Annotated in this window: 102 protein-coding genes, 1 tRNA gene and 1 pseudogene (1 of these 104 only partly in view); 63 read left to right on the top strand and 41 right to left on the bottom strand. The window is 71.9% G+C overall.

What is annotated here, in order from left to right; all coding sequences use genetic code 11:
• The 7 genes from ACIGO6_RS13165 to ACIGO6_RS13135 form a co-directional block, all read left to right on the top strand.
• Positions 1-681: the final stretch of a methyltransferase gene (locus tag ACIGO6_RS13165; RefSeq protein ID WP_399875062.1), read on the top strand. The gene continues 837 nt to the left of window position 1, outside the view; only the last 681 of its 1518 coding nucleotides appear in the window; the start codon falls outside the window, past its left edge; the stop codon is at positions 679-681.
• Between the two features lie 237 nt (positions 682-918).
• On the top strand, positions 919-1116 hold the full coding sequence (locus tag ACIGO6_RS13160; RefSeq protein WP_399875061.1) for a hypothetical protein: 198 nt from the start codon (positions 919-921) through the stop codon (positions 1114-1116).
• 270 nt (positions 1117-1386) lie between these two features.
• A complete protein-coding gene (gene topA / locus ACIGO6_RS13155) occupies positions 1387-4236 on the top strand; it encodes a type I DNA topoisomerase (RefSeq protein ID WP_399875059.1) in 2850 nt (949 codons plus the stop codon).
• Between the two features lie 128 nt (positions 4237-4364).
• A complete protein-coding gene (tmk, locus tag ACIGO6_RS13150; RefSeq protein WP_399875058.1) occupies positions 4365-7697 on the top strand; it encodes a dTMP kinase in 3333 nt (1110 codons plus the stop codon).
• Between the two features lie 130 nt (positions 7698-7827).
• Entirely contained in the window at positions 7828-9033 is a 1206-nt protein-coding gene (locus ACIGO6_RS13145) for a DNA polymerase III subunit delta' (protein WP_399875057.1), read from the top strand.
• A 136-nt stretch (positions 9034-9169) separates the two neighbouring features.
• On the top strand, positions 9170-10795 hold the full coding sequence (locus ACIGO6_RS13140; protein WP_399875056.1) for an alpha/beta hydrolase: 1626 nt from the start codon (positions 9170-9172) through the stop codon (positions 10793-10795).
• Positions 10796-10915: 120 nt separating this feature from the next.
• Positions 10916-10992: transfer RNA gene (locus ACIGO6_RS13135), tRNA-Thr, on the top strand.
• A 38-nt stretch (positions 10993-11030) separates the two neighbouring features.
• Here the strand turns inward: ACIGO6_RS13135 and ACIGO6_RS13130 are convergent.
• A pseudogene (locus tag ACIGO6_RS13130) lies at positions 11031-11962 on the bottom strand (tyrosine-type recombinase/integrase); the annotation flags it as partial.
• A 178-nt stretch (positions 11963-12140) separates the two neighbouring features.
• On the opposite strand from ACIGO6_RS13130, the gene ACIGO6_RS13125 reads away from it, so the two are divergent.
• A complete protein-coding gene (locus ACIGO6_RS13125; RefSeq protein ID WP_399875055.1) occupies positions 12141-12515 on the top strand; it encodes a hypothetical protein in 375 nt (124 codons plus the stop codon).
• 254 nt (positions 12516-12769) lie between these two features.
• Here the strand turns inward: ACIGO6_RS13125 and ACIGO6_RS13120 are convergent, their stop codons facing one another.
• Both ACIGO6_RS13120 and ACIGO6_RS13115 read right to left on the bottom strand, forming a co-directional pair.
• Positions 12770-15952: a tetratricopeptide repeat protein gene (locus ACIGO6_RS13120; RefSeq protein ID WP_399875054.1), complete on the bottom strand. Its 3183-nt coding sequence runs from the start codon at positions 15950-15952 to the stop codon at positions 12770-12772.
• A gap of 891 nt (positions 15953-16843) precedes the next feature.
• Positions 16844-17266, bottom strand: a complete 423-nt coding sequence (locus ACIGO6_RS13115; RefSeq protein ID WP_399875053.1) for a Rid family hydrolase — start codon at positions 17264-17266, stop codon at positions 16844-16846.
• A 91-nt stretch (positions 17267-17357) separates the two neighbouring features.
• Between ACIGO6_RS13115 and ACIGO6_RS13110 the strand changes: the two genes are divergently transcribed.
• Positions 17358-17858 carry a MarR family winged helix-turn-helix transcriptional regulator gene (locus ACIGO6_RS13110; RefSeq protein WP_399875051.1) on the top strand — a complete coding sequence of 167 codons (501 nt, stop codon included), beginning with the start codon at positions 17358-17360 and terminating at the stop codon, positions 17856-17858.
• 34 nt (positions 17859-17892) lie between these two features.
• Here the strand turns inward: ACIGO6_RS13110 and ACIGO6_RS13105 are convergent, their stop codons facing one another.
• From ACIGO6_RS13105 to ACIGO6_RS13095, 3 genes are all read right to left on the bottom strand, one after another.
• Complete coding sequence (locus tag ACIGO6_RS13105) at positions 17893-19581, bottom strand: bifunctional 3'-5' exonuclease/DNA polymerase (RefSeq protein WP_399875050.1); 1689 nt, start codon at positions 19579-19581, stop codon at positions 17893-17895.
• Positions 19582-19674: 93 nt separating this feature from the next.
• Positions 19675-20451: a Clp protease N-terminal domain-containing protein gene (locus ACIGO6_RS13100; RefSeq protein WP_399875048.1), complete on the bottom strand. Its 777-nt coding sequence runs from the start codon at positions 20449-20451 to the stop codon at positions 19675-19677.
• Positions 20452-20524: 73 nt separating this feature from the next.
• A complete protein-coding gene (locus tag ACIGO6_RS13095; protein WP_399875046.1) occupies positions 20525-21157 on the bottom strand; it encodes a LysE family translocator in 633 nt (210 codons plus the stop codon).
• An 86-nt stretch (positions 21158-21243) separates the two neighbouring features.
• Between ACIGO6_RS13095 and ACIGO6_RS13090 the strand changes: the two genes are divergently transcribed.
• Entirely contained in the window at positions 21244-22392 is a 1149-nt protein-coding gene (locus ACIGO6_RS13090; protein ID WP_399875045.1) for a DUF2786 domain-containing protein, read from the top strand.
• A 97-nt stretch (positions 22393-22489) separates the two neighbouring features.
• Here the strand turns inward: ACIGO6_RS13090 and ACIGO6_RS13085 are convergent, their stop codons facing one another.
• Positions 22490-23044, bottom strand: a complete 555-nt coding sequence (locus tag ACIGO6_RS13085; protein ID WP_399875043.1) for a hypothetical protein — start codon at positions 23042-23044, stop codon at positions 22490-22492.
• Between the two features lie 349 nt (positions 23045-23393).
• Between ACIGO6_RS13085 and ACIGO6_RS13080 the strand changes: the two genes are divergently transcribed.
• On the top strand, positions 23394-23663 hold the full coding sequence (locus tag ACIGO6_RS13080) for a DUF397 domain-containing protein (RefSeq protein WP_077799099.1): 270 nt from the start codon (positions 23394-23396) through the stop codon (positions 23661-23663).
• 91 nt (positions 23664-23754) lie between these two features.
• Here ACIGO6_RS13080 and ACIGO6_RS13075 read toward each other — a convergent pair whose 3' ends face one another.
• Complete coding sequence (locus ACIGO6_RS13075) at positions 23755-24246, bottom strand: ATP-binding protein (RefSeq protein WP_399875041.1); 492 nt, start codon at positions 24244-24246, stop codon at positions 23755-23757.
• A 377-nt stretch (positions 24247-24623) separates the two neighbouring features.
• Between ACIGO6_RS13075 and ACIGO6_RS13070 the strand changes: the two genes are divergently transcribed.
• The 6 genes from ACIGO6_RS13070 (at position 24624) to ACIGO6_RS13045 (ending at position 30130) form a co-directional block, all read left to right on the top strand.
• Positions 24624-25448, top strand: a complete 825-nt coding sequence (locus ACIGO6_RS13070) for a helix-turn-helix domain-containing protein (protein WP_399875837.1) — start codon at positions 24624-24626, stop codon at positions 25446-25448.
• Between the two features lie 80 nt (positions 25449-25528).
• Positions 25529-26989 (top strand): aldehyde dehydrogenase family protein, encoded by a 1461-nt coding sequence (locus ACIGO6_RS13065; protein WP_399875039.1) that lies wholly within the window; start codon positions 25529-25531, stop codon positions 26987-26989.
• 131 nt (positions 26990-27120) lie between these two features.
• Positions 27121-27666, top strand: a complete 546-nt coding sequence (locus ACIGO6_RS13060; protein WP_399875038.1) for a DinB family protein — start codon at positions 27121-27123, stop codon at positions 27664-27666.
• A gap of 33 nt (positions 27667-27699) precedes the next feature.
• On the top strand, positions 27700-28341 hold the full coding sequence (locus ACIGO6_RS13055; RefSeq protein ID WP_399875036.1) for a PadR family transcriptional regulator: 642 nt from the start codon (positions 27700-27702) through the stop codon (positions 28339-28341).
• Between the two features lie 89 nt (positions 28342-28430).
• Complete coding sequence (locus ACIGO6_RS13050) at positions 28431-29372, top strand: ATP-binding cassette domain-containing protein (RefSeq protein WP_399875034.1); 942 nt, start codon at positions 28431-28433, stop codon at positions 29370-29372.
• Positions 29369-30130, top strand: coding sequence for an ABC transporter permease (locus ACIGO6_RS13045; protein WP_399875032.1), 762 nt, complete (start codon positions 29369-29371; stop codon positions 30128-30130). The genes ACIGO6_RS13050 and ACIGO6_RS13045 overlap by 4 nt, the downstream gene beginning before the upstream one ends.
• On the opposite strand, the gene ACIGO6_RS13040 is transcribed toward ACIGO6_RS13045, so the two are convergent.
• A complete protein-coding gene (locus ACIGO6_RS13040; protein ID WP_399875030.1) occupies positions 30120-31589 on the bottom strand; it encodes a glutamate decarboxylase in 1470 nt (489 codons plus the stop codon). The two genes, ACIGO6_RS13045 and ACIGO6_RS13040, sit on opposite strands and share 11 nt — an antisense overlap.
• Positions 31590-31688: 99 nt before the next feature.
• Between ACIGO6_RS13040 and ACIGO6_RS13035 the strand changes: the two genes are divergently transcribed.
• A complete protein-coding gene (locus ACIGO6_RS13035) occupies positions 31689-32450 on the top strand; it encodes a MerR family transcriptional regulator (RefSeq protein ID WP_399875029.1) in 762 nt (253 codons plus the stop codon).
• A 34-nt stretch (positions 32451-32484) separates the two neighbouring features.
• On the opposite strand, the gene ACIGO6_RS13030 is transcribed toward ACIGO6_RS13035, so the two are convergent.
• Complete coding sequence (locus ACIGO6_RS13030; RefSeq protein ID WP_399875028.1) at positions 32485-32850, bottom strand: YbjQ family protein; 366 nt, start codon at positions 32848-32850, stop codon at positions 32485-32487.
• Positions 32851-32984: 134 nt separating this feature from the next.
• On the opposite strand from ACIGO6_RS13030, the gene ACIGO6_RS13025 reads away from it, so the two are divergent.
• The gene (locus ACIGO6_RS13025; protein WP_399875027.1) at positions 32985-33863 is read left to right on the top strand and encodes a VTT domain-containing protein; all 879 of its coding nucleotides are present in this window, start codon (positions 32985-32987) and stop codon (positions 33861-33863) included.
• A gap of 118 nt (positions 33864-33981) precedes the next feature.
• On the opposite strand, the gene ACIGO6_RS13020 is transcribed toward ACIGO6_RS13025, so the two are convergent.
• A complete protein-coding gene (locus ACIGO6_RS13020; RefSeq protein WP_399875025.1) occupies positions 33982-35694 on the bottom strand; it encodes a threonine/serine exporter ThrE family protein in 1713 nt (570 codons plus the stop codon).
• 130 nt (positions 35695-35824) lie between these two features.
• Complete coding sequence (locus ACIGO6_RS13015) at positions 35825-36316, bottom strand: inorganic diphosphatase (RefSeq protein ID WP_064731883.1); 492 nt, start codon at positions 36314-36316, stop codon at positions 35825-35827.
• 79 nt (positions 36317-36395) lie between these two features.
• Between ACIGO6_RS13015 and dacB the strand changes: the two genes are divergently transcribed.
• The 6 genes from dacB (at position 36396) to folE (ending at position 44096) form a co-directional block, all read left to right on the top strand.
• Positions 36396-37991, top strand: coding sequence for a D-alanyl-D-alanine carboxypeptidase/D-alanyl-D-alanine-endopeptidase (dacB, locus tag ACIGO6_RS13010; RefSeq protein ID WP_399875023.1), 1596 nt, complete (start codon positions 36396-36398; stop codon positions 37989-37991).
• Between the two features lie 188 nt (positions 37992-38179).
• Positions 38180-39307: a zinc-dependent metalloprotease gene (locus ACIGO6_RS13005; protein ID WP_399875021.1), complete on the top strand. Its 1128-nt coding sequence runs from the start codon at positions 38180-38182 to the stop codon at positions 39305-39307.
• Between the two features lie 191 nt (positions 39308-39498).
• The gene (tilS, locus tag ACIGO6_RS13000) at positions 39499-40545 is read left to right on the top strand and encodes a tRNA lysidine(34) synthetase TilS (RefSeq protein WP_399875019.1); all 1047 of its coding nucleotides are present in this window, start codon (positions 39499-39501) and stop codon (positions 40543-40545) included.
• 27 nt (positions 40546-40572) lie between these two features.
• Positions 40573-41133 (top strand): hypoxanthine phosphoribosyltransferase, encoded by a 561-nt coding sequence (hpt, locus tag ACIGO6_RS12995; RefSeq protein WP_399875835.1) that lies wholly within the window; start codon positions 40573-40575, stop codon positions 41131-41133.
• Positions 41134-41328: 195 nt separating this feature from the next.
• Positions 41329-43368 (top strand): ATP-dependent zinc metalloprotease FtsH, encoded by a 2040-nt coding sequence (gene ftsH, locus ACIGO6_RS12990; protein WP_399875833.1) that lies wholly within the window; start codon positions 41329-41331, stop codon positions 43366-43368.
• A gap of 122 nt (positions 43369-43490) precedes the next feature.
• Positions 43491-44096, top strand: a complete 606-nt coding sequence (gene folE / locus ACIGO6_RS12985) for a GTP cyclohydrolase I FolE (protein ID WP_399875017.1) — start codon at positions 43491-43493, stop codon at positions 44094-44096.
• A 71-nt stretch (positions 44097-44167) separates the two neighbouring features.
• Here folE and ACIGO6_RS12980 read toward each other — a convergent pair whose 3' ends face one another.
• The 6 genes from ACIGO6_RS12980 to ACIGO6_RS12955 form a co-directional block, all read right to left on the bottom strand.
• A complete protein-coding gene (locus ACIGO6_RS12980) occupies positions 44168-44656 on the bottom strand; it encodes a DUF3180 domain-containing protein (protein WP_399875016.1) in 489 nt (162 codons plus the stop codon).
• A gap of 58 nt (positions 44657-44714) precedes the next feature.
• Complete coding sequence (gene folK / locus ACIGO6_RS12975) at positions 44715-45326, bottom strand: 2-amino-4-hydroxy-6-hydroxymethyldihydropteridine diphosphokinase (protein ID WP_399875015.1); 612 nt, start codon at positions 45324-45326, stop codon at positions 44715-44717.
• Complete coding sequence (folB, locus tag ACIGO6_RS12970; RefSeq protein ID WP_011028954.1) at positions 45323-45682, bottom strand: dihydroneopterin aldolase; 360 nt, start codon at positions 45680-45682, stop codon at positions 45323-45325. Before folB ends, folK begins: the two co-directional genes overlap by 4 nt.
• 299 nt (positions 45683-45981) lie before the next feature.
• Positions 45982-46488: a nuclear transport factor 2 family protein gene (locus tag ACIGO6_RS12965; RefSeq protein WP_399875013.1), complete on the bottom strand. Its 507-nt coding sequence runs from the start codon at positions 46486-46488 to the stop codon at positions 45982-45984.
• The gene (gene folP / locus ACIGO6_RS12960; protein ID WP_399875011.1) at positions 46485-47381 is read right to left on the bottom strand and encodes a dihydropteroate synthase; all 897 of its coding nucleotides are present in this window, start codon (positions 47379-47381) and stop codon (positions 46485-46487) included. Before folP ends, ACIGO6_RS12965 begins: the two co-directional genes overlap by 4 nt.
• Before the next feature lie 403 nt (positions 47382-47784).
• Entirely contained in the window at positions 47785-49596 is a 1812-nt protein-coding gene (locus tag ACIGO6_RS12955) for a phosphatidylglycerol lysyltransferase domain-containing protein (protein WP_399875009.1), read from the bottom strand.
• 195 nt (positions 49597-49791) lie between these two features.
• Here ACIGO6_RS12955 and ACIGO6_RS12950 point away from each other — a divergent pair, with 195 nt between their 5' ends.
• Both ACIGO6_RS12950 and ACIGO6_RS12945 read left to right on the top strand, forming a co-directional pair.
• On the top strand, positions 49792-50919 hold the full coding sequence (locus ACIGO6_RS12950; protein ID WP_399875007.1) for an alpha/beta hydrolase: 1128 nt from the start codon (positions 49792-49794) through the stop codon (positions 50917-50919).
• A 105-nt stretch (positions 50920-51024) separates the two neighbouring features.
• Entirely contained in the window at positions 51025-52230 is a 1206-nt protein-coding gene (locus ACIGO6_RS12945; protein ID WP_399875006.1) for a hypothetical protein, read from the top strand.
• Between the two features lie 31 nt (positions 52231-52261).
• Here the strand turns inward: ACIGO6_RS12945 and ACIGO6_RS12940 are convergent, their stop codons facing one another.
• Both ACIGO6_RS12940 and ACIGO6_RS12935 read right to left on the bottom strand, forming a co-directional pair.
• Positions 52262-53605, bottom strand: coding sequence for a PH domain-containing protein (locus ACIGO6_RS12940; RefSeq protein ID WP_399875832.1), 1344 nt, complete (start codon positions 53603-53605; stop codon positions 52262-52264).
• A 32-nt stretch (positions 53606-53637) separates the two neighbouring features.
• Complete coding sequence (locus ACIGO6_RS12935; RefSeq protein WP_399875004.1) at positions 53638-54180, bottom strand: PH domain-containing protein; 543 nt, start codon at positions 54178-54180, stop codon at positions 53638-53640.
• Between the two features lie 31 nt (positions 54181-54211).
• On the opposite strand from ACIGO6_RS12935, the gene ACIGO6_RS12930 reads away from it, so the two are divergent.
• On the top strand, positions 54212-55363 hold the full coding sequence (locus tag ACIGO6_RS12930; RefSeq protein ID WP_399875003.1) for an NADH-quinone oxidoreductase subunit D: 1152 nt from the start codon (positions 54212-54214) through the stop codon (positions 55361-55363).
• Here the strand turns inward: ACIGO6_RS12930 and ACIGO6_RS12925 are convergent.
• Positions 55328-56434, bottom strand: coding sequence for an SAM-dependent methyltransferase (locus ACIGO6_RS12925; protein ID WP_399875001.1), 1107 nt, complete (start codon positions 56432-56434; stop codon positions 55328-55330). The two genes, ACIGO6_RS12930 and ACIGO6_RS12925, sit on opposite strands and share 36 nt — an antisense overlap.
• Before the next feature lie 118 nt (positions 56435-56552).
• On the opposite strand from ACIGO6_RS12925, the gene ACIGO6_RS12920 reads away from it, so the two are divergent.
• Both ACIGO6_RS12920 and ACIGO6_RS12915 read left to right on the top strand, forming a co-directional pair.
• Complete coding sequence (locus ACIGO6_RS12920) at positions 56553-57755, top strand: sensor histidine kinase (protein WP_399875000.1); 1203 nt, start codon at positions 56553-56555, stop codon at positions 57753-57755.
• 53 nt (positions 57756-57808) lie between these two features.
• Positions 57809-58483, top strand: coding sequence for a response regulator (locus ACIGO6_RS12915; RefSeq protein ID WP_399874999.1), 675 nt, complete (start codon positions 57809-57811; stop codon positions 58481-58483).
• A 48-nt stretch (positions 58484-58531) separates the two neighbouring features.
• Here the strand turns inward: ACIGO6_RS12915 and ACIGO6_RS12910 are convergent, their stop codons facing one another.
• Together ACIGO6_RS12910 and ACIGO6_RS12905 are read right to left on the bottom strand one after the other, a co-directional pair.
• Positions 58532-59638 carry a DUF5937 family protein gene (locus tag ACIGO6_RS12910; RefSeq protein ID WP_399874997.1) on the bottom strand — a complete coding sequence of 369 codons (1107 nt, stop codon included), beginning with the start codon at positions 59636-59638 and terminating at the stop codon, positions 58532-58534.
• Positions 59639-59690: 52 nt separating this feature from the next.
• Complete coding sequence (locus ACIGO6_RS12905) at positions 59691-60884, bottom strand: threonine aldolase family protein (protein ID WP_399874996.1); 1194 nt, start codon at positions 60882-60884, stop codon at positions 59691-59693.
• Between the two features lie 211 nt (positions 60885-61095).
• Between ACIGO6_RS12905 and ACIGO6_RS12900 the strand changes: the two genes are divergently transcribed.
• From ACIGO6_RS12900 to ACIGO6_RS12855, 10 genes are all read left to right on the top strand, one after another.
• Positions 61096-62088: a Rossmann-like and DUF2520 domain-containing protein gene (locus tag ACIGO6_RS12900; protein ID WP_399874994.1), complete on the top strand. Its 993-nt coding sequence runs from the start codon at positions 61096-61098 to the stop codon at positions 62086-62088.
• Positions 62085-63086, top strand: coding sequence for a pantoate--beta-alanine ligase (panC, locus tag ACIGO6_RS12895; protein ID WP_399874993.1), 1002 nt, complete (start codon positions 62085-62087; stop codon positions 63084-63086). Before ACIGO6_RS12900 ends, panC begins: the two co-directional genes overlap by 4 nt.
• A complete protein-coding gene (locus ACIGO6_RS12890) occupies positions 63083-64816 on the top strand; it encodes an L-aspartate oxidase (protein ID WP_399874991.1) in 1734 nt (577 codons plus the stop codon). Before panC ends, ACIGO6_RS12890 begins: the two co-directional genes overlap by 4 nt.
• Before the next feature lie 5 nt (positions 64817-64821).
• The gene (nadC, locus tag ACIGO6_RS12885) at positions 64822-65802 is read left to right on the top strand and encodes a carboxylating nicotinate-nucleotide diphosphorylase (protein ID WP_399874989.1); all 981 of its coding nucleotides are present in this window, start codon (positions 64822-64824) and stop codon (positions 65800-65802) included.
• Positions 65803-65807: 5 nt separating this feature from the next.
• Entirely contained in the window at positions 65808-66605 is a 798-nt protein-coding gene (locus ACIGO6_RS12880; protein ID WP_399874988.1) for a type III pantothenate kinase, read from the top strand.
• A gap of 270 nt (positions 66606-66875) precedes the next feature.
• Positions 66876-67475: a hypothetical protein gene (locus ACIGO6_RS12875; protein ID WP_399874987.1), complete on the top strand. Its 600-nt coding sequence runs from the start codon at positions 66876-66878 to the stop codon at positions 67473-67475.
• Positions 67476-67498: 23 nt separating this feature from the next.
• Positions 67499-67678, top strand: coding sequence for a hypothetical protein (locus tag ACIGO6_RS12870; protein ID WP_399874985.1), 180 nt, complete (start codon positions 67499-67501; stop codon positions 67676-67678).
• Between the two features lie 196 nt (positions 67679-67874).
• A complete protein-coding gene (locus ACIGO6_RS12865; RefSeq protein WP_399875830.1) occupies positions 67875-68249 on the top strand; it encodes a BlaI/MecI/CopY family transcriptional regulator in 375 nt (124 codons plus the stop codon).
• 9 nt (positions 68250-68258) lie between these two features.
• Positions 68259-68768, top strand: a complete 510-nt coding sequence (locus ACIGO6_RS12860) for an amino-acid N-acetyltransferase (RefSeq protein ID WP_399874983.1) — start codon at positions 68259-68261, stop codon at positions 68766-68768.
• A 297-nt stretch (positions 68769-69065) separates the two neighbouring features.
• Positions 69066-69401: an Lsr2 family protein gene (locus ACIGO6_RS12855; protein ID WP_399874982.1), complete on the top strand. Its 336-nt coding sequence runs from the start codon at positions 69066-69068 to the stop codon at positions 69399-69401.
• On the opposite strand, the gene ACIGO6_RS12850 is transcribed toward ACIGO6_RS12855, so the two are convergent.
• Positions 69402-69980: an SCO3374 family protein gene (locus tag ACIGO6_RS12850; RefSeq protein ID WP_399874980.1), complete on the bottom strand. Its 579-nt coding sequence runs from the start codon at positions 69978-69980 to the stop codon at positions 69402-69404.
• Positions 69981-70509: 529 nt separating this feature from the next.
• Between ACIGO6_RS12850 and ACIGO6_RS12845 the strand changes: the two genes are divergently transcribed.
• A complete protein-coding gene (locus ACIGO6_RS12845; RefSeq protein ID WP_399874978.1) occupies positions 70510-73035 on the top strand; it encodes an ATP-dependent Clp protease ATP-binding subunit in 2526 nt (841 codons plus the stop codon).
• Between the two features lie 74 nt (positions 73036-73109).
• Here ACIGO6_RS12845 and ACIGO6_RS12840 read toward each other — a convergent pair whose 3' ends face one another.
• Positions 73110-76172 (bottom strand): NACHT domain-containing protein, encoded by a 3063-nt coding sequence (locus ACIGO6_RS12840; protein ID WP_399874976.1) that lies wholly within the window; start codon positions 76170-76172, stop codon positions 73110-73112.
• A 43-nt stretch (positions 76173-76215) separates the two neighbouring features.
• On the bottom strand, positions 76216-76887 hold the full coding sequence (locus ACIGO6_RS12835; RefSeq protein WP_399874974.1) for an HAD family acid phosphatase: 672 nt from the start codon (positions 76885-76887) through the stop codon (positions 76216-76218).
• A 529-nt stretch (positions 76888-77416) separates the two neighbouring features.
• Here ACIGO6_RS12835 and ACIGO6_RS12830 point away from each other — a divergent pair.
• Complete coding sequence (locus ACIGO6_RS12830) at positions 77417-78097, top strand: M23 family metallopeptidase (RefSeq protein WP_399874972.1); 681 nt, start codon at positions 77417-77419, stop codon at positions 78095-78097.
• 10 nt (positions 78098-78107) lie between these two features.
• Here ACIGO6_RS12830 and ACIGO6_RS12825 read toward each other — a convergent pair whose 3' ends face one another.
• On the bottom strand, positions 78108-78695 hold the full coding sequence (locus ACIGO6_RS12825) for a TetR/AcrR family transcriptional regulator (protein WP_399874970.1): 588 nt from the start codon (positions 78693-78695) through the stop codon (positions 78108-78110).
• A gap of 177 nt (positions 78696-78872) precedes the next feature.
• On the opposite strand from ACIGO6_RS12825, the gene ACIGO6_RS12820 reads away from it, so the two are divergent.
• Positions 78873-80474: an MDR family MFS transporter gene (locus ACIGO6_RS12820; protein WP_399874969.1), complete on the top strand. Its 1602-nt coding sequence runs from the start codon at positions 78873-78875 to the stop codon at positions 80472-80474.
• A 69-nt stretch (positions 80475-80543) separates the two neighbouring features.
• On the opposite strand, the gene ACIGO6_RS12815 is transcribed toward ACIGO6_RS12820, so the two are convergent.
• On the bottom strand, positions 80544-80897 hold the full coding sequence (locus ACIGO6_RS12815) for an ATP-binding protein (RefSeq protein ID WP_399875828.1): 354 nt from the start codon (positions 80895-80897) through the stop codon (positions 80544-80546).
• A gap of 158 nt (positions 80898-81055) precedes the next feature.
• Here ACIGO6_RS12815 and ACIGO6_RS12810 point away from each other — a divergent pair, with 158 nt between their 5' ends.
• The 3 genes from ACIGO6_RS12810 to ACIGO6_RS12800 are packed head-to-tail and all read left to right on the top strand — an operon-like array spanning position 81056 to position 82496.
• Complete coding sequence (locus tag ACIGO6_RS12810; RefSeq protein ID WP_399874967.1) at positions 81056-81904, top strand: helix-turn-helix transcriptional regulator; 849 nt, start codon at positions 81056-81058, stop codon at positions 81902-81904.
• The gene (locus tag ACIGO6_RS12805; RefSeq protein WP_399874966.1) at positions 81864-82061 is read left to right on the top strand and encodes a DUF397 domain-containing protein; all 198 of its coding nucleotides are present in this window, start codon (positions 81864-81866) and stop codon (positions 82059-82061) included. Before ACIGO6_RS12810 ends, ACIGO6_RS12805 begins: the two co-directional genes overlap by 41 nt.
• A 21-nt stretch (positions 82062-82082) precedes the next feature.
• Entirely contained in the window at positions 82083-82496 is a 414-nt protein-coding gene (locus ACIGO6_RS12800) for a cytidine deaminase (RefSeq protein WP_399874965.1), read from the top strand.
• Here ACIGO6_RS12800 and ACIGO6_RS12795 read toward each other — a convergent pair.
• Entirely contained in the window at positions 82460-83011 is a 552-nt protein-coding gene (locus ACIGO6_RS12795; RefSeq protein ID WP_399874963.1) for a GNAT family N-acetyltransferase, read from the bottom strand. The two genes, ACIGO6_RS12800 and ACIGO6_RS12795, sit on opposite strands and share 37 nt — an antisense overlap.
• A 101-nt stretch (positions 83012-83112) precedes the next feature.
• Here ACIGO6_RS12795 and ACIGO6_RS12790 point away from each other — a divergent pair, with 101 nt between their 5' ends.
• Positions 83113-83523: a helix-turn-helix transcriptional regulator gene (locus ACIGO6_RS12790; protein WP_399874961.1), complete on the top strand. Its 411-nt coding sequence runs from the start codon at positions 83113-83115 to the stop codon at positions 83521-83523.
• A gap of 71 nt (positions 83524-83594) precedes the next feature.
• Positions 83595-84041, top strand: coding sequence for a VOC family protein (locus tag ACIGO6_RS12785; RefSeq protein ID WP_399874960.1), 447 nt, complete (start codon positions 83595-83597; stop codon positions 84039-84041).
• Here ACIGO6_RS12785 and cseC read toward each other — a convergent pair.
• From cseC to ACIGO6_RS12760, 5 genes are all read right to left on the bottom strand, one after another.
• On the bottom strand, positions 84038-85444 hold the full coding sequence (cseC, locus tag ACIGO6_RS12780) for a two-component system sensor histidine kinase CseC (RefSeq protein ID WP_399874958.1): 1407 nt from the start codon (positions 85442-85444) through the stop codon (positions 84038-84040). The two genes, ACIGO6_RS12785 and cseC, sit on opposite strands and share 4 nt — an antisense overlap.
• A 64-nt stretch (positions 85445-85508) precedes the next feature.
• Positions 85509-86213, bottom strand: coding sequence for a two-component system response regulator CseB (cseB, locus tag ACIGO6_RS12775; RefSeq protein ID WP_399874956.1), 705 nt, complete (start codon positions 86211-86213; stop codon positions 85509-85511).
• A gap of 179 nt (positions 86214-86392) precedes the next feature.
• Positions 86393-87052, bottom strand: coding sequence for a hypothetical protein (locus tag ACIGO6_RS12770; protein WP_399874955.1), 660 nt, complete (start codon positions 87050-87052; stop codon positions 86393-86395).
• The gene (locus tag ACIGO6_RS12765; protein ID WP_399874954.1) at positions 87040-87579 is read right to left on the bottom strand and encodes a SigE family RNA polymerase sigma factor; all 540 of its coding nucleotides are present in this window, start codon (positions 87577-87579) and stop codon (positions 87040-87042) included. The genes ACIGO6_RS12770 and ACIGO6_RS12765 overlap by 13 nt, the downstream gene beginning before the upstream one ends.
• Before the next feature lie 295 nt (positions 87580-87874).
• Positions 87875-88903 carry an A/G-specific adenine glycosylase gene (locus ACIGO6_RS12760; protein ID WP_399874953.1) on the bottom strand — a complete coding sequence of 343 codons (1029 nt, stop codon included), beginning with the start codon at positions 88901-88903 and terminating at the stop codon, positions 87875-87877.
• 119 nt (positions 88904-89022) lie between these two features.
• Between ACIGO6_RS12760 and ACIGO6_RS12755 the strand changes: the two genes are divergently transcribed.
• Both ACIGO6_RS12755 and ACIGO6_RS12750 read left to right on the top strand, forming a co-directional pair.
• Complete coding sequence (locus tag ACIGO6_RS12755; protein WP_399874951.1) at positions 89023-90981, top strand: sensor histidine kinase; 1959 nt, start codon at positions 89023-89025, stop codon at positions 90979-90981.
• Entirely contained in the window at positions 90978-91649 is a 672-nt protein-coding gene (locus ACIGO6_RS12750; RefSeq protein WP_399874949.1) for a response regulator, read from the top strand. The genes ACIGO6_RS12755 and ACIGO6_RS12750 overlap by 4 nt, the downstream gene beginning before the upstream one ends.
• Before the next feature lie 6 nt (positions 91650-91655).
• On the opposite strand, the gene ACIGO6_RS12745 is transcribed toward ACIGO6_RS12750, so the two are convergent.
• Entirely contained in the window at positions 91656-92306 is a 651-nt protein-coding gene (locus tag ACIGO6_RS12745; protein WP_399874947.1) for a phosphatase PAP2 family protein, read from the bottom strand.
• A gap of 175 nt (positions 92307-92481) precedes the next feature.
• Between ACIGO6_RS12745 and ACIGO6_RS12740 the strand changes: the two genes are divergently transcribed.
• The gene (locus tag ACIGO6_RS12740; RefSeq protein ID WP_399874945.1) at positions 92482-93324 is read left to right on the top strand and encodes a hypothetical protein; all 843 of its coding nucleotides are present in this window, start codon (positions 92482-92484) and stop codon (positions 93322-93324) included.
• 71 nt (positions 93325-93395) lie between these two features.
• On the opposite strand, the gene disA is transcribed toward ACIGO6_RS12740, so the two are convergent.
• On the bottom strand, positions 93396-94520 hold the full coding sequence (gene disA / locus ACIGO6_RS12735) for a DNA integrity scanning diadenylate cyclase DisA (protein WP_399874944.1): 1125 nt from the start codon (positions 94518-94520) through the stop codon (positions 93396-93398).
• Positions 94521-94600: 80 nt separating this feature from the next.
• On the bottom strand, positions 94601-96010 hold the full coding sequence (radA, locus tag ACIGO6_RS12730; protein WP_399874942.1) for a DNA repair protein RadA: 1410 nt from the start codon (positions 96008-96010) through the stop codon (positions 94601-94603).
• 253 nt (positions 96011-96263) lie between these two features.
• Here radA and ACIGO6_RS12725 point away from each other — a divergent pair, with 253 nt between their 5' ends.
• On the top strand, positions 96264-98009 hold the full coding sequence (locus tag ACIGO6_RS12725; protein ID WP_399875827.1) for a hypothetical protein: 1746 nt from the start codon (positions 96264-96266) through the stop codon (positions 98007-98009).
• A 44-nt stretch (positions 98010-98053) separates the two neighbouring features.
• Here the strand turns inward: ACIGO6_RS12725 and ACIGO6_RS12720 are convergent, their stop codons facing one another.
• Positions 98054-98866, bottom strand: coding sequence for a hypothetical protein (locus ACIGO6_RS12720; RefSeq protein ID WP_399874940.1), 813 nt, complete (start codon positions 98864-98866; stop codon positions 98054-98056).
• A 71-nt stretch (positions 98867-98937) separates the two neighbouring features.
• On the opposite strand from ACIGO6_RS12720, the gene ACIGO6_RS12715 reads away from it, so the two are divergent.
• From ACIGO6_RS12715 to ilvD, 4 genes are all read left to right on the top strand, one after another.
• Positions 98938-99870 (top strand): Ppx/GppA family phosphatase, encoded by a 933-nt coding sequence (locus ACIGO6_RS12715; protein ID WP_399874939.1) that lies wholly within the window; start codon positions 98938-98940, stop codon positions 99868-99870.
• A gap of 156 nt (positions 99871-100026) precedes the next feature.
• Complete coding sequence (locus ACIGO6_RS12710; protein ID WP_399874938.1) at positions 100027-100869, top strand: sugar phosphate isomerase/epimerase family protein; 843 nt, start codon at positions 100027-100029, stop codon at positions 100867-100869.
• Positions 100866-101477 (top strand): TetR family transcriptional regulator, encoded by a 612-nt coding sequence (locus tag ACIGO6_RS12705; RefSeq protein ID WP_399874936.1) that lies wholly within the window; start codon positions 100866-100868, stop codon positions 101475-101477. The genes ACIGO6_RS12710 and ACIGO6_RS12705 overlap by 4 nt, the downstream gene beginning before the upstream one ends.
• Before the next feature lie 122 nt (positions 101478-101599).
• Positions 101600-103453 (top strand): dihydroxy-acid dehydratase, encoded by a 1854-nt coding sequence (gene ilvD, locus ACIGO6_RS12700; protein ID WP_399874935.1) that lies wholly within the window; start codon positions 101600-101602, stop codon positions 103451-103453.
• A 25-nt stretch (positions 103454-103478) separates the two neighbouring features.
• Here ilvD and ACIGO6_RS12695 read toward each other — a convergent pair whose 3' ends face one another.
• Positions 103479-105632 carry a PQQ-binding-like beta-propeller repeat protein gene (locus tag ACIGO6_RS12695; protein ID WP_399874933.1) on the bottom strand — a complete coding sequence of 718 codons (2154 nt, stop codon included), beginning with the start codon at positions 105630-105632 and terminating at the stop codon, positions 103479-103481.
• Positions 105633-105815: 183 nt separating this feature from the next.
• Between ACIGO6_RS12695 and ACIGO6_RS12690 the strand changes: the two genes are divergently transcribed.
• The 3 genes from ACIGO6_RS12690 to ACIGO6_RS12680 all read left to right on the top strand — a co-directional run bounded on the left by ACIGO6_RS12690 (position 105816) and on the right by ACIGO6_RS12680 (position 107737).
• Positions 105816-106148 carry an SH3 domain-containing protein gene (locus ACIGO6_RS12690; RefSeq protein ID WP_399874931.1) on the top strand — a complete coding sequence of 111 codons (333 nt, stop codon included), beginning with the start codon at positions 105816-105818 and terminating at the stop codon, positions 106146-106148.
• 92 nt (positions 106149-106240) lie between these two features.
• Positions 106241-106744, top strand: coding sequence for an EamA/RhaT family transporter (locus ACIGO6_RS12685; RefSeq protein ID WP_399874929.1), 504 nt, complete (start codon positions 106241-106243; stop codon positions 106742-106744).
• Between the two features lie 300 nt (positions 106745-107044).
• The gene (locus ACIGO6_RS12680; protein WP_399874928.1) at positions 107045-107737 is read left to right on the top strand and encodes a response regulator; all 693 of its coding nucleotides are present in this window, start codon (positions 107045-107047) and stop codon (positions 107735-107737) included.
• Here the strand turns inward: ACIGO6_RS12680 and ACIGO6_RS12675 are convergent.
• Positions 107713-107940: a hypothetical protein gene (locus ACIGO6_RS12675; RefSeq protein ID WP_399874926.1), complete on the bottom strand. Its 228-nt coding sequence runs from the start codon at positions 107938-107940 to the stop codon at positions 107713-107715. The genes ACIGO6_RS12680 and ACIGO6_RS12675 overlap by 25 nt on opposite strands.
• Before the next feature lie 201 nt (positions 107941-108141).
• Between ACIGO6_RS12675 and ACIGO6_RS12670 the strand changes: the two genes are divergently transcribed.
• The 4 genes from ACIGO6_RS12670 (at position 108142) to proC (ending at position 111555) form a co-directional block, all read left to right on the top strand.
• On the top strand, positions 108142-108930 hold the full coding sequence (locus ACIGO6_RS12670; RefSeq protein ID WP_399874924.1) for a class I SAM-dependent methyltransferase: 789 nt from the start codon (positions 108142-108144) through the stop codon (positions 108928-108930).
• 32 nt (positions 108931-108962) lie between these two features.
• Positions 108963-109820 (top strand): ABC transporter ATP-binding protein, encoded by an 858-nt coding sequence (locus ACIGO6_RS12665; protein ID WP_399874923.1) that lies wholly within the window; start codon positions 108963-108965, stop codon positions 109818-109820.
• Positions 109817-110626 (top strand): ABC transporter permease, encoded by an 810-nt coding sequence (locus ACIGO6_RS12660; RefSeq protein WP_399874922.1) that lies wholly within the window; start codon positions 109817-109819, stop codon positions 110624-110626. The genes ACIGO6_RS12665 and ACIGO6_RS12660 overlap by 4 nt, the downstream gene beginning before the upstream one ends.
• A 116-nt stretch (positions 110627-110742) precedes the next feature.
• Entirely contained in the window at positions 110743-111555 is an 813-nt protein-coding gene (gene proC, locus ACIGO6_RS12655; RefSeq protein WP_399874921.1) for a pyrroline-5-carboxylate reductase, read from the top strand.
• Between the two features lie 20 nt (positions 111556-111575).
• Here proC and trpS read toward each other — a convergent pair whose 3' ends face one another.
• Entirely contained in the window at positions 111576-112586 is a 1011-nt protein-coding gene (gene trpS, locus ACIGO6_RS12650; protein WP_399874919.1) for a tryptophan--tRNA ligase, read from the bottom strand.
• Positions 112587-113112 lie beyond the last annotated feature (526 nt).

Here is a 113112-nt window from a genome sequence, read left to right as displayed (position 1 = left end):
CACTTCCTCGCCAACTGGCAGCACGTGGAGGGGGAGGACTGGACGGACCGGCTGCGCTCCTGGGTGCCGCGCGGCTGCGACGCCTGGATCGTGCAGCGCGAGGTGCAGGACGTCACGCAGTACGCCGAGCTGTGGCTCAGGGACGCGGGTGACCACCGTGGTGACGCGGCCGAGTACCAGGCGCGGTACGACGCGTGGCTGGACGAGTTCGAGGCGCGCAAGGTCCGTGCCGTGGGCTTCGGATGGATCACGCTGCGCAGGACCGCGGCCGCCGAGCCCTCGATCACGGCCGAGGAATGGCCGCACCCGATCGAGCAGCCGCTCGGCGAGACGGTGCGGGCGCACTTCGACCGCGTCGACTACCTGCGCGCGCACGACGACGCGGCCCTGCTCGAAGCACACTTCCTGCTGGCCCCCGAGGTCGTGCAGGAGCAGGTCGGGCTGCCCGGCGCCGAGGACCCGGAGCACGTCGTCCTGCGCCAGAACCGCGGCATGCGCCGGGCCACCCGGGTCGACACCGTCGGCGCCGGTTTCGCGGGCGTCTGCGACGGCACCATGAGCGCCGGCCGCATCCTGGATGCCATCGCCCAGCTGGTGGGCGAGGATCCGGTGGCCCTGCGCGACCGTACGCCCGCGCAGATCCGCCTGCTGGTGGAGCAGGGGTTCCTCGAACCGGCGTAGCGGCGCGTCGGCGGCCGACGGTTTCTCGGTTTCGCCGCCAGAGGAATCGCGCCATGTGCACGCGCCCGGTGTACGCGCCCTGTGCAGGCGCTCCGTGGTCGTCGTCACGGGGAGGCGAACCCCGTGCGCAGGAGCCGTCGGTCCCCCGTTCACCTCGGGTTCGCCCGCCCGCCGCCCGCGCGTGCCAGCCTCCCGGAGGCTGGACACGCGCAGGCTGCAGAGAGGGGCACGGGGGCCATGGAGAGCGGGCCGGCGATCTTCGCGGGAATGGTGTTCGCCCTGTTCGGGGCCGGGCTGCTGGTGTGGACCACGACCAGGGTCCGGCACGGCCGACCCGTCGCGCACGGTGTGAGCCCTGTCGCATCGGCGGCTGTCGCGAGTGTCGCCGCGCTGGTCGCGCTCGCCCTCGGGGCGTGGTGCCTGACCCGCGTGTGAGCGGCCGGTTCCGGACGGGGGCCGCACCTCCGTCCAGGTAATCGGGAGGTTGCGCTCCGGATACGCGTCTCAGGGCCGATCAACACTCCGGGCGGCAGGAACAGGGTTCGTCGGGTTACCGTTCGAGTGGCCGTTGCGGGCTTTTCCCGTTTGACACGGGGGCGGGAGGTACCGTCACACTCCGCAGCGTCACGACCGAAAAGCAGACCCACCCGACCCCGGGACCACCGCCTGGGGAGGCCCCAGCGTCGACCGGAGAGAAGAGCGAAGTTGTCCCCGACCAGCGAGACCGCGAACGGCGGCCGCCGACTCGTCATCGTCGAGTCGCCTGCCAAGGCGAAGACGATCAAGGGCTATCTCGGCCCTGGCTACGTCGTCGAGGCGAGCGTCGGGCACATTCGCGACCTTCCCAACGGCGCCGCGGAGGTGCCGGAGAAGTACACCGGCGAGGTCCGCCGCCTCGGTGTGGACGTCGAACACGACTTCCAGCCGATCTATGTGGTCAACGCCGACAAGAAGGCGCAGGTCAAGAAGCTCAAGGACCTGATGAAGGACTCCGACGAGCTCTTCCTCGCCACCGATGAGGACCGCGAGGGCGAGGCCATCGCCTGGCACCTGCAGGAAGTCCTCAAGCCGAAGATCCCGGTCAAGCGCATGGTGTTCCACGAGATCACCAAGGACGCGATCCGGGCCGCCGTCGCCAACCCCCGCCAGCTCAACCAGAAGCTCGTCGACGCCCAGGAGACCCGCCGCATCCTCGACCGTCTCTACGGCTACGAGGTCTCGCCGGTCCTGTGGAAGAAGGTCATGCCGCGCCTGTCGGCCGGCCGTGTCCAGTCCGTCGCGACCCGGCTCGTGGTCGAGCGGGAACGCGAGCGCATGGCGTTCCGCTCCGCCGAGTACTGGGACCTGACGGGCACCTTCGCGACCGGCCGCGCGGGGGACGCCTCCGACCCGTCGTCGCTGGTGGCCCGCCTCCAGACGGTCGACGGCCGGCGCGTCGCCCAGGGCCGTGACTTCGACTCCCTGGGGCAGCTGAAGAGCGCGAACACCCTCCACCTCGACGAGGCGAACGCCCGCGCGCTCGCCGCCGCCCTGGAGAACACGCGGTTCGCGGTCCGCTCCGTCGAGTCCAAGCCGTACCGCCGCTCGCCGTACGCCCCGTTCCGTACGACGACGTTGCAGCAGGAGGCGAGCCGCAAGCTCGGCTTCGGCGCCAAGTCGACGATGCAGGTCGCCCAGAAGCTGTACGAGAACGGCTACATCACCTACATGCGTACGGACTCGACGACGCTGAGCGACACGGCGGTCGCCGCCGCCCGCGCCCAGGTCACGCAGCTGTACGGCGCCGACTACCTGCCCGCGCAGCCGCGGACGTACGCCGGCAAGGTCAAGAACGCTCAGGAGGCGCACGAGGCGATCCGTCCCTCCGGCGACCGCTTCCGCACGCCCGCCGAGACCGGACTGACCGGCGACCAGTTCAAGCTGTACGAGCTCATCTGGAAGCGGACCGTCGCCTCCCAGATGAAGGACGCCACCGGCAACAGCGTCACCGTCAAGATCGGCGGCGCCGCCGCCGACGGCCGGGACGTCGAGTTCAGCGCCTCCGGCAAGACGATCACCTTCCACGGCTTCCTCAAGGCCTACGTCGAGGGCGCCGACGACCCGAACGCCGAGCTGGACGACCGCGAGCGCCGGCTGCCGCAGGTCGCCGAGGGCGACGCGCTGACCGCCGACGAGATCACGGTCGACGGCCACGCCACCAAGCCCCCGGCCCGCTACACCGAGGCGTCGCTGGTCAAGGAACTGGAAGAGCGCGAGATCGGCCGCCCGTCGACGTACGCGTCGATCATCGGCACCATCCTGGACCGTGGCTACGTGTTCAAGAAGGGCACGGCGCTCGTCCCGTCCTTCCTGTCCTTCGCCGTGGTCAACCTCCTGGAGAAGCACTTCGGGCGGCTCGTCGACTACGACTTCACCGCCAAGATGGAGGACGACCTCGACGCCATCGCCCGCGGTGAGGCGCAGGCGGTGCCGTGGCTGCGGCGCTTCTACTTCGGTGAGGGCGGGGATGCCGGACGCGGCGGCGCCGCCGACGCGGGCAACGGCGACGGGGACCACCTCGGCGGCCTCAAGGAGCTGGTGACCGACCTCGGCGCGATCGACGCGCGCGAAGTGTCGTCCTTCCCCGTCGGCAACGACATCGTGCTGCGCGTCGGGCGCTACGGCCCGTACGTCGAGCGCGGTGAGAAGGACGCCGAGAACCACCAGCGTGCCGACGTCCCCGAGGACCTGGCGCCGGACGAGCTCTCCGTCGAGCTGGCGGAGGAGCTGCTCGCCAAGCCGAGCGGCGACTTCGAGCTGGGCACCGACCCGGCCACCGGCCACACCATCGTCGCCAAGGACGGCCGCTACGGCCCCTACGTCACCGAGGTGCTCCCCGAGGGCACCCCGAAGACCGGCAAGAACGCCGTGAAGCCGCGGACGGCCTCGCTGTTCAAGTCGATGGCGCTGGACACGGTCACCCTGGACGACGCCCTGAAGCTCATGTCGCTGCCGCGTGTCGTCGGCACCGACGCCGAGGGCGTGGAGATCACCGCGCAGAACGGCCGCTACGGCCCGTACCTGAAGAAGGGCACGGACTCGCGGTCCCTGACGTCCGAGGAGCAGCTCTTCACGATCACGCTGGAGGAGGCGCTGGCGATCTACGCCCAGCCCAAGCAGCGTGGCCGGGCCGCGGCCAAGCCGCCGCTGAAGGAGCTGGGCACCGACCCGGTCAGCGAGAAGCCGGTCGTCGTCAAGGACGGCCGCTTCGGCCCGTACGTCACCGACGGCGAGACCAACGCGACCCTGCGCTCCGGCGACAGCGTCGAGGAGATCACGCCGGAGCGCGGCTACGAGCTGCTCGCCGAGAAGCGCGCCAAGGGTCCGGCCAAGAAGACGGCGAAGAAGACCCCCGCGAAGAAGGCCCCGGCCAAGAAGGCGACGGCGAAGAAGACCGCGGCCAAGAAGACGACGGCCGCGAAGACGACGGCCGCGAAGAAGACCACGGCCAAGACCGCGGCGAAGAAGACGGCCACCAGGACGGCGGCCAAGAAGGCGACCGCGTCGGAGGACTGAGGCCTCCTCCGTCCTGTCTTCGCGTCTGTCTTCGCGAAACGAACGCCCCGGCATCATTTCGGTGTCGGGGCGTGCGTGCGTTCGGCCGGACCGGCCGGACTGTCGGCGACGACCGATAGGCTGAACGCATGACGCGAGCCGAGCAGCCAACGGCCCCTCACCCCGCCCCGGACGACGCCCTGGTCGCGGACTCCCGCGAGCGCGCCGTCCGCGCCCTGCTGCGCCGTCCGCAGCTGAGGCGGTTGTGGAGCGCACAGCTCGTGGGGGGTGTCGGCGACATCCTCGCCCTCCTGGTGCTGGTCCTCCTCGCCGTCCAGGCCGCGATCGGCGCGGGCTCCTTCGGCGGTGGTTACCGCGGAGTGGCGTTCGCAGTGGCGACCGTTTTCGGCGTACGCATCCTGGCGACGCTGCTCTTCGGCGCCGTACTGCTCGGTCCGCTCACCACACTCACCTCGCAGGACGGCCCGCTCGACCGCCGCTGGACCATGGTCGGCGCCGATGGTCTGCGGGCCGCGCTGCTGATCGTCGCACCGCTGTGGATCGACTGGACGCCGGACGACGCGCTCGCCGTCCTCCTGGTGACCGTCTTCGTCACCGGCGTCGCCGAGCGCTTCTGGACGGTGTGCCGGGAGAGCGCGGCCCCCGCGCTGCTGCCGGCCCCGCCCCTGGAGGGCGCGACGGTACGGCCGCTGCCGGACCACATGGACGCGCTGCGCCGCCTGTCCCTGCGGACGGGCTTCGTGGCGATTCCGCTCGCCGGGGCCGTGCTGGTCGTCGCGGGGCTGCTGAACAACCTGCTGGGCGCCGGCGTCGCATGGTTCGCCGAGCACCAGGCGGCACTCGGTTCGTACGTGGCGGCCGGGCTGTTCGCCGCCTCGCTCTCCGTGATGACCTTCCTGGAGCTGCCCGGCGTCCGCACCCCGCGCGCGCGGTCGCCGCTGGAGGGCATGCGCCGCCCCAAGAGCGGCTCGGGCGTCGACAAGGGCCGCACCGGCGCCCTGCCCCTGCTGGTGTTCGCCTGCGCGGCGGTCGCCGCGGTGGTGGCCGCCGCGGTCGCCGTGGCGGTGCTGCACGCCAAGGACCTGGGCGGCGGGCCGGTGCTGTACGGGCTGATGGTCGGCGCGCTGACCGGCGGTGTCGTCGTCGGCATCCGCACCGCCGGCGCCCTGCTGCCGTCCCTGTCGCGCCGACGGCTGCTGGCGCTGGCCATCGCCTTCGCCGGCGTCGCCCTGCTGGCCGCCGGGCTCGTCCCGGACGACACCACCGTGCTGCTGCTCCTCGCACTGGCCGGTGTCGGCGCCGGTGTGACCGCGAACACCGGGCACGCGCTGCTCGACCAGGAGACCGAGGACCACCGCCGGGCACGGACGACCGAGCACCTGCACGCGGTCGTCCGGGTCTACGTGGCGCTCGGCGTGGTGGTCGCGCCCGTGGTGGCGGCGGCGATCGGGCCGCACCGGCTGGAGAGCGGCAAGTTCGTCTTCGCGCACGGCGGCGCAGCGTTCGTCCTGATGCTGGTCGGCGCGCTGCTGCTGCCGGTGGCCGCGCTGGTGCTGGCCAAGGTCGACGACCGTTCCGGCGTGCCGCTGCGGCACGACCTGCGGGACGCGCTGCTCGGCGGCGACGACCCGGTGCCGACCCCGGCGGTGAACGGTTTCTTCATCGCCCTGGAAGGCGGTGACGGCGCCGGGAAGTCCACCCAGGCCGAGGCCCTCGCCGAGTGGATCCGCGGCAAGGGACACGAGGTCGTGCTCACCCGCGAGCCCGGGGCGACTCCGGTGGGCAAGCGGCTGCGGTCCATCCTGCTGGACGTCTCCAGTGCCGGGCTGTCGCACCGCGCGGAGGCGCTGCTGTACGCCGCCGACCGCGCGGAGCACGTCGACACGGTGGTCCGGCCCGCGCTGGAGCGCGGGGCCGTGGTCATCTCCGACCGCTACATCGACTCCTCCGTGGCCTACCAGGGCGCGGGGCGCGACCTGTCGCCGACCGAGATCGCCCGCATCAACCGCTGGGCGACCAACGGGCTCGTACCGCACCTGACCGTCCTGCTGGACGTCTCGCCGGAGGCCGCGCGCGAGCGGTTCACCGAGGCGCCCGACCGGCTGGAGTCCGAGCCCGCCGAGTTCCACGCGCGCGTGCGCTCCGGTTTCCTCGCCCTGGCCGCGGCCGACCCCGGGCGCTACCTCGTGGTGGACGCGGGCCAGGAGCCCGAGGCCGTCACCACCGTCGTACGCCACCGGCTCGACCGGGTGCTGCCGCTGTCCGAGGCCGAGATCAAGGCCCAGGAGGAGGCGCGGCGCAAGGCCGAGGAGGAAGCACGCCGCAAGGCGGAGGAGGAGGCCGCGCGCAAGGCCGAGGAGGAGCGCCTGGAGCGTGAGCGCCTCGAGCAGCTGGAGCGGCTGCGCGCCGAGGAGGAGGAGCGCAAGCGCCGCGAGCTGGAGGAGGCGCAGCGGCGCGAGGCCGAGCGGCAGGCGGAGGAGGCCCGGCAGCGGGCCGAGGAAGCACGCCGGAAGGCCGAGGAGGAGCGGGCACGGCTCCTCGCCGAGGAGAAGGCCCGGGCCGAGGAGGAGGCCCGTCGCCGGGCCGAGGAGGAACGGCGTCGCAAGCAGGCGGCGGAAGAGGAACGCCTGCGCGCCGAGGCCGAGGCCCGGCGTCTGGAGAAGCAGCGCAAGGCCGAGGAGGCCCTGATGCGGGCCGAGGAGGCACGCCGGGCGGCGGAGCAGGCGGCGGCCGCCGCCGCGGCCGGCCCCAGGCCGACGGCACCTCCCGCGGCGGACGCTCCCCGGCCGGCACCGGCCGATGAGGCCCCCTCGGACGCGGTGACCGTGCCGACACCGATCGTGACTCCGACGCACGCCCCCGGCGGTTCGGTGGAGGACACGACGGTGCTGCGGCCGGTGCGGGACGACGCCGACTCCGGCACCGACGCCGAGGCTGTGGGAGAGGCGACGTCCGGTGCGCCCGCCCCGTCCGAGTCGGAGGTGACGGCGGAGCTTCCGAAGCCGCCGGTCCCGCCGGGCGCGGCGGACGAGACGGCGGTCCTGCCCGCGGTGGATCCCGGGGCGGCCGACGAGACGGCGGTACTGCCGCCCGTGACACCGGGAGCCGCCGACGAGACGGCCGTGCTGCCGCCCGTACGCGGGGAGGACCCCGCCGATCGGGTCCCCGCGGACTACTTCCGCAAGGAGGAACCGGCCGCCCGGCCCGTCCGGTCCGACGAGGCGGAGGACCGCACGCGCGAGCTGCCCCAGATCGACCCCAAGCAGGCGGCGCCCCGCAGGCGACGCTCCGACTGGGCCGAGGAGACGCCGCTGGACGACCTGCCGACGCTCGCGGACGAGCTGCTCGGACCGCGTGACGACGGCCGGGACAGCGACGGAGGCACCGGGCGAGTCGGCGAGGGAGACGGCGGCCGTGACGACGACGGAGGGCGCCCGGGGAGGGGCCGGGGCCGGCGCTGACCGGCTCCGACACGCGCCCGGCTCCCGCGGGCCCGTCCCCCCGGGCCGGCGCCCGTTGTCAGTGGCGCCCTCCACAATGGAGGGCGCGGCGCAGAGTGCGGCGGAGTGTGACGGAAGGGCGGCGTGACCCATGACCGTGTGGGACGACCTCGTCGGGCAGGAGAGCGTGAGCGAGCGGCTCGCCACCGCCGCGCGGGACGCCGACGCCTTCGTCACCGCCGCCGCGGCCGACGGACCGCTCCCCGAGGCGTCGAGCATGACGCACGCCTGGCTGTTCACCGGGCCGCCCGGCGCGGGGGTGACGCAGACGGCACGGGCCTTCGCCGCCGCGCTCCAGTGCGTGAGCCCCGACCGCGCACTCGGCGGCGTCCCCGGCTGCGGCTTCTGCGACGGCTGCCACACGGCGCTCGTCGGCACCCACGCGGACGTCAGCACGGTGGCCGCCGTGGGCGCGGAGATCCGCGTCGGGGACATGCGCGACACCGTCCGCAAGTCGTTCACCTCGCCGGCGAACGGCCGCTGGCAGATCATCCTCGTCGAGGACGCCGAGCGGCTGAACGAGAGATCCGCCAACGCCGTCCTCAAGGCCGTGGAGGAGCCCGCGGCCCGCACGGTGTGGCTGCTGTGCGCCCCGTCCATCGAGGACGTCCTGCCCACCATCCGCTCCCGCTGCCGCCACCTGAACCTGCGTACGCCGTCGGTGGAGGCCGTCGCCGACATGCTCGTCCGGCGCGAGGGCATCGAGCCGGACGTCGCCGCAGCGGCGGCCCGTGCCACCCAGGGCCACGTCGAGCGGGCCCGCCGCCTGGCCACCGATCCCGCCGCGCGCGAGCGCCGGGCCGCCGTGCTCAAGCTGCCGTTGCGGGTGGACGACGTGGGGGGCGCGCTCAAGGCGGCACAGGAGCTGGTCGACGCGGCGGCGGCCGACGCCAAGGAACTCGCCGAGGAGCGGGACGCCAAGGAGACCGAGGAACTGAAGGCGGCGCTGGGCGCGGCCCAGGGCGGCCGGCTGCCGCGGGGCACGGCGGGCGTGATGAAGGACCTGGAGGACGACCAGAAGCGCCGCAGGAAGCGAACGCAGCGGGACAGCCTGGACCTGGCCCTGTCCGAGCTCACCGCCTTCTACCGCGACGTTCTCGCGCTCCAGCTCGGCTCCCGGGTGGCGATCGCCAACACCGATGCCGAGGACTCCCTGGAGCGTCTGGCCCGTGGCAGCTCACCGGAGTCCACGCTCCGCCGCATCGAGGCGATCGCCGCCTGTGGGGACGCCCTCGACCGCAATGTGCCGCCGCTGCTGGCGGTGGAGGCGATGACCATGGCGCTCAGATCGGGCTGAGCCCGCCTTGCCGCCCTGTCGCCCTGCCGCCGGGCAGGCGGTCCGGGAGGGCCGGATGCGGTGGACGGCGTAACTCGTACGAGGCACGTCGGCCACGCAAAGCACCTCAGTGATTGCGGAGAGTTACGCTCGCGGGATGCACACAAGGCGCACTCACCGTAGGACACGCATCGGCAGGATCCGCGCGGGAGCCACGCTCCTCGCCGCCGCACTGCTCGCCACCGCCTGCTCGGCCGGGGACGCGTCGACGTCCGCCGGTTCGGCGACGGAGGGGGCGCAGGCCGCCGGGTCGATGGAGGCTGCGAAGACGATCCTGGCCGCGCTACCCGAAGGCGCGCCCTCCGCGCTGACGCCGTACTACGAGCAGAAGCTGAGCTGGCGCGACTGCGGTGTCCCCGGCTTTCAGTGCGCCACCATGAAGGCTCCGCTGAACTACGAGAAACTGGCCGACGGGGACATCAGGCTCGCCGTGGCCCGCAAGAAGGCCACCGGCCCGGGCAAGCGGCTGGGGTCGTTGCTGGTGAACCCGGGCGGCCCCGGCGCCTCGGCGATCGGCTACCTCCAGCAGTACGCGGGCATCGGCTACCCGGCGGATGTCCGCGCCCAGTACGACATGGTGGCGGTCGACCCGCGGGGCGTGGCCCGCAGTGAGCCCGTGGAGTGCCTCGACGGCCGCGAGATGGACGCGTACACGAAGACGGACGTCACCCCGGACGACCAGCGCGAGACGGACGTGCTGGTCGACGCCTTCAAGAACTTCGCCGAGGGGTGCGGAGCGGACGCGCCCAAGCTGTTGCGTCACGTCTCGACCGTGGAGGCGGCCCGGGACATGGACATCCTGCGGGAGGTGCTGGGCGACAAGAAGCTGAACTACGTGGGCGCCTCGTACGGCACGTTCCTCGGGGCGACGTACGCCGGCCTGTTCCCGGACCGGGCGGGACGCCTGGTCCTGGACGGCGCCCTGGACCCGGCGCTGCCCGCCCGCCGGCTGAACCTGGAGCAGACGGCGGGCTTCGAGACGGCGTTCCGGTCCTTTGCGAAGGACTGCGTGCAGCAGCCCTGGTGTCCCCTGGGTGACCGGGGCACCTCTCCCGCCCAGGTCGGCAAGAATCTCAAGGCGTTCTTCGAGGACCTGGACGCCAAGCCCATTCCCGCCGGTGACGCCGACGGCCGCAGGCTCACCGAGTCCCTCGCCACCACCGGCGTGATCGCGGCGATGTACGACGAAGGTGCCTGGCCGCAGCTGCGCGAGTCGCTGACCGCGGCGATGCGGAAGGACGACGGCGCCGGACTGCTGGCCCTGTCCGACAGCTACTACGAGCGCGAGGCCGACGGCAGCTACAGCAACCTGATGTTCGCCAACGCCGCGGTGAACTGCCTCGACCTCCCCGCGGCCTTCTCCTCCCCGGACGAGGTGCGCGACGCCCTCCCCGCATTCGAGAAGGCGTCCCCCGTCTTCGGAGAGGGCCTTGCCTGGGCCTCCCTGAACTGCGGGTACTGGCCGGTGCGGCCCACGGGCGAGCCGCACCGCATCGAGGCCGCCGGCGCCACCCCGATCGTCGTGGTCGGCACCACCCGCGACCCGGCCACCCCGTACCGCTGGGCCGAGTCCATGGCCGGCCAGCTCTCCTCCGGCCGCCTCCTCACCTACGAGGGCGACGGCCACACCGCCTACGGCCGCGGCAGCGCCTGCATCGACTCCGCGATCAACACCTACCTGCTGCGCGGCACCCCGCCGACGGACGGCAAGCGCTGCTCGTGACCGGCCCCGCCCGCCCCGCCCCGGAGCACCGGAGTCCCGGCCTCCGGGGCGGGTACGAAGCACCCCCGGAAACTGTGTAGACTTACCGACGTTGCTGATCGCACCATGGGTGCACAGCGCGCCGCCTTAGCTCAGATGGCCAGAGCAACGCACTCGTAATGCGTAGGTCTCGGGTTCGAATCCCGAAGGCGGCTCCACTCGAAGCCCAGCCCAGGCAGCGCCTGAGCTGGGCTTTTTAGTTCAGCGGATGCGGCAACGGCGCCGGGCGCGCACGGGTGTCGGCGGTCTCACTTCTGGTCTCAGTGGGGCCCGGAATCGGGTCCGACATAGCCGTCGGCGGCGGCACGAAGAACTCATCCGCCGCATGGCGTCCTTGGACAGGTGGGACCGTCCCTTGACGTACCGCCGGGTCTGACTGATCTGCGTGTGCCGCAGGATCTCCATGATCGTGGGCATGTCGACGCCCAGCTCGTTCAGGATCGTGCCGGCGGTGTGGCGGCTCCCGTCGTACAGGCGGCGGTCCTCGATCTCGGCCTCCTTGAGTAGTTCCTTGAACTCCTCGTAGTCGACGCGCGGGTCCAGCGGCCGGCCGTCCGGCCGCGCGAACACGACATCGTGCTCCTGCCACGGCTCCCCGGCGGCTTCCCGTGTTGCTTCTTGCTGGGCCTTGTGGTCGAGCAAGAAGGGAACGAAGACGGGCGGGATCGGCACGGCGTTCCGGCTCTTCTTGGTCTTGGGTCGGGTGAAGGCGAGTCCACCGTCTTCACGCTCCGGGCAGGCACTCGCGTGCTTGGTGCAGGTCTTTGCGCACGGCTTCGGACAGCCACGCTTGTACCCCTTGTGGGTGGTGCAGTCTGGTGGGCACGGCTCGAAACGATGCAGGCGCCCCCCACAGGCGTGTGGGTCAGCGCAGCCGTGCCGCCACGTGAGCCGCTGAAGCTGCCACTCGGGGCGGAACAGCTCCGCTTCCGGGTCGACGTACGACCAGCGCAGCCCAAGCGTCTCGCCCTGTCGGAACCCCATGCCGACACCGACGATCCACCGCATGAAGGTAGGCCGCCGCGCCGCAGCTTCGAGGAAAGCCTTCGCCTCCTCCTTGGTGAAGGGGTTGGCCTCGGTCTCGTCAATGCTCGGCGGGTCTACGAGCGTGGCGACGTTCTCGGCCAGGCCGCCAGGGGCAGCGAGGGAGTACCCAGGGTGCCCCGACCGGGCTATGCCGACTCGGTCCATCCCTGTCGAGCTGACGGGCGCGATGTACTTCGCAACCGAATCCCCTGTGTGGGGAGGCGGTAGGGTCTTCTACGACCCACACGCAGACGGACGCGTACTCGCCAGGGCACACCTGGTGACTGCCCAACAGTTTGCCGATATTGCGGCTCAGGAGGTGTACAGGGAGCCTGGCACGGACCTTCATTTGGTCGATGTGCTGTCGCAGGGGCGTGCCGTGTTGGGCAAGGGCCGCTACGAAACGCTCGTGTGCGCTGGGCAGGTTGACGACATGCCCGTTCTGACCTTCACCGTCCCCTGGGGCATGGATGACGTCTCGTGGGTTAGCCCTTTCGCCGCCTACGTGCGTTCTCTAGCCTCTGGCCTATTGTCTGCCGGCGTTTGGGACGTGGAAGCCTTCGCCTCGTATGTCGCGGCCTGCCCTGGCGCGGTAGGCCACTGCTCGACTGAGGCCATCACGAATCTCTTGCTTGACGGAACGCCAACGCAGTGAGTGTCTGAGAGTGCCCAGCGCGGTGCACTCTCTCTACTCGATCAAGGTGGATTGCTCCGCTCACCTCGCAGGCCCGGCCCCCGGCCGGACCTGGGCTCCTTCCTTCGCCCTGCTCCATCCCGAGGCCCCTGCCTCGCGCTCAGCAAAACCGCCTGATGCCAGTAAGGGGTAAGTCGTGGCTGGGGCGGTCGGCTGCGCCCACGCCAGAGGGCTAGCCTGTAGTGCACCGGCGATGCTTGCTCGTGGACCAGCCCTTATGGTTCTTCATCATTGCTTCCCTGCCCCAACCGGCGGCGAATAGCGGCCCGCGGTGCGGTGGTGGGGTGGTCTGGTCCCAGTGCTGTTTCGGTGATTGTCAGCGCCCGTTCCTCCAGCGGCAGCGCCTCATCATCCCGGCCCAGCGCTGAGAGCGTTGCGGCGAGGTTGTTCAGCCGTAGTGCGGTGGTGGGGTGGTCTGGTCCCAGTGCCGCTTCGGTGATTGTCAGTGCCTGCTCTTCCAGCGGCAGCGCCTCACCGTGTCGGCCCAGGTCGAAGAGTGTTGCGGCGAGGTTGCCCAGTCGTAGTGCGGTATCGGGGTGGTCTGGTCCCAGTGCCGCTTCGGTGATTGTCAGCGCCTGTTCCTTCAGCGGCAGCGCCTCACCGTGTCGGCCCAGCGCTGAGAGTGTTTGAGCAAGATTGCCCAGCCGCACTGCGGTGGTGGGGTGGTCTGGTCCCAGTGCTGTTTCGGTGATTGTCAGTGCCCGTTCCTCCAGCGGCAGCGCCTCATCATCCCGGCCCAGCGCTGAGAGCGTTGCGGCGAGGTTGTTCAGTCGTAGTGCGGTGGTGGGGTGGTCTGGTCCCAGTGCTGTTTCGGTGATTGTCAGTGCCTGCTCTTCCAGCGGCAGCGCCTCACCGTGTCGGCCCAGGTCGAAGAGTGTTGCGGCGAGGTTGCCCAGTCGTAGTGCGGTATCGGGGTGGTCTGGTCCCAGTGCCGCTTCGGTGATTGTCAGCGCCTGTTCCTTCAGCGGCAGCGCCTCACCGTGTCGGCCCAGCGCTGAGAGCGTTGCGGCGAGGTTGTTCAGCCGTAGTGCGGTATCGGGGTGGTCTGGTCCCAGTGCTGTTTCGGTGATTGTCAGTGCCCGCTCTTCCAGCGGCAGCGCCTCACTATGCTGACCTAGGTCGGAGAGCGTTGCGGCGAGGTTGTCCAGTCGTAGTGCGGTATCGGGGTGGTCTGGTCCCAGCGTCGCTTCGGTGATCGCCAGCGCCCGTTCCTCCAGCGGCAGCGCCTCACTATGCTGACCTAGGTCGGAGAGCGCCCCGGCGAGGTTGCCCAGCCGTAGTGCGGTATCGGGGTGGTCTGGTCCCAGCGTCGCTTCGCTGATCGCCAGCGCCCGCTCCTTCAGCGCCAGCGACTCACCATGCCGACCCAGCTCGGAGAGCGTGGCGGCGAGGTTGCCCAGCGGCACCGCGGTGGTGGGGTGGTCTGGTCCCAGCGCCGCTTCGATGATTGTCAGCGCCCGCTCTTCCAGCGGCAGCGCCTCACCGTGTCGGCCCAGCTCGGAGAGCGTGACGGCGAGGTTGCCCAGTCGTAGTGCGGTATCGGGGTGGTCTGGTCCCAGTGCCGCTTCGCTGATCGCCAGCGCCCGCTCCTTCAGCGCCAGCGACTCGTCACGCCGGCCCAGCTCGGAGAGCGTGGCGGCGAGGTTGCCCAGCCGTACTGCGGTGGTGGGGTGGTCTGGTCCCAGTGCCGCTTCGGTGATTGTCAGCGCCCGCTCCTTCAGCGGCAGCGCCTCACCATGCCGGCCCAGCTCGGAGAGCGTCCCAGCGAGGTTGTTCAGCCGTAGTGCGGTGGTGGGGTGGTCTGGTCCCAGTGCCGCTTCGGTGATCGCCAGCGCCCGTTCCTCCAGCGGCAGCGCCTCACCATGCCGGCCCAGCGCTGAGAGCGTGGCGGCGAGGTTGTTCAGCCGTAGTGCGGTGGCGGGGTGGTCTGGTCCCAGCGTCGCTTCGGTGATCGCCAGCGCCCGCTCTTCCAGCGGCAGTGTCAAGGGTGCCTGGCCGCGGCTTCGGAGATAGACGGAGGTCTCTCCCAAGGCTGTAGCCAGCCCAAAATCCCTGCTGCCGTCAGAGTGATAAGCCATCACTGCCTGGAAGTGGGGGAGGAGACTGTCCCAGATGGGCCATCCTTTCACCTCTGCAGGACTGTCTGGCGGCATGGCGTCCAGCAGGAGGGCCAGGGCGGTGGTCAACGGTGCAGAAGATGCGGAGAGAGGACGCCTAAGCAGTCGGTGGACGAGACGCTGGCGGCGGGTGGGTGCTGCGGGGGCCGGTGGTGTGGTGATGCGGATGACGCTTTGGACAAGGCGGTGGGTGGTGACGGTCGAGTCCGTCAAAGTGATCATGCTGTAGGCGGCCAGTACGCCTAAGGCGTGATCAACGGCCCGGCGGGTGGGCAGGGCAGTGTCCAGGACGCTGCGCAAAAGGGGGTCCGAGCCCATGTGGGCCAGGATGCGCAGCAGATGCACCGCGTGCGGGTCGGCTACTTCCACTGCTTTGAGGGTGACGCTCCAAACCTGCAAGACAGTGCGCTGCTGGGTGTCGCCGGGGGGTGTGGTGGAGAGGATGTCGGCCGGGTCTTGACGGAGTTCGGTCAGGTAATTGCTGGCAGAGGTGCGGGTCTGTGCCAGATAGGCGCCGGCCTGCTGCAGGGCAAGAGGCAGGCAACCCAGTTCCTCGGCCAGTTCCTCGAATGCGGTGTCGTCGGCTCGGGGGCGGCCGGTGATGCCCTCCAGAACTGCCATAGCGGCGTCCGGAGTGAGGGTGTCTAGACACAGGGGCGCGCCGAAATTGCGCCAGGGCAGGTCTCGCCTGGTAGTGATCACGACTTGGCCGGTGGTCAGTCGACCGAGGTAAGGGGCCAGGTCTGCGGGGTCCTCGGCGTTGTCCAGTACCACCAGCCAGCCCGCACGACCCTGCAGCCATAGCAGTGCCCATTCCGCGGCTTCCTCCAACGGCAGGGCTGCGTGTACCGGGTTAAGGGCGGTGGCCAATCCCGCCAGCCCTGCCACGATGCCCGCTTCGGTCTCCGCGTCGATCCACCACACCGGACCGCCGCCGGTGGTGAGGAACGCCCGCGCGTGGTGGAGCACCAGCGTGGACTTGCCCACCCCGCCCAAACCGCGCACGCTCTGCGCCACCACTCCCGTGCCTGTCGAAGGGACGGCAGCCAGGACCTGCAGCTCCTTGTCTCGGCCCTCGAACACCGCGCTGCCGTAGGCAGGCAGGTTGTTCAGTTTCTCGATGGTTGCGCCGTCGAGCGCCGGCTGTATGGCGTCCGGCGGCAGCACAAGGGTGCGCTGCTCGATCCGGGCGTCATTTCCGGTGGCTATCACCCCCGGATTGTTGCTCGCGGACGCGGCCCGGATGCCGGAGATGGACGAGGGCGTGGGCTTGGCGTTCACCGCTGGATGTTGCCGTTGTCCCCGGTCACGATGATCCCCGAGTTGTCCCCCGTGGCCACCGACCGCTCACCCGACGCGGTGTTCCTGCTCCCCCCTCGGGGCGGAGACGGAGGATTGGAGCCGATCACAGACGATCCCCAAGCCACCAATACCGCGGCGAGCACTGCCCCCGCGCCCGCTCCCGCGCCGATCCGCTCAGGCCGATCCCACGGAAGTAACGCATCCCCCAGCCACACGCACAGCCCGAATACCACCAACGAACCGACAGCCAACAGCAGCCATCGCGCAGTCCGATTCAAGTGACGCCCCCTCAGACGAATCGCTGGGTCCCATCCTCCCACCGAAGTCTGTCTCGTGCTCGTCCCTCGCAGCACACCACATGAAACCAGGCAACTGCCCCTACAGCACAGGCGCGACAAGGCCACGGGCAGCCCTGACGCTACGGAAGACACACGACAGCGACTGCAGCTCACCCCGGGCTGTACCACTGGCATCTACCAGTGACATGGCCTGGCGGACGGCGGCGACAACCAGCGGCCGCGTGCGGCACCGGTGCACGAGGTGGCACCGCGCTGGGCCGGGTGGGGAACGAACTTGTAAGGCGAGGGCTCACGGACCGAAGTGAGGGCCGGGTCCTACCTGGTCGTGGGGAAGTGACGGTCTCAGTTCCAGTCTCAGTTACTGCCTACTCCACGGTGGTTTGCTCCTGTCCACTGTCGTCTGAGACGACCGGTGAGCAGGGGGACTGGCCCCGTGACGGACGCCTGTGGATGGTGTCGGAGCGAGGTCGGACAACTCGTAATGCGTAGGTCTCGGGTTCGAATCCCGAAGGCGGCTCCATATGAAGGCCAGGTCGCGGATCTCGTGACCTGGCCTTCAGTCGTGACCCGGTCAGGCGCCGTCGCCGGTGATCGCGGTGACGCGGATTTCGACGCGCATCCCTGGAGCGCCGAGGGCCGGGACGCCGAGCTCGGTCCAGATGGGTGCGCGATCACCCATGCGCTTGCGGAACTGGTCCACCATGACGCGGTTGTGGTCCTCTCCGATGGAGTCGGCGGCGGCCGGGACGTGGTAGGAGTCCACGGCGACGACGTCGCGCCAGGTGGCGCCGGCCTCGGCGAGGGTCCGCTCGACGTTCTCGAAGGCCTGGACGATCTCGTCCTCGAGGGAGTCGGGGAAGTTCCAGTCGTCGTCCCAGCCTCCTTGTCCTGAGGTCTCGATGCGGTCGCCGACTCGGACTGCCTGGTGGTAGTGCATGGTGGCGAGCTGTGTCGCGCCGTATCCGGGCGTGGCGAAGAACTCCGGCCTGGGCATGATCCTCCTTGGAAGTAACTTCACGCTTGAAGTCGACCTTACGTGATTTCACTTCACGCGTGAAGTCAAAACCGTTCGGTAGGGTGCCGTCATGGCCAATCCCGCGAACCCGAACCCCGGTGACGAGACCTCCGGTGACGCGCTGTGGCTGACCGCGGACGAGAAGGAGGCGTGGACCGGGCTGGTCTCGCTGGTCCTGCTGCTGCCGGGAAAGCTGGAGTCGCCGTTGCAGCAGGAGGCCGGGCTGACTCTCTTCGAGTACCTGGCCCTCAGCCACATCTCCGAGGCCCCGGAGCGCCGCCTGCGGATGAGCGAACTGGCCTACCTGGCCAGTGGCTCCCTCTCGCGCCTGTCCAACGTCGTCAAGCGGTTCGAGCAGCGGGGCTGGGTGGAGCGTTCGCCCGACCCCGACGACGGCCGGTACACCCTCGCCGCCCTCACGGACGCCGGCTACGACGTGGTCGTCGCCGCCGCGCCCACCCATGTGCGCTCGGTGCGGCAGCTCGTGCTCGATCCGCTCACCGCCGCCGACCAGAAGGCGCTCGCCCGCATCGCCGCCAAGCTGCGCGTACGGCCGGCCGATCTGGCCTAGACCCCTGGTGGCCTGGGCCCTTGGGCCCGGTCGCTCACTTGGCGTCCGCGTAGCACTCCACCACCGCCGTGGTGAACGGGAACCGCACCGGCGTCCGGCCGAACGTCAGCAGGCCCGCCAGCTCCGCCGCCTCCCGGATCGCGGCGACGACGGTGCCGGCCTCCTCCCGCGGGCAGTGCACGATCACCTCGTCGTGCTGGAAGAAGACCAGCTCCGCCGCCTTGTCCGCGCACGCCTGCCGCAGCGCGGCGAGCAGCAGCAGGGCCCAGTCGGCGGCGCTGCCCTGGACGACGAAGTTGCGGGCGAAACGGCCCCGCGCGCGGGCGTTGGTGGAGGCGTACCCGGGCACCCACTCCTGCGGGCCCGGGGCGCCGGCGGGGTCGTCCTGGGGCAGGCCCGCCTCCTCGGCGCCGTCGGCCGCCCCGGCCGCGGGCGGGCAGGTGCGCCCCAGCCAGGTCCGTACGAGCCGCCCCTCCTCGCCGGCGCGGGCCGCGTCGTCGACGTACGCCACCGCCCGGGGGAATCTGCGTCTGAGCGCGGCGAGGTTCTTCAGGCCGTCACCGGAGGTCTGGCCGTAGACCGCGCCGAGCACGGCGAGCTTGGCCTGGGCGCGGTCGCCGGAGAAGGCGCGGTCGGACACCGACTGGTAGAGGTCGGTCTCCCGGCCGGCCACCTCCATCAGCCCGGGGTCCCGGGAGATCGCCGCGAGCACGCGCGGCTCCATCTGGTCGGCGTCGGCGACGACCAGCACCCAGCCCGGGTCCGCGACGACGGCCCGCCGGATGACCTTGGGGATCTGCAGCCCGCCCCCGCCGTTGGTCACCCAGCGTCCGGTGACGGTGCCGCCGGCCAGGAACTCGGGGCGGAAGCGGCCCTCGCGCACCCAGTCCTGGAGCCAGGACCAGCCGTGGGCGACCCAGATCCGGTACAGCTTCTTGTACTCGATCAGCGGCTTCACGGCCGGGTGGTCGACCGACTCCAGCTCCCACCGGCGGGTGGAGCCGACCTTGATCCCGGCCTGTGCGAACGCCTTGACCACGTCCGCGGGCAGATCGGGCCGGACCCGGCGGCCGAACGCCGCGGACACCTCCTCGGCCAGCTCGGCCAGGCGGCGTGGCTCGCCCCCGCCCGCATACCGCTCGCCGAGCAGGTCGTGCAGCACCTCGCGGTGGACGTCGGCACGCCAGGGCAGCCCGGCGCGGTTCATCTCGGCGGCGACCAGCATCCCCGCCGACTCGGCGGCCGTCAGCAGCCGCATCCGGTCGGGGTGCGCGGACCGGTCGTGCCGGCGCTGCTGCTCGGCGTAGACGGCGAGCAGGTCGGCCAGGGGGAGGTGGGCGGCCTGGGGCTCGAAGAGCGGGGACTGCGCGCCGGGCTCGGCGGAGCGCTGCGGCGGATCGGGCGGTACGGCGTCGCCGCGCAGCCGGGCCAGGGCCGCGGCGGCGGAGCGTGGCTCCCCGTACCGCCCCTCGTGGCCGAGCAGGAGGGTCTCGGCGGCCTCCACGTCGTAGCACCGCGCCACTCGCACCCCCGCGGCGAGCAGGCGCGGGGCGATCTCGGCGGTGGACCGCCACACCCAGCGCGCGACGTCCGGCCTGCTCCGCACGGCCTCGGCGACGCCGGTCTCCCGCCGCACCGGTCCGGCGGGCAGCCCGTCGGGGCCGAGGGGGGCGACCTCCGCGCCGCCGTCCTCGGCCACCGCGAGTGCCCACCGGTCGGCCATGTCGCGAGTGTCGCAGGAGGGTCTGACAACGGCCCCGCCGTGACCCGGCCTCGGGCCGACCCTCATGCCCTGCGCAGGCCCGGCCTCAGCGCCTCAGCGCTCCTCCTGGCCGGCTTCCGTCTCCCCGGTCTTCTCGGTGACCGTGATGAACTCCGCCAGCACCTCGGTGACGTAGCGCTCGGTGGCCTCCTTGTCGAGGCCGAGCCCGCTGAGTACGCCCTCACCGTGCTCGTGCTCCAGCAGGGCGAGCAGGAGGTGCTCGGTGCCGATGTAGTTGTGGCCGAGGCGCAGGGCCTCGCGGAAGGTGAGTTCGAGGACCTTCTTGGCCGCCGGGCCGTAGGGCACCAGCTCGGGAACCTCCGCGGCGGCGGGCGGGAGCGCCGCGGTCGCCGCTTCGCGGACCGCGTCGAGGGTCACGCCCTGCGCGGCGATCGCCTTGGCGGAGAGGCTCTCCCGTTGAGTGAGCAGGCCGAGGACGAGGTGCTCGGGCAGGCCCTCGGCGTTTCCGGCGGTCTTGGCCGCGTTGTGGGCGGCCATCACGGCTTCGCGCGCGCGGGGCGTGTAGCGGCTGAAGCCCTGGCTCGCGTCCAGGTCGGCCGACTCCTTGGGCACGAAGCGTTTCTGCGCCGCCTGCCGGGTGACGCCCATGCTCTTGCCGATGTCCGTCCAGGAGGCTCCCGAACGCCGGGCCTGGTCCACGAAGTGTCCGATGAGGTGGTCGGCCACCTCGCCGAGGTGCTCGCCGGCGATGACGGCGTCCTGGAGCTGTTCGAGCGGCTCCGCGTGCACCTTCTTGATCGCGGTGATGAGTTCGTCGAGACGTACGGATGACGTGATGCCGGATGACGTGGTGCTCGGATTCGTCGTCATGTGTCAACCGTAGGTTGCGCTCTCGGGGGTGTCAACTGTCGGTTGACACCCCCGTGGCGGGCAGCCCGTACGGCTACTTCGGCGAAGCCACCACCAGCCGCACCGCCAGCCCCGTGAACACCGTTCCGGAGACGATGTTCAACCAGCGGTTCACCCGGGCGCTGCGCCTGAGGAGACTCGCCAGCCGGCCGGCCAGCAGCCCGACGCAGCCGTCCCACAGGAAGCCCATCACCACGAGCGTGCCGCCGAGCAGCAGCAACTGCCCGGGGACGTGCCCGAGCGAGGGGTCGACGAACTGCGGCAGGAACGCCACGTTGAAGAGGATCACCTTGGGATTGAGCAGGTTGGTGATCGCGCCCTGCCAGAAGGCGCGCCGCATTCCCGTGCCCCGGGGCGCCGCGTCGTCCTCGCCCGGCACCGACCGGTCCCGGAAGGCCTTCACCGCCAGGTAGAGCAGATAGGCGGCGCCCGCCCAGCGCAGTACGTGGTACAGCGTCGGCAGCGTCGTGAAGAGGGCCGAAAGACCGAGCGCCGCGGCGACCGCGTGCACCAGCATCGCGCAGGCCACCCCGAACGCGGCCATCACACCCGCCGTGGGGCCACCCCGCCCGCCCACCGCCACGATGAACATCATGTCGGGGCCGGGCGTGATGCACAGCGCGAAGGCGGCGACCAGGAACGCCGCGTAGAGACTCATGTCCACCATGCGTGCCATGCTCGACGGCGGATGGCGCGGCCCCGGCCGAATTCCGCGGAGTGAGACGGACCGGGGGAGCGTGGCACCATCGCCGGGTGAGCAAGCCCAGCACCGTCGACCGTGCCTTCGAGACCGCCCTGTACGACGCCGCAGACCACGCCCTCGACACCGCCGCCTCGCTGCTCGCGGCCGACCCGGGGGCGGACGCGGAACTGACCCGGCGCGGCGAGGAGTTCGTGGCCACGGCCTGGCGGCGTGGCTGGCAGCCCGCCGACCTCGTCCGCATCGTGCGGCGCGAGCTGGACGACGTCCACGTACGGCTGGTTGCGGCGCTCATCCGTTCCCAGGCCCCGCACGACCGCCCGCGCGGCCCCCGCTGGTCCGCGCAGCTCGCCGACGTGCCGGACCAGGCGCCGCCGCGCACGGACCGCTTCTCGCACGCCACCGCCGTACTCGAGCTGTACCGCCTGCTGCTGCGCCTGCCCGCGCTGGAACCCCTGGAGCAGGGGGCGCCGGGTGGGTCGGGTGAGGCGTCCCGCCGGGAGGGCCGGCCGGAGTCCCGCGCCCTCGCCCGCATCCGCGCGTTGCTCGCCAAGGCCGAGGCGACCGGGTATCCGGAGGAGGCGGAGGCGCTCAGCGCCAAGGCACAGGAGCTGATGGCCCGGCACAGCATCGACGAGGCGCTGCTGTCGGCCCAGGCGCCCTCGCCCGACGCCCCGGGCGCCTGCCGGATCGGGGTGGAGCCGCCGTACGAGCAGGCCAAGGCGGTGCTGTTGGACGCGGTGGCCGACGCCAACCACTGCCGGGCCGTGTGGAACGAATGCCTCGGCTTCTCCACCGTCGTCGGCTTCGAGGCCGATCTGGAGGCGGTCGAACTGCTCTACACCTCGCTGCTGGTGCAGGCCGAGGCCGCGATGACCAAGGCGGAGGCCGCCCAGCGTGCGGGCGGGCGCAAGCGGACCAAGACCTTCCGTCAGTCGTTCCTCGCCGCCTACGCCCACCGCGCGGGCACCCGGCTCCGGGCGGCGACGGAGGCGGCCACCGCCGAGACCGGCACGGCGGCCGACGTGGACCTCCTGCCGGTCCTGGCCTCCCGGGAGGTCGCGGTCGGCGAACACCTGGAGCGCATGTTCCCCGAGACGACCACGACGCGTCTGCGCGGTGCGGGCGACGCGGCGGGCTGGACGGAGGGCACCCGGGCGGCCGACCGCGCCCGGGTCGGGCACCGACGGCCGCTGCCCTAGGGGCTGGCCGCCGGGACAGGCCGTGGGTTCCGGGTGTGCGGTTCAGGGTGTGCGGGTCAGGGTGTGTGGTTCAGGGTGTGGGTTCCAGGTGTGCGGTTCAGGAACCGAGGCCGGTCGTCGGCAGGCCGGGGGGCAGCGAACCGCCCTCGGACTTCGTGTACGTCTCCGTCCCGAGGGCGCCCTGCCACTTCACCGTGAGCGACGTCCCGTCGACCGACTCCACCGTCCCGGTCGCCCGGTCCTCGCTGCCGTCGGTGCACGTGAGGCGGATCGTCCGGGTGCCGGCGTCCTCGCCGGCGGTGCCGCTGCACACCGTGCCGCCGGTGGCGAAGAGGGCGGCCTTGTCGCCGGTCACCATCAGCGCGACGGCGTCGCCACCGGTGGTGGCCAGCCAACTCCCCTCGATCTCACTGGCGGTGGCGGACGGCGACCCGCCGGTGCCGCCGCCCGGGTCCGCGCTCGCGGACGCGCTGGGAGCGGCCGAGGAGGTGTCGTCCTTGCCGGCGCCGTCGTCGGAGCCGCCGTCGTCGGTGCAGGCGGTCAGCGCCAGCGCACCCACCAGACCCACGGTCACGGCCGCCGCCCGGAAGGGCCGCCGCGCCCGGCGGCGCGGGCCGCCTCCGCCCGCTGCACGTGCAGTCGTACTCGTCACGCTCGCCGTGCTCGTCGTACTCTCCGCAGTCACCCACGTCACCGGAAGCTCCAAGCTGTAGCCGGACGGCCGGGTCGGCCCCAAGACAGCGCAAGCTACCAGGGCGACGTGCGAACCCCGGTTGTTGAATGTTCGGCGAATCTCGGGGCACAAGCGGGAACGAGTTCCTCGGAGTGGGCGTCAAAGAGGGCAGGGCTCGGTAAAGCGGTCGTCAAAGCTGTAACCGAGGGAGCACCGCGCGTGCACGTGCATTTGCTCATGCATCCGCACGTGAACAGGGTTATGATCCGGATCAGTTGACCACTGCATCAATGGCCACATCAGCCAGTGCACCACCGGGGAGCGACCTGTGGACCACGACGTGTACGACGTTGACGACGCGTCCGGCGTGTACAACGGCATGGCCGCCACACAGTTGCACGACGTGGCCTGGCAGAAGAGCCGGCACAGCAACTCGCAGGGCTCCTGCGTGGAATTCGCGCGGCTGCCCGACGGCGGCGTGGCGGTGCGCAACTCCCGCTTTCCCGACGGGCCCGCGCTCGTCTACACGCGCGCCGAGATCGAGGCCATGCTCCTGGGCGTCAAGGACGGCGAGTTCGACCACCTGATCGCGAGCTGATCGCTTCACACGCGTAGCGCCGCAGCCGTGCCGCGGTGAAGCGGCGCGGCTGCGGCGCGGTTCCACGCGGGTCAGGGCCGGTTCGTCCGATTCACCCGCTGTGTCGTCCGTCGCCACGCTGCAGCCGGAACAACGCCCAGACCACCTTGCCGTTGAGCGTGCCGGCGAGCGGGTGCCAGCCCCAGCTGTCGCTGAAGGAGTCGACGAGGAACAGGCCCCGGCCCGACTCCGCCGAGAAGTCGTCCGTCTCGCGGGCCACCGGGCTGTCGTGGCTGGGGTCGCGCACCGCGCACACCAACCGCTCCGTCCAGCGCATCAGATGCAGCCGGACGGGGCCGTTCTGGTCCGCGTGCCGGGGGGTGTCCGCGGGCAGCGCGTGCCGCAGGGCGTTGGTGACGAGTTCGGAGACCACCAGGCACACGTCGTCGAAACGGTCGCCCGTGTCCCAGCCGTCGAGTGTCCTACGGGTGAACCGCCGGGCCTCGCGCACCGCTTCGTAACGGGGTGGCAGGGCACAGGAGGCGGCGTTGGACACGGCCGCGGGGTCGAGTGGTGGAAGGCCCTGCCGTAACGGCTCGAGCATGGTCGATCCATTCGTCCCCATGCGAGGCACTCCCGGGAATTCGCGGTCGTAGCGATGCGGCGCGGTGGTGCGGGACCATGGTTTCGGATGCGTACCGCAGATGCAAGGGCAGATGCACGTGCACGTGACCGAAATGGACCTGCCCGTACCGCTTGTTGGTCAATTTTTCCGTCATCTTCGCCGCCCCTTCATCTCACCGGGTGACCACTTTCCGCCCCGTCGGTGCACGATCCTGCGCGCTTCCGTTGGCTCGATTCCGTTTCCGTAACCGGACGAGTACTGCTCGGAGTGTTTTAGTGGCAGACTTCGGCCCCTGAAGACGGTTGGGGAGGCTGGCGAACGTGAGCGCGGGAGAGCCCGGATCGGTGGTGCGGCGCATGCTGCTCGGATCACAACTCAGGCGACTGCGTGAGACACGGGGGATCACGCGCGAGGCGGCGGGCTACTCGATCCGCGCCTCGGAATCGAAGATCAGCCGGATGGAGCTGGGCCGGGTGAGCTTCAAGACGAGGGACGTCGAGGACCTGCTGACGCTGTACGGCATCACGGACGAGCAGGAGCGCGCCTCCCTGCTCTCCCTGGCCAAGGAGGCCAATGTCGCCGGCTGGTGGCACAGCTACTCCGACGTGCTGCCCAGCTGGTTCCCCACCTATGTGGGCCTGGAGGGCGCGGCCTCGCTGATCCGTGTCTACGAGGTGCAGTTCGTGCACGGCCTGCTGCAGACCGAGGAGTACGCGCGCGCGGTCGTCCGGCGCGGCATGAAGGGCGCCGGCGAGGCGGACGTCGAGCGGCGGGTGGCGCTGCGCCTGGAGCGGCAGAAGCACCTCGTCGCCGAGAACGCGCCCGAGTTCCACATCGTCCTCGACGAGGCCGCGCTGCGCCGCCCGTACGGCGACCGCGCGGTCATGCGGGGCCAGCTCCAGCACCTGATCGAGATGTCCGAACGCCCCAACGTGCGGCTGCAGGTCATGCCGTTCGGCTTCGGCGGGCACTCCGGCGAAAGTGGCGCGTTCACGATCCTGAGCTTCCCCGAGTCCGACCTGTCGGACGTCGTCTACGTGGAGCAGCTCACCAGTGCGCTGTACCTGGACAAGCGCGAGGACGTCACCCAGTACGAGACGGCGCTGAAGGAACTCCAGCAGGACAGCCCGGGGCCGGACGAGAGCCGGGACCTCCTGCGGGGTCTGCTCCAGCTCTCCTGACCGAACTCGCCAGAAACAACTCGCCTGAAACATAAGTACGATGACGCTCAATCAGGCCGGCTAGGGGATTGAGGGATCACATGTCGTCGTACTTCACCGACCTCGCCCAGCAGTACATCGACGGTGAGTGGCGCCCGGGCACCGGTTCCTGGGACATCATCGACTTCAACCCGTACGACAACGACAAGCTGGCCTCGATCACGATAGCCACGGTCGACGAGGTCGACGCCGCGTTCCGGGCGGCCGAGCGCGCGCAGAAGCAGTGGGCGACGACGAACCCGTACGCGCGCCGCGCGGTGTTCGAGAAGGCGCTGCGGCTCGTCGAGGAGCGCGAGGCGGAGATCAGCGACGCGATCGTCGCCGAGCTCGGCGGCACCCGCCTGAAGGCCGCCTTCGAACTGCACCTCGCCAAGGAGTTCCTGCGCGAGGCGGTCCACCTGGCGCTGGCGCCCGAGGGCCGGATCATCCCCTCGCCGGTCGACGGCAAGGAGAACCGCGTCTACCGGGTGCCGGTCGGCGTGGTGGGCGTCATCAGCCCCTTCAACTTCCCCTTCCTCCTCTCCCTCAAGTCGGTCGCCCCGGCGCTCGCCCTCGGCAACGGCGTCGTCCTCAAGCCGCACCAGAACACGCCGATCGTCGGCGGCACCCTGGTCGCCAAGATCCTCGAGGACGCCGGCCTGCCGGGCGGTCTGCTCAACGTCGTGGTCACCGACATCGCGGAGATAGGCGACGCCTTCCTGGAGCACCCGGTCCCGAAGGTGATCTCCTTCACCGGCTCCGACCAGGTCGGCCGCCACGTGGCCACGGTGTGCGCCGCCCACTTCAAGCGCTCCGTCCTGGAACTCGGTGGCAACAGCGCCCTGGTGGTCCTCGACGACGCCGACATCGACTACGCGGTCGACGCCGCGGTCTTCAGCCGGTACGTCCATCAGGGCCAGGTCTGCATGGCCGCCAACCGCGTCCTGGTCGACCGCTCGGTCGCCGACGAGTTCACCGAGAAGTTCGTCGCCAAGGTCCGCACCCTCAAGGCCGGTGACCCGCGCGACCCGTCGACCGTGATCGGCCCGGTGATCAACTCCTCGCAGGCGGACGCGATCTCCGCCGTCGTCGAGCAGGCGCTCGCCGAGGGCGCGACCGCCCTGGTGCGCGGCGCGACCACCGACAACCTGGTCGAGCCGTCCGTCCTGACGGGTCTGCCCGCCGACTCCGCGCTGCTCAAGCAGGAGGTCTTCGGGCCGGTCGCCTTCCTGGTCCCGTTCGACGGCGAGGAGGAGGCCGTACGCCTGGTCAACGACACCCCGTACGGGCTGAGCGGCGCCGTGCACACCGGCGACATCGAGCGGGGCGTGAACTTCGCCAAGCAGATCGACACCGGCATGTTCCACGTCAACGACGGCACCGTGCACGACGAGCCGATCGTCCCCTTCGGCGGCGAGAAGCACTCCGGCATCGGCCGCCTGAACGGCGACACCATGCTGGACGCCTTCACCACGCAGAAGTGGATCTCGGTGCAGCACGGCCGGAGCGGGTTCCCGTTCTAGGTCTCCCCGGATCTCCTCGCCCGAGATCTCCTTGCTTGTCGCGGGTCCTTGCGGACAGGAGTTGACCGCAAGGGCCCGTAGCTTCGTCGGTGCAGGGGAAAGCCCCCCGCAGCGGCGAAAGGCGGCCGGTCATGGTCACTCACGTGCGAGCCGAAGCGCAGGGCGACGAGCGCGGAGCGCTCCTGTCCTTCATCGACGAGCAGCGCGGCGGCATCCGCCGGTCGGTGCTGGGTCTGACGGACGAGCAGGCGTCGTCCCGGCCCAGCGCCGGCGAACTGTCCCTGGCCGGACTGATCAAGCACGTCGCCGAGGTCGAGCAGGGCTGGATCGCCCGTGCCAAGCAGGAGCCGCCGGCCGTCGCGCGGGACGAGTCGAACTGGCACGAGTGCTTCCGGCTGGTGGGCGACGAGACGGTCGCCTCGCAGCTGGAGTACTGGGAGAAGGTCGCCGCGGAGACGGAGGCGTTCATCCGCTCCGTGCCCAGCCTGGACGACACCTTCCCCCTGCCGAACGAGCCCTGGTTCCCACCGGAGGAGCGGGTGTCGATGCGCTGGCTGTGCCTGCACCTGATCCGCGAGACGGCCCGGCACGCCGGCCACGCCGACATCGTCCGCGAGTCCCTGGACGGCGCCTCAGCCTGGGACCTGGTGGCGAGGGAACAGGGCGCCCAGGCCTGAAGGGCCTGCCTGACAGGCCCTAACCTGGACCGCATGTCAGTGATCCGTCTCCTGGTGCTCGGCGCGGTCCGTCAGCACGGGCGGGCCCACGGCTACCAGGTGCGCAACGACCTGGAGTACTGGGGCGCGCACGAGTGGTCCAACGCCAAGCCCGGCTCGATCTACCACGCGCTGAAGCAGATGGCCAAACAGGGCCTGCTGCACGCGCACGAGATCGCGCCGTCCACCGCGGGCGGCCCGCCGCGCACCGAGTACGAGATCACCGAGCAGGGCACGGCGGAGTACTTCTCCCTGCTCCGGGAGTCCCTCACCGCCTACGACCAGAAGCCGGACGTGCTCGCCGCCGGGCTCGGCCTGATGGTGGACCTCCCACGCCAGGAGGTCCTCACCCTCCTGGAGGAGCGGATCCGGGCCATCCGGGAGTGGCGCGTGGCCGTCACCGAGTACTACACGCCCGAGGACGGCCCGGGGCAGCTCGGCCACATCGGCGAGATCATGAACATGTGGGTGCACTCCGCCGACACCGGCGCCGAGTGGACCCGGGCGCTCATCGAGCGCATCCGCGGCGGCGCGTACACGTTCGCCGGGGAGGGCGAGCCGTTCGTCGGCGTCCTGGCGGAGGGCGAGGAGAACCCCTTCGCGACGGGGAAGCGACCCCCCGAGGACCGCTGCTGATCGATCACAGCTAATCAAGTTTGACCAGACTGTCTGGTGGGGATACGCTCCGGAGCAAGTAGTCAAGTTTGACTAATTAAGGAGTGCCAGTGGCCGACGCGGCGATCACCGTCGAAGGGGCACACAAGAAGTACGGCGGCAAGAACGCTTTGGACGGGCTCGACCTGACCGTCACACGAGGCACGGTGCACGGCGTCCTGGGCCCGAACGGCGCGGGCAAGACCACCCTGGTCCGCATCCTTTCCACCCTGCTGCGGCCGGACGCCGGCCGGATCGAGGTGGCGGGCCACGACGCCGTCACCGACGCGTACGCGGTGCGCCTGCGCATCGGTCTGCTAGGCCAGCACGCGGCGCTCGACGAGGAGCTCGACGGCCGGCAGAACCTGGAGATGTTCGGCCGCCTGCACCACCTGGGCGCCCGGCGGGCACGCGCGCGTGCCGACGAACTCCTGGCGCGCTTCGACCTCACCGACACCGGACGCAAACCGGTCCGCGCCTACAGCGGCGGCATGCGGCGCCGCCTGGACCTCGCCGCGTCCCTGATCACCGAGCCGGAGGTGCTCTTCCTGGACGAACCGACCACGGGCCTCGACCCGCGCGGCCGCGCCGAGGTGTGGGACTCGGTCCGCTCCCTGGTGGGCGGCGGTACGACGGTCCTGCTCACCACCCAGTACCTGGAGGAGGCCGACCAGCTCGCCGACCGCATCTCGGTGGTCGACGCGGGCCGGGTCGTCGCCGACGGCACGGCCGACGAGCTGAAGGCGGCCACCGGCGGCGACCGCGTCGACGTCGTCCTGCGGGACGCGGGGCAGCTCGGTGCCGCGGTCGCCCTGCTGCCGCTCACCGGCGTCCGCGTCGACCCCGACCGCCGGCTGATCAGCGCCCCGGTCACCGACCGGATGGCGGCGCTCTCCGGCGTCGTACGGGCGCTGGAGGAGGCCGGCCTGGAGGCGGAGGACGTGGCTCTGCGCCGCCCGACCCTGGACGAGGTCTTCCTGCACCTCACCGACCGCACCAAGGAGGCCGTGTGACCACCTACGCCCTGACCGACTCCTGGACCATGACCCGCCGTGAGCTGGCCCGCTGGGCGCGGCAGCCGGTCGCGGTCGTCGTCAACCTGGTCTTCCCCGTCATGCTGCTGCTGATGTTCGGCTACCTGGTCGGCGGCGGCCGCGGCGTGAGCGGCGACTACGTCGACTACCTGGTCCCCGGGATGCTGGCGCTCACCATGGCCTTCGGCCTGGAGGGCACGATGATCGCCGTCACCCAGGACCTCAACAAGGGCGTCGTCGACCGATTCCGTTCCCTGCCGATGACCAATGGCGCGGTACTGGTGGGCCGTTCCGCCGCCGACATGCTCCAGTCGGCGCTCGGTCTCACGGTGCTGATCGCCGTCGGGTACGCGCTCGGCTGGCGGACCCACGGCGGCCCGGGCGCATTCCTGGGCGCGGTGGGCCTGCTCCTGCTCTTCCGGTTCGCGATGCTGTGGATCGGCATCTTCCTGGCCCTGGTGGCGGGCAGGCCGGAACTGGTGCAGGCGGTGCAGATCCTGGTCTGGCCGGTCGGCTTCCTGTCCAACGCCTTCGCCACACCCGACTCGATGCCCGGCTGGCTCGGCACGGTCGTCCAGTGGAACCCCCTGTCCCAGACCGCCACGGCCGTACGTGACCTGTTCGGCGGCCCCGGCGGGGAGCCGGGTCATGTGTGGGCGGCCGTCGTGTGGCCGCTGGCACTGCTCGCGGTGTTCTTCCCGCTGGCGGTACGGAGGTTCGCCCGCCTCAGCCGCTAGGGCCCAGGCCCTGGGCGGGCTTCACGGTTCCGCCCAAGTGGTGGAACCCGGTCGCCGTACCCCTGTCGCCGGTCAGCGGGTACGGCTGCCGGCGCAGCTCGGGCAGGAGCCGCTCCAGGTCCTCCAGGAGCAGGTCCGCCAGGTCGGCCGAGAAGCCGTTGCGGCACACCACGCGCAGCACGGACAGGTCCTCGCGGTGCGGCGGGAAGGTGTACGCGGGCACCAGCCAGCCGCACTCCCGCAGCCGCCGGGAGACGTCGAAGACGTCGTACGCCGTCACGTCGTCCGCCGTGGTGAAGGCGAAGACCGGCAGCTGGTCGCCCCGCGTCAGCAGCCGGAAGTCGCCGAGCGCCTCCACCCGCACGGCGAGGCTCCGGGCGATGTCGCGTGCGGTCTGCTGCACGACCCGGTAGCCCTCGCGGCCCAGCCGCAGGAAGGTGTAGTACTGCGCGGCCACCTGCGCCCCGGGCCGGGAGAAGTTCAGCGCGAAGGTCGGCATGTCGCCGCCCAGGTAGTTCACCCGGAAGACCAGCTCCTCCGGCAGGGCGTCGGCGTCCCGCCACAGCGCCCAGCCGACGCCGGGGTAGACGAGCCCGTACTTGTGGCCCGAGGTGTTGATGGAGGCGACCCGCGGCAGCCGGAAGTCCCACACCAGGTCCTCGTCCAGGAACGGCGCGACCATGCCCCCCGACGCCCCGTCGACGTGCACGGGGATGTCGAGGCCGGTCCGCTCCTGGAGGGCGTCCAGGGCGGCGCACAGCTCGGCGACCGGCTCGTAGGAACCGTCGAAGGTGGAGCCGAGGATGCCGACGACCCCGATGGTGTTCTCGTCGCACAGCTCTGCGGCGGCCTGCGGGTCCAGGTGGAAGCGGTCGCCCTCCATGGGGACCTGCCGGGCCTCCACCTCCCAGAAGGTGCAGAACTTCTCCCAGCAGACCTGGACGTTCACGCCCATGACGAGGTTCGGCCGGGCCGTGGCCGGGTACCGGTCGCCGTTGCGCAGCGCCCAGCGCCGCTTCAGCGCCATCCCGGCCAGCATGCAGGCCTCGCTCGACCCGGTCGTCGAACAGCCCACCGCCGCCGACGGATCGGGCGCGTGCCACAGGTCGGCGAGCATCGCCACGCAGCGCCGCTCCAGCTCGGCGGTGCGCGGGTACTCGTCCTTGTCGATCATGTTCTTGTCCCGGCACTCGCTCATCAGCACCCCGGCCTGCGGCTCCATCCAGGTGGTGACGAAGGTGGCCAGGTTCAGCCGGGCGTTGCCGTCCAGCATCAGCTCGTCGTGGACCAGCCGGTACGCCGTCGAGGGCGGCAGGGGCGCGTCGGGGAGGCGCTGTGCGGGCGGGGCCTCGGTCATGCCGCCGACGGGGTTCGCCGAGCCGTGGAACGGGTTAACGGCGAGCCGCCGCCGGTCGGTGTCGTCGTACCGGGGCGGGTGGTGCCCGTGGTGCAGTGGCATGCGTCCGACGGTAGGCGGGGGCACCCCGCCCCGCACCCGGGCTTGCACCTCACGTCGCGTGAGGAGGCAGCGTGGAGCGCGTCAGAGAAGGGAGCGGAAGTGAGCTACTCCGTGGGACAGGTCGCCGGCTTCGCCGGAGTGACGGTGCGCACCCTGCACCACTACGACGACATCGGCCTGCTCGTACCGAGCGAGCGCAGCCACGCGGGCCACCGGCGCTACAGCGACGCCGACCTCGACCGGCTGCAGCAGATCCTGTTCTACCGGGAGCTGGGCTTCCCGCTCGACGAGGTCGCCGCCCTGCTCGACGACCCGGACGCGGACCCGCGCGCACACCTGCGCCGCCAGCACGAGCTGCTGACCGCCCGGATCGAGAAGCTGCAGAAGATGGCGGCGGCCGTGGAGCACGCCATGGAGGCACGCAGTATGGGGATCAACCTCACGCCCGAGGAGAAGTTCGAGGTCTTCGGCGACTTCGACCCCGACCAGTACCAGGAGGAGGTCCAGGAACGCTGGGGCGACACCGACGCCTACCGCCAGTCGCAGCAGAAGACCGCCTCTTACACCAAGGAGGACTGGCAGCGCATCCAGGACGAGGCCGACGAACTCACCCGGCGCTTCGTCGCCCTGATGGACGCCGGGGAGCCCGCCGACTCCGAGGCGGCCATGGACGCCGCCGAGGACCACCGGCAGGGGATCGCCCGCAACCACTACGACTGCGGGTACGAGATGCACACCTGCCTGGGCGAGATGTACGTCTCGGACGAACGTTTCACGCGAAACATCGACGCCGCCAAGCCGGGCCTCGCGGCCTACATGCGCGACGCGATCCTCGCCAACGCCGTCCGGCACACCTCCTGAGCGGTGGTCGTGGCCCGGGACCCGCTCCCGGGGCTCACTCCCGGGTCACGACCACCGCCGTCCCGTACGCGCACACCTCGGTGCCCACGTCCGCCGCCTCCGTCACGTCGAAGCGGAAGGACAGCACCGCGTTGGCCCCCCGCGCGCGTGCCTGCTCGACGAGCCGCTCCATCGCCTGGTTGCGGGTCTCGACCAGCGTCTTGGTGAGTCCGCGCAGCTCACCGCCGACCAGCGACTTCAGCCCGGCCCCGATCTGGCTTCCCAGATGCCGGGAGCGCACGGTCAGCCCGAAGACCTCCCCGAGCACCTCCTGCACCCGGTGGCCCGGCAGATCGTTCGTCGTCACGACGAGCACCTCGGGCTGCGGGCCCTGGCCGCCGCCGTATTCTTCAATACCCATGGTTCTCAGGTTTCCCCGGGCAACGTCACAGCGCACCCCCAGGGCCCCCGTGGAACCTGGGACGACACGGCTGCGTTGTACGTTTGGGCAGTCAGGTCCAGCCCGCCTCCCCCAGCAGCAGGAGCCACAATCCCGTGACCACCCTCGCGCTCGGCCCCGAGTGGATCAGCCCGGATTATCTGATCGAGACCTTCGCTCTGCCCGGCATCCTGCTCATCGTCTTCGCCGAGTCCGGACTCTTCGCGTTCCTGCCCGGCGACTCACTGCTGTTCACCGCGGGCCTCTTCGTCGCCCAGGGCGAGTACATCAGCCAGCCGCTGTGGCTGGTGTGCACCCTGATCGTGCTGGCCGCCGTCATCGGTGACCAAGTGGGCTACATGATCGGCAAATTCCTCGGTCCCAAGCTCTTCAACCGCCCCAACTCCAAGCTCTTCAAACAGGAGAACCTGGACAAGGCGCATGAATTCATGGAGAAGTACGGTCCCAAGGCGATCGTCCTGGCCCGTTTCGTGCCGATCGTGCGCACCTTCGCCCCCATCGTGGCGGGCGCGGGCCGCATGCAGTACCGCACCTTCCTCACGTACAACGTCATCGGCGGCGTGGCCTGGGGCACGGGCGTCACCCTCGCGGGCTACTGGCTCGGACAGATCGAGTTCATCCGGACCAACGTCGAGCCGATCCTGGTCCTGATCGTCGTCGTCTCGGTCGTCCCGATCGCCATCGAGTACCTCCGCGAGCGCGGCAAGAAGAAGCACGCCGCCGCGACCGCCCCCCAGCCGCCGGCGGCCCAGCAGCAGCCCCAGTACCCGGTCATGGACGACGCCACGACCCAGCTCCGCCGCGTGGACCCCTACCAGCAGCCGCAGCCGCCCCAGCAGCAGTACGACCAGGGCTACGGAGACCAGTCCTACGGCCAGCAGCAGCCGTACGCCCAGCCGTACCCGCAGGGGTACGGACAGCAGCCTTACGGCGACCAGCAGGGCGGACAGTACCCCTACAACCAGGGACGCTAGTACTTCCCAGGGGCGCGGGGCCGTATCGATGTGCGGCTCCGCCGCGTGGGCGCGACCGGCCACAACGAGCCCGAAGCCGCCCGGGAACAGCACAACCCGAGCTCGTAGGCACCTCGCGCTAGAAGCCCCGCGTCCGCTTCGCCGCCCGCCGGCCGGCGGCACTCGCCGCCCCCGGCACCTTCAGGAACAGCCGCGAGATCTCCCCACCGAGGTTCACCCCGATCGCGATGGCCATCGCCAGCGCCACCGCCTTCGACAGCGACAGCAACCCCTCGTCGAGCTCGCTCTGCGCGATCGCCAGCAGCCCGAAGTACGTCGCCGAACCGGGCAGCAGCGGCCCGATCGCCGCGGTCGTGTACGGCAGCGCCGACGCGAACCGGTACCGGGACATCAGCTGCCCGAACAGGCCCACCAGCCCCGCCGCGGCGGCCGTGGAGGCCACCGGCGAGATGTCGCCGGCGTAGTGCATGGCGCCGTACACGCACCAGGCGACGCCCCCGTTCAGGGTCACCGCCAGCACGGTGGATCGTTCCTGCTGGAGCAGGATCGCGAAGGCCAGCGACAGCAGCATCGACGCGATGATCTGCACGACCGGCTCGTCACCGGTGCCCAGCTGGGCGTCCGGGTTGAGCTTGGCGCCCAGTTGGACGCCGAAGTACAGCACCACCAGCACCCCGGCGACGATGCTGACGAAGAAGTACATGACCTCCAGCAGGCGCGCGGCGGCGGTGATGTAGAAGCCGGTCAGGCCGTCCTGCACCCCTGCGACCAGCGCCCGCCCCGGCAGCAGCGCGAAGAGGCCACCGGTGATGACCGCGGACGCCTTCACCTCCACGTGCGTCAGGGTCAGCATGATGCCGATCGCGGCCGGCGGCATCGCGGCCACCGCGAACTGGTAGAACTCCGGCAGCCCGCGCCCCGCGCACAGCCACGCCAGCCGGTCGCCGAGCATCGCACCGATCAGGGCGGCGAAGAACACGATCACGTCACCGCCCACGAGCAGCGAGGCCGCGCCCGCGAGCAGTCCGCTCGCCGTGGTCAGCACCCAGGTGGGGTACGGGTGCCGGTTGCGGCGGATCTCGGCGAGGCGCCGGTAGGCCTCCTCCAGCGAGATGTGCGTCTCCGGGTCGCTGAGGTCGTCCACCAGTTGGAAGACGGCCGCGAGCCGCGTGTAGTCGGTGCCCCGGCGGCGCACCGTCCGCGACGCCGTCACCGGGTCGTCCACCAGGGACGGCTGGTGGGAGATCGACAGCAGGGTGAAGGTGACGTTCGGCTCGCAGCGGTCCAGGCCGTAGGACCGGCAGACGGCGAACATCGCCGCCTCCACGTCCTCCGCGCCCTCACCGCCGGCGAGCAGCAGTTCCCCGATACGCAGCGTCAGGTCGAGCACGCGCGGCACCGCGGGGCCCGTCTCGTCGTCGTGCCGGTGGACCGTCTCGGGCGCGGGCCGCTCGGCCACCGGCATGCGCAGCATCGCGCGCATCCGGTCCTGCCAGGGCACGTCCTTGGTCAGGCTCACCATCGGGATGCCGCTCGCCGGCGTGAACGCGGTCGGCGCGGTCCAGGCGCTGTACGTGCTCGGCGTGCTGAACGCCGACCCCTCGGCCTCGGCGGCCGGCGCCGCGGGCGCGTCCAGCCCTTCGGGCAGCGCGAACTCCGAGGTCGTCTCGGACTCCGTGCCGGTGTGCCGCGGGACGGCCAGCCCCTGCGGGATCTCGAACTCGGACGTCGTCGACGACTCACCGTCGGCCGGCGTCGCGACCCCACTGGGCTGTCGGAAGGCACTGCGGGCCTCGTCCGACTGCGGCTTGCGGTCCTCCGCCTCCGTCACTTGCGCAACGCTCCCTGGGCCCTCGTAGACACAGCCTCCTGTAGCCCTCAGTATGCGCACCCAAACGTGAACGGGCCGCACGCGTGCGCGTGCGGCCCGTTACAGGAGTGGACTGGAGGGACGGAGCCGCTCAGTGGCCGCCCTGCTCCTTGAAGCGCTTGTACGACCGCTCGATCTCGATCTCGGCGTCGGTGCGGCCCACCCAGTTGGCGCCCTCGACGGACTTGCCGGGCTCCAGGTCCTTGTAGACCTCGAAGAAGTGCTGGATCTCCAGGCGGTCGAACTCCGACACGTGGTGGATGTCCCGCAGGTGCTCCACGCGCGGGTCGGTCGACGGCACGCACAGCAGCTTGTCGTCGCCGCCGGCCTCGTCCGTCATCCGGAACATGCCGATCGCGCGGCAGCGGATGAGGCAGCCCGGGAAGGTCGGCTCGTCCAGGATGACCAGCGCGTCCAGCGGGTCGCCGTCCTCGCCGAGGGTGTTCTCGACGAAGCCGTAGTCGGTCGGGTAGGCGGTCGAGGTGAACAGGCGGCGGTCCAGGCGGATACGACCGGTCTCGTGGTCCACCTCGTACTTGTTCCGCGAACCCTTCGGGATCTCGATCGTGACGTCGAACTCCACCGGACGCTCCTCCATGATCAGCACATAGTTCTGGTGGTTAAGTGTCCCTCACGCAGGTGTGTGATCGCGAAAGGGGCTGGTGGTAGTGCCAGAGCTGAGGCCTTGGCGGGCCGCGAGGCCGCACGTGGTGCGGGCCGCGGGCGCCGTACGTCCGCGTCTCGCACGCGTCGCGCGGGCCGCCGGACCGCACCTCGGGCGGTTCGCACGGGCCGCGACACCGCAGCTCGCACGGATCACGAGGCCGAAGACCTGGCAGTACACCGCCGGTGCCGCCACCGCCGGGCTGGCACTGGCCGCCGGTGTGGTGACCGCCGCCGGCCCCTGGGACTCCACGGGTCAGCGTACGGCCGAGCGGGACCGGGCCGTCGCCCAGGAGCACACGGGTGGCGCAGATCACGGTCGCGGATCCGGGGGCTCCGGTACGACGTCCGGGGCGCCCCGGCCCGCGCCCAGCGCCGCCGCCGTGCTGGCCGGCCTGGGCGGCGCCTCCGGTGCCGAGCCGGGCGGCGTCAAGGCGGCCCCGGGCGGAAAGGACCTGGCAGGCGCCCTCGGGCCGCTCCTGAAGGACCCGGCGCTCGGCGACCGCCGCGGGGCGGCCGTCGTCGACCTCACCACCGGCAGACGCCTCTACGGCCTCGGCGCCGACGTCCCCCTCACCCCCGCCTCCACCACCAAGATCGCCACCGCGGTCGCGGCCCTCACCGCCCTCGGCCCCGACCACCGCCTCACCACCCGCACCGCCCTGGAGGCCGACACCGGCGAACTCGTCCTGGTCGGCGGCGGCGACCCCACCCTCACCGCACGCGAGGACGCCCGGGGCCTCGCGAGCCTCCGCAACCTCGCCGAGGAGACCGCCGCGGCCCTGAAGAAGCGGGACGTGCGCAAGGTGACGCTGTCGTACGACACGACGCTCTACGCCGGTGACGAAATGCACCCGATCGGGGAGAACGAGAACCTCGCCCGTGTCACCGCCCTGATGGCCGACGAGGCCCGCACGGACGACTCCACCAGCGGTCCCGTGCCCCGCGTGCCCGACCCGGCCGCCGACGCCGCCCGTACCTTCGCCGGCTTCCTGGAGTCGCACGGCATCACCGCATCAGCCCCCGGGCCCTCCAAGGCCACGGACCGTGCCGACACCCTCGCCACCGTCTCCTCGCCCCCGCTGTCGGCCCTGGTCGAGCGGATGCTGACCAACAGCGACAACGACCTCGCCGAGGCCCTGGCCCGCCACACCGCCGTGGCCTCGGGCAAGCCCGCCGACTTCGACGGGGTCTCCGCGGCCGTCAAGGCCCGCCTGCAACAGCTGGGCCTGCCGGTGCGCGGCGCCCGCTTCCACGACGGCAGCGGCCTCGACCGCACCGACCGGATCACCGCCGACCTCCTCACCGCACTGCTCGCCAAGGCCGCCGACCCGGCCCGTCCCGAGCTCCGTTCCGCCCTCACCGGCCTCCCCGTCGCCGGCTTCACCGGCACGCTGGCCGGCCGCTACACGGACGGCGCGGCCGGCGTCGTCCGCGCCAAGACCGGCACCCTGACGGGCGTCAACACCCTCGCCGGCACGGTGGTCACCACCGACGGCCACCTCCTGGCCTTCGCCTTTCTGGCCTCCGACACGACGGACGCGGGAGCGGCCCAGCGAGCCCTGGACGAGGCGGCAACGACCCTGGCGTCGTAGCCGTCGTAGCCGCCGTAGCTGCGGGCGGTCGTGCCGCTGGGGCGGCACGGGTGGGCGCAGCGGCACCCCGCAGCGCCGGGCTGCGCACTCCGCCCGTCCCGCACCAACGCCGGTCACCCGTACAGCTGCCCCACCCCGGCGCCCCGCACAGCCTGCCCCCAGCGGCAGCGCTCACGTACCGTTGTTGCATGACGAGCATCGGCGCATCTTCCGGCATGGTCGACTGGAATCTCGCGGTGGCGACCGCGACCCGGCTCGTACGGCCGGGCCCCGAGGTGAGCCGCGACGAGGCCAGGGCCGTCGTCGCGGAACTTCGCCGCCATGCCAGGGCCTCGGAGGAACACGTCCGGGGCTTCACTCGTATGGCCACCGACGAGGCCCACGACACCCCCGTCCTCGTCGTCGACCGGCCGGGCTGGGTCCGGGCGAACGTCTCCGGGTTCCGGGAGCTGCTCAAGCCCCTGCTGGAGAAGATGCAGGAGCGGCGCGGCGGCGGCGCGGGCAACGCGGTCCTCGGCGCCGTCGGCGGCAAGGTCACCGGCGTGGAGCTCGGCATGCTGCTGTCGTTCCTGTCCTCCCGCGTCCTCGGCCAGTACGAGACCTTCGCCCCGGCCACCCGCGAGCTGCCCGCCGGGGCCAACGGCGGCGGACGGCTCCTGCTCGTCGCGCCGAACATCGTGCACGTGGAGCGCGAGCTCGACGTCGAGCCGCACGACTTCCGGCTGTGGGTGTGCCTGCACGAGGAGACGCACCGCACGCAGTTCACCGCGGTGCCCTGGCTGCGCGACCACCTCGAGGGCGAAATCCAGTCGTTCCTCGCGGAGACCGACGTCGACCCCATGACCGTGCTGGAGCGGATCCGCGAGGCCGCCCAGACCCTCGCCGGGGGACGGCCCGAGGGGGAGGAGGACGACGGCGGCCGGTCGCTCGTCGAGCTGGTGCAGACTCCGGCCCAGCGGGAGGTCCTCGGCCGGCTCACCGCCGTGATGTCCCTCCTGGAGGGACACGCCGACTTCGTGATGGACGGCGTCGGCCCGGCGATCGTGCCGAGCGTCGGGGAGATCCGCGAGAAGTTCCAGCAGCGCCGCGCCAAGGGTGCCTCGCGCCTCGACCTGGCGCTGCGCAAGCTGCTCGGCCTGGACGCCAAGCTCCGTCAGTACCGGGACGGCGAACGCTTCGTACGGGCCGTCGTCGACGAGTGCGGCATGGACGGCTTCAACCGCGTCTGGACCTCGCCCAACACCCTCCCCACCAAGTCGGAGATCGCCAAACCGGCGGACTGGATCGCGCGGGTGCACCGCAAGCCGGAGTCGTGAGCCCCGCGGACGGGGTGTGAACGAATCCGGCCGACGGCAGGCGAACGCCCCTCCAATCACCCGTCCGAGGGACCGTGAGCCTTCCGTAGGCGTGCGATGCTCAGGGAACGGCCCGTTTCTGTCACCATCTACACACTCTGCGTGACCGAGCCTCGGGCTCACCCCCCGAAACTTCATGAAGGGCACCGGACATGGGTCCCCATCCTGCGGTCGCGGCGATACGCCTGGCGGTCCGCCGCGTCCTCCACGACATCCTCACCGAACTGAACATCCCGGCCGGCGTCCCCGCCGCGACGGTCGCCGAGCGTGCGCCGGGGCTTCCGACGGCCCCGCTCGTGCTCGTGGCGTGCTCCGGCGGCGCCGACTCCATGGCGCTCGCCTCCGCCCTCGCCTTCGAGGCCCCCCGGCTCGGCGTCCGCGCCGGCGGCGTCACCGTCGACCACGGTCTGCAGAGCGGCTCCGACCTGCGCGCCGAAGAGGTCGTCCTGCGTCTGCGCCAGCTCGGCCTGGACCCCGTCGAGTCCACCGCCGTGACCGTCGGCCGAGAGGGAGGACCCGAAGCCGCCGCCCGTGACGCACGCTACGCCGCGCTGGACGACGCCGCAGCCCGCCACGGCGCCGCCGCCGTCCTGCTCGGCCACACCCGCGACGACCAGGCCGAGACCGTCCTGCTGGGCCTCGCCCGCGGCTCCGGCATCCGCTCCCTGTCGGGCATGGCCGCGGTCTCGGGGGCCGGCGGCCGTTACCGGCGTCCCTTCCTCCAGGTCGACCGGCAGACCGCCCGCAAGGCCTGCATGGTCCAGTCCCTCCCCGTCTGGGACGACCCGCACAACGCCGACCCGGCGTACACCCGCTCCCGGCTGCGCCACGAGGGCCTGCCCGCCCTGGAGAAGGCCCTCGGCAAGGGAGTCGTCGAGGCCCTCGCCCGTACGGCCCAACTCTCCCGGGACGACGCCGACGCCCTCGACACCTGGGCCCGCCAGGCCGAGGCCGGCGTCCGCGACGCCACCGGCGTACTGGAGTGCGCGGGACTCTACGCCCTGCCGCCCGCCGTACGCCGACGGATCCTGCGCCGCGCCGCCATCGAGGCCGGTGCTCCGGCCGGCGCGCTGTTCGCCCGCCACATCGAGGAAGTCGACCGGCTGATCACCGGCTGGCGCGGTCAGGGGGCCATCAACCTCCCCGGCAAAGTCGTCGCCCGGCGCCAGGGTGGCAGACTGGTGATTCGGCAAGGCTGAATCCGGCCGGTGGGACGACCGAAAGTGATGCGGGTGGACGCGAACGACATGGGTGCCGACCTCGAGAAGGTACTCATCACCAAGGAAGAGATCGACGCGAAGCTGGCCGAGCTGGCCGCGAAGATCGACGCGGAGTACGCGGGCAAGGACCTGCTCATCGTCGGTGTGCTCAAGGGCGCCGTGATGGTCATGGCCGACCTCGCACGGGCGCTGTCCACCCCGGTCACCATGGACTGGATGGCCGTGTCCTCGTACGGGGCGGGCACCCAGTCCTCCGGCGTGGTGCGGATCCTCAAGGACCTCGACACCGACATCAAGGGCAGGCACGTCCTGATCGTCGAGGACATCATCGACTCCGGCCTGACCCTGTCCTGGCTGATCTCCAACCTCGGCTCGCGCGAGCCCGCCTCCCTGAAGGTGTGCACGCTGCTGCGCAAGCCCGACGCCGCGAAGGTCGCCATCGACGTGGAGTGGGTCGGATTCGACATCCCCAACGAGTTCGTCGTCGGCTACGGCCTCGACTACGCCGAGAAGTACCGCAACCTGCCCTTCGTCGGCACGCTCGCGCCCCACGTCTACGGCGGCTGACACGCCTGTGTAACGGGCTTCACGGCGTTCCGCGGGGCCTGCCGGGAACCCCGGAGGCCCTCGCGCCGTTGGAGCATGCAGACGGGACGCCGGCTGCCCGTGCGGCTGAGGGCCGCCAGGCTGGGGTACCGTCAGAAGAACTGTCTTATCAAACTCACTATGGCAGGAGGGACGGGGCGGCACCGCTCCGTGTGGATGGACGTGAAGCGATACTTCCGTGGGCCGGTCATGTGGATCGTGCTGGCCGTCCTTGCCGTGGTCGTGTTGATGCAGGTCGTCGGCTCGTCCGGCGGCTACAAGACGGTGGACACTGGCCAGGTCGTCCAGGCGATCAACGACAACAGGGTCGAGTCGGCCAAGCTGACCACCGGTGACGAGCAGACCATCAAGGTCCAGCTCAAGGACGGCGAGAAGGTCAAGGGCAGCTCGAAGATCCAGGCGAGCTACATCGGCGACCAGGGCGTGACCCTCGCCAACACACTTCAGAACAAGTACCAGGACAAGCAGATCCCCGACGGCTACACCGTGTCGCCGTCGAAGCAGAACCCGTTCGTCGGCATTCTGCTCTCCCTGCTGCCGTTCGTCCTGATCGTGGTCGTCTTCCTGTTCCTGATGAATCAGATGCAGGGCGGCGGCTCCCGGGTCATGAACTTCGGCAAGTCCAAGGCCAAGCTCATCACCAAGGACACCCCGAAGACGACGTTCTCGGACGTCGCCGGGTCGGACGAGGCCGTCGAGGAGCTCCACGAGATCAAGGAGTTCCTCCAGGAGCCGGCCAAGTTCCAGGCCGTCGGCGCCAAGATCCCCAAGGGCGTGCTGCTGTACGGCCCGCCCGGTACCGGCAAGACCCTGCTCGCGCGTGCCGTCGCGGGCGAGGCGGGCGTGCCGTTCTACTCGATCTCCGGTTCCGACTTCGTCGAGATGTTCGTCGGTGTCGGTGCCTCCCGGGTCCGTGACCTGTTCGAGCAGGCCAAGGCGAACGCTCCCGCCATCGTCTTCGTCGACGAGATCGACGCGGTCGGCCGCCACCGCGGCGCCGGCCTCGGCGGTGGTCACGACGAGCGCGAGCAGACGCTGAACCAGCTGCTCGTCGAGATGGACGGCTTCGACGTCAAGGGCGGCGTGATCCTCATCGCCGCGACGAACCGGCCCGACATCCTCGACCCGGCGCTGCTGCGCCCCGGCCGCTTCGACCGGCAGATCGCCGTCGACCGCCCGGACATGCAGGGCCGTCTGGAGATCCTCAAGGTCCACCAGAAGGGCAAGCCGGTCGCCCCCGACGTCGACCTGTCGGCCGTCGCCCGCCGTACGCCCGGCATGACCGGTGCCGATCTGGCCAACGTGCTGAACGAGGCCGCCCTGCTGACGGCCCGCAGCGACCAGAAGCTGATCGACAACCACATGCTGGACGAGGCGATCGACCGTGTGGTCGCGGGCCCGCAGAAGCGGACCCGGATCATGTCGGACAAGGAGAAGAAGATCACCGCGTACCACGAGGGCGGACACGCCCTGGTCGCGGCGGCCTCACCGAACTCCGACCCCGTCCACAAGATCACCATCCTCTCCCGTGGCCGCGCCCTCGGTTACACGATGGTGCTCCCGGACGAGGACAAGTACTCGACCACGCGCAACGAGATGCTCGACCAGCTCGCCTACATGCTGGGTGGCCGCGCGGCCGAGGAACTGGTCTTCCACGACCCGACGACGGGCGCCGCCAACGACATCGAGAAGGCCACCGGCCTCGCTCGTGCGATGGTCACGCAGTACGGCATGACCGAGCGCCTCGGCGCGATCAAGTTCGGTGGCGACAACACCGAGCCGTTCCTCGGGCGCGAGATGGCCCACCAGCGCGACTACTCGGAAGAGGTCGCCGCGCTGGTCGACGAGGAGGTCAAGAAGCTCATCGAGACGGCGCACAACGAGGCCTGGGAGATCCTGGTCGAGAACCGCGACGTGCTCGACAACCTCGTCCTCGCCCTGCTGGAGAAGGAGACGCTCGGCAAGGAGGAGATCGCCGAGATCTTCTCCCAGATCGTCAAGCGCCCGGCCCGGCCCGCCTGGACCGGCTCCTCCCGCCGTACGCCCTCCACCCGCCCGCCGGTGCTCTCCCCCAAGGAGCTCGCTCTGACGAACGGGGCGAACGGCGCGACGGCGGCGATCTCCACCGCCAAGAGCACCACGATGGAGCCCGCCCCGGCACCGGAACGAGCCCCGGAGGACCGTCCGGAGAGCTGACCCGGCTCCTCCCGGCGGCCCCACCAGGCCCGGAATGTAAGCCGCGCCCCCCAGGTTCTAGCCTTGGGGGGCGCGGCGTTTTTCGTCTGCCGTGCGCAGACAGGACAGGAACGAGGCACCAGATGACCGACCCCGTGACGCTGGACGGCGAGGGCCAGATCGGCGAGTTCGACGAGAAGCGGGCCGAGAACGCCGTACGCGAACTGCTCATCGCGGTCGGTGAGGACCCGGACCGCGAGGGCCTGAGGGAGACGCCCGCGCGGGTGGCACGGGCGTACAAGGAGATATTCGCCGGTCTGTGGCAGGAGCCGCAGGACGTGCTGACGACGACGTTCGACCTCGGGCACGACGAGATGGTCCTGGTGAAGGACATCGAGGTGTTCTCGACGTGCGAGCACCACCTGGTGCCGTTCCGGGGCGTCGCGCACGTCGGCTACATCCCGTCCAGCAGCGGCAAGATCACCGGCCTGTCCAAGCTCGCCCGCCTCGTGGACGTCTACGCGCGGCGCCCGCAGGTGCAGGAACGTCTCACCACGCAGATCGCGGACTCCCTGATGGAGATCCTGGAGCCCCGCGGTGTGATCGTCGTGGTCGAGTGCGAGCACATGTGCATGTCGATGCGGGGCATCCGCAAGCCGGGCGCGAAGACCCTCACCTCGGCGGTGCGCGGTCAGCTGCGGGACGTCGCCACGCGCAACGAGGCGATGAGTCTGATCATGGCGAGCTGACTGCGGGCCGACGACAGGCCGGCGGCAGGATCTGGCGCCGGGCGCAGTGGGGGCGCGCGGGCGTCGGCGGGTCAGGCCGCTGTGGCCGCGCCCGGGTGGTCGTCGTCCTCGTCCTCCGGGAGCTTGCAGACCCGCTCCATGAAGACCGCGGCCGCTATGACGGCGATGCCCGCCACGACCGAGAAGCCGGCGTAGAAGGCCTGGTCGCGGCGGGCCGGAACGTCGAGGTACTCCAGCAGGAAGACGCCCGTGCCGCCGTACATGCCGGCGACGAGGGCGGCCACCAGGGCGCTCGCCTGGCCGAAGACGACCGCGCGGGCCGCCATCATCGGGTCGACGCCCTTGGCGCCGGGGACGCGGTCCCGCTGTGCCTTCAGGCGGGCGCGGATCGAGAGCGCCGTGGCCAGGATGATCACGGCGATCAGGGCGAGGACGATCGGGGCGGCCAGGGGGACGCTCGGGAGGCTCCCGACCGAGTTCCACAGGCGGGCGCCCGCCCAGGACAGGATCGCGGCGACGAAGAACACGCCGGCCAGCACCCTGATGCGCAACTCTTTCACGGTGTCCCGTGTCCCTTCGGTCCCCTGCGTGATCGTCCGACCCTGTCGACCTTAACGACTACTCGGGCAGCCGGAGTTCCAGGTCGGTGCGGGGCGCGATGCCGTCACGGGGGACGGTGGCCAGGAGAGCGCCGACCGGGCCGTGTCCGGGCAGCTGGGCGTCGGGGTCGACGTCGTGCCAGGGGGCGAGGACGAAGGCGCGTTCGTGGGCGCGCGGGTGGGGGAGGGTGAGCTGCGGGTCGTCGGAGACGACGTCGGCGTAGGCGACGATGTCGACGTCGAGGGTGCGCGGCCCCCAGCGCTCGTCCCTGACGCGGTGGAAGGCCTCCTCGACCGCGTGCGCCCGCTCCAGCAGGGAGGACGGGGGCAGGGTGGTCTTGAGGACCACGACCGCGTTGAAGTACGACGGCTGGCTGCCGGGGTCGACGCCCCACGGCTCCGTCTCGTACACCGGTGAGACCCCCTTGACGCGCACGCCGGGGGTGTCCTCCAGGGCGTCGATGGCGCCCTGGAGGGTCTCCAGGCGGTTGCCGAGGTTGGCACCGAGGGCGATCACCGCGCGCTTGGGGTTGGACAGCGTGCTGTCCGCGGCGTCGACCTGCTCGACGACGGAGGCGGGCACCGGCTGTACGGTCGGGTCGCTGGGACCCTTGGTGAAGGGGGCGCTCATACACGGCTCCGGATGATGGTGACGGTCACGTCGTCGAAGGGGACGGTGATCGGTGCGTCCGGCTTGTGGACGCAGACCTCGACCTCCTCGACCCCTTCGTGTTTGAGGCAGACCTGGGCGATGCGCTCGGCGAGCGTCTCGACCAGGTTGACGGGCTCGCCCTCGACCACGGCCACGACCTCCTCGGCCACGATGCCGTAGTGCACGGTCTTCGCCAGGTCGTCGTCGGCCGCGGCCGGTCGGGTGTCCAGGCCAAGGACGATGTCCACGAGGAAGGTCTGGCCGTCCTCGCGTTCCTTGGGGAACACACCGTGGTGCCCGCGGGCCTTGAGGCCGCGCAGCGCGACACGATCCACGCGAATCACTCCTGCAGTCGTCGGTCTCGGCCGGTCCGCACCGCGTGCGGGCGGTGCGTCGGCCTCAGTCGAATCTACCCGCGCGGACCGACAGTGCCGGGCCGCGGGGTGTGGGGGGCCGGGGGGCCGCCATGAGGTTTCACCGGGTGTTTTCCCTGGCTGCCCCGGCTGATCACGGGTTGGTGGCCGCTCATACCCGGCCGGTCGTGATTCCAACCACTTCTTCGATTCCCACCACTTCTTCGCCCTCCGGGTTCAGGGAAGGGTGTCAGGGAGGTGGTTCAGGTCGGGGTGGTGGTTCAGGGAGGTGTGTCATTGCCCTCCTCGTCCTCGTTCTCCTCTGCCAGTACGGGCGAGGCGTGGTGCGACCAGAGCTTCCAGCCGGAGGGCGTGCGCCGGAACGTGTTCGTGGCGACCACGAGCTGTCCGACGAGGGGGCCGAGCTCGTCGCCGCCCTTGGGGGCGGGGCCGCCGCTGAGGATGTTCTCGGTGCAGGTCACCAGGGCGGTGTCGCCGGTCACGGAGACGTGCACGTCGGTGAGGAAGAACTGGATGTAGTCGGTGTTCGCCATGATCAGCGCGTAGGAGCGCAGGACCTCGCCGCGACCGGTGAGGACCGGCCAGCCGGGGTGCACGCAGGAGACCACGCCGACGTCGGCCGGGTCGTGGTACGACTCGTCGACGCCCAGGTCGGAGGGGGTGAGCCAGAGCTCCGACACCTGTTCGAAGTCGCCCTGCTCCAGTGCCTCGTAGAAGGCGGTGTTGGTGGCCTCGACCTGTTCGACGTCGAGGTGAGGGGCGTTCACCGGGCTCCTTCCGGGCCCTTGTCCGCGGCCCGGGCGCCCTCGACGGCGCGTGCGACCCGTACGGCGTCCGCGGTGGCGCGTACCTCGTGGACGCGGACGGCCCACGCTCCGGCGTGCGCCGCGAGTGCGGAGACGGCGGCGGTGGCCGCGTCGCGCTCGCGCGCGGGGGGCGGGGCGGCCTGGGGGCCGGCGAGCACCCGGCCCAGGAACCGCTTGCGGGAGGCGGCCACGAGCAGCGGGTGGCCGAGGGCCAGCAGGCGGTCCAGGTGGGCCAGGAGGACGAGGTCGTGCTCGGCGTCCTTGGAGAAGCCGAGGCCGGGGTCCACGACGATGCGGTCGGGGGCGATGCCGCCCTCGAGAACGGCCTCCACGCGTGCGTGGAGCTCGTTCACGACCTCGGTGACGACGTCGTCGTAGGCGCCCCTGACGTTGGCGCCCTCCAGGAGGCCGCGCCAGTGCATGACGACGAAGGGGGCGTCGGCGTCGGCGACGACCGGGATCATGCGGGGGTCGGAGAGGCCGCCGCTGACGTCGTTGACGAGGGCGGCGCCGGCGGCGAGGGCCTGTTCGGCGACGGAGGCGCGCATCGTGTCGACGGAGATGGTGACGCCCTCGGAGGCCAGGCCGCGCACGACCGGGACGACGCGGCGGAGTTCTTCGTCCTCGTCGACGCGGGTCGCGCCGGGGCGGGTGGACTCGCCGCCCACGTCCACCAGGTCGGCACCCTGGGCCACCAGGTCGAGGCCGTGCTTGATGGCGGCCGTGGTGTCGAAGAAGCGACCGCCGTCGGAGAAGGAGTCGGGGGTCACGTTGACGACCCCCATGACCGCGCAGCGGTCCCATGCGGTCAGTCCCGCCAAGTGGTGGCGGCGGCGGCCGGTCTGCTTGCTCATGTGTTCAGCGTAGGCCCGTGCCTCGGGTGGTGGTGTGGGGGTGCGGTGCCTGCGGCGGCCTGTGCGGGGTGGGTGGGGGTGCGCGTTGCGCGGTGCGTGGTTCTGTGGGTCGGGGCCGCGCCGGGGGGTGTCCGTCCTCGGAACGGCGCGGAATCGGTCGGTCACAGAAGTGACCTCCGTTGACGCGCCAACCGCTGCGGGCGGACCCCCCCGACACGTCCCCTTCTCGCCGTACGCGGCTATCCGTCCCACGTGGCGGGGGCGTGCCGCGCAGCCTGCGGGCAGTCGTGCCTCCCCCAGTGCCTGAACGGCCTGGGTGGTACCCCCCGGGCGGCACGGGTGGGCGCAGGCGGCACCCCGCAGCGCCGGGCCGCGGCACCCACGCCCGCCGCGCAGCGAGCCGTCAGGCCGCCCTGGCCTCCCGCTCGGTCACCCCGTGCGCGCAAGGGCGACGTACGGGCGTCCGGCGGCGCAGGAAGCGCGGCAGCGGCAGGCCGAGGGTGACGAAGCCCTCGGCCTGCATCGCGGCGAAGCCGATGCGGGGCAGGTCGGCGGAGGCGCGGTAGACGACGAAGCGCGGCTCCCAGCGGGGGCGGAACTTGGCGTTGAACTTGTACAGGGACTCGATCTGGAACCAGCGGGAGAGGAACACCAGCAGACCTCGCCAGGCACGGAGGACCGGGCCCGCGCCGATCTTCTCGCCCCGGGCGAGCGCCGCGCGGAACATCGCGAAGTTCAGGGAGACCCGCTCGATGCCGAACTTCGGGGCGGCCTGGAGCGCGGCCACGATCAGGAGCTCGTTCATGCCGGGGTCGGCCGCGCGGTCGCGGCGCATGAGGTCCAGGGACACGCCGTCGGTGCCCCAGGGGACGAAGTGCAGGATCGCCTTCAGGTCGCCGTACTCGCCGGGCTCGGCGTCCTGCTTGTGCGCGGTCGCGATCAGGCAGTCCTGGTCGGCCCCGTCGCCGATGCGGCCCAGCGCCATGGAGAAGCCGCGTTCGGTGTCCGTGCCCCGCCAGTCGTCGGCGGCGCGGCGGATGCGGTCCAGCTCGGTGGCGCCGAGGTCAGCCACGCGCCGTACGCGGGTCTCGTAACCGGCGCGCTCGATGCGTTTGACCATCTGGCGCACGTTGCGCATCGCGCGGCCGGCGAGGGAGAAATCCGCGACGTCCACCACCGCCTCGTCGCCCAGTTCGAGGGCGTCGAGCCCCGTCTCGCGGGTCCACACCTCGCCGCCGGTCTCGGAGCAGCCCATGACGGCGGGCGTCCAGGAGTGGGCGCGGGCCTCGTCCATGAAGCGTTCGATGGCGCCGGGCCAGGCCTCCACGTCGCCGATCGGGTCGCCGCTGGCGAGCATCACCCCGGAGACGACGCGGTAGGTGACCGCGGCCTTGCCGCTGGGGGAGAAGACGACGGCCTTGTCGCGGCGCAGCGCGAAGTGGCCGAGGGAGTCCCGGCCGCCGTGCTTGGCCAGCAGGGCGCGCAGCTTCACCTCGTCGTCCTCCGTGAGGCGGGCCGCCGGGTGTTCGGGGCGGAAGGCCAGGTAGACGGTGGTGATGGCGGTGAGCAGACCGAGGGCGCCGAGGGAGAAGGCGACCGTCCAGGAGGTGTTGCCCCGGTAGTCGACCGGGCCCTCGACACCGAACAGGCCGTACAGGACGTGGGTGAGGCGGTCGGCCAGGCTCGGGTCGCCGACCATGCGGTGCGGGTGGGCGTTGACCACGAGGAGGCCGAGGGCCAGGGAACCGGCGCCCATGAGAACGAAGTTGGCGAGCGCCCTCCAGCGGCTGCGCGGGTCGGGCAGCGCCGCGAACTGGTCCCGGTGGCGCAGCAGGGGCGCGAGGAGCGCGAGGGAGATCAGTACTCCGGCCAGGGAGTGCCGGTACGTGAACTGTGCGACGGCACCGAGCGGGAGCAGCGCCACCGCCGCCCGCCACGCCCTGCGCTTGCGGCGTTTGAGGCCGTGGGCGAGGAGGAGGAGCAGGACGCCGGCGCTGAGCGAGAGAGCCGCCGCGAACGGGCCGAACGCGCCGGGCAGTACCTCGGCGACGGCGTGCATACGGCTGTGCCTGAAGCGCGGGAAGACGCCGGCGGCGATGTCCAGCAGGCCGACGAGCGCGCAGGCGCGGCCGACGAGGAGGGGGACGTTCTCCGGGCGGGGGCCGCGCAGCACCCTGCGTACGCTGGTGAACCTGGTCGGAACCCCACCCGACATTTCCTCATCTGTCCTGACAGACATCGCACCTGTAGTTCTGCGAGAGACCGTGGATCCGGGCCCGTCCTTCGGGGCATCCGGCGACATTGCGCCCTCTAGGACGGTGTCTCGGAGGGAGAGGTTCACTCACCTCCGGATCAAGCCCGGACGGACGGTCCGGACGCACGCGACGAAAGCGCAGGCAGGTAACAACCCATGGGTCTCACAAGCGACAAGGTGCTGGCGCTGGCGGTCCTGTCCGGCGTACTGCTGTTCGCCGGCACGGTGTGGCTCTGGCCGCGGCTGGCCGGACGGGGACTGCGGGCCGTCGCCGGACGGGTCGGCCTGCTGTTCGCCACGCAGTTGGCGGTCTTCGCCGCCGTCGGCCTCGCCGCGAACCAGTCCTTCGGGTTCTACGCCAGCTGGGCGGACCTGTTCGGCCGGGAGACCGGTCAGGGCGTGGTCGTGGACCACTCGGCCGGCGCCGACGGGCCGCTGCTGGTCGTCGGAGAGCGGCGGGTGACTGCGGTGGGCGGGTCGCGGCCCGAGGTCGGCGGCCGGATCGAGGAGATACGGGTCGTCGGGCGCACGACGCGCATCGCCTCGCCCGCGTACGTCTATTTGCCGCCGGAGTACTTTCAAACCCGCCACAGCGCCCGGAAGTTTCCCGCGGCCGTCGTCCTGACCGGTTACCCCGGGACGGCCGAGGCGCTGGTCGACAAACTCCGCTATCCGCGTACGGCACTGGAGCTGGCCAAGGCCGGCCGCATGCGGCCGATGATCCTCGTGATGCTGCGGCCCACGGTGGCGCCGCCGCGCGACACGGAGTGCGTGGACATCCCGGGCGGGCCGCAGACGGAGTCGTTCTTCGCGAAGGACCTCCCGGAGGCCGTGGGTGCCCATTACCGCGTGGGCGGGGGGCCGCGCAGCTGGGGCATCGTCGGCAACTCGACCGGCGGTTACTGCGCCCTGAAGCTCGCCGTGCACCACCCCGGGACGTACGCCGCCGGTGCCGGCCTGTCCGCGTACTACGACGCGCCCAACGACCCCACGACAGGCGATCTCTTCCAGGGGGACAAGGAGCGGAAGAACCGGGCCGACCTGCGGTGGTATCTCAAGAACCTGCCCGCGCCCGACACTTCACTGCTCGTCACCAGCAGCAAGTCCGGCGAGAGCAACTACAAGGACACGCTGAAGTTCATTGAGCAGGTGAAGGGCAAGAAGCCGACGCGGATCTCGTCGATCATCCTGGAAAGCGGCGGACACAACTTCAATACCTGGCGGCGCGAGATTCCCGCGACGCTGCAGTGGCTCAGCGAGCGGCTCGACGGCGGGAACGCCTGAAATGATCTTGAATTGATTTCCGATGCCCTGTGAACGCGTCGCGGATGGCTGGGTTTTTACGGGGCGGGGCGCCAAGATTCGCCTACGCGCGGTAAGTTTCTGGCCATGCCACGTGGACGTCACCGCCATTCCCCGCCTCTGCACAGGCTGCTTCCTCCGTCGGCGATCGCAGGCGTCTCCGTCGTCTGCGCCCTCGGCCCCTGGGTGTTCAGCGAGACGATGATCCTGCGCTCCCTGGCCGCGGCCGCCGCGGTGACGACGGTCGTCGGCGCGTTCGTCATGCGCCATTGGGACGCGCAGGCGGGCAAGCGCGTCGCCGACCTCACGCGCGCGCGGGCGAGCGACGAGTGGCGTTACGAGGAACGCGTCGCGGAACTCGAGTCCGACCTGGAGGAGTCACGCGAGCTGCGCGTGAAGCTGGAGCACCGGCTCCGTGCGAAGCGCACCGAGCTGGCGGGGCTGCGCAACGAGCACGCCTCCCTGTTGCGCCGCTACGCGACGGCGGAGACCGAGCGTGCCAGCGCGCTGGAGGGGCGCCGCCTGCTGGAGATCGAGGCCGTGCCCCAGGTGCCCGCGCTGCCCGCGGCGCGACCGGCGCCGGAGGCGGACGCGGTCGTGGCGGAGACGGCGGTCGAGGACGCCGGGGCCGCCGAGGAGGCTCCCGCCGTCTTCTCTCCCGCGGGCTCCCGGCTGTTCCTGCGCGCGAACGCGGCACTGGCCCGGTTCGACGAGGCGGCACCCGCCGGGCCGGACGGTGGTGACCACGACCGCACCAGCACCACCGGTGCCGGCGCTCCCGACAGCGGCGACGACGGGGACGGCGGTGGCGAGAACGCGACGGCCGGGCCCGCCCAGGAGGACGAGGCGCCGGGGCAGCCCGAGGCGGCCGACGGGCACGAGCGCACCGCCGCCGCCACCCCGACGCCCCCGTCCGACGAGCGGCCCGCGCAGCCCACCCAGCCCACCCAGCCCACCCGGCAGGCCACCGGGCACTTCACGGTGCCGACCGCGGTGGCCGTCGTACCGCCCGCGCACACCCGGCGTCCGGTGGTCGAGGGCAGCTTCGACTTCTTCGGCACGAAGAACGCCGAGGGCGGGGCTTCGTCGCCCGACACCCTGGAGGCCGTCCAGAACGAGGACCTCGCCGACGTGGTCGGCCAGGAGGCCCTCGCCCTGCACAAGGCCGAGGCGGAAGCCGGCTTCAAGCAGGCCGGTGAGGAGTCCCGGGGCGTGGGCCAGGTGATCGACCTGACGGCCCACGACGAGACGGAGCAGATCGACGTACAGGGGCTGCGCAGCGCGGTGTCCTGACCCGTGCGCGGTGTCCTGACCCGTCGGCGTTTCAGGCCATCCATCGGTCCGGCAGCGCGTCGCGCCGGCCGGTCCGGGACCGTTCGGCCTGGGCGCGCAGCAGCTCCGCCGCCTCGCCGGCGTCCCGCAGCCGCGCGGTCACGGTCTTGTTCGCCCCCGTGTCCACCCGTACGTCGGCCAGCCCCAGCGCCCGCTGCCACGGCCCCTGCGTACGGCGGACGCTCTGCACCTTGGCGTGCGGCACCAGCGCCAGGCTGCGGCGCAGCAGCCCGTACCGGGCGGCGAAGACCGCGTCGGTGACCGCGAGCCCGTAGCCGCGCCACCACACCGGCCTGCACCGCGCCGCGCGCCGCGGCGGGCGCGACAGCGACGCGCCCGCCGGCACGGTCACCCCGGGCAGCACGCGCGCGACGACCGACTCGGCGATCTCGCGCGGGGCGACCGGCAGCAGCACGGAGTTCGACGAACCCGCCACGTCCAGCTCGACCCGCACCCAGCCGCGCCGCCGCCACAGCAGCGGCTCCACGATCCGCACGGTCTGCACCCGGCCCGGCGGCACCGTCTCGTGGGCGCGGTCCAGCAGCCCGTGGTCGGTCCGGAGCCCGTCCGGGGACTCGGCCACCGTCCAGTCGTACTCCGCGACGAACCGGCCCGCGCTGCTCGCGCCCGCCGCGCCCAGCAGCGGCAGGGCGGTCGCCAGTACGGTCCACAGGTTGTGGGTGGCCAGCCACAGCAGCGTCGGTACGGTGACGGCGGCGACCAGCGTGCCCCAGGTCGCGCCGGTCAGCAGCAGCGAGACGGCGAGCACGCCGGGCGGCACGCGCAGCAGCTGTGTGGAGGGGGCCTCACCGACCTCGTGCGCGGTCTCCGGCGCGAAGCCGGCCGCGCGCGCGAGCAGCTCGGCCCGCAGCGCACGCGCCTCGTCCGCGCCGAGGAAGGCCAGTTCGTCCTTCTTGCCGGTGCCTATGACGTCGAGCTTCAGCTTGGCGACCCCCGCGACCCGGGCGAGCAGGGGCTGGGTGACGTCGATGGCCTGGATCCGTTCCAGCCGGATGTGCGCGGTGCGGCGGAACAGCAGGCCGGTGCGGATGCGCAGTTCTGTGTCCGTCACCGCGAAGTGGGTGAACCACCAGGTCAGGAAGCCGTACAGGGCGGCGGCCGGGATCAGCACGGCGAGGCCGATCAGCAGCGTGGTCGTGGTCAGCCGTTCCAGCTGGCGCTGCGCCTGGTCGGGGTCGTGCACGGCCCACCCGACGACCACGGCGACCGGCGCCCACGCCCGCCGCAACGGTGTGACGGGGTGCAACCGCCGCTCGACGAGACCCTCGGGGGCGCTCTCCGCGCCTTCGGCGGTCCCGCCCGTGCCGTCGGTAATCCCACCCGTGCCGTCCCCCGCCCCGGCCCCGGTCACAGCCCCGCCGATCGGGCCTCGCCCAGTTCGGTCAGGCGGTCGCGGAGGCGCTCCGCCTCGGTCGGGTCGAGGCCCGGGATGGTCGCGTCGGTCGCGGCGGCGGCCGTGTGGAGCTGCACACTGGCCAGGCCGAAGTGGCGCTCGACCGGGCCGGAGGTCACCTCGACCAGTTGCATCCGCCCGTACGGGACGACGGTCTCCTCCCGCCACAGCACGCCCCGGCTGATCAGCAGGTCGTCGGCGCGCTCGGCGTACCGCCAGGAGCGCCAGTTGCGCTCCAGCATCACCCAGCCCCACACCATGAGGGCCAGCGGGAGCAGGGCCAGGGCCGCCCAGAAGGGGCCCAGGAACAGCCCGGGCAGCAGCCCCGCGGCGAGCGTGAGCAGGCCCAGCCACACCACCAGCAACAGGCGCCGCATCCGTAGCAGTCCAGGCGGCAGCCCGGTCCACACCGGCTCGTCCCCCGACGTGTCTTCCGCCGTGTCCACGGCCTTGGCCGCCCGCGCCGCGCCCGTGTCGTCAGGGCTCCCCGTCTCCATGAGGCCAGCGTACGTAGGGGAGACTGGGTCCATGACTCCCAAGACGGAGACCATGGTCGGCATCGGCGGCGCCGCGGAGAGCACCGACATGGTGCTCAACATCGGGCCCCAGCACCCCTCCACGCACGGTGTGCTGCGGCTCAAGCTGGTCCTGGACGGAGAGCGCATCACGAGCGCGGAGCCCGTGATCGGCTACATGCACCGTGGTGCGGAGAAGCTGTTCGAGGCCCGTGACTACCGTCAGATCATCGTGCTCGCCAACCGCCACGACTGGCTGTCGGCGTTCTCGAACGAGCTGGGCGTGGTCCTCGCCGTGGAGCGCATGCTCGGCATGGAGGTGCCCACGCGTGCGGTGTGGACGCGGACGCTGCTGGCGGAGCTGAACCGTGTGCTCAACCACCTGATGTTCCTGGGGTCGTACCCGCTGGAGCTGGGCGGCATCACCCCGGTCTTCTACGCGTTCCGGGAGCGGGAGGTCCTCCAGAACGTCATGGAGGAGGTCTCCGGCGGGCGCATGCACTACATGTTCAACCGCGTCGGCGGTCTCAAGGAGGACCTGCCGGCCGGCTGGGCCGCACGCGCGCGCGGTGCCGTCGCCGCCGTGCGCTCGCGCATGGACGTCTTCGACGACCTGGTGCTCGGCAACGAGATCTTCCGGGGGCGTACGCGCGGGGTGGGCGCCCTGACCCCCGAGGCCGTGCACGCCTACGGCGTCAGCGGCCCGATCGCCCGCGCCTCCGGCGTCGACTTCGACCTGCGCCGCGACGAGCCGTACCTGGCCTACGGCGAGCTCCAGGACACCCTGAAGGTCGTCACCCGCACCGAGGGCGACTGCCTCGCCCGCTTCGAATGCCTCCTGGAGCAGACGCACAACGCCCTCGACCTCGCCGACGCCTGCCTGGACCGCCTCGCCGAGCTGCCGCCCGGGCCGGTCAACCAGCGGCTCCCGAAGGTGCTGAAGGCACCCGAGGGCCACACCTACGCCTGGACCGAGAACCCGCTCGGCATCAACGGCTACTACCTGGTCAGCAAGGGCGAGAAGACCCCGTACCGGCTGAAGCTGCGCTCGGCCTCGTACAACAACATCCAGGCGCTCACCGAGCTGCTGCCCGGGACGCTGGTCGCAGACATGGTGGCGATCCTCGGTTCACTGTTCTTCGTGGTCGGGGACATCGACAAGTAGGGCCTCGGCGTCGACGGGCCCGACCGGCTGGAGCAGCCACTGGAAGTCGCCGAGCCCGCCCGCCGCGATCAGCTCCGCGGCCTGGGAGGCACCCGCGAGGGCGCGTACGTACGCCGCAGGGTCGGTGGAGGCCAGCGCGAGCGGGGGGCGTGCGCCGGTGACACCGAGGGCGCGCAGCGCCTCGCGCTGGGGGCGTAGAAGGGCTCTCGGGGGCGTGCACTCCGGAGCGCACCTCGCGGCGTGGGCCGCCGCGCACGCGTCCAGCGCGACGTGCGCGGTGAGGTCGCACGACCCGTCTGGCACCGGCGCCGTCTCCCGGCCCTCCCGGAAGCCGGTGAGCGTCCCGAACGGCGGGCGGGCGCCCGCCGTGTGCGCGTAGTCGGCGGCCACGGCGAGCCCCGCGTCCAGTGCCGACACGGCCGATGCCCAGGCGGCGTCCCGGGGGAGCCCGATCTCGGCCCGCAGGCCCTCCTCGCCCGGCAGGGGCCACCACCGCGCCAGCCACTCGGCCTCCGCCCCGTCCACCGGTTCTCCGAGCCGCTCGGCCCCGTCGTCCCGGACGAGCACCCGCCGCGCCACGCCCGCGGCGTCCACCTCCGCCACCTCCACCGGTACGTTGTCCAGCCACTCGTTGGCGAACAGCAGCCCCGTAAGGCCGCGCGGCGGCTCCGCGAGCCACTCGATGCAGGGGGCCAGCCCCTCCGGGCGGTCGGCGACCTCGACGGCGTACGCGCGCGTGCGGGCGGCCACGTCGGCGGGCAGCGCGGCCAGCACCCCGGTGACCAGCTCGCCGCGCCCGGCCGCCATGTCCACGAAGTCCAGCCGCGCGGGCCGCCCCAGCGCCTCGTCCACCCGGCACAGCAGCCCTGCCACCGCGCCGGCGAACAGCGGCGACGCGTGGACGGATGTTCGAAAGTGGCCGGCCGGCCCCTCGGCCCCGCGGTAGAACCCGGCCGCTCCGTAGAGGGCGTCCTGCGCGGCGTCCCGCCAGCCACGCCATCGCGGCCCATGCGTCCCTGAGGCCTCTCCAGCCCCTGAGGTCTCCTCAGCCCCTGATGTCCCTTGTGTCACAGACCCAGGCTAGGGGCACAGGAGAGCGGAGCCTCCACCTTGCGGAGTATGCGCGGGCGATGCGGATCGGCCCTCCGGTTGACCCCTGCACCTATCCCACTTCCCTACGCTGGGTTACGTGCAGCGCCTCTACGACTTCCTCCGCAGACACCCGACCGGGGTCGACTGTTTCTGGGCCCTCGTCCTGCTCGGGATTTCCGTCATGTCCGTGGCCCCGCAGCAGGAGGCCCGGGGGACGGACGTCACGGCGCTGATCATTCCCTTCGTCCTGCTGCTGTGCGTGGTGATCGCGCTGCGCCGGATCATGCCGGAGAAGATGCTGCTGCTGGCTGCCGCACTGGGCCTGGGGCAGCTGGCGCTGGACGTGTCGACGATGCCGGCCGACTTCGCCCTCCTGGTGATCGTCTACACCGTGGCCGCGACCGGCGCCCGCTGGGCCTCCCGGACCGCGCTGGTCATGGGGCTGTGCGCCGCACCCGTCGCCCAGCTGCGCTGGCCCATGGAAGAGGCCGGCGCGGGGGGCAACATCGCCATAACGGTCTTCCAGGCGGTGCCGTTCGCCCTCGCCTGGGTGCTCGGCGACTCCATCCGCACCCGCCGCGCCTACTTCGCGCAGCTGGAGGAGCGGGCCGCCCGGCTGGAGAAGGAGCGCGAGGCGCAGGCCAAGGTCGCGGTCGCCGCCGAGCGCGCCCGGATCGCACGCGAGCTGCACGACGTCGTCGCGCACAACGTCTCCGTGATGGTGGTGCAGGCCGACGGCGCCGCCTACGTCCTGGACGCGGCCCCCGACCAGGCCAAGAAGGCCCTGGAGACCATCTCCTCCACCGGCCGCCAGGCGCTCGCGGAGATGCGCCGCCTGCTCGGGGTGCTGCGCACCGGCGAGCACCAGGAGGCCGGCGAGTACGTCCCGCAGCCCGACGTCCAGCAGATCGAGGACCTCGTCGAGAAGTGCCGGAGTTCCGGCCTGCCCGTCGACTTCAAGGTCGAGGGCACTCCGCGCGCGCTGCCCAGCGGCGTCGAGCTCACCGCGTACCGCATCGTGCAGGAAGCGCTCACCAACACCCGCAAGCACGGCGGACCCAACGCCGGCGCGAGTGTGCGCCTGGTCTACTTCGACGACGGCCTCGGGCTGCTCGTCGAGGACGACGGCAAGGGCGCTCCGCACGAGCTGTACGAGGAGGGCGGCCTGGACGGCCAGGGCCACGGCCTGATCGGCATGCGCGAGCGGGTCGGCATGGTCGGCGGCACCCTGGACGCGGGTCCGCGCCAGGGCGGAGGATTCCGCATCAGTGCGCTGCTGCCGCTGAAACCCGCACACTGACCACCGCGCCCGTACGCATGTACCGCGTTGACACCTGTAAGGAAGAGGCCCCGATGGCGATCCGCGTAATGCTCGTCGACGACCAGGTGCTGCTGCGCACCGGGTTCCGGATGGTGCTGGCGGCCCAGCCGGACATGGAGGTCGTCGCGGAGGCGGGCGACGGCGTCGAGGCCCTCCAGGTGCTGCGCTCCACCGCCGTGGACGTCGTCCTGATGGACGTCCGCATGCCCAAGCTCGACGGTGTCGAGACCACCAGCCGGATCTGCGCCGACCCGGACGCGCCGAAGGTGCTGATCCTGACCACCTTCGACCTCGACGAGTACGCCTTCTCGGGGCTGAAGGCGGGCGCCTCCGGCTTCATGCTCAAGGACGTGCCGCCCGGTGAGCTGCTCGCCGCGATCCGCTCCGTGCACAGCGGCGACGCGGTGGTCGCCCCCTCGACCACCCGCCGGCTCCTGGACCGCTTCGCACCGATGCTGCCGGCCACCAGCCAGGAGCCCCGGCACAAGGAGCTCCAGCGCCTCACCGACCGGGAGCGCGAGGTGATGGTCCTGGTCGCGCAGGGCCTGTCCAACGGGGAGATCGCGGCCCGGCTCGTGCTGTCCGAGGCGACCGTCAAGACGCACGTGGGACGCATCCTGACCAAGCTCGGTCTCCGTGACCGGGTGCAGGTGGTGGTCCTCGCCTACGAGACCGGTCTGGTGCGGGCGGGCGGCGGGCAGGGCTGACCGACCGCACACCCGCGGGCCGACGGGGTCGGCGGAGGCCGGCGGCGGTCAGCGGAGTATCCCCTCCAGGAAGTCGCTGCCCAGCCGGGCGACCACCGTCACGTCCAGCTGGTGCAGGACGTACCGCCCCCGGCGGCGTGTGGTGATCAGGCCCGCCTTCTTCAGCACGCCCAGGTGGCGGGATATCTCCGGGGCCGTCATGCCGTGCACCTGCACCAGCTCGCTCGTGGTGTAGGCGCTGCGCGCCAGGTGGCGGCAGATGCGCATCCGGACCGGGTGGGACAGCGCGGTCATCCGCAGGGTGAGCTGCTCGACCGAGGGCGGTGAGGCCGGCTCGGGGGAGCCGACCGGGTAGTGCAGCACCGGCTGCCAGCCGTGGCGGTGCAGGACCATGAGGTGCGGCCAACCCAGGCTGGTGGGGACCAGCAGGAGCCCGCCGTCCGCCGTCGCCGAGCGGCCGTCGCCCAGCTTGTCGACCGTGATCCGCGCGGCGGCCTCGTCCAGCGTCACCGCCGGGGACACCGAGGTCAGCGCCTCGGCCAGACCCTTGCGACGCAGCAGATCGGTCTTGAGGCGGGCGTCCGCCGCGAGCTGGTGGCGCACCCGGGACCAGGTCTCCGCGAAGAACGCCTCGTCGCAGTCCTGCGCGAACTGCCTGAGCCAGGCCCGGATCCGCGGCGGATCGGCGAGCAACCGCTCGCTGAAGCGCAGCTGCTGGGGCCCGCGCGCGGCGGCCAGATCCAGCGCGCGCCGGCGCACCGCCGCGTCCGTGAGCGCGGAGACCCCGGCGGTGCCGTACGGCAGCGCGCAGGTGAACTCCAGGGCCGCGTCCACGAACTGCTCGTCGGACAGCTTGTCGAGCAGGTCCAGGTCCTCGGAGAGGGTGGCCCCGGGCAGTGTGCTGCGGCCCGGGACACCGGCGAACGGCATGAACAGGTCCGAGAACGTCGTCCGCCACAGGAAGTCGGCCTCGCACATCCGGTCGGCCAGATGCGAGTCGAGCCGCGCGGTCACGCCCGTCGCCCAGCCCTGCAGGCCCGGGTGGTGCGCCGGCTCGGACAGCGCGTGCAGGGCCATGCCCAGCTCGGCCAGGGGCGACGGCACGACGGCGACCCTCTCCGGCCGCAGCCCCGCGATGTCGATGCGCACGCTCATGTCCCCATGGTGCACGCCGCCACTGACAACGCCGCCGCCGGTCGATCGCCGTTCAGCGCTCCAGGCGGGCCGCGAAGTCGGCGACCGCCGCCTTCACGTCCTCGGCCGTCCAGTCCAGGCCCGCCTCGTCCACCGAGACCTCGGTGACGGCCATCCCCGGGCCGGGTGTGTCCCACGCCCGGGAGAAGAGCAGGGTCCCGGTCTCCTCGCCGTGCCGGACCGCAGCCTCGCCGACGACATCGGCGTCGTAGGGCAGCCAGACCTGGAACTCGTGGGTGTGCGGCACCTCGGGGTGCACCCGCGCCCACGGCAGCCCGGCCGCCGCGAAGCCCTCCCGCAGCGCGGCGGCCACCACGCGCGCGTGGGCCACGTACTCCGGCAGCCTGGGCAGCTCGCGCTCCAGGCCGGCCAGCGCCGACAGCACCGTGGGGAACTGCTGGAACACCTGACCGCCGTACCGGTGCCGCCAGGCCCTGGCCTCCTCGACCAGCGTCCGGGGGCCGGCCAGGGCGGCACCGCCGTAGCCCTTGAGGGACTTGTAGAACGAGACGTACACGCTGTCCGCGAGGCCGGCGATCTCGGCCAGGGGGCGGTCGAAGTGGACTGTGGACTCCCACAGGCGGGCCCCGTCGAAGTGGACCACGGCGTCGCGTTCCCGGGCGGCCTCGACGACCTCGGTGAGCTCCTCCCAGGTGGGCAGCGCGAAACCGGCCTCCCTGAGCGGCAGCTCCAGCATCAGCGCCCCGAACGGCTCCTCGAAGTCGCGCACCTCGTCGGCGGTCGGCAGCCGGGGCTCGTCGGTCACCCGCACCGGGTGCAGCCCGCTGACCCGGCTGAAGGCGTTGCGCTCGTGCCTCTCGGGGTGGCTGAGCCCGTGCAGGGCGACGACCGGGTTGCCCGTGCGGGCCGCCCAGCAGCGCAGTGCCACCTGCTGGGCCATGGTGCCGGTCGGGAAGAACGCGGCGGCCTCGGTGCCGAGCAGGGCGGCGACCTTGTCCTCCAGGGCCTCCACGACGCCGTTGCCGTACAGGTCGGACGGTTCGTCGAGGTCGTACAGCTCGTCCGCCCCGTCCAGCAGGGCGAGGCGCTCGCGCAGGGTCGTGCTGAAACCGGGGCTCGCGAGCACGCGCCGCGCGCCGCGGTGGGCGGCCACGCGGCGCTCACGGAGCCGCCTGCGCCGCTCGGCTGCCGGTTCCTGCACCTGTTCTGCTTCCGTCTGCTCCGTCTGTGCCGCCGTATCGCTCATGCGGGGATCATGCCGCCCGGGTGCCGCCGTGGGCACCCGGGTTTCCCCCACGTTCCGACACGTGACCCCACGCGCGCGTGGGGGTGTGCCCCGCCGTCGCACGGAAACCCACAGCCTGTGGACAACCGGACGTCCCCCGGACCGATCGCGTTAACATGACGAGAAATCGTCCGGTACCCCGAGCGGACTGGAACGGGAAGGCCGCCGTCGCGTGAACACAACCCCACAGCCAGACCCCAAGGACCGTCCCGCGCGGCTCACCGTAGGCGTCGTCGGCGCCGGACGCGTGGGCCCCGCGCTGGCCGCGTCCCTCCAGCTCGCCGGGCACCGCCCGGTGGCCGTCTCCGGGGTCTCCGACGCCTCCAGGCGCCGCGCCGCGGCACTCCTGCCCGACGTGCCGCTCATGGCGCCCGCCGAGGTCCTCCAGCACGCCGAGCTGGTGCTGCTGACCGTTCCCGACGACGCCCTGCCCGACCTGGTCACCGGGCTCGCCGAGACCGGCGCCGTACGGCCGGGCCAGTTGCTCGTGCACACCTCCGGGAGGTACGGCGCGAAGGTCCTGGACCCGGCGTTGCGGGCCGGTGCCCTGCCGCTGGCCCTGCACCCGGCGATGACCTTCACCGGCACCCCCGTGGACGTCCAGCGCCTGGCGGGCTGCTCCTTCGGCGTCACCGCCCCCGAGGAGCTGCGGCTGGCCGCCGAGGCCCTGGTCATCGAGATGGGCGGCGAGCCCGAGTGGATCGCCGAGGACAAGCGCCCGCTCTACCACGCGGCCCTCGCGCTCGGCGCCAACCACCTGGTCACCCTGGTCGCCCAGTCCATGGAGCTGCTGCGCGGCGCCGGCGTCGGCGCCCCCGACCGGATGCTCGGCCCGCTGCTGGGCGCCGCCCTCGACAACGCCCTGCGCTCCGGCGACGCGGCCCTCACCGGCCCCGTCGCGCGCGGCGACGCGGGCACGGTCGCCGCGCACATCGTGGAGCTGCGCGACCATGCCCCGCAGGCCGTGGCCGGCTACCTGGCGATGGCCCGGGCGACCGCCGACCGGGCGCTGGCCTCCGGGCTCCTCAAGCCCGAACTCGCCGAGGACCTCCTCGGGGTACTCGCCGACGCCACCGCCGGAACCGGCGCCACCGGCGGCACCCCCGGAACCGGCGGCACCGATGGCACCGACGGCACGACCGGCACCGAGGGAGACGCCCGATGACCACCGCCCAGCCCGCCCTGCTGCACACCGCGGACGAGCTGCACGCGCGCGTGCGTCCCGGCCGCCGGGCGGTCGTGATGACCATGGGCGCCCTGCACGAGGGCCACGCCACTCTGATCCGCACCGCGCGCGGGATCGCCGGCCCGGACGGCGAGGTCGTGGTCACCGTCTTCGTCAACCCGCTGCAGTTCGGCGCGGGCGAGGACCTCGACCGCTACCCCCGCACCCTGGACGCCGACCTGAGGATCGCCGGACAGGCGGGCGCGGACGCCGTCTTCGCCCCCTCCGTCGACGAGGTCTACCCGGGCGGCGAGCCCCAGGTCCGCGTCACCGCGGGCCCCATGGGCGAACGCCTGGAGGGCGCCTCCCGCCCCGGCCACTTCGACGGCATGCTCACCGTCGTCGCCAAGCTGCTCCACCTCACCCGCCCCGACCTCGCCCTCTACGGCCAGAAGGACGCCCAGCAGCTCGCCCTGATCCGCCGCATGGTCCGTGACCTGAACTTCGGCGTGGAGATCGTCGGCGTCCCCACCGTGCGCGAGGAGGACGGCCTGGCCCTGTCCAGCCGCAACCGCTACCTCTCGCCCCGGGAGCGCCGCACGGCCCTCGCGCTCTCCCAGGCCCTGTTCGCGGGCCTGGACCGGCACGCCGCCCAGGAGGCGCTGCGCGCGCGGGCGCGGGTGGTGCCCGCCAGCCACGCGCGCGCGGAGGCGCTCAACGCGCTGGGCGAGTCCCGCGCGGCGGCCGACGCCCACGCCGTCTCGCACGCGGTCCCGGGCAGCCCCGCCGCCGTCCGGGCCGCCGCCCGCCTGGTCCTGGACGACGCCGCCCGCCTCGACCCGCCGCTGGAGCTGGACTACCTCGCCCTGGTCGACCCGTCCGACTTCACCGAGGTCGACGACGACCACACCGGCGAGGCCGTCCTCGCCGTCGCCGCCCGGGTCGGCGCGACCCGGCTGATCGACAACGTCCCCCTCACCTTCGGAGCCGCCTCGTGACCAGCACAGGCATACGACTGCACGCCCCCGCGCCCGGCTGGGCCATCGCCGCGGACGTGGTGGTCGTCGGCTCCGGCGTCGCCGGCCTCACCGCGGCCCTGCGCTGCGAGGCGGCCGGCCTGAAGACGGTCGTCGTCACCAAGGCCCGCCTCGACGACGGCTCCACCCGCTGGGCGCAGGGCGGCATCGCCGCGGCCCTCGGGGAGGGCGACACGCCCGAGCAGCACCTGGACGACACCCTGGTCGCCGGTGCGGGCCTGTGCGACGAGGAGGCGGTGCGCATCCTGGTCACCGAGGGCCCCGACGCCGTACGCCGCCTCATCGCCACCGGGGCGCACTTCGACGAGTCCGCCGAGGGCGGCCTGGCCCTCACCCGCGAGGGCGGCCACCACCGCCGCCGCATCGCCCACGCCGGCGGCGACGCCACGGGTGCGGAGATCTCCCGGGCCCTGGTGGAGGCGGTACGCGCGCGGGGGATGCGCACGATCGAGAACGCCCTCGTCCTCGACCTCCTCACGGACGCCGAGGGCCGCACCGCCGGCGTCACCCTGCACGTCATGGGCGAGGGCCAGCACGACGGCGTCGGCGCGGTCCACGCCCCCGCCGTGGTCCTGGCGACCGGCGGCATGGGCCAGGTCTTCTCGGCGACGACGAACCCGTCCGTCTCCACGGGCGACGGCGTGGCGCTCGCCCTCCGCGCGGGCGCCGAGGTGAGCGACCTCGAGTTCGTCCAGTTCCACCCCACGGTCCTCTTCCTCGGCCCGGACGCCGAGGGCCAGCAGCCCCTGGTCTCGGAGGCGGTGCGCGGCGAGGGCGCCCACCTGGTGGACGCCGACGGCGTGCGCTTCATGCAGGGCCGGCACGAACTCGCCGAACTCGCCCCCCGGGACATCGTCGCCAAGGGCATCACGCGCCGCATGCAGGAGCTCGGCGCCGAGCACATGTACCTGGACGCCCGCCACTTCGGCCCGGCGATGTGGGAGCAGCGCTTCCCCACGATCCTCGCCGCCTGCCGTGCGCACGGCATCGACCCGGTCACCGAGCCGATCCCGGTCGCCCCGGCCGCCCACTACGCCTCCGGCGGTGTCCGCACCGACGCCCACGGCCGTACGACGGTCCCGGGCCTGTACGCGTGCGGCGAGGTCGCCTGCACGGGCGTGCACGGCGCCAACCGCCTGGCCTCCAACTCCCTCCTCGAAGGCCTGGTCTACGCGGAGCGCATCGCCGCGGACGTGGCGGCCGGCCATGTGCAGGGCGACCTCCACGCGCGCGTGCCGGCACCCGTCACGCACCCGGAGCACCCGGAGCACCCCCTCCTCCCGCCCGAGGCCCGCCTCGCGATCCAGCGGATCATGACCGAGGGCGCGGGTGTCCTGCGCTCGGCGGACTCCCTCACCCGGGCGGCCGACCGCCTCCACCACCTCCACACCGAGGCCCGTGACGCCCTGCACGAGAACGGCAAGACGTCCGAGCCCGGCGTCGACACCTGGGAGGCCACCAACCTCCTGTGCGTGGCCCGCGTCCTGGTGGCCGCGGCGGCCCGGCGCGAGGAGACCCGCGGCTGCCACTGGCGCGAGGACCGGCCGGACCGCGACGACACGGCCTGGCGCCGCCACATCGTCGTACGCCTGAACCCTGACCGCTCCCTCGCCGTGCACACCACGGACACGCCAGAATTCCCCCCGACCACCCTCAGCGACCAGCCGACGCAGCGTCCCCAGGAGCAGTGAGAGCAGTGAACACCCCCGACCTTCCCCTCGCCTCCGCCGGAGGGTGCGGCGACGGCTGCGCCTGCGGCGCGGAATCCGACGAAGAGACGTACATGGAGTGCGGCCTCGACCCCGCACTCGCGGCACTCCTGCTGGACTCGGGACTCGACCCGGTCGAGGTCGAGGACATCGCGAACGTCGCCATCCAGGAGGACCTGGCGGGCGGCGTGGACGTGACGACGGTCGCGACCATCCCCGAGGACGCCGTGGCCACCGCCGACTTCACCGCGCGGGAGGCGGGTGTGGTCGCGGGCCTCAGGGTCGCCGAGGCGGTGATGTCGGTCGTCTGCACGGACGAGTTCGAGGTGGAACGCCATGTCGAGGACGGCGACCGCGTCGAGGAGGGCCAGAAGCTCCTCTCCGTCACCACCCGCACCCGCGACATCCTGACCGCGGAGCGCAGCGCCCTGAACCTGCTGTGCCGCATGTCGGGCATCGCGACGGCCACGCGCGCGTGGGCGGACGTCCTGGACGGCACGAAGGCCAAGGTCCGTGACACCCGCAAGACGACCCCCGGCCTGCGCGGCCTGGAGAAGTTCGCGGTCCGCTGCGGCGGCGGCGTCAACCACCGCATGTCCCTCTCGGACGCGGCCCTGGTCAAGGACAACCACGTGGTGGCCGCCGGCGGTGTGGCAGCGGCCTTCCAGGCCGTCCGCGAGCGCTTCCCCGACGTCCCCATCGAGGTCGAGGTCGACACCCTGCACCAGCTCCGCGAGGTCGTCGACGCGGGCGCGGACCTGATCCTGCTGGACAACTTCACGCCGGGCGAGTGCGAGGAGGCGGTGTCCCTCGTCGCCGGCCGCGCCGCCCTGGAGGCCTCGGGCCGCCTGACCCTCACCAACGCCAAGGCGTACGCCGACACGGGCGTCGACTACCTGGCCGTGGGGGCCCTCACCCACAGCTCCCCGATCCTGGACATCGGCCTGGACCTGCGAGCGGCGGAGTAGAACCCATGCTGCTGACGATCGACGTAGGCAACACCCACACCGTCCTGGGCCTCTTCGACGGCGAGGACATCGTCGAACACTGGCGCATCTCCACGGACTCGCGCCGCACGGCCGACGAGCTTGCGGTCCTCCTCCAGGGCCTGATGGGCATGCACCCCCTCCTCGGCGACGAGCTGGGCGACGGCATCGACGGCATCGCCATCTGCGCGACCGTCCCCTCGGTCCTGCACGAACTGCGCGAGGTCACCCGCCGCTACTACGGCGACGTCCCCGCGGTCCTGGTCGAACCGGGCGTCAAGACCGGCGTCCCGATCCTCACCGACCACCCCAAGGAGGTCGGCGCGGACCGCATCATCAACGCGGTCGCAGCCGTGGAGCTCTACGGCGGCCCGGCGATCGTCGTGGACTTCGGCACGGCGACGACGTTCGACGCGGTCAGCGCGCGGGGGGAGTACATCGGCGGGGTCATCGCCCCCGGCATCGAGATCTCGGTCGAGGCGCTCGGCGTGAAGGGCGCCCAGCTCCGCAAGATCGAGGTCGCGCGCCCGCGCAGCGTGATCGGCAAGAACACGGTGGAGGCGATGCAGTCCGGCATCGTGTACGGCTTCGCCGGCCAGGTCGACGGGGTCGTCAACCGCATGTCCCGCGAGCTGGCCGACGACCCGGACGACGTCACGGTCATCGCGACGGGCGGACTCGCGCCGATGGTCCTGGGCGAGTCCTCGGTCATCGACGAACACGAGCCGTGGCTGACGCTGATGGGACTCCGCCTGGTGTACGAACGGAACGTGTCCCGCATGTAGGTGGGCCGGGGTGGGTGACGCGGCCCGGCGCGACGGGGTGCCTCCCCCACTCTCGGCATCGCTCGGACGAGGGGACCCCCCCACCGCCCACCCGTGCCGCCCCGGGGGGTACCTCCCAGGCCGTTCAGGCACTGGGGGAGGCACGACTGCCCGCAGCTGGGGCACCGCACCCCCGCCCCAACCGCCGGAGGCCCCCGCATCCGGGTGGCACCCCGCGCCACACCCACCCGTTATGCCGAGTTTGTCTGATTAGCGCGTATCGTCGCCGCCATGCCCACGCCCTACGGACCCCGCGGCGGCATGGCGTTCGGCGCTCAGGAGCTGCGTGTGCTCCGGCGTGCCCTCGCCCTCGCCCTGAACCCCAGCCCCGTCTCGGCCGAGGAGGCCCGGGACTGCCTCCACCTCGCGGAGTCGCTCGACGAGGCGCTGCGGGAGAGCGCCCGGCTGCGCGCCTTCCTGGTGGCCGACCTGGCCCGGTACCGCGCCGCCCTCCCCGGCACCGCCACCGGCTACCTCAGGCTCCTGGACGAGGCGCTGGGCGCCGGACACCGCCCGGACGCGGACGACCTGGCCGCCCTCGGCGCCCTGCGCGGCAACCCCGCCGCGGCCGCCCTCCTGGCCCGCTACGGACCCACGCCGCCCGCGACGCCCACGGTCACGCTCCCCGCCGCCCGCACCCCCCACCTCCACGCCCTCCCCGGAGGCCGGCAGCCCGACAAGAAACCCCCGCAGAAACCGGCCGAGAAACCGGCCCCCCATCCCGACCCGGCCACCCCCAAGCGCCCCGTCCCGACCCCGGGCGAGGTCTTCCCGCGCCGCAAGCCGTCCCCGCCCGTCCCCGGCTCCCGGCACCACCTCGCGGCCGGCTGACACGGCCTGGCTACCCTGGATCCATGGACTACGTCTCCGCGCTCCTGCCCCCGGCCGTCATGGCCGTGTTCTTCATCGGCGTGATCAGGGTGATCGTGAAGACCCAGGGCGGCGCCAACAAGGCCAAGGAGGACGCGGCCGTGGACGCCGCCCTCGCGCGAGCGGAGGGCGCCCGCCGGCCGTCCGCGCACCCCGAGGCCTGACAAGCCGCAGCTGCACCAGGCACCGCACCACCCACGCACACCCCGGCGTACGACTCCGCGCGCACACCGCAAGGAGCCGTACGCCCTTTTTGTGCCCGTTTGCCCGCGAAAACGCACGTCCGGCACGCCATCGCCGGGATCTCCCACTATCGTTCGAAGCGTGCCTCGCCCATTGGGAGAACTCGAAGACGCGGTCATGACGAGGGTGTGGAAGTGGAACCGCCCGGTGACCGTTCGAGAAGTCCTGGAAGATCTGCAACAGGAGCGGTCGATCGCCTACACCACGGTGATGACCGTTTTGGACAATCTCCATCAGAAGGGCTGGGTGCGCCGCGAGGCGGAAGGCCGGGCCTATCGATATGAGGCGGTCTCCACCCGCGCCGCCTACGCCGCCGCGCTGATGAACGACGCCTGGTCCCAGAGCGACAACCCCACCGCCGCCCTCATCGCCTTCTTCGGCATGATGAGCGAGGAACAGCGTCAGGCACTGGGAGACGCCATCCGCATCGTGCGCGGACCGGAAACCCCCACCTCCAACCCCGGCTCGGTACCGGACGAGGGCGAGCGATAGCGTCCCCCCATGTCAAAAGCCATCACCGTCCGGCGGGCCCGCACCAGCGATGTCCCGGACGTACGCCGGCTCCTCGACGCGTACGTCCGTGACCGCATCCTGCTCGACAAAGCGATGGTGACGCTTTACGAGAGCATCCAGGAGTTCTGGGTCGCGGAACGCGACGACAACGCCGAGGTGGTCGGCTGCGGTGCCCTGCACGTGATGTGGGAAGACCTCGCGGAAGTACGCACTCTCGCGGTGAAGCCCGGCCTGAAGGGCGTCGGCGTCGGGCACCAGTTGCTGGAGAAGTTGCTGGAGACGGCACGCTGGCTCGGTGTTCGCCGCGTTTTCTGTCTGACCTTCGAAGTGGACTTCTTCACCAAGCACGGCTTCGTGGAGATCGGGGAGACGCCCGTCGACACGGACGTGTACGCGGAGCTGCTGCGTTCCTATGACGAGGGTGTCGCGGAGTTCTTGGGTCTCGAACGAGTGAAACCGAACACCTTGGGCAACAGCCGGATGCTTCTGCATCTGTGATCGCCGCCCCGGCCGACATCCGCAACCCTTCGCCAGGTTTATTCCGTCGACGACATCGAGACGACATCGAACGGAGACCGGCGGACACCGACTTGGACCCGGCGCCGGTTCCCTATGTCCGAAACGCGCATCTTTCCCGCCCGGAGGCGGGCTACCGGTTCCTGCCGGGGGTTTGTGTTTTCCCGGCAAAAGCGGTTTGCTTTCCGGCGTACTGCAGTACTGCATATAACAAGGGACGGCGATACGGCGGATGCCGGCGGACCTCCGGCCCTCAAGTTATCGATGAAAGGAAATCCGGTGGCACAGAAGGTTCAGGTCCTTCTTGTCGACGACCTCGACGGTGGCGAGGCAGACGAGACCGTGACGTTCGCGCTGGACGGCAAGACGTACGAGATCGATCTCACCACCGACAATGCGGACAAGCTCCGCGGCCTTCTCGAGCCTTACGTGAAGGGTGGTCGTCGCACCGGGGGCCGTGCTTCGGGCGGACGCGGCAAGGCGCGTGCTGCCTCCGGCGGCAGCCAGGACACCGCGGCGATCCGCGCCTGGGCGAAGGAGAACGGTTACGAGGTCAACGACCGCGGCCGCGTTCCCGCCATCATTCGCGAGGCCTACGAGAAGGCCAACGGCTGATCACCCGACCCGCGCCGCACACTCCGTCCCGACGCGTCGCCGGGAGAGCCGGAGCCGGTGGCACTGCGTCGCCAGAGTGTGGACCAGCCGTGCGAGGTCGAGGGCGGTCCCAGCGCCCCCCAGGGCCGACAGCGTCGGCAGCGAGGCCTCGGCCTCACCCCCCGGCTCCGGGGGCCGCAGCCATACGGCGGCCCCCTGTGAGTCGTCGTGACCCCGGGTGCGAGGCGGGAGGCCGACCGGGCCGGCGGCACCGGGGACGGGGGCCGGGGGCGCGTCCATGAGACCGCCCGCGCCGGTCGCCCTCAGGTCGAGCGCCAGCGAGCCCCACTCCAGCCACTCCAGCAGTCCCGGCAGCTCGTCCGCGCCGCCCGCCGCCACGAGGAGCAGCATCCGCCCGCCCCGGACCGCCACCGGGAAGCCGGGGCCGGTGCCCTGCGATGCGGTGCCGAGCCGCCCCAGGGTCGCGTGCCCGGCCGCGGCCGGAACGTCCAGGACGTCGAAGCGGACGCCGACGCGCAGTCGCAGCGGAGTCCCGGGCGCCGTCGGCCAGCCGAGCACGGTCTCGTACCACCACCGCACCCGCTCCTCGTTCCACCCAGACGCGCCGCCCGGCCCCGGCGGGTGACGGGGGCACGGCACGGTGGGAACCGAGGAGTCCGAGGGCGAGGCGCCGACCATGCCCCGTGCAACAGTCCGAAGAGCGCCGGAGTTACGCTGTGTACTGGAAAGAACGCACAGAGTGCTGGAAGTGGGGGCGCGTGGGGGTGCGGGGAGGCGCAAGGTTGTTCGCCCGTAGCGGAGGGAACCGGTGCGCGCGGCATGGAGTGTCAGTCCCTGCGGGTAAGACATCCCTAGTGGGAGGGGGCGATACGCAGAATGGGCCGTCTCACGTTCGCCATCGGCGTACTGGTGAGTGGGGTAAGTGCCTGGCCTGCGGGAACATCGTCTCGCACCATCGGGTTGTGGCAGATGTCGGCGTCAGGGGTCAGGAGGCCATCGACGGTGTCGGCAGTTGGAATGAGCGGTCCCCGCTTGCGGGACTAAGCTGCGGAAGGACAGGGAGGGGAAGTTCCCCTTACTGCCTGACCGCTCTGAGGAGCGATTAACGATGTTCGAGAGGTTCACCGACCGCGCGCGGCGGGTTGTCGTCCTGGCTCAGGAAGAAGCCCGGATGCTCAACCACAACTACATCGGCACCGAGCACATCCTCCTGGGCCTGATCCACGAGGGTGAGGGTGTCGCCGCCAAGGCCCTTGAGAGCCTCGGGATTTCGCTCGAGGCGGTCCGCCAGCAGGTGGAGGAGATCATCGGGCAGGGCCAGCAGGCCCCGTCGGGTCACATCCCCTTCACCCCCCGTGCCAAGAAGGTCCTGGAGCTGTCGCTCCGCGAGGCCCTCCAGCTCGGTCACAACTACATCGGCACGGAGCACATCCTGCTCGGCCTGATCCGTGAGGGCGAGGGCGTCGCCGCCCAGGTCCTGGTCAAGCTGGGTGCCGATCTCAACCGGGTGCGGCAGCAGGTCATCCAGCTGCTCTCCGGTTACCAGGGCAAGGAGACCGCCGCCGCCGGCGGTCCCGCCGAGGGCACGCCCTCCACGTCCCTGGTCCTCGACCAGTTCGGCCGGAATCTCACCCAGGCCGCTCGTGAGTCCAAGCTCGACCCGGTCATCGGGCGCGAGAAGGAGATCGAGCGGGTCATGCAGGTGCTGTCCCGCCGTACCAAGAACAACCCGGTGCTCATCGGTGAGCCCGGCGTCGGCAAGACCGCCGTCGTCGAGGGCCTCGCGCAGGCCATCGTCAAGGGCGAGGTGCCCGAGACCCTCAAGGACAAGCACCTCTACACCCTGGACCTCGGTGCGCTGGTCGCCGGCTCCCGCTACCGCGGTGACTTCGAGGAGCGCCTGAAGAAGGTCCTCAAGGAGATCCGCACCCGCGGCGACATCATCCTGTTCATCGACGAGCTGCACACGCTGGTCGGTGCGGGTGCCGCCGAGGGCGCCATCGACGCCGCGAGCATCCTCAAGCCGATGCTGGCCCGTGGTGAGCTGCAGACCATCGGCGCCACCACGCTGGACGAGTACCGCAAGCACCTGGAGAAGGACGCGGCCCTCGAGCGCCGCTTCCAGCCGATCCAGGTCGCGGAGCCGTCGCTGCCGCACACGATCGAGATCCTCAAGGGCCTGCGCGACCGGTACGAGGCGCACCACCGCGTCTCCATCACGGACGAGGCCCTGGTCCAGGCGGCGACGCTCGCCGACCGCTACATCTCGGACCGCTTCCTGCCGGACAAGGCGATCGACCTGATCGACGAGGCCGGCTCCCGGATGCGCATCCGCCGGATGACCGCGCCGCCGGACCTGCGCGAGTTCGACGAGAAGATCGCCGGCGTCCGCCGCGACAAGGAGTCCGCGATCGACTCGCAGGACTTCGAGAAGGCCGCCTCCCTGCGCGACAAGGAGAAGCAGCTCCTGGCCGCCAAGGCCAAGCGGGAGAAGGAGTGGAAGGCCGGCGACATGGACGTCGTCGCCGAGGTCGACGGCGAGCTGATCGCCGAGGTCCTCGCCACGGCGACGGGCATCCCGGTCTTCAAGCTCACGGAGGAGGAGTCGTCCCGCCTGCTGCGCATGGAGGACGAGCTCCACAAGCGGGTCATCGGCCAGGTCGACGCCGTCAAGGCGCTGTCCAAGGCGATCCGCCGCACGCGTGCCGGTCTGAAGGACCCGAAGCGTCCGGGTGGCTCGTTCATCTTCGCCGGCCCGTCCGGTGTCGGTAAGACCGAGCTGTCCAAGGCGCTCGCGGAGTTCCTCTTCGGTGACGAGGACGCGCTGATCTCCCTCGACATGTCGGAGTTCAGCGAGAAGCACACGGTGTCGCGTCTCTTCGGTTCGCCCCCCGGCTACGTGGGCTACGAAGAGGGCGGCCAGCTGACCGAGAAGGTCCGCCGCAAGCCGTTCTCCGTCGTCCTCTTCGACGAGGTCGAGAAGGCCCACCCGGACATCTTCAACTCGCTGCTGCAGATCCTGGAGGACGGTCGCCTGACCGACTCCCAGGGCCGGGTCGTGGACTTCAAGAACACGGTCATCATCATGACGACCAACCTCGGCACCCGGGACATCTCCAAGGGCTTCAACCTCGGCTTCGCCGCCGCGGGTGACACGAAGACCAACTACGAGCGCATGAAGAACAAGGTCCAGGACGAGCTCAAGCAGCACTTCCGGCCCGAGTTCCTCAACCGCGTCGACGACGTGGTCGTCTTCCCGCAGCTCAGCCAGGCCGACATCCTGCGGATCGTCGACCTGATGATCGGCAAGGTCGACGAGCGCCTCAAGGACCGGGACATGGGCATCGAGCTCTCCCAGTCCGCCAAGGAGCTGCTGTCCAAGAAGGGCTACGACCCGGTGCTGGGCGCACGTCCGCTGCGTCGCACCATCCAGCGCGAGGTCGAGGACACGCTGTCGGAGAAGATCCTCTTCGGCGAGCTGCGTCCCGGTCACATCGTGGTCGTGGACACCGAGGGCGAGGGCGAGAACCAGACCTTCACCTTCCGCGGTGAGGAGAAGTCGGCTCTGCCCGACGTCCCGCCGATCGAGCAGGCGGCCGGCGGTGCCGGGCCGAACCTGAGCAAGGAGGCGTAGCCCTCCGCGGGTGAGCCGAGAAAGGGGCTGGCCCGGGACTTCGGTCCCGGGCCAGCCCCTTTCTTCTTGCCGCGTCAGCGTTGCTCCAGGGTCACTTCGGCGTCGGGGAAGAGCGACTGGAAGTCGGAGACGGGGAACGAGTGTCCACTCCTGTTCCAGAGGCGCACCGAATGCAGTCCAGGAAGCCTGGAGGCCAGTGCGGCCAGATGCTCGGTGCCCTCCATCGCGGGGACCGCGAGTGCCTCGACACCAGGAAGCACGGGCATGCGGCCGATGGAGGCCGGCAGGTCCCGGATGATCGCCGCGTTCACGTACAGGTGGGTGAGTGCGGGCAGCGTGGCGACCTCTCGCCAGTCGGCCGTCGTCAGCTCCGTGGTCAGCGGTCCGAGGCTGAGTGTGTGCAGTGTCTTCCAGTGACCCAGCCCCCGCAGGCCGGTCGTGTCGGTGCTGTGGCGGCCCAGGAAGAGGAAGCCCAGCGGGGCGTCGGTCGGCAGGGCCTCGGTGAGAGCGGTGCCGGGCAGTTCCTGGGTCAGGGAGAGCACGGTCAGTTTCGACAGTGACCGCAGGCCTGTCAGGTCGGCGACAGGGTCGAGGACGAGTTCGGTGAGGGGCAGCGGAGCCAGCCGGTCCAGGCCCGCCACGTTCGGGGACTCGTGGTGCGACAACCTGTTCAGCGAGGAGAGACGCAGCAGGGCGTCCAGCTCCGTCAGCAGCGGGTTGTCGCTGATGTGGAGGGTGGTCACCCCTTCCGGTTCCGGCACGGCGGCCACCATGTCCTCGGCGCGGTGCGGGCCCGAGACGTGCAGTGCGGCCCACGGGGCCATGCCGGCGAGGGCGGCGAGCTGGGCGGGCGTCTCGCAGTCGAGGTAGAGGTCCGTGCGGTCGAGGTGGTCCAGGACCTCGCGCGCGTACTCCTCGGCGTCGAACCGGTGCCAGGTGCCGGCGAGCTGCCGCCGCACGTCGAGGTCGGGGTGGTCCCGGAAGCGGCGCAGCACCGCCAGCGCCCCGTCGGGCTCCTCCCGGCCCAGGACCGAGGCGGTGACGCCGACGCCGAGTGCCTCCTGGGCGGTCAGCCTCTCGGGCCCAGGCAGCAGCTCCAGCACCAGGGGACCGGCGCCCGCGAGTTCCCGTGCCGCCTCGGTCGTGCGCGGCGGGATCAGCTCGGCGGCCCGGGCCTCCACCTCCGCCCGCACCACCGGGTCCAGTGCCGCCGTGTGCTCCAGGCAGGCCAGAGCCAGCAGCGTGAGCCGGGGCGCCTCCTTGGCCAGCAGCTCTCTCAGCACCAGGGCCCGTTCGCCGGGCCGGGCGTGTGCCACGGCCATGCGGATGACGTCCTCCCACTGGGTGTCGTCGGCGTGGCTGGTGAGCACGCCGAGGTGCCCCTCCTCCACGGCGTACCGGGCTGCCAGGTAGTCCTGGAAGGTGCGGTGGACGAACTCCACGACCCCCTCGGCCGGGTGACGCAGCACACCGCTGCGCAGCAGCAGGGTCCGCAGGATCTCCGGGGCGTCCGTCCGCCCGACGGCCGATGCCAGGGTGGGCAGCGCCCGCTCCACGATTCCCTCGGCCGTCTCCAACGGCATCTCGTTCCGGCCGCTCAGCACCAGGGCGTAGGCGATGCGCTGCAGGAGTTCGAGCTGCGCCTCCTCGCCCATCTCGGGGCCGTCGACCGTCCCCATGCCGCGCTCCCGGTCGCGGCGGGCGAGCAGCATGGTGAGGGCGGCGTCGTACAACTCCTTGCGGCCGGTGGGCAGGTAGCCGCGGCGCTCGCGGTGCAGGGCGCAGATCAGCCCGCACATCAGCGGGTTGGTGACCAGGCGGGACAGATCACGCTTGGTGCGCAGGGAGTCCAGCAGCGGCTGCTCGTACTCCGGCGCGCCCGCTGCCGCGTGCCAGCGGTGCACGAACGTGGCGACCTCCGCCCGGCCCATCGGTGCCAGGGACAGTTCCCAGAAGCCCTCCTGTGACAGCCAGTCGGCGCGTACGGCGGTGGGGCGGGTGGTCAGCAGCCAGCGGTTGCCCGGGTAGGCGTGGATGAGGCCGCGCAGCCAGGCCCGGGTGGCGTGGCGGTCGGCTGCCGGGACCTCGTCCAGGCCGTCGACGAGGACCAGCCCTCTGCCCGCTCCCAGCACCCGTTCCGCCCAGCCGTCCGGTGGCGACAGCGGGCAGGCGACGGCGCTCAGGAAGGCGGCGGGGGCGGGCAGCGGACCGGTGCGGATCAGGGTGCGCAGCGGGAGGATGTACGGGACGTGCGTACCCTCGCGTGCCGCGGTCACCGCCAGCCACTGCACCAGGGTCGTCTTGCCGGAGCCCGCCTCACCGCGCAGCAGCACCCTGGATTCCCTGTCCAGGGTTTCGTCGGCGGGCATCCGCCTGGTGCGGGCCGACGCCCCCTCGCCGGGAACGGCGTCCCGATCGGGCTCCTGGTTCACGGTCGCCTCGAGCGTCAGGTAGGCGACCTCGAGGGGCCACTGGTCCGGGGAGTCGCGCAGGTCGATGCCGTAGATGGTGAGGTGGTTGTGCCGCTCGGCGACGTGGGACAGATACCGGCGTTCGAAGGCCGTGTCCCGTGCGTCCGGGCGCGGGACGCGGGTGATCAGCTCGTCGACCTTCGCGATCAGCTCGGCCTGGCCGCGGGTCTGGGCCACCAGGGTCCGGGCGACGAAGGTGGAGCGCCGGGTGAAGAACTCCAGGATGTGCAGGCAGGCCCACTCGGTCGCGGAGTCGAGGAAGTAACAGGCGTCCGCGGACAGCCCGGTGGCGGTCGTGGGCGCCCCGTACCGGAGCCGCTCGGCCAGTTCCCGGTGCCCCAGCCGGACCGCCTGGACGTCGTCCATGTCCAGGTCGCCGAGGGCGAGCAGCCGGGCGGCCAGGGCGTCGGCCACGGCGGTCTCCTCGTCGCGGGGGAAGGGCGGCTCGCCGGGGGAGTCCAGGGAGTCCCCGACCAGCCGCCCCGCGAGCCTGCGCACCTCCTTCTCGCCGAGGGCGCGCTGCTCGCCCCGGAAGGCGACGAGGTGGGTGAGCCGGACCGGTTTGTCGACCAGTCCGGCGCCGGGGCCGCCCGTCACGAAGAGTTTCTTCACCAGCGGGGCGACCAGGCTGGACGCCAACTTCCCGCCGAGTACCGCCGGTTCCATGCGCCACCCCCGTGGTTGATCGACGAGGGGAGCCTACCGAGCGTCAGGACAGTTGGCCGTCGTAGTCCGGGAGCTTGAACGTCTTCTCGGCGTGGCCGCCCGACAGGTCGGTGGGGCTGTTGCCGATGTTGGCGATGATCGTGTAGCCCTGCGACTCGATGTGGGCGCGCTGTGCGGTCTTGTACGCGGCGACGTCCTTGAACAGGTCGAGGAAGCCGCGGACGTAGAGGCCCGAGGACTCGTAGCCGGCGTGGTCGAGGTTCCACTCGGTGGGGGCCTCGATGATGCCCGGGCGGGCGGTCACGAAGAACAGGGCGACGCCGTGCTCCTGCGCGTACTGGGCGGCCTCGAGGACCGGCAGGTTGGCGGGCTGCGGGTAGCTGAAGCCGAAGTCGGTCTCCAGGGAGGTGTTGTCGATGTCGAGGACGATCGCCTGCTTCTCGCCGGGTCCGGCGTCGCCGATCCGCTCCTTCAGGTACGGCAGCGCCTGGTCCATCACGGCCCGGCAGTCCCGCTGCCAGGTGTCGTAGTCGACGTCGGCTGCCGCGGCGGTCACCGCGGCGCGCGGCGCTTCGGCCGGGGCGGCGACGGCCGGCGTGATCGTCGCGGTGAGCGCCGCCGCGGTGACGGCGGCCGTGCCGACGGTGCGCTTCCAGGTGCCCCCGGCCTGTCCGGCCCGTCCGGCCCGGCCGGTCTGTTCCGTCTGTTCGGTCATGGGGGGTGGGGTCCTCTCATGCCTGCGCGGATGCCTGACGGCAAAGTTGTCGCGTGCATGCTCGCCCCGGCAAGTGGCCGGACGGCAACGATTGGGTTACTGGGCAGTAGTCGGCGCGGTGACGTGGGCCACGCTCCGAGCCCGGTGAACCCCCTTGTGCGGGGGGCGGGTTGGCAGGGACGGGAGTAGCCCGGGTCACATTCGGGGGCCCTTTGATCATGGTCGCCGGTGATGTGCCGCACAGGCCGTTTGGCCGGTACTACGCGGAATAGTGGAAGCCCCAAGAACTACGAAATCGGACATACCGGTGCGCCGGGATGGCTGATTTACGGGTCTCTGACCTGGTTTTGTCCGGAATGGGGGCTCTGTCAAGAGTCGGGAAGTATCGCGCTCAAGTACTAAATAACGTCGTAGGTCACACCTTTGTGCGGTTCGGGCCCCCCGGGTTACCAATGTGGAGCCCGCCCGGTGAGCGCCTCTGCGTCACGCCGGAGGGGCGTTCCTTTGCTCCCGTCCCCATGAGGTTCGAATGTTCTCGCGTGTCACGTCCCTGTCTTCCCGTACGACCGTCCGCACTCGCGCCGCGGTGATGGCCGCCGGCCTCGGAGCCTCGGTCGCACTGGGAGCCGGGGTCGCGGCCGCCACCGGCACCACGGCGGCTTCCACCACCTCCACCGTCGCGAGCGCCGTCGAGGCGCAGGCCGCGGCGCAGGCCAAGGCGGCCAAGGCCGAGAAGGCCGCGAGCACGAAGACCGTCCACGCCAAGAAGACGGCCACCAAGAAGAAGGCCGCCTCCTGGGTGGACCCGGTGAAGAAGTACACCCTCACCGCCAGCTTCGCCCAGAACGGCGGCATGTGGGCCCACAAGCACAGCGGCCAGGACTTCGCCGTGCCGATCGGCACCAACGTCGTTGCCGCCCACGGCGGCACCGTCGTCAAGGCCGGCGGCAACGGCGCCGGTGACGGCCCCGCCTACGGCAACGCGATCGTCATCAAGCACGGCAACGGCACGTACTCCCAGTACGCGCACCTGTCCCAGGTCAACGTGAAGATCGGCCAGGTCGTGAAGACCGGCCAGTCCATCGCGAAGTCCGGCAACACCGGTAACTCGAGCGGGCCGCACCTGCACTTCGAGATCCGTACGACCCCGAACTACGGCTCGGCGATCGACCCGGTCTCCTTCCTGCGCTCCAAGGGCGTGGCCGTCTAAGGAGCGGGTGTCACGTGCCCTGGGCGCCCCGGTGCGCCTGGGTCACCAGATCGGTGGCGACCTCGAGAACAGCCGCGCGCTGTTCCTCGGGGTCGCCTTCCAGATCCCGCAGGACGAACATCCCGGCGTGCAGCGTGAAAAGCGCACTGACACAGCGGACCTGGTCGACCAGGTCCGCTTCCGGGTCCATGAGGATGTCGCGCAGGCCGAGCATGCGGGTCTTGAACATCTCGCCGATGCGCAGGTCCCGCACCGTCGCCTGGTTCTCCTGCATGAAGCGGAACAGGGGCGCCGCGCCCGCCAGCGCCTCGCTGTAACGGCGGATGATCTCCTGCTTCGTCTCCAGGGTGTGCGGCTGCTCCCGCCCCCAGGCGACCAGCTCCTCCATCGGCCGGGAGAGATCCTCGAAGATGCCGACCAGGATCTCTTCCTTGGTCTTGAAGTGGTAGTAGAGCGCGGCCTTGGTGACGTCCAGGCGCTCGGCGATCTCGCGCAGCGAGGTCTTCTCGTACCCCTGCTCGGCGAAGAGCTCGAGTGCCACGTCCTGGATGCGCTGGCGGGTGTCCCCGCGGCGTCGCTGCTGCCTGGTGCCGTTCATCGTGCCGCCCATCCTCCTACGCACCTCCTGCTCTGCGCACTCTGCCCGCTCCCTGCACTCTCCGAAAAACTTACTTGACGCCCGGCTAGTTACGCGTCTACCTTCCCGAGTGTAGTCAACTTGCCGGGCGGCAAGTAAGTAGGCGGATGCGCAGCGGTAGCTGGGGGAGTGAAGGTCATGGCGGACATACCGGCGGCAGGGGCCGACGAGGCCGTGGAGGGCAAGCAACCGAAGAGCGTGCGGGTGGTCCTGCTCGCACTCATGATCGCGATGATGCTCGCGATGCTCGACAACATGATCATCGGCACCGCGATGCCGACGATCGTCGGCGAGCTGGGCGGCCTGGAGCACCTCTCCTGGGTGGTCACCGCCTACACCCTCGCGACCGCCGCCTCCACCCCGCTGTGGGGCAAGCTCGGCGACATGTACGGGCGCAAGGGCTCGTTCATGACGTCGATCGTGATCTTCCTGATCGGCTCCGCGCTCAGCGGCATGGCCCAGGACATGGGCCAGCTCATCGGCTTCCGCGCCGTCCAGGGCCTGGGCGCCGGCGGTCTGATGGTCGGCGTCATGGCGATCATCGGCGACCTGATACCGCCCCGGGAGCGCGGCAAGTACCAGGGCATGATGGCCGGCGTCATGGCGCTGGCGATGATCGGCGGACCGCTGGTCGGCGGCACCATCACCGACCACTGGGGCTGGCGCTGGTCCTTCTACATCAACCTGCCGCTCGGCGCGGTCGCCCTGGTCGCCATCAGCGCCGTACTGCACCTGCCGAAGAAGCGCAGCCAGGCCCGGATCGACTATCTGGGCGCCGCGCTGCTCACCGTCGGCATCACCGCCATCGTGCTCGTCACCACCTGGGGCGGCACCGAGTACGCCTGGACCTCCACGCGGATCATGGAGCTGATCGCCATCGGCGTCGCCGCGCTGGTCGGGTTCGTGTTCTGGCAGACGAAGGCCGCCGAGCCGATCGTGCCGCTGCACATCTTCCGCAGCCGCAACTTCACGCTGATGTCCCTCATCGGCTTCATCGTCGGCTTCGTGATGTTCGGCGCGACCCTCTTCCTGCCGCTGTACCAGCAGTCGGTGCAGGGCGCCTCGGCCACCAACTCCGGGCTGCTGCTCCTGCCGATGCTGGGCGCGATGCTCGTCACGTCGATGGTCGCGGGCCGGGTCACCACGAACACCGGCCGCTACAAGATCTTCCCGGTGGCGGGCGGCGCGCTGATGACCGTCGGCCTGTATCTGCTCTCCCTGATGGACACCGACACCAGCCGCTTCACCTCCGGCGTGTACATGGCCGTGGTCGGTCTCGGCATGGGCTGTCTGATGCAGATCACCATGCTGGTGGCGCAGAACAGCGTGGAGATGAAGGACATGGGCGTCGCGTCCTCGTCCACCACCCTCTTCCGTACCCTCGGCTCGTCCTTCGGTGTCGCGATCATGGGGGCCCTGTTCAACCACCGCGTCCAGGACGTCATGGCCGAGAAGGCCGGAGCGGTGGGCTCCCAGGTGACCGAGCAGTCGGCGCAGCTGGACGCGGCGAGCCTGGCCAAGCTGCCGGAGGTGGCGCGCGAGGCCTACCAGCACGCGGTGTCCTCCGGTACTCACGGTGCGTTCCTGCTCGGCGCCGCGGTGGCCGTCCTCGCCCTGGTCGCGGCGGTCTTCGTGAAGGAGGTGCCGCTGAAGGGGGCGGGCCCCAAGACGGCGGACGGCCCGGCCGACGGGGACGACGGCACGGCTACGGCGAAGGCACCGGTGACCGAGGCGGTGTGAGCGCCTGCGCCGCCTGTGCCAAGGCCCCTGGGTGGTTCCGGCCACCCGGGGGCCTTCGTCGTGGCCCGGTCAGTCGCGACCGCACTCGAACCACACCGTCTTGCCCTGCCCGTCGGCGTACGGCGTGACGCCCCACCGGTCGGTCACCGCCCCGACGATCGCGAGCCCGCGCCCGCCCTCGCCCAGCGCGTCGGCCTCTGCTGTCACCGGCAGCTCCGGGCAGCCGTCGGCGACCTCCACGCGCACTCCGCCGGGGTGCAGCAGGAAGCACACCCGGCAGCGGCGTCCGGGCACGTGCCGTACGACGTTGGCGACCAGCTCCGTGAGTGCCAGCTCGGCGGCGTCGGCCACGTCCCACAGGCCCGAGCGGACGAGGTAGAGCCGCAGTACGCGGCGCAGATGGCGGGCCGAGTGCGCGCCCATGGCGAACTCGGCGCGGTACTGGCTCTCAACGTCCGCCGCCTGCGGACCGGTTGCGTGGTTCACGCCACAAGGCTGCGACGCACTGCGTACGCTCGACTACGCACAGAAACGAACGCCGTGAGGTGTTGCCGTCCGCAGCCCCGGAGTGAGGTGCCGCAGTGGCCCACGTCCAGTCCCTCGACCCGACCGCTTCCCCGCTCGACTACTACGGCTGGGAACTGCGCCGCCAGCGCGAGGCTCACGGCCTCAAGCAGGGCCAGCTCGGCGAGATCATCTTCTGTACCGGCTCGCTGGTGGGCCAGATCGAGACGACGAAGAAGGTCCCGACGCGGGACTTCTCCGAGCGGGTGGACGCCGCGCTGGGCACGGACGGCTTGTTCTCGCGGCTGATCGGGCTGGTGCTGCGCAGCCAACTGCCCACGTGGTTCCAGCCGTACGCGGAGATGGAGGCGAAGGCGGCGTACATCTCGACGTACCAGGCGCAGTTGGTCTACGGGCTGCTGCAGACGGAGGAGTATGCGCGGGCGGTGCTCGCCACCGGCATGCCGGACGACTTGGAAGGTCTGCTGGCGGCTCGGATGGAACGCCAGCGCATTCTGGAGCGTGAGCGGCCACCGCTGGCCTGGGTGGTACTGGACGAAGCCGTACTGCACCGGCCGATCGGTGGCCCCGGGGTCATGCGGCGGCAACTGGCCCGGCTGTTGGAGTTCGCCGGTCACCGCTGGATGCATGTCCAGGTGTTGCCGAACGAGGCGGGGGCCCACGCCAGCCTCGCTGGTTCGTTCAACTTCCTGCGCTTTGACGACAACCCGGACATCGTCTACACAGAGGACATCATCTCCGGTCACATGACGGCCAATCCGGAGACCGTCAGAGAAGCCGCTCTCCGTTACGCTCGCTTGCAGGCTGCCGCCCTCTCCGTGGAGGATTCGGCCGACCTGATCATCCGCGTGATGGAGGAACGCTATGGACACCGCTCCCAGCCAGAGGAACACCCAGTGGCGTAAGTCCAGTTACAGCGGAAACACCGGCGGCGACTGTGTCGAAGTTGCCGACAGCTGCCCCACCGGCTCCGTCCCCGTACGTGACAGCAAGAACCCGTCCGGCCCGGTCGTCACCGTCGGCGTGGATGCATGGCAGGCGTTCGTCGACGGCCTGCGGTAGCGAAGGAGCTCACCCGGAACGATGACCACGCGGACTGACGACGTCGACCACGAGCTCATCGAGGCGGCGGCCCACGTCGCCCGCACCCGCTGCCGTGGCGACAACCACACCATGGCCGCCGCGGCCCGTGCCCGGGACGGCCGGATCGTCACCGCGGTGAACGCCTACCACTTCACGGGCGGCCCCTGCGCCGAACTGGTCGTCATCGGCGCGGCGGCGGCCCAGGGCGCATACGAGCTGGACACGATCGTCGCGGTGGGCGACCGCGACCGGGGCGTCGTCCCCCCGTGCGGCCGGTGCCGCCAGGTCCTCCTCGACTACTTCCCGTCCCTCCAGGTCATCGTCGGCAGGAACGACGCCCTCCGCACCGTCCCCGTCACCGACCTGCTGCCGGAGACCTACGTCTGGGCCGACCACCAACTCGACGCCGAGTAGAGCGCCCCGCGGTGCCTCCCCGTCGGAGTCGGCTCGGCCTCGTCCTGCGCAGCCAACGGGCTGCCGCGCACGGTCGAGGTCGGCTCGCGCACCATGAACACGTCCACCGGGTCCTCGGTCTCCACCGTGAACCCGTGCCGTTCGTAGAGCCGCCGGGCCGGACTGCCCCGCAGCACGTTCAGCCGGACCAGAGCGCCCTCGCGGTCGCACCGCTCCAGCAGCCCGCGCAGCACGGCCGTACCGATGCCGCTGCCCTGCACCTGGGGGGCCAGATAGAAGTGCTCCAGCCAGTGGACGCCGTCGGCCGGCCGCAGCGAGACGCATCCGGCGAAGGCGCCGCCCACCTCGATCACGCGCGTGTGCGCCGGGACGAACCCGTCCCGCAGTCGCTGCCGCACCCGCTGCTCGTCGTACCGCCCGAGCCGCTCCAGATCCGGCCGCAGCACCAGGGCCCGCAACTCGGCCACCGCCTCGACGTCCGCCGCCGAAGCCGGCCGCGTTCCCCAGTCCGCCATGATCGTCAGGCTACTGCGCCAAGCCCCGGCCTGGTCTTCGGCCGGTGCGGCGGGGCCGTGGGGGCCGGTCGGTGTCAGTGCCCCGTGTCACCATCGGCCCCATGGACAAGTTGCGGCAGTTGCGGCTGGCGAAGGACGCCATGGACCGTGACTGGGCCGACCCGGCGCTCGACCTCGACGCGGTGGCCGCGCACGCCGGGTACTCCCGGTTTCATTTCCTGCGCGCCTTCAAGGAGGCGTACGGCGAGACGCCCGGCCAGTACCTCACCCGCCGCCGCATCGAGCGCGCCGAGGACATGCTGCGCACCGCCAACCTGTCCGTGACCGAGATCTGCCACCTGGTCGGCTTCAGCAGCCTGGGCACCTTCTCCACCCGGTTCAAGGCGCGGACCGGCCTGACCCCGAGCGAGTACCGGACCCGGCACGTGGGCCGGGGCACCGCTCTCATCCCGGGCTGTTACGTCATGCACTGGGCGGGCGGGGCGCGGCGCAATTCCGGAGAAGCGGACTGAGGCCGCCCCTGCCTACCGTGACAGGGCAAGCGGAAACGGCCGCGCAACAGCGGAAACGGCAGGAGCACACCATGATCAAAGGCCTCGCCATCTCGACCGTCTGGGTCCTCGACCAGGACCGGGCCAAGGAGTTCTACACCGAGAAGCTGGGCCTGGAGGTCCGCACCGACATGACGATGGGCGAGGGCGGCATGCGCTGGCTCACCGTCGGCTCCCCGGACCAGCCCGGCGTCGAACTGACGCTGATGGTCCCGAGCGGACCCTCGATGGACCCCGAGTCCGCCGAGATGATCAAGAAGCTGGTGGCGAAGGGCGCGCTCGGCGCCGGCGTGCTCACCACCGACGACATCCACGGCGACTACAAGAAGCTCAAGGACCGCGGGGTCGAGTTCCTCCAGGAGCCGCAGGAGCGTCCGTACGGCACCGAGGCCCTCTTCCGCGACGACTCCGGCAACTGGTTCTCCTTCACCCAGCCCCGCGAGGGCGGCCTCGACATGAGCCAGGACTTCGCCTGCTAGGACGTCTCCCGGGAGGCGGCCGCCCCGCCGGCCACGCGGTCCGGCAGCATCGGGTAGCTCCCGGTGTTCGTCGGTGCGTGCTCCGGCAGCCACAGCACGGCGACCGCGCCCTCGGCCGGTACGTGCGCGGGGGCGCCGGCCGGGCGGACGTTGCGGAAGGTGAGCCGCGCGCCCAGCACCCGCGCCTGCCCGGCCGCGATGGTCAGGCCCAGCCCGTGACCGCGCCCGGCCCGGTCCGTGCTGCCGGTCCGGAAGCGGCTCGGGCCGTCGGCGAGCAGGTCCTCGGGGAAACCGGTGCCGTGGTCGCGGACCCGGATCACCCGGCCCTCGACGCTGACCTCGACGGGCGAGCGGCCGTGCCGGGCGGCGTTGGCGAGCAGGTTGAACAGCACGCGCTCCAGGCGACGCGGGTCGGTCGTGACCTCCGACTCGTGGATCACCCGGACCTCCGCGTCCGGGTCCTTGGCCGCCACCCGCCGGGTCACGAAGTCGCCCAGCATGATGTCCTGCAGCTCGGCCCGCTCCGAGGCCCCGTCCAGCCGGGCCACCTCCAGGACGTCCTCCACCAGCGTGCGCATCGCCTTCGCCCGGTCCAGCACCAGCTCGGTGGGCCGGCCCGGCGGCAGCAGCTCGGCGGCCGTGAGCAGACCGGTCACCGGGGTGCGCAGCTCGTGCGCGATGTCCGCGGTGACCCGGCGCTCGGCGTCCAGCCGCTGCTGCAACGCGTCCGCCATCGCGTCGACGGCGCTCGCGAGGTCGTCGGTCTCGTCCCGGACGACTCCGCCGATGGCGTCCCGCACGCGGACGTCCGGCTCGCCCTTGGCGACCTCGTGCGCGGCGGCGGCGGCCTTGCGGAGCCGGCGCGAGAGCTGACCCCCGATGAGCACGCCCAGCGCGCTGCCGCCGAGGACGACGGCGATGGAGCCGATGACCAGGGCCTGGTCGAGATCCTTGAGGATGTCGGCACTGCGGTCGGTGAACCCGGAGTGCAGCGACATCACGTGCCCGTCCTTGAGCGGCACGGCCGCCCAGATGTCCGTCACCCCGTTCGGCCGCTCGGCCACGTACGTCGCCCGCCGCCCGGCCTCCATCTTCCGGCGCAGCTCCGCCGGCAGCTCGGGGTCGTCGATCTGGGCGTTCGGGAAGTTCAGCCGCCCGGACAGCTCGTAGTTGCGCTGGGCGATCAGGACCCGGTCGTCCGCGAGGTCGCGGGCGTTGTCCAGCATCGACACCCGGGCCGCGTTGTGCACGACCAGGCTCAGGGCGACCGCGACCAGCGCCCCGACCAGTGCGATGGCCGCGCTGAGCTTCCATCGCAGCCCCGTACGGATGCCCGTGCGCCGCAGTGGCGTGGCGGTCAGGCGTCGCAGGATTCCCCGCGCGGCTCTGCAGAACCCCCGCATATCCCTGTATCCGTATCCCTGTTTCCGTGTCCCTGTGTCCCTGTGTCCCGAGCCCCGTGTCCGCTCAGGCCTTCAGCTTGTAGCCGAAGCCGCGGACCGTCTCGATCCGGTCCTGACCGATCTTGGTGCGCAGCCGCTGCACATGGACGTCGACGACCCGGGTGTCACCGCCCCAGCCGTAGTCCCACACGCGCTCCAGGAGCTTGTCGCGCGAGAGCACCGTGCCCGGCGCGGAGGAGAACTCCAGGAGCAGCCGCATCTCGGTCGGGGTGAGCGCCACCGGCCGCCCGGCCCGGCGCACCTCCATGCCCTCGGTGTCGACCTCCAGCTCGCCGAAGGTCAGCACCCCGCCGTCGTCCGCGGCGAGGCCCGCGTCGGCCCGGTCGCCACCGCCCGCGTGGCCGAAGCGGCGCAGCACCGCGCGGATACGGGCGACCAGCACGGCCCCGTCGAAGGGCTTGGTGACGTAGTCGTCGGCGCCGGCCTCCAGGCCCAGGACGACGTCGATGGAGTCCGCCCGCGCCGACAGCATGATCACCGGCACGGTGGACTCGTCCCGGATTCTGCGGCACAGGCTGACGCCGTCGAGGCCGGGGACCATGACGTCCAGGAGCGCGATGTCGGGGCGGTTGCTCCGGAACGCCTCGAGCCCCGACAACCCGTCGGGCATCGCGGTGACCGCGAAGCCGACCCGCTCCAGGGCGAGCTGCGTGGCCTCGCGGATGACGTCGTCGTCCTCGACGAACAGGACGTGGGTCTGGTCTGCCATCCCGGTGCTCTCAGTCCTCGTGTGCGGTCACTCGTCAGACGAGGGGATCGCGCGCCGCGTTCCTTCCCGTCGCCGCCCGACTTCCCCGTCGCTTCCCCGATGCTTCTCCGATGGTGCTCCGTCGCTTCCTCATCTCCTCATCGGAGCGAACGGCCCGATCGGTTCACGTGTCGTGTGCGTCAGCTCTCCGGGACCGGCGTCGGCACGTTCCCGGCCGCGTTGCTGTAGTCGTTGTGCGTGCGGTACGCCTCGGTGAACCGGTCGGAGGACCAGCGGTACGTGATCACGTTCGTGCCGGACGGACTCGACACCGGGTCGCCCTTCTCGTAGACCTGTTTGCTCACCACCAGGTCGCCGCGGTCGATCTCCGCGTAGACCGGGGGCTCCTCGGCCTTGAACACATTCTGGTACGCGCCGCCTTTCTCGCGGTACACGTAGCTGCCCACACCCACCCCGTCACTGCACGTCAGCACGTTGACGACGACGTCCTCGGCGGTTCCTCCGGTCAGCTCCCCGTACGACACGTCGACGGGATACTCGTCGGCGACGCACGGCTTCAGCTCGCGCTTGACCTCCGCGGACACCTTGGGGTCCGCCTTGACGAGCCGGACCGCGTCCACCCGGTCGGGGACCTTCGACGGGGAGGCCACGGGCGAGGAGGAGGCGGCGCCGCCCACCGCGTCCGCGTGGGCCGGCCCCTCGTCCCGGGCGCCGGTACCGCCGGCGCCGCAGCCGGAGAGGGAAACGCCGAGGGCGACGAACACGGCCACCGCTGTACTCGTCGCCTGCACGCTCTTCCGGGTCACCCCGGGTGTCCGACCGTCGGTCAGGCCGCGCAACGCTCCCGCTCCTCACGCTCCAGCGCCCGTGCGTCCAGATCGCGGGCGACCAGCTCCTCGCGGAGCCGGGCGAGCGCCCGGTGCAGCGTGCTCTTGACCGTTCCGGCCGACATGCCGAGGGCGGCGGCCGTCTCCTCCGTTGACATCTGCTCCCAGTGTCGCAGCACCACGACGCTGCGCTGCTTCGGGGCGAGCACCTTCATGACGTCCATCAGCAGGGCGCGGTCGGCGTGCTGCTCGGTGGCGTCGTCCACGCAGGACTCCGGGAGCTGCTCGGTCGGCACCTCCTCCAGCTTCCGCGCCCGCCACCACTCGGTCCGCGTGTTGATCATCACCCGGCGCAGGTAGGCGTCCGCCAGCCGCTTGTCCTCGATGGTCGACCAGCGGCGGTACGTCCGCGCCAGCGCGGTCTGCAGCAGGTCCTGGGCGTCCACCGGGTCCGGGACCAGGCGCCGGGCGCTGCGCAGCAGCGCGTCCTGCCGGGTGCGGACGTACTCCTCGAACTCGAGCACCTCGCCCTGCGCCATGGTCAACCGCCTTCCGATCCCCGTTTTACGACGGTGTGATCACCGCCGGCCCACTGCCTGTGGTCCGTAGTCGTGCTGTGCCTGCCGGGCACGGAAACGAAGTTAGGGAAGCGTTGTCACGGCGCTGTGCGAGGAAGCCTGCGGCAAACACTCGGCTGTCCGTCGGTTGTGTAACGGACGGCGGAAGGGGGCGATTCGCTGGGCTGCTTGATGGCGGTAAGAGTGATTTGTCCAGTGGTGCCCCTGTGACGGAAGTCGTCACAGGGGCACTCCGCCGCTGGGTTCCGGCTGTGTGTCAGCCCAGGGGCAGCCGGTACAACCCGTCCGCCAGCGGTTCCACCAGCCCGTCGGCGACGAGGCCGTCCAGGGCGCGGGCGCGCTGGACCGGTTCCTGCCACACCTGGTCGAGGGCCGCCTGCGGCACCGGCCCGGACGACTCCCGCAGCACCGCGAGCAGCCGGCCGCGCACCTGCCGGTCGGTGCCCGCGTACGTCTGCCCGCGGCGCGGCGGCCCGTCGTGCGCGGGCTTGCCCGCCAGCCGCCAGGCGCACTGGCCGGCGATCGGGCAGCGGTGACACGACTCGTTCTTCGCCGTGCAGACGAGTGCGCCCAGCTCCATGGAGGCGGCGGCCCAGCGGGCGGCACCCGCCTCGTCCTGAGGCAGCAGGGCGCGCGCCAGCTTCCGCTCGGCGGCGGTGGTGGCGTTCGGCGGGTACTGCACCCCGGTGACCGCGCGGGCGAAGACCCGGCGGACGTTGGTGTCCAGCACGGGGTGCCGCTGGCCGTAGGCGAAGGAGGCGACCGCGGCGGCCGTGTACTCGCCGATGCCGGGCAGCGCCAGCAGCTGGGCGTGGTCCGCCGGTACGTCGCCGCCGTGCCGTTCCGTTATGGCCGCGGCGGCGCCGTGCAGACGCAGGGCGCGGCGTGGGTAGCCGAGCCGCCCCCACGCGCGGACCGCCTCGCCGGGTGCCTCGGCGGCGAGGTCGGCGGGGCGGGGCCAGCGGGCCAGCCACTGTTCGTAGACGGGCAGGACGCGGCTCACCGGCGTCTGCTGGAGCATGAACTCACTGACCATCACGCCCCAGGCGCCGGCCTCCGCGCGCCGCCACGGCAGATCGCGGGCGTGCTCGTCGAACCAGTCGATGACGGGGGCGTGCAACTGCACACCGGACACGGCCGGCCCACCGGCCGACGCCTGACCGGTGGCGGTGCCTGCCGGGCCGGTGGCGAGGGCGGCGGGGGCCGGGGGCGCGGCGGGGTCGGAGGCCGGGGGCGCGGCGGGGTCGGAGGGGCCGTGGTGCGAGGGCTTCGTGGGCGCAGTCATGACCCTCCGATCCTGCCACGGGAGGACCACCGCACGGGCGCACCGCCACCCGGTGAAGGCCACGACACCTGACGATCGGCAGGGGCGCCGGTGTGCCCACCGCTTGTAGCGTCGGCCGCATGGAAGGTACCCGTTCGGCCGGTGCGGCCGGGACCGATGGGGGCGCGGCGCGCGGCGAGGGCGCCGGTACCGACGCCACCACCGCCGGCCGTCCCGCCCCCGTCCCTGCCGTCGGCAGTCGCACGGCCCCCGGCACCGCCTCCGCGCCCGGCGCCGGCCCTGGCCCCGATCCTGGTGCGGCCCCCAGCACTGCTTGCGGGCCCGGCGCCACCTCTGGCCCCACGCCCCGCGCGCGCACTGGCCCCGCCCCCGCGTCCGGCACCAGCGCCGCCCCCATCCCTGCCCCCGCCCCCGGCACCGCCCCCACCCCCGCCCTCACGACCGCCCCCGTCGTCGGTCCGCGTACCGGCGCAGGTGCCACAGGGCTCGCCGCCCTGGGCAGAAGTGCCCTGCTCTGGGTGGGCCTCGGCCTCCCGGCGGTCACCGCCGACCGGCTCGGGATGAACGAGCCGCGGCCCCTGTGGCAGCAGCTGGCCGGCCTGGGTGTGCTCGGCCTGGCGGTCGCCCTCGCCCGGCGGCAGCCCCTCGGCGCCTTCCTGGTGACGGCCGGCCTGGGGCTGGCCGCCACCCCGGCCCTGTTCAGCGTGTCCTACGGCCCGGCACTCGGCGTCTTCGCCGTACTGCTCGGCCTGCGCGCGGAGCGTGCGCGCCCCGCGATGGTCGGCTTCGTCGCCGTCGCCACGGTCGGCACGGTGCGGATCGCGCTCGTAGGAGTCGACCCGCCCCCCGAGTGCCTGGTCCTGACCACCATGCTGCTCTTCGGCTGCGTCTTCCCCTGGCTCGGCGGACGCTACTGGCGGCAGAGCCGCGCGCTGGCCGAGGCCGGCTGGCTCCGGGCGGCCCGGCTGGAGGACGAGCAGCGACACACCGAGGAACGGGCCCGGCTGCGGGAACGGGCCAGGATCGCCCAGGACATGCACGACTCCCTGGGCCACGAACTGAGCCTGCTCGCCCTGCGCGCCGCCGCCCTCCAGGTCGCCCCGGGGCTCGCCGAGGACCATCGGTCCGCCGCGGCCGATCTGCGCGCCGCCGCCGCCGACGCCACCGACCGCCTGCACCGCATCATCGGCGTCCTGCGCGAGGACGACGAGCCCGTCCCGCTGACCCCGGCGGGCGAGAGCGTCGAGGAACTCGTCGCCCGGGCCGCCGAGTCGGGACTCCCCGTCCGCTGGGAGCCGCAGGGCACCGCCACCCCGGCCCCGACGCCCGGCGGCGTCGCCGATCGGCTGCTGCACCGGATCGTCCGCGAGGCGCTGACCAACGCGGCCCGGCACGCACCGGGCGCCTCGGTCGTCGTGGCCGTCACCGGGCAGAGCCGGGGAACCACGGTCACCGTCACCAACGGACCGGCCACCGAGGAGGCGCCCCCGTCGTGCGGCGGTTCGGGCCTGATCGGGCTGCGCGCCGCCGTCGCCTCGGTCGGCGGAGACTTCCGGGCCGGCCCGCACGGGGAGGGTTTCCGGGTGCGGGCCCACGTACCGGCACAGCAGAGCCCCGCCCCCGTGCTGCCTCCCGCCCCCACGGCGCCGTTCACCCGCGCCCGCCGCCGCGTCGCCCTCGGCCTGGGCGCCGCCGCCGGTGTCGGCGTCGTGCTCGTCGGCGCGGCCTTCGGCTGGTACGCGTACACGGAGACACGATCGGTGCTCACCCCGAGCGCGTACGCGAAGCTGCGCACGGGCGCTCCGTACGACGAGGTCGCGCCCTCACTGCCGGACCGCGAGGCCCACGACCCACCCGTCGAACGCGCTTCCTCACCGCCGCCGTCGGACACCGACTGCCGGTACTACCGGGCGAGCGGCGAACTCCTGGTCTCCATCGACCACTTCCGGCTCTGCTTCGACGAGCAGGGACGGCTAGCCACCAAGGACGTCATCCCCGGCGTCGGCCGGCCCGACAAGGAGTACAGGGAGCACGACGAATACGAGGAACACGAGGAACACGAGGAGTCCGCACGGTGATCCGGGTACTGCTGGCCGACGACGAGGCGATGGTGCGGGCGGGTGTCCGCGCCATCCTGGCGAGCGGCGGTGAGAGCGAGGTCGTCGCGGAGGCGGGCGACGGCCGCGAGGCGGTCGAACTGGCCCGTGCCCACCGCCCCGACGTGGCCCTGCTGGACATCCGTATGCCCCGCCTCGACGGCCTCACCGCGGCCGAGGAGATCGTACGCACCGCCCCCGGCACCGCCGTCGCCATGCTGACCACGTTCTCCGAACAGGCCTACGTGGCCCGCGCCCTGGCCGCCGGCGCCACCGGCTTCCTCCTCAAGTCGGGGGACCCCTACGAACTGATGGCGGGCGTACGGGCCGTGGCGGAGGGCGCCGCGTTCCTGTCCCCGAAGGTCGCCCGGTACGTCATCGAGGACCTGGGCAGGGGCGGGGGCGGGGGCCGGCTCGCCCGCGAGGAACAGGCACGCGCGCGTGTGGCGCGGCTGAGCCCCCGCGAACGCGAGGTGCTCGGCCTCGTCGGCGCCGGCCTGTCCAACCCGGAGATCGCCGCCCGCCTGCACCTCGTCGAGGGCACGGTGAAGGCGTACGTGAGCGCGGTCCTCGACCGGCTCGGGGTGCGCAACCGGGTGCAGGCGGCGATCGTGGCGTACGAGGCGGGACTGGTCGGCACGGACACCTGAGGCTCCTCAACCGCGCCGGTGCGAAGCGACGTACGCCGTCACGGGCGCCGCGGCCGGGCCCGGCCCGGACAGCCACCGCACCGCGGGCGCCGACGACGCACGCATCGCCTCGGCCAGCCGCGTCACCGGCCCCGTGCCCAGGCGTACGGCCGCCGCGGCGACGAGGGCGCCGAGCAGCAGCCCGGCGGCGACGTCGTGCGGGTAGTGGACGCCGACGAAGACGCGGGAGAAGGCCATCAGGAGGGCGAGCGGGGCCGTCAGCCAGATGACCGCCCGCCGGACCAGGGCCAGGGTGACGGCCGAGGCGCCCGCTATCGTCGCGTGGTTGCTCGGGAAGGACCAGTCGCCGGTCGGTGGGCACTCGGCCAGGGACGGCACCGCCCCGGCGACCGCCCGGCACGGACGGTCCTGCGTGAAACCGGACTTGAGCAGCTCACTGCACACGTACGCCACAGCCGTGGCCACAGGTGCAAGGGCCGCGATCGCGAATGCCCGGGGGCTGCCGCGGCGCGCGCGCCACCAGGCGGCGACGAACAGCGCGCCGAACAACAGGATGCCCGCCTCCGTCCACACCTCCACAGCGTGCTGTACCCACGTGGGGGTGTCCTGGGCGAAGCCGGTGATGTCGCGGTAGAGCTCGTCGTCCTCGAAGGTCATGGTCACAGACAGTAGGCAACGGCGCGATACGGTCACACCCCGCGATCGTCAGGTGCGGCACCTGACGATCGACAGGGGTGCCGGCCCGGTCTCCAGGATGATGATCCGTAAAAGTTGCCGCCCCGAACGGCGGGTAGGACAAGGGAACGCGCCGATCTCTCGTACAGTTTGCGCCGTGGGATCTCTGCGCAATCCGGTCGGGCCGCTTCCCTCCTCCATCTACTGGCGACGGAGGGCTGTACTGCTGTCCCTCCTCGCCCTGTTGGCGCTGCTGATCACGTGGGTCGTGGTCTCCGGCGGCGGAGGCGGCGGGAAGGGCCACGAGGACGGCGCCAACGGCAAGAACCCTGCGCCTTCGATCACTCCAGGACCGTCGGGCTCAGGGCCGGCGATCAGTCAGGCCCCGGGCGGGCGCGACGAGTCGGGCAGCTCGGACTCCGGCGGATCGGGCTCGGGCTCCGGGGCGGGCGGCGACGGCTCCGGTGACGGATCCGGCTCCGGTGACGGGGAGTCCGGAGGCGGCGACGGGTCCGGCGGCAGCGGCGGAAGTGGCTCCGCGGGGGGTGCGGCGACCGGTGTCGGCGCGGGTGACGCGCTGCCCGCCGGATCGAGCCTGCCCAACTGCACCCCGGGCGCGGTCAAGTTGAGCCTGCGCAGCGTCCGCAACACCTACTCGCCCGGCCAGACGCCTACCTTCGAACTGACCGCGCGGAACACCTCCGGCAGCGACTGCAAGGTCGATCTCGGCCCGAAGCACGCGGTGTTGGCGATCACGCCGGCCACCGGAGACGACGCGTACTGGTCCTCCGACGACTGCGTCGAGGGCACGGGCAGCCTGCGGTACCGGGTGGCCGCCGGCAGCGGCATCACCTACACCGTGAAGTGGGACCGCAAGCCGAGCGCCCCCGAGTGCGGGACGCCTCCGGCGGGGTCGGCCGGGGCGGGCACGTACCTGGTGGAGGCCAAGGCGGCGGGCTTCGGGAAGGTCCAGACCTCGTTCGTGCTGAAGAGCGACTGAGACCTCAGCCGCTCCACCCGCAGCGCTCCCGCACCGTAACGCTCCCGCCGCGGCGCTCCCGGCGTAACGCTCTAGACGTAACGCTCCAGGATCGACGACTCCGCCAGTCGTGACAGCCCCTCCCGCACGCTGCGCGCGCGGGCCTCGCCGACGCCGTCCACCGTCTGGAGATCGTCCACGCTGGCGGCGAGCAGCTTCTGCAGGCCGCCGAAGTGCTCCACCAGGCGGTCGATGATCGCGCCCGGCAGCCGCGGCACCTTCGCCAGCAGCCGGAAGCCGCGCGGCGACACGGCGGAGTCCAGGGTCTCGGGGGAGCCGGTGTAGCCCAAGGCACGGGCCACCGTGGTCAGTTCGAGCAGCTCGGCGTGGCTGAGCTTGTCCAGCTCGGCGAGCGCCTCGTCGACGGTGCGGGAACGCTTGGCCGTCGGCTCGGGCACGTAGTCCCGCACCACCAGTTCACGCTCGGGCTCGACACCGGCGATCAACTCGTCGAGCTGGAGCGCCAGCAGGCGTCCGTCCGTGCCCAGCTCCACCACGTACTCGGCGATCTCGGTGGCGATGCGGCGCACCATCTCCAGCCGCTGGGAGACCGCCGAGACGTCCCGGACGGTGACCAGGTCCTCGATCTCCAGCGCCGACAGGGTGCCCGCGACCTCGTCGAGGCGGAGCTTGTAGCGCTCCAGGGTGGCCAGGGCCTGGTTGGCGCGGGAGAGGATCGCCGCGGAGTCCTCCAGGACGCGACGCTGACCGTCGACGTAGAGGGCGATGAGCCGCATCGACTGGGAGACGGAGACGACGGGGAAGCCGACCTGCTTGCTGACCCGGTCCGCCGTGCGGTGCCGGGTGCCGGTCTCCTCGGTGGGGATCGTGGGGTCGGGGAGCAGCTGCACACCCGCCCGCAGGATCTTCGACAGGTCCGAGGAGAGCACGATGCCGCCGTCCAGCTTGCACAGCTCGCGCAGCCGGGTCGCGGTGAACTCGACGTCCAGCACGAAGCCGCCCGTGCACATCGACTCGACGGTCTTGTCGGAGCCCAGCACGATCAGTCCACCGGTGTTGCCGCGAAGGACCCGCTCCAGGCCGTCCCTCAGGAGCGTGCCGGGCGCCACGGCGCTCAGCGAGGCGCGCATCAGGCCATCGGCACCGGCACTCCCACCGGACTTTCCGGGAGCTGCTGCCCGGTCGTTGGCTGCCACTGCACTCCTCCGGTCGCAGGTTCTGGGCGCCCCCGTTTCGCGTACTCGGTTCGTACGGACGGGCGAGACCAGGGCAAAGTCTACCGGCGGTCCTCCTCCTCCCGTGGGGCCTCTCGCCGACGCGAGCGCGGAAGCACCCGCAGAGCATCGCCCATGTCCGCGACCTCCAGGACCTTCATGCCGTCAGGGACCCTGCCCGGATCGGTCGGCACCAGGGCGTGCGTGAAGCCCAGGCGGTGCGCCTCGGCGAGCCTGCGCTGCACGCCCGTGACCCGTCTCACCTCACCGGCGAGTCCGACCTCACCGATCGCGACGAGGTTCTTGGGCAGCGGGGTGTCGCTCGCCGCACTGGCCAGCGCGAGCGCGACGGCGAGGTCGGCGGCCGGCTCGGAGAGCTTCACACCGCCGACCGTCGCGGAGTAGATGTCCCTCTTTCCCAGGGCGCTGATGCGTCCGCGCTGCTCCAGGACGGCCAGCATCATGGACACGCGGGACGTCTCCAGGCCGGACGTCGTGCGCCGTGGGGACGGGATCTGGGAGTCGACGGTGAGCGCCTGCACCTCGGCCACCAGGGGGCGGCGGCCCTCCAGGGTGACGGTCAGACAGGTGCCGGGCACGGGCTCGGCGCGGCGGGTGAGGAACAGCCCGCTGGGGTCGGCCAGGCCCGTGATGCCCTCGTCGTGCAGCTCGAAACAGCCGACCTCGTCGGTGGTGCCGTAGCGGTTCTTGACGCCGCGCACCAGCCTGAGGCGCGCGTGGCGGTCGCCCTCGAAGTGCAGGACGACGTCCACGAGGTGTTCGAGCAGCCGGGGGCCGGCGATGGCCCCGTCCTTGGTGACATGGCCCACGAGCAGGGTGGACATGCCGCGCTCCTTGGAGGCGCGGATCAGGGCGCCCGCCACCTCCCGCACCTGCGCCATGCCGCCGGGGGCGCCGTCGATCTCGGGGGACGCCACCGTCTGCACGGAGTCCATGATCAGCAGGGACGGCTTGACCGCGTCCAGGTGGCCGAGGACCGCCGCGAGGTCGGTCTCGGCGGCGAGGTACAGATGGTCGTCGATCGCGTGGATGCGGTCGGCGCGCAGCCGCACCTGACTCGCCGACTCCTCGCCCGTGACGTAAAGGGTCTTGTGTTCCTCACTGGCCGACTTGGCCGCCACGTCCAGCAGCAGCGTGGACTTGCCGACGCCGGGCTCGCCCGCGACCAGCACCACGGCGCCGGGCACCAGTCCGCCGCCGAGCACCCGGTCCAGCTCGGGCACGCCGGTGGAGCGGGCGGTCGCCTGCCGGCCGTCGACCTGGCCGATGGGCAGCGCGGAGGTGGTGACGCGCCCCGGCGTCGTCGTACGGACCGCGGGCGCGCCGTACTCCTCGACCGTGCCCCAGGCCTGGCACTCGGGGCAGCGGCCGAGCCACTTGGCCGTCTGCCAGCCGCACTCGGTGCAGCGATAGGACGGCCGGTCCTTGGTGGTCTTCGTACGGGCAGCCATGCACGAAACCGTAACCGCCCCCACTGACAACGCGTCCCGCCCAGCCGTACGAAGCGAGCCCCCGCACCCGCCCCGCACCCGTCCCGCGCCCGTCCCGCCCCCTCGTCGCACCCCGAACGGGCCACCTGCACCCTGAACCGGACACGGAGCGACGGCTTCGTGTCCCCTTATGAGGGATCGTTTCACCCGTACGGATTAAAACGGCCCAATGCGCCAGTCCGCGCCACCCATGGCCGCCTACGGTCGCCGGGTGATGAGGAGCAGTCCGGAGACCATGACCCGCACGACCGGCGCGCACCGGACGGACCGGGAGGCGCGTGACCGCGCCGCGGCGCGCACGCTGGCGCAGCGGCCGCCCGCGCGCTACGACGCGTATCTGGACGGCCTGTTCACGTACTGCCTGTCGGTGCTCTGCGACCACGAGGCCGCGACCGCCGCCCTGGGCGACGTCCTCGTGCTGGCCGAGCGCCGAGGTCACCGTGGGCCCGTGTCCGCCGCGGACCGCAGGGCCTGGCTGTACGCGCTGGCCCGCTGGGCATGCCTGCGCAGGCTGGCCGAGGCCAAGCAGAAACGTCCGAGCAGCCACGCCGCCGGCCGCACCGGACCCGCCGCGAAGCCGACGGCCGCCGCTCCCGCCCCTCCCGCCGACACCGACGAAACCCACCGGCGCCACCGCAGTGAACTGGCCCGGCTCGCCTGGCCGGAGGCCGCCGGCACCACCCCGGAGCAGCGCGAGGCCCTTGAACTCGCCGTGCGTCACCACCTCGCCCCCCACGAGGTCGCCGCCGTCCTCGCCATGGAGCCGGCCGCCGCCCGGGAGCTGCTCGCCTCCGCCGCCTGCGAGGTCGAGCGCACCCGCGCCGCCCTCGCCGTCGTCGAGACCGGCACCTGCCCGGGCGTCGCCCGCCTCACCGGCGACAACCAGTACGTGCTGAGCGCCGCCCTGCGCCGCGAGCTGGTCCGGCACGTCGACGACTGCCCCCGCTGCCGCCGCGGCGCCGAGCGGGCGATCCCCGGCCGCTGGCCCGGCACGAGCGTGACGCCGGCCGAGCTGCCCGTCCTGGAGGCACCCCGCGCGGCGCTGCACCTCGCCATGGCACACACCCCGCGCGCGCGGGGCGCGGCCCCCCGCTTCGACCGGCGCGGCTTCCCCATGGACCCCAAGGACCGCGCCGCCCGACGGGACCGTCTACGCGCGCGTGCTGTCACGACGACCGTCGTGGCCACCGTCATCGCCGCCCCCGTGCTCGCCCTGTGGGCGGCCTACCGCGGCACCCCGGTCGTCGAGGGCGAGGACGGCCGCTCGGCCAGCGCCACCGAGGCGCAGGGCCCCGACGGCCTGGAAGGCGAGTCGGCGGGCGGCGGCTACGGCTACGAGAACGCCGGCAACGCGAGCACCACACCCGGCCCCCGCTTCGGCAAGGACGGCAAGGCCGACGTCTCCGTGGAGGTCGTCAGCGTCTCCGGCGCCGGCGAGAAGGGCGCCGGCCACCTGGACGTGACGGCCGGCCACGACGGCGACACCACGCTGATCACCCTGACCGCGACCGGCGACACACCGGTGCGCTGGTCCGCGTCCGCCGGCGCCCACTGGCTCTACCTGAGCCAGTCCTCCGGCACCCTGCGCCCCGGCGAGGCACTGACCATCAGGGTCTACGTCGACCATCTGCGCGAGCCCTCCGGCCACTGGAGCGCAAGCGTGGCCGTCTCGCCCGCCGGTGCCGTCGTCTCCATCGAGGGCTACGGCACCGCGCCCGGCCCCTCCCACCCGGACCCGCGCCCCAGCACACCGGACGACTCCCCGTCCCCGTCCGACCCGGGCCCGGACCCGTCCCCGACGACCTCGGTGCCGCCGCCCGACCCCACGCCCACCGACGACCCGTCGCCCACCTCGCCGGACCCGGACCCGACGCCCACCGACCCCTCCCCGACCGACGGCGCGGGCGGCTCCACACCGCCGCCGACCGGCGGCGGCGACCCGAGCCCGGCCACTTCCTAGGCCTCGTCGTCCGGCGCCGGGCCGGAGGGTCGGCGGGCGGACCGTCAGCGGGCCGGGTCCGCCGGGTGCGGTGCCAGCAGCGGCAGCTGGGAGGCCAGCCGCTCCTCGCACAGCTCGGCCAGTCGGTCGTAGCCCGCCTTGCCCATCAGCTCGATCAGCTCCGGCCGGTACGAGACGTACACCGGCTCGCCCGCGCCGTGCGCCGAGGTCGCGGAGGTGCACCACCAGTGCAGGTCGTGCCCGCCCGGCCCCCAGCCGCGCCGGTCGTACTCACCGATCGACACCTGGAGCACGCGGGTGTCGTCGGGCCGGTCGATCCACTCGTACGTCCGCCGCACCGGGAGCTGCCAGCACACGTCCGGCTTGGTCTCCAGCGGCTCGCGGCCCTCCTTCAGGGCCAGGATGTGCAGCGAGCAGCCCGCACCACCCGCGAAACCGGGCCGGTTCTGGAAGATGCACGAGCCCTGGAACGGGCGGGTCTGCCGGGAGCCCTCGTCGTCCTCGGAGATCCAGCCGTTCCGCGTGCCCTCGGCGTGGTGCTGCCAGATGTCCGGCGTGAGCCGCGCCACATGCCCGGCGACCCGTTTCTCGTCGTCCTCGTCGGAGAAGTGGGCGCCCAGCGAGCAGCACCCGTCGTCCGCGCGGCCCGCCTGGATGCCCTGGCAGCCGCTGCCGAAGATGCAGTTCCAACGGGAGGTCAGCCATGTCAGATCGCACCGGAAGACCTGCTCGTCGTCCGCCGGATCCGGAAACTCCACCCACGCGCGTGCGAAGTCGAGCCCCTTCTCGTCGCCCATTTCGTGCTTCTTGTCCCTCTTGGTCGACTTTGCGTCCTTCGCCTTTTTCGTCTTTGGCACGGCTCCAGGGTAAGTCGCCCGAGTGGGAGGACGGGACCGCCGCCCTCCCCGCTGGCAGTAGCGTTCCGTACATGAGACTCGGTGTCCTCGACGTGGGTTCGAACACGGTGCATCTGCTGGTGGTGGATGCACACCCGGGCGCGCGCCCGCTGCCCGCCCACTCGCACAAGGCGGAACTGCGCCTCGCCCAGCTCCTCGACGAGGACGGCGCGATCGGCCCCGACGGCGTCGACCGGCTGGTCGCGGTCGTCCGGGACGCGCTCCAGGCCGCCGAGGACAAGGGCGTCGAGGACCTCCTGCCGTTCGCCACCTCCGCGGTGCGCGAGGCGACCAACGCCGACGACGTCCTCGCGCGCGTGCGTGCCGAGACCGGCGTCGAGCTGGCGGTCCTCACCGGCGCCGAGGAGGCCCGGCTCACCTTCCTCGCCGCCCGCCGCTGGTTCGGCTGGTCCGCGGGCCGGCTGCTGGTCCTGGACATCGGCGGCGGCTCCCTGGAGATGGCCTACGGCATCGACGAGGAGCCCGACACCGCCGTGTCGCTGCCGCTCGGCGCCGGCCGGCTGACCTCCTCCTGGCTGCCCGGCGACCCGCCCGACCCGGACGACGTCAGGGCGCTGCGCCGCCACGTCCGTACGGAGATCGCCCGCACGGTCGGCGACTTCAGCCGCTTCGGGGCCCCCGACCACGTGGTCGCCACCTCCAAGACCTTCCGACAACTGGCCCGCATCGCCGGCGCCGCCCGCTCCGCCGACGGCCTCTACGTCCAGCGCGAGCTCAAGCGGGCCTCCCTGGAGGCCTGGGTGCCCCGCCTGGCCGCCATGACCGCCACCGAGCGCGCCGAACTCCCCGGCGTCTCCGAGGGCCGAGCGAACCAGCTCCTGGCCGGCGCCCTGGTGGCGGAGGCCGCGATGGACCTCCTCCGCGTGGAGAACCTGGAAATCTGCCCGTGGGCCCTGAGAGAGGGCGTGATCCTCCGCCGCCTCGACCACATGGGCCAGGGATGACGCGCCCCGAAAGGGGCGCGGGGCTGGAGTGATGCGCGGCTCCGCCGCGTGGGCGTGAGCAACCACAACGCATCCGCACCCGACAGGTATGGCCCTCACCACAACGGCGATGAGGCACCCCGCACCTGCCGACCCCCACCCCGTAACCTGACCCCCGTGCCAAAACCAAGGGACGTAGCCCGCATCCCGGACGCGAAGGTCGCCCTGTCGACCGCCTCCGTCTACCCGGAGTCGACGGCGACGGCCTTCGAGATCGCCGCACGCCTCGGCTACGACGGCGTCGAGGTCATGGTCTGGACCGACCCGGTCAGCCAGGACACCGACGCGCTGCGCAGACTCAGCGACTACCACCGCATGCCGATCCTGGCCGTGCACGCCCCCTGCCTGCTCATCACGCAGCGCGTCTGGTCCACCGACCCCTGGGTCAAGCTCCAGCGCGCCCGCGCCGCCGCCGAGAAACTCGGCGCGAGCACCGTGGTGGTCCACCCCCCGTTCCGCTGGCAGCGCCAGTACGCCCGGGACTTCGTCAGCGGCATCTGGCGGATGGCGGACGAGACGGACGTACGGTTCGCGGTCGAGAACATGTACCCCTGGCGCTACCGCGACCGCGAGATGCAGGCGTACGCCCCCGACTGGGACGTGACGAGGGACGACTACCGGCACTTCACGATCGACCTCAGTCACGCCGCCACCTCCCGCACCGACACCCTCGACATGCTCGACCGCATGAGCGACCGCCTCGGCCACGTCCACCTCGCCGACGGCAAGGGCTCCGCCAAGGACGAGCACCTCGTCCCGGGCCGCGGCAACCAGCCCTGCGCCGAGGTGCTGGAGCGCCTCGCGCACATCGGCTTCGACGGCCATGTCGTCATCGAGGTCAACACCCGTCGCGCCATGTCCGGCGCCGAACGTGAGGCCGATCTCGCCGAGGCCCTGGCCTTCGCCCGCCAGCACCTGGCGTCGTCGTCGGCCGCCGCGGGGAAGGCGCACCGACGGTGAGCGAGGCCGGCGGGGGGACCCGCCGCCGCGGCCGCCCCCCGCGCACGGAATCGGCCGGCACCCGCGACCGCATCCTCACCGCGGCCCGCGAGGAGTTCTCCGAGCGCGGCTACGAGAAGGCGTCCGTACGCGGCATCGCCAAGGCGGCCGGCGTGGACCCGGCGCTCGTGCACCACTACTTCGGCACCAAGGAGCAGGTCTTCGAGGCGGCGATCGAGGTCGCCTTCGCGCCCGCCCTCAGGGCCCCCGACGCGATCGCCGACGGCTCCCCGGACGAGGTCGGCGAGCGGCTCACCCGCTTCGTCCTCGGCGTCTGGGAGAACCCCGCCACCCGCACACCGCTGCTGGCCATCGTCCGCTCCGCCGTGAACAACGAGACGGCCGCCGCCGTCTTCCGCCGTCTGATCGCCGCCCAGCTGCTGCGCCGCATCGCCGCCCAGCTGGACCTGCCGGACGCGGAGCTGCGTGCGGAACTGGCGGCGGCACAGTTGGTGGGGTGCGCGCTGCTCCGGTACGTCATCAAGGTGGAGCCGCTGGCCTCGGCGGACCTGGAGTGGATCATCGCCCGCGTGGCGCCGGTCGTACAGGGCCACCTCACCGGCCCCTGAGCCCGCCTGCCCGACGCCCCGCGGCGAGACACGCGTCCCGCATTCCGGACACCCTGTCCCGGCCCGTGGATGACCGGCGTACGCTCGACGACAGTCATAACTCTCCGAAGGAGCGAGCGACGATGCCCGAACTGAGGTCCCGCACAGTCACCCACGGCCGCAACATGGCGGGCGCCCGCGCCCTTATGCGCGCCTCCGGTGTACCCGGCGCGGACATCGGGCGGAAGCCGATCATCGCCGTCGCCAACAGCTTCACGGAGTTCGTGCCGGGCCACACGCACCTGGCGCCCGTCGGCCGGATCGTCAGCGAGGCGGTCGTCGCGGCCGGCGGCATCCCGCGCGAGTTCAACACGATCGCCGTCGACGACGGCATCGCCATGGGCCACGGCGGCATGCTGTACAGCCTGCCCTCCCGCGACCTGATCGCGGACAGCGTGGAGTACATGGTCGAGGCCCACTGCGCCGACGCCCTGATCTGCATCTCCAACTGCGACAAGATCACCCCGGGCATGCTCAACGCGGCGCTCCGCCTGAACATCCCGACGGTCTTCGTCTCCGGTGGCCCCATGGAGTCCGGGCGCGCCACCCTGGTCGACGGCACGGTCCGCACCCTGGACCTGGTCGACGCGATGTCGGAAGCGGTCAACGAGAAGATCTCCGACGCGGACATCCTCCGCATCGAGGAGAACGCCTGTCCCACCTGTGGCTCCTGCTCCGGCATGTTCACCGCCAACTCGATGAACTGCCTGACCGAGGCGATCGGCCTCTCCCTCCCCGGCAACGGCTCGGTGCTGGCCACCCACACCGCCCGCAAGGCGCTCTACGAGAACGCCGCCCGCACGGTCCTGGACCTGACCCGCCGCTACTACGAGCAGGACGACGACTCCGTCCTGCCCCGCAACATCGCCACCCCCGCGGCCTTCGAGAACGCCATGGCGCTCGACATCGCGATGGGCGGCTCCACCAACACGATCCTGCACCTGCTGGCCGCCGCCCAGGAGGCGGAGGTCGCCTACGGCCTCACCGAGATGGACGCCCTCTCGCGCCACGTCCCCTGCCTGGCCAAGGTCGCGCCGAACGTCGCCAAGGACCGCACGTACTACATGGAGGACGTGCACCGCGCGGGCGGCATCCCGGCCCTCCTCGGCGAACTGCACCGCGGCGGCCTGCTCAACGAGGACGTGCACTCCGTCCACAGCCCGTCCCTGGCCGACTGGCTGAAGACCTGGGACGTGCGCGGCGGCTCCCCCTCCCAGGAGGCCGTCGAGCTGTGGCACGCGGCCCCCGGCTGCGTCCGCTCCGCCGAGGCCTTCTCCCAGTCCGAGCGCTGGGACTCCCTGGACGAGGACGCCGAGGGCGGCTGCATCCGCTCCGTCGAGCACGCCTACTCCAAGGACGGCGGCCTCGCGGTCCTGCGCGGCAACCTCGCCGTGGACGGCTGCGTGGTCAAGACGGCGGGCGTCGACGAATCGATCTGGACCTTCGAGGGCCCGGCGGTCGTCTGCGAGTCGCAGGAGGAGGCCGTCCAGAAGATCCTCACCCAGCAGGTCAAGGAGGGCGACGTCGTCGTCATCCGCTACGAGGGCCCCAAGGGCGGCCCCGGCATGCAGGAGATGCTCTACCCGACCTCGTACCTCAAGGGCCGCGGTCTCGGAAAGGCCTGCGCGCTGGTCACCGACGGCCGCTTCTCCGGCGGCACCTCGGGCCTGTCCATCGGCCACGCCTCGCCCGAAGCGGCGGCCGGCGGCACCATCGCCCTCGTCGAGGACGGCGACCGCATCCGCATCGACATCCCGAACCGCTCCATCGAGCTCCTGGTCGACGACGCCGAGCTGGCCCGCCGCGAGCAGGCCCTGAACGGCGTGTACGCCCCGAAGAACCGCGACCGCAAGGTCTCCGCGGCGCTGAGGGCCTACGCCGCGATGGCGACGAGCGCGGACAAGGGCGCGGTGCGCGACGTGAGCAAGCTGGGCTGACCCCCCGCACGACCGCCCGACGGGGTCACCAGGCGGCGGGGTCCCGCCCCGCCACGCCGAACACGGTCCCGTCGGGCGCCGCGGCGTAGACGTGACCGCCCGCGAGCAGGGGCGCGGGCAACGACGCGGGGACGCGGTCGGAGTCGGCACCGAGCCGCGGCCGGGTCTGCCCGAGGAGCCTGCCCTTCAGGGCGTCCACGCCGAGCAGCCGCCCGTCGGGAGCGGTGACGTACACGTGCCGGCCGTCGGAGACGGGCGCCGAGCCCCGGCTCATCCCCGTCTCCAGCCGCCACCGCTGCTCTCCCGCGGCCGTGTCGACGGCGACCAGTGAGCCGCCCGCACCCATGAGGTACACGGTGTCCCCGCGCACGCCGGCCACCGCCTGCTCGACCGGCACGGGCAGCGTCACCCGGCGGGTGGTCCCGGTGCCGGGCGTATGACGGACCACGGCCTTCGCGTCCCCGTGGACGGCGCCGCCGACGAGGAAGTACACCGACCCGTCCGCCGAGCCCACGGGCGTGAGCGACCCCTCCAGGTCGGCGGCCCACCGCACGTCGCCCGTCGCCGGGTCCACCGCGGTGACGTGCGTGCTCGACCCGTCCTCGGACTCGGTCGTCGCGTACGCCGTCGGGTCCCCGGCGAACGAGGTGAAGTACGGCACGGCCTGCCCCGGGATCCGGTGGGCCCACTCGGTCCGGCCCGAGGCGCTGTCCACGCCGGTGACCATCCCGTCGGCGCGGGTGAGCAGGAGCATGTCGCCGACGCACCGCAGTCCGTCGTAGTCCGGCATCTCCTCCTGCCACGCCGCCTTGCCCGTGGCCGGGTCGAGCGCCTCCAGATCACCGATCAGACCGACGGTGGGCTGCACGAGGCCGCCCGACAGCACCGGCGGATCGCTCCGGGTCGCCTCGGTGACCTCGTGCCGCCACAGGGTGCGGCCGTCGGCCGGATCGAGGGCGAAGACCAGGCCGGGCCGCGCGCACAGCAGCCGCTCGGCCCCGTACGAGCACTGGGGCATGCCGCCGCCCTCCGCGGCGGCCACCGTCTCCCACGTGCCGAAGCCGCCCGACGTGTTCTGCGTGGCGGCGGTCCTGCGCGCCGGTTCGGTGTCGCCGAGCACCTGGACCGAGGCGAGGCCACCGGTCACGGCGAGACCGAGCGCCCCGGCCACCAGCGCCGCCCGCGTGCCGAGGCGCCGTGCGGACCGTCCGGCGGGAGCGACGGCGCGGGGTTCCGGCAGCGGCTCGGGCGAGTCCTGCGGCAGGGGTGCGGGCGAGCCGCCCACCCGGTGTTCCGGGGCGTCCTCGTCCCGCCCCCGCTGAGCCGGTATGAACACCTGCGTGTCGTACGCCGCCGCCGCCGACCGCAGCTCCCGCATCAGCTCGTCCGGCGTGGGCCGGTCGTCCGGCTCCTTGGCGAGACACCGCAGCACCAGCGGTGCGAGCGTCGCCGGCACGCCGGTCAGGTCGGGCTCGTCGTGCACCACCTGGTAGGCGACGACATACGGACTGTCGGAGTCGAAGGGCCCGCGTCCGGTCGCCGCGTGCACCATCAGCGACCCGAGCGCGAAGACGTCGGCCGCGGGGCCCACCTCCCGGGGCCGCCGGAACTGCTCGGGCGCCATGAACGGCGGCGTACCGATCAACTTGCCGGTCTCGGTCCGCAGTTCGCTGTCCTTCGGCCGGGAGATGCCGAAGTCGATGACCTTCGGCCCGTCCTCGGCGAGCAGCACGTTGCTCGGCTTCAGGTCCCGGTGGACGACCCCGACCCGGTGGATGTCGCGCAGCGCCTCCGCCAGCCCGGCCATCAGGCGGCGCAACTGGTCCGGATCCATGGGCCCGTTCCGCTTCACCTGCTCCGAAAGCGTCGGCCCGGGAATGAACAGCGTGGCCATCCAGGGCCGTTCGGCATCCGGGTCGGCGTCGACGACCGGCGCCGTGAAGGCCCCGCTCACCCGCCGGGCCGCCGCCACCTCCTGCCGGAAACGGCCCCTGAACTCGGGGTCCCTGGCATACGGGGCGTGTACGACCTTCACCGCGACGCGCATCCCGGAGGTGCTCCTGGCCAGGTGTACGACCCCCATGCCACCCGAGCCCAGGCAGGACTCCAGGTGGTAGTGACCGGCGTACTGCGGAAGTTCCGCTTCCGTGCCCGCTCCGGCGTTCTCCTGTGGCGCCATGGGACCACCCCCGTGCTGTTCCGTAGCGCGCGCGACGCTCGGAGCCTAGTCGATGCGTCGTACGGGGCCGAGGCGGCTTGCTAGCCTCCGCGTGCGAGTTGCGAACTCGTGTTTCGTTGCACGCTTCAGGGGAATCAACGTGGCCCCATGGCACTCGTGGGGTTCAACGGGGGAGGACTTCTCATGTCTGTCGACCAGATGACGCACGCCGGGGGCGGGGACGGGGACGCGACCGCGGAGGCCGTCACCACGGCGGCCGCCACGGCCCAGCGCTCCTACCCGGTCGCGCCGGGCTACCGGCTCAACGTCCGCAGCGGTCCCGGCACCGGCTACGCCGTCGTACGGGTCCTGCCCGAGGGCTCCCAGGTCGTGATCCACTGCCAGACGCCGGGCACCCGGGTGTCGGGCCCGTACGGCACGTCGTCCATCTGGGACCGGATCGGCACCGGCCAGTACGTCTCCGACACCTACATCCGCACGGGCAGCGACGGCTACGTCGCTCCTCGCTGCTCGTAGGGCCTGTCGACGGGCCCCAGGCCCTGTCGCAGGACCGAACCGGCCGCGGGCCCACCCGGAGCCCGCGGCACCCCCGGCGCCATAATCGACCCGTGAGCGCAGAGAACGGCACGAACGGCACCCCGGACACCCCCGCGGGCCCCCGCCCCGAACCCCTTCGGTTCTACGGCACGACCTGGGTGAACCACGACAACGGCTACACCGCCCGCCGGGCCGGCCTCGCCGTCGGCTCCCTCCTCGCGGCGGCCGCCGGCTGCTTCGTCCTCCGCATCGCCTACCAGGGCCTCCAGATCGCCGACATCGGCAGCTTCGTCACCCTGCTGATGGTCGTGATGTTCGCGATCTGCAGCGCCCTGGCCTTCCGGCACACCTGGTCGGGCTTCACCAGCCGCCCCGACCCCGACCGCCAGGCCTCCCTGCGCGGCCTGCTGGCCATCGGCTTCATCGGCTCGCTCCTGGCCTACTTCTTCCGCACCTTCACCGAGGCCCCGGGCGAGAAACTCCACCGCGCCGAGTACGACCGGGCCCGCGAGGAGTACGAGAAGCGCACCACCCGCCGCTCGGGCAACCCGTCCAAGAAGCGCCGCCGCCGCTAGCCGTACCGGTAATGACCCACGCCGCCGATGCACCTCCGAAGTGATCGGTCGTCGGCCGTTACCGGAGCCGCGGCGCCGGTTCGACGCCAACGTCTGGCATGTCCCGCTCGCCGGCACCGTGCTGCTGTCTGCCTCGGCGTACCTGGTGCCGGCGGTCGTCCGGTACCGGAACGGCGCGGGCGAGTCACCGGCATGGTTCGCCACGTTCCGCCTGGCCTCGACCAGCCCCTGGCAACCGTCGGCGACACCGGCCACGGCACAGAGGGAACCGAGCCGCCCGTCGGCAGACTCCTCACACTCGTGGAGCAGACACGCCGGGCCGTCCAGGAGGCCCCGACCAAGCCGATCAGGGTCCTGATCTGCGACGACCAGATGCTGGTCCGCACCGGTCTCGCGACGATCGTCGATGCCCAGCCCGACCTGGAGGTGGTCGGCGCGTGCGGGGACGGCCGGACCGGGGTCGATCTTGCCCGCGAACTGCGCCCGGACGTCGTGGTGATGGACATCCGCATGCCGGTGCTCGACGGCCTGGAGGCCACCCGCCGGCTGGCCGGTGCCGGGGTGGAGCACCCCGTCAAGGTGCTCGTGGTGACGACGTTCAACCTCGACGAGTACGTCTACGAGGCGCTGCGTGCGGGCGCGAGCGGCTTCCTGCTCAAGGACGCCCCGCCGGACCGGCTGCTCCACGGCATCCGCACCGTGGCAACGGGCGCGGCACTGCTCGACCCCGAGGTGACGCGCCGGCTCGTGGGCAGATATGCCGCCCGGATCCGGCCCACCGACGACACCCCGCGCGACATTCCGCTGACCCCCCGCGAACTGGAGGTCCTCCGGCTCATCGCGGACGGCCGCTCCAACGGTGAGATCGCCGCGACCCTCGTGATCAGCCAGGAGACCGTCAAGACCTTCGTCTCCCGCATCCTCGCCAAGCTCCAGCTCCGCGACCGCGTCCAGGCCGTCGTCTACGCCTACCGCCAGGGCCTGGTGACCTGACACGCCTGGACGGCGACCCCGGGCTCGTCGACGTGGATGTAGTGCTCGCTGTTCGTCGCGGTGCCCAGCCTGCTGTTGCCGGACAGCGCCGGCACTTGCGCCGGCCCCCGGCAGCCCGCCTGCACGCGCGAGGCGCCGACGTCGTCGCCGTCGAGCCCGGCCCCGGCATGGCCGGCACTCCGCGTCGGTGACGTGGCGTCCATCAGGACCAGCCCCTTGCCCCTGTCCTCGTGGTCGGGTGCGTACCGGCCGGCGATAGCCCGCCCAGCGAGTGCCCGGCCAGGACGACCGGCGTCGGCCGCCCGGCGAGTGCCCGGCCAGGACGACCGGCGTCGGCCGCCCGGCGCACGGGAAAGATCCCGTTTCCGGCCCCCGCATTCCCTCCACCCGACCACCATGGCCGTATGACCACACCCGTGCCCCCCGAGCCCGCCCACGCCGCCCGAGCCCACTCCTTCAACACCGCCGCCGCCCAGTACGCCGCCAACCGCCCCTCCTACCCGCCCGCCCTCTTCGACACGCTGGAGGAGCTGGCCGGCCGCCCCCTCGCCGGCTCCCGCGTCGTGGACGTAGGCGCCGGTACGGGCATCGCCACCGCACGCCTGCACGCGCGCGGCGCCGACGTCGTCGCCGTCGAGCCCGGCCCCGGCATGGTCGCCGAGTTCCGCCGCACCCTGCCCGACGTGCCGGTGGTCCAGGGCAACGGCAACGCCCTCCCGCTCACCACCCACTGCGCCGACCTCCTCACCTACGCCCAGGCCTGGCACTGGACCGACCCCGCCCGCGCGGTCCCGGAGGCGCTGCGCGTGCTGCGGCCGGGCGGCGCGCTCGCACTGTGGTGGAACACGAACGCCCTCGACGTGCCGTGGATCGCCGCCGCGGCCGAGCGCGTCCGGCGCCACTTCTCCGTGGACGTCGCCGCCGAGAAGCGGAACATCGACCCCCGCGCAGCCGACCCCACCGGCCGCCTCGACTTCACCCGGCGCGAGATCCGCTGGAGCCGCCGCGTCCCCCTCGACACCCACCTGGCCAACCTCGGCAGCCACTCGGTCTTCCTGACCCACGCCCCGGACCGCAGTGCGGCCTTCCTGGCCGAGGAGCGGGACCACCTCCTGGCCGTCTTCCCGGACGGCACGGTCGAGGAGACGTACGACGTCCTGCTCCTGCTGGCGAGGACCCCCGAGACCGCTTGACGACACCCGGGCGGCGGAGGAGTATTCATCACATGATGAATTACTCCCCCCGCCCACCCGCCCCCCCAGGAAACCCTGCCCCCCGACAAGCCCCAGACCGCCAGGAAACCCCGCCCACCCCCAGCCCCACCCCCGCCGTCCACGCGGCGAACCTCACCGTCGTCCGCGGCCCCCGCACCGTCCTGCGCGCCCTCGACTTCACCGTCCCGCGCGGCCGGATCACCGGCCTCCTCGGCCCCTCCGGCTGCGGCAAGTCGACCCTGATGCGCGCGATCGCCGGCACCCAGGCCAAGGTCACCGGCACCCTCCAGGTCCTGGGCCACCCGGCCGGCCACCCCACCCTCCGCACCCGCATCGGCTACGTCACCCAGGCCCCGTCCGTCTTCGACGACCTGACTGTCCGCCAGAACCTCGACTACTTCGCCGCGATGCTCGACCCGGGCCGAGCCGCCTCCGACCGCCGCCGCGAGACCGTCACCCGCGCCATCGCCGACGTCGACCTCACCAGCCACGCCGACGCCCTGGCCGGCAACCTCTCGGGCGGCCAGCGCAGCCGTGTCTCCCTCGCCGTGGCCCTTCTGGGCACCCCCGAGCTCCTGGTCCTCGACGAACCGACGGTCGGTCTGGACCCCGTCCTCCGCCGCGACCTGTGGGCCCTCTTCCACTCCCTCGCCGCCGACCGCGACACCACCCTCCTCGTCTCCTCCCACGTCATGGACGAGGCCGAGCGCTGCCACCGCCTCCTCCTGATGCGCGACGGCGAGATCCTCGCCGAGGACACCCCCGACGCCCTGCGCACCCGCACGGACAGCGAGACGGTCGAGGAGGCCTTCCTCCACCTGGTCGACGAGGTGACCGCAGCAGCCCGCACGAAGGAGACCACCCCATGACCTCCACCACCCCCACCGCGGCCCAGGCCGCCCCCGCCGCACGGCACCCCGCCGCCACCCCCCGCCCCCTCAACCTCTCCCGCACCACAGCCACCGCGACCCGCGTCCTGCGCCAGCTGAGCCACGACCCCCGCACCATCGCCCTGCTGGTGCTGATCCCCTGCGTGATGCTGTTCCTGCTGCGCTACGTCTTCGACGGCAGCGCCCGTACCTTCGACAGCATCGGCGCCTCCCTCCTCGGCATCTTCCCGCTGATCACGATGTTCCTGGTCACGTCCATCGCCACCCTGCGCGAACGCACCTCCGGCACCCTCGAACGCCTCCTCGCCATGCCCCTGGGCAAGGGCGACCTCATCGCGGGCTACGCCCTCGCCTTCGGGACCCTGGCGATCGTCCAGTCGGCCCTCGCGACCGGCCTGGCGGTCTGGTTCCTGGGCCTGGACGTGACGGGCAGCCCCTGGCTCCTCCTCCTGGTCGCCCTGCTCGACGCCCTCCTCGGCACCGCGCTCGGCCTCTTCGTCTCGGCCTTCGCCGCCTCCGAGTTCCAGGCGGTCCAGTTCATGCCGGCCGTGATCTTCCCCCAGCTCCTCCTCTGCGGCCTCTTCACCCCGCGCGACACCATGCACCCGGCCCTGGAGGCCGTCTCGAACGTCCTGCCCATGTCCTACGCGGTCGACGGCATGAACGAGGTCCTCCGCCACACCGACATGACCGCCACCTTCGTCCGGGACGTCCTGATCGTGGCCGGCTGCGCCCTCCTGGTCCTCGCCCTGGGCGCGGCCACCCTCAAACGCCGGACGCCATAGCCGCCCGCCCGGCACATCCCGCCCACTGGACGCCCCGCTCCCACCCGTCCCCGGGATGCGAGGATGACGAAGACGGACGACGCACCCCCAGAGGGCACCGGAGGGCACCGAAAGCCATGACCCAGAAAGTCGCAGTCCTCGGCACCGGCAAGATCGGCGAAGCCCTGCTCAGCGGCATGATCGGAGCCGGCTGGTCGCCCGCCGACCTCCTGGTCACCGCCCGCCGCCAGGAACGGGCCGACGAGCTCCGCACCCGCTACGGAGTCACCCCGGTCACCAACGCCGAGGCCGCCAAGACCGCCGACACCCTGATCCTCACGGTCAAGCCGCAGGACATGGGCACCCTCCTCGACGAGCTCGCTCCGCACGTCCCCGCCGACCGCCTGGTCATCAGCGGCGCCGCGGGCGTCCCGACCTCCTTCTTCGAGGAACGCCTTGCCCCCGGCACCCCGGTGGTCCGCGTCATGACGAACACCCCCGCCCTCGTCGACGAGGCCATGTCCGTCATCTCCGCCGGCACCCACGCCACCGCCGACCATCTCGCCCACACCGAGGAGATCTTCGGCGCCGTCGGCAAGACGCTCCGCGTCCCCGAGTCCCAGCAGGACGCCTGCACCGCCCTCTCAGGCTCCGGCCCGGCCTACTTCTTCTACCTGGTCGAAGCCATGACCGACGCCGGCATCCTCCTCGGCCTCCCCCGCGACAAGGCCCACGACCTGATCGTCCAGTCCGCGATCGGCGCCGCCAAGATGCTCCGCGACAGCGGCGAACACCCGGTCAAGCTCCGGGAGAACGTCACGTCCCCCGCTGGCACCACCATCAACGCCATCCGCGAACTGGAGAACCACGGCGTCCGCGCCGCCCTCATCGCCGCCCTGGAAGCAGCCCGCGACCGCAGCCGCGAACTGGCCTCCGGCACCAAGGACTGAGGGCAGCCCGGACCGCGCGCCTACCGGGCCGAGTCCACGGGCGGCAACAGCCCGATCGCCCGGTAGGCGGCATCCACCGTCGGCCGCGCCATCGCCCGAGCCTTCTCGGCCCCCGCCCGCAGCACGCCCTCCACATACCCGGGATCCGCGCACAACTCCTTGTGCCGCTCCTGCACGGGCCGCAACACCTCGACGACGGCCTCGGCGGTGTCCTTCTTCAAGGCGCCGTACGAGTCGTACCCACCCGCCAGATCCGCCGGCTCCCCACCCGTGCAGGCAGCGAGAATCTCCAGCAGATTCGCGAGCCCCGCCCGCTCCTCCCGGTCGTACACCACGTCACGCCCGCTGTCGGTCACGGCCCGCATGACCTTCTTCCGCACCACGTCCGGTTCGTCCAGCAGATAGACGATCCCCGGCCCGACGTCGTCGCTCTTCCCCATCTTCGACGTCGGCTCCTGCAGATTCATCACCCGAGCCGCCACCGCCGGACCGGTCGCCCGCGGCACCACGAACGTGTGCCCGTACCGCTGGTTGAACCGCACCGCCAGATCCCGCGCCAGCTCCACGTGCTGCGTCTGGTCGTTCCCGACCGGCACCTCGTCCGTCCCGTACGCCAGGATGTCGGCGGCCATCAGCACGGGATACGTCAGCAGCGACAGCCGCACACTCCCGCCCCGCTCCCGCTCCCGCGCCGCCTTCTCCTTGTACTGGATCATGCGCCGCATCTCCCCGTCGGTGGCGACGCACTCCAGTACGTACGACAGCCGGGCGTGTTCGTCCACATGACTCTGCACGAACACGGTGCACAGCTCCGGGTCCAGCCCGGCCGCCAGCAACAGCGACGCCGCCTGCCGGCTCAGTCTGCGCACCCGCGCCGGATCGTGGTCCACGGTCAGCGCGTGCAGGTCGACGACGCAGAACAGCGCGTCCGACCGGTGCTGGTCCACCGCGGCCCACTGCCGCATGGCGCCCAGATAGTTCCCCAGCGTCAGGTGCCCGGTCGGCTTGACCCCACTGAAGACCCGTGTCATCTCTCCACCTCCTGGTCAGGACCGCCGCCACCGGCCGGCCGCCCCTCCTGGAGGGAGATACGAGAACGGCCGCCGAAGCGGCGGCCGTTGAGTGCATACGTGAGTACGGCCGCCGTCAGGCGGCCCACCAGAACTGGGTGCACGTACGCGTAGTCACGCGCTCCAGACTACGCCCCCAGCGGTCCCACCGCCCGGAAGTTGACACGCCGGTCCCACCCTCGTAGTGTTCTCCGAGTTGTCCGACGTGAGCGCCGACTCCGGTCGGTCCCCGGACAGCGATTCCGCAAGTACCACCCACTTCTCGACGAGCAGTCGTACTGTTCGGCGTCGTCGTGGCATTGGCGCGCGTATTCACGGAATGAGGAATCCACGTCCGAAAGGACGCGGCCCCCGATTAGCTCGGGAGCCGGGAATCCGCTAGAGTCTCACCTCGTCGGAACGGCCCAACAGCCGGGAAGGCAACCCCCTCTGACGGGGAATCAGGGCCCGAAAGGATCTGATAGAGTCGGAACCGCCGGAAAGGGAA

It is taken from the genome of Streptomyces sp. NPDC053750 (genome assembly GCF_044544295.1).
Lineage (GTDB): Bacteria > Actinomycetota > Actinomycetes > Streptomycetales > Streptomycetaceae > Streptomyces.
This window is presented reverse-complemented; position numbering and strand designations above follow the sequence as displayed.

Excerpts from the sequence above, each read along its gene's own strand:
- ACIGO6_RS13160 (WP_399875061.1), top strand. The coding sequence starts at position 919 with ATGGAGAGCGGGCCGGCGATCTTCGCGGGAATGGTGTTCGCCCTGTTC.
- tmk (WP_399875058.1), top strand. The coding sequence starts at position 4,365 with ATGACGCGAGCCGAGCAGCCAACGGCCCCTCACCCCGCCCCGGACGAC.
- ACIGO6_RS13145 (WP_399875057.1), top strand. The coding sequence starts at position 7,828 with ATGACCGTGTGGGACGACCTCGTCGGGCAGGAGAGCGTGAGCGAGCGG.
- ACIGO6_RS13140 (WP_399875056.1), top strand. The coding sequence starts at position 9,170 with ATGCACACAAGGCGCACTCACCGTAGGACACGCATCGGCAGGATCCGC.
- ACIGO6_RS13115 (WP_399875053.1), bottom strand. The coding sequence starts at position 17,266 with ATGCCCAGGCCGGAGTTCTTCGCCACGCCCGGATACGGCGCGACACAG.
- ACIGO6_RS13110 (WP_399875051.1), top strand. The coding sequence starts at position 17,358 with ATGGCCAATCCCGCGAACCCGAACCCCGGTGACGAGACCTCCGGTGAC.
- ACIGO6_RS13105 (WP_399875050.1), bottom strand. The coding sequence starts at position 19,581 with ATGGCCGACCGGTGGGCACTCGCGGTGGCCGAGGACGGCGGCGCGGAG.
- ACIGO6_RS13100 (WP_399875048.1), bottom strand. The coding sequence starts at position 20,451 with ATGACGACGAATCCGAGCACCACGTCATCCGGCATCACGTCATCCGTA.
- ACIGO6_RS13095 (WP_399875046.1), bottom strand. The coding sequence starts at position 21,157 with ATGGTGGACATGAGTCTCTACGCGGCGTTCCTGGTCGCCGCCTTCGCG.
- ACIGO6_RS13075 (WP_399875041.1), bottom strand. The coding sequence starts at position 24,246 with ATGCTCGAGCCGTTACGGCAGGGCCTTCCACCACTCGACCCCGCGGCC.
- ACIGO6_RS13070 (WP_399875837.1), top strand. The coding sequence starts at position 24,624 with ATGCTGCTCGGATCACAACTCAGGCGACTGCGTGAGACACGGGGGATC.
- ACIGO6_RS13065 (WP_399875039.1), top strand. The coding sequence starts at position 25,529 with ATGTCGTCGTACTTCACCGACCTCGCCCAGCAGTACATCGACGGTGAG.
- ACIGO6_RS13060 (WP_399875038.1), top strand. The coding sequence starts at position 27,121 with ATGGTCACTCACGTGCGAGCCGAAGCGCAGGGCGACGAGCGCGGAGCG.
- ACIGO6_RS13055 (WP_399875036.1), top strand. The coding sequence starts at position 27,700 with ATGTCAGTGATCCGTCTCCTGGTGCTCGGCGCGGTCCGTCAGCACGGG.
- ACIGO6_RS13040 (WP_399875030.1), bottom strand. The coding sequence starts at position 31,589 with ATGCCACTGCACCACGGGCACCACCCGCCCCGGTACGACGACACCGAC.
- ACIGO6_RS13030 (WP_399875028.1), bottom strand. The coding sequence starts at position 32,850 with ATGGGTATTGAAGAATACGGCGGCGGCCAGGGCCCGCAGCCCGAGGTG.
- ACIGO6_RS13005 (WP_399875021.1), top strand. The coding sequence starts at position 38,180 with ATGACGAGCATCGGCGCATCTTCCGGCATGGTCGACTGGAATCTCGCG.
- tilS (WP_399875019.1), top strand. The coding sequence starts at position 39,499 with ATGGGTCCCCATCCTGCGGTCGCGGCGATACGCCTGGCGGTCCGCCGC.
- hpt (WP_399875835.1), top strand. The coding sequence starts at position 40,573 with ATGCGGGTGGACGCGAACGACATGGGTGCCGACCTCGAGAAGGTACTC.
- ftsH (WP_399875833.1), top strand. The coding sequence starts at position 41,329 with ATGGACGTGAAGCGATACTTCCGTGGGCCGGTCATGTGGATCGTGCTG.
- folE (WP_399875017.1), top strand. The coding sequence starts at position 43,491 with ATGACCGACCCCGTGACGCTGGACGGCGAGGGCCAGATCGGCGAGTTC.
- folK (WP_399875015.1), bottom strand. The coding sequence starts at position 45,326 with ATGAGCGCCCCCTTCACCAAGGGTCCCAGCGACCCGACCGTACAGCCG.
- folP (WP_399875011.1), bottom strand. The coding sequence starts at position 47,381 with ATGAGCAAGCAGACCGGCCGCCGCCGCCACCACTTGGCGGGACTGACC.
- ACIGO6_RS12955 (WP_399875009.1), bottom strand. The coding sequence starts at position 49,596 with ATGTCGGGTGGGGTTCCGACCAGGTTCACCAGCGTACGCAGGGTGCTG.
- ACIGO6_RS12950 (WP_399875007.1), top strand. The coding sequence starts at position 49,792 with ATGGGTCTCACAAGCGACAAGGTGCTGGCGCTGGCGGTCCTGTCCGGC.
- ACIGO6_RS12945 (WP_399875006.1), top strand. The coding sequence starts at position 51,025 with ATGCCACGTGGACGTCACCGCCATTCCCCGCCTCTGCACAGGCTGCTT.
- ACIGO6_RS12935 (WP_399875004.1), bottom strand. The coding sequence starts at position 54,180 with ATGGAGACGGGGAGCCCTGACGACACGGGCGCGGCGCGGGCGGCCAAG.
- ACIGO6_RS12930 (WP_399875003.1), top strand. The coding sequence starts at position 54,212 with ATGACTCCCAAGACGGAGACCATGGTCGGCATCGGCGGCGCCGCGGAG.
- ACIGO6_RS12915 (WP_399874999.1), top strand. The coding sequence starts at position 57,809 with ATGGCGATCCGCGTAATGCTCGTCGACGACCAGGTGCTGCTGCGCACC.
- ACIGO6_RS12910 (WP_399874997.1), bottom strand. The coding sequence starts at position 59,638 with ATGAGCGTGCGCATCGACATCGCGGGGCTGCGGCCGGAGAGGGTCGCC.
- ACIGO6_RS12905 (WP_399874996.1), bottom strand. The coding sequence starts at position 60,884 with ATGAGCGATACGGCGGCACAGACGGAGCAGACGGAAGCAGAACAGGTG.
- panC (WP_399874993.1), top strand. The coding sequence starts at position 62,085 with ATGACCACCGCCCAGCCCGCCCTGCTGCACACCGCGGACGAGCTGCAC.
- ACIGO6_RS12880 (WP_399874988.1), top strand. The coding sequence starts at position 65,808 with ATGCTGCTGACGATCGACGTAGGCAACACCCACACCGTCCTGGGCCTC.
- ACIGO6_RS12875 (WP_399874987.1), top strand. The coding sequence starts at position 66,876 with ATGCCCACGCCCTACGGACCCCGCGGCGGCATGGCGTTCGGCGCTCAG.
- ACIGO6_RS12870 (WP_399874985.1), top strand. The coding sequence starts at position 67,499 with ATGGACTACGTCTCCGCGCTCCTGCCCCCGGCCGTCATGGCCGTGTTC.
- ACIGO6_RS12865 (WP_399875830.1), top strand. The coding sequence starts at position 67,875 with ATGACGAGGGTGTGGAAGTGGAACCGCCCGGTGACCGTTCGAGAAGTC.
- ACIGO6_RS12860 (WP_399874983.1), top strand. The coding sequence starts at position 68,259 with ATGTCAAAAGCCATCACCGTCCGGCGGGCCCGCACCAGCGATGTCCCG.
- ACIGO6_RS12845 (WP_399874978.1), top strand. The coding sequence starts at position 70,510 with ATGTTCGAGAGGTTCACCGACCGCGCGCGGCGGGTTGTCGTCCTGGCT.
- ACIGO6_RS12840 (WP_399874976.1), bottom strand. The coding sequence starts at position 76,172 with ATGGAACCGGCGGTACTCGGCGGGAAGTTGGCGTCCAGCCTGGTCGCC.
- ACIGO6_RS12835 (WP_399874974.1), bottom strand. The coding sequence starts at position 76,887 with ATGACCGAACAGACGGAACAGACCGGCCGGGCCGGACGGGCCGGACAG.
- ACIGO6_RS12830 (WP_399874972.1), top strand. The coding sequence starts at position 77,417 with ATGTTCTCGCGTGTCACGTCCCTGTCTTCCCGTACGACCGTCCGCACT.
- ACIGO6_RS12825 (WP_399874970.1), bottom strand. The coding sequence starts at position 78,695 with ATGAACGGCACCAGGCAGCAGCGACGCCGCGGGGACACCCGCCAGCGC.
- ACIGO6_RS12820 (WP_399874969.1), top strand. The coding sequence starts at position 78,873 with ATGGCGGACATACCGGCGGCAGGGGCCGACGAGGCCGTGGAGGGCAAG.
- ACIGO6_RS12815 (WP_399875828.1), bottom strand. The coding sequence starts at position 80,897 with ATGGGCGCGCACTCGGCCCGCCATCTGCGCCGCGTACTGCGGCTCTAC.
- ACIGO6_RS12805 (WP_399874966.1), top strand. The coding sequence starts at position 81,864 with ATGGACACCGCTCCCAGCCAGAGGAACACCCAGTGGCGTAAGTCCAGT.
- ACIGO6_RS12800 (WP_399874965.1), top strand. The coding sequence starts at position 82,083 with ATGACCACGCGGACTGACGACGTCGACCACGAGCTCATCGAGGCGGCG.
- ACIGO6_RS12795 (WP_399874963.1), bottom strand. The coding sequence starts at position 83,011 with ATGGCGGACTGGGGAACGCGGCCGGCTTCGGCGGCGGACGTCGAGGCG.
- ACIGO6_RS12790 (WP_399874961.1), top strand. The coding sequence starts at position 83,113 with ATGGACAAGTTGCGGCAGTTGCGGCTGGCGAAGGACGCCATGGACCGT.
- ACIGO6_RS12785 (WP_399874960.1), top strand. The coding sequence starts at position 83,595 with ATGATCAAAGGCCTCGCCATCTCGACCGTCTGGGTCCTCGACCAGGAC.
- cseC (WP_399874958.1), bottom strand. The coding sequence starts at position 85,444 with ATGCGGGGGTTCTGCAGAGCCGCGCGGGGAATCCTGCGACGCCTGACC.
- cseB (WP_399874956.1), bottom strand. The coding sequence starts at position 86,213 with ATGGCAGACCAGACCCACGTCCTGTTCGTCGAGGACGACGACGTCATC.
- ACIGO6_RS12765 (WP_399874954.1), bottom strand. The coding sequence starts at position 87,579 with ATGGCGCAGGGCGAGGTGCTCGAGTTCGAGGAGTACGTCCGCACCCGG.
- ACIGO6_RS12760 (WP_399874953.1), bottom strand. The coding sequence starts at position 88,903 with ATGACTGCGCCCACGAAGCCCTCGCACCACGGCCCCTCCGACCCCGCC.
- ACIGO6_RS12755 (WP_399874951.1), top strand. The coding sequence starts at position 89,023 with ATGGAAGGTACCCGTTCGGCCGGTGCGGCCGGGACCGATGGGGGCGCG.
- ACIGO6_RS12745 (WP_399874947.1), bottom strand. The coding sequence starts at position 92,306 with ATGACCTTCGAGGACGACGAGCTCTACCGCGACATCACCGGCTTCGCC.
- radA (WP_399874942.1), bottom strand. The coding sequence starts at position 96,010 with ATGGCTGCCCGTACGAAGACCACCAAGGACCGGCCGTCCTATCGCTGC.
- ACIGO6_RS12725 (WP_399875827.1), top strand. The coding sequence starts at position 96,264 with ATGAGGAGCAGTCCGGAGACCATGACCCGCACGACCGGCGCGCACCGG.
- ACIGO6_RS12715 (WP_399874939.1), top strand. The coding sequence starts at position 98,938 with ATGAGACTCGGTGTCCTCGACGTGGGTTCGAACACGGTGCATCTGCTG.
- ilvD (WP_399874935.1), top strand. The coding sequence starts at position 101,600 with ATGCCCGAACTGAGGTCCCGCACAGTCACCCACGGCCGCAACATGGCG.
- ACIGO6_RS12695 (WP_399874933.1), bottom strand. The coding sequence starts at position 105,632 with ATGGCGCCACAGGAGAACGCCGGAGCGGGCACGGAAGCGGAACTTCCG.
- ACIGO6_RS12690 (WP_399874931.1), top strand. The coding sequence starts at position 105,816 with ATGTCTGTCGACCAGATGACGCACGCCGGGGGCGGGGACGGGGACGCG.
- ACIGO6_RS12675 (WP_399874926.1), bottom strand. The coding sequence starts at position 107,940 with ATGGACGCCACGTCACCGACGCGGAGTGCCGGCCATGCCGGGGCCGGG.
- ACIGO6_RS12670 (WP_399874924.1), top strand. The coding sequence starts at position 108,142 with ATGACCACACCCGTGCCCCCCGAGCCCGCCCACGCCGCCCGAGCCCAC.
- ACIGO6_RS12665 (WP_399874923.1), top strand. The coding sequence starts at position 108,963 with ATGATGAATTACTCCCCCCGCCCACCCGCCCCCCCAGGAAACCCTGCC.
- ACIGO6_RS12660 (WP_399874922.1), top strand. The coding sequence starts at position 109,817 with ATGACCTCCACCACCCCCACCGCGGCCCAGGCCGCCCCCGCCGCACGG.
- proC (WP_399874921.1), top strand. The coding sequence starts at position 110,743 with ATGACCCAGAAAGTCGCAGTCCTCGGCACCGGCAAGATCGGCGAAGCC.
- trpS (WP_399874919.1), bottom strand. The coding sequence starts at position 112,586 with ATGACACGGGTCTTCAGTGGGGTCAAGCCGACCGGGCACCTGACGCTG.